Origin of the sequence: Pseudomonas sp. PHC1 (assembly GCF_046487845.1) — a bacterium.
In the GTDB taxonomy this organism is placed as follows: Bacteria; Pseudomonadota; Gammaproteobacteria; order Pseudomonadales; family Pseudomonadaceae; genus Aquipseudomonas; species Aquipseudomonas sputi.
This window is the reverse complement of the sequence record NZ_JBJXHJ010000001.1, coordinates 288,358-403,700: the sequence shown is the minus strand read 5'-3', so window position 1 is coordinate 403,700 and position 115,343 is coordinate 288,358. Positions and strand designations below refer to the sequence as shown.

Sequence of the window (115,343 nt, the reverse complement as noted above, 5' to 3'; positions counted from 1 at the left end):
CGTCGCAACCAGGAATTGGGCGGTGCCGTGCTCGGCACCAACAACTGCCACTTCGCCGAACTGAACCGCAACCGCAACATCTGGTGGTTCGACTTGCCGGTGTCGCGCCTGGCGATCGGTCAGTACGAGTGGATCCACCTGTTGATGCACACTCCGGCCACCGACGAACTGTTGCATCTGAAAGTGCCGACCGTGTTCCTGCGCGAAAAGCTCGAAGGCCTGGTGATCCGCAACGAAGGCAAACGCAAGGCGGCCCTGAGCCTGGAACTCAGCGCCGACAAGGACTCGTACCTGCAGGACATGCGCCCGGCGGGCACCAACGTGAACTTCGCGCCGTTCCGCCAATAAGACACTCAAACTGATCGTTCCCACGCTCTGCGTAGGAACGATCAACAATAGCGCCAAGCCAATAACAAAAAGCCCCGCATCTGCGGGGCTTTTCGTTTTACGCGGCGTTCTTCGCCTTGATCTTCTTCAGCTCTTCGTCGCGCAGTTCGCGACGCAGGATCTTGCCGACGTTGGTGGTCGGCAGCGCATCGCGGAACTCCACCGAACGCGGCACCTTGTAGCCGGTGACGTTGGCGCGCATGTGCTCCATGACCTGTTCCTTGGTCAGGGTGACACCCGGTTTGGCGACGATGAAGATCTTGATCGCCTCGCCGGATTTCTCATCCGGAACGCCGATGGCCGCGCACTGCAACACGCCTGGCAGAGCCGCCAGTACGTCTTCCAGTTCGTTCGGATACACGTTGAAACCGGACACCAGAATCATGTCTTTCTTGCGATCGACAATGCGCATGTAGCCGTCCGGCTGGATCAGTGCGATGTCACCGGTCTTCAGCCAGCCTTCGCTGTCGAGCATTTCATCGGTGGCTTCCTGACGCTGCCAGTAGCCCTTCATCACTTGCGGACCCTTGACGCACAGCTCACCGATTTCACCCAGCGGCTGCTCGACACCGGCGTCGTCGATGACTTTGCACAGGGTCGACGGCACCGGAATGCCGATGGTGCCGATCTGGATGTTCTGGATCGGGTTGACCGTGGCCACCGGGCTGGTTTCGGTCATGCCGTAACCTTCACAGATCGGGCAACCGGTGACCGCTTTCCAGCGCTCGGCTGCAGCCAGTTGCAGGGCCATGCCGCCGGACAGGGTGACTTTCAGCGCCGAGAAATCCAGCTTGCGGAAACCTTCGTTGTTGCACAGGGCCACGAACAGCGTGTTGAGGCCGACGAAACCGCTGAACTTCCACTTCGACAGCTCCTTGACCATCGCCGGCAGGTCACGCGGGTTGCTGATCAGGATGTTGTGGTTGCCGATCAGCATCATCGCCATGCAATGAAAGGTGAACGCGTAGATGTGATACAGCGGCAGCGGTGTGATCAGGATCTCGCAACCTTCGTTGAGGTTGGAGCCCATCAGCGCCTTGCACTGCAGCATGTTGGCGACGAGGTTGCGATGGGTGAGCATCGCGCCCTTGGCCACGCCAGTGGTGCCGCCGGTGTATTGCAGCACCGCGACATCGCCGCTGTCCGGGTTGGCTTCGGCCACCGGCTGGCCCTGACCCTTGCTCAGCACGTCGTTGAACTTGACGGCTTTTGGCAGGTGATAGGCCGGCACCATTTTCTTCACGTACTTGATGACGCTGTTGATCAGCAGACGCTTGATCGGCGGCAGCAGGTCGGCGACTTCGGTGACGATGACGTGTTTGACGCCGGTTTTCGGCACCACGGCTTCGGCCAGGTGCGCCATGTTGGCCAGGCACACCAGCGCCTTGGCACCGGAGTCGTTGAATTGGTGTTCCATTTCCCGCGCGGTGTACAGCGGGTTGGTGTTGACCACGATCAGCCCGGCACGGATGGCACCGAAGACGGCGACCGGGTACTGCAACACGTTGGGCAGTTGCACGGCGATTCGATCACCAGGCTGCAAATCGGTATGCTGTTGCAGATAGGCGGCAAACGCACCGGACAATTCGTACAGTTCACCGTAGGTGAGGGTCTTGCCCAGGTTGCTGAACGCCGGTTTGTCGGCGAAGCGTTGGCAGGATTGCTTCAACACTGCCTGAATATTCGGGTACTCGTCTGGATTGATGTCGGCAGCAATTCCAGCGGGGTACTTATCCTTCCAAAAGTCTTCGTTCATGGAAGCCCACTCCTCAGCAACGCGAATTCAGCACCGCATTTGATGCGATTATTATTGGTGTTTGTTTATTGGTGAGTCTGGCTTTTTACAAGGCCGAGAAGTCCCAAAGCGCGCCGAGAGTAGCAGCTTTGCCAAGGGTCGACCAGAGCCAAAAACGGCCCATGCAGTCATTTTAATGACTCAAGAACCGCTGGCAGTCATTTTAGAGCAAAAATCCTATAACTCCTTGAAAGTCCCGGTTTTCGGGGTCTTGAAACCAAAAATCGCGAGCGGGCGCACTCCCGCAGGTTCACTGATGATCCCGTAGGAGCGAGCCCGCTCGCGATAGAGTGAAACGCAGTTTTTTATGCGATATCGCGTAATTCTCTGCGCAGAATTTTCCCGACAGGCGTCATCGGCAATGACTCACGCAACACGATGTGTTTCGGCACCTTGTACGCGGTGAAATTCTCTTTGCAGTAAGCCTTCAGCTCTTCCAGGCTCACGCCGGTTTCCCGCGCCACCACAAACAGCTTCACCGCCTCCCCGGAACGCTCGTCCGGCACACCGATCACTGCGCAGTTGGCAACTTTCGGGTGAGCCATCACCACGTCTTCGATTTCGTTCGGGTACACATTGAAACCGGAGACGATGATCATGTCTTTCTTGCGGTCGACGATACGCACGAAGCCGTCCGGGTCGATCACCGCGATGTCCCCGGACTTGAACCAGCCCTCGGCATCCAGCACTTCGGCGGTGGCCTCGGGCTTGTTCCAGTAGCCCTTCATGATTTGCGGCCCCTTGATGCACAACTCGCCACGCTCGCCCAGGGGCTGCTCGACGCCGTCGTCGTTGATGACTTTCAACAAGGTACCCGGCACCGGCAGGCCGACCGTGCCGATTCGCGACAGCTCGCCGTACGGGTTGGTGCAGGCCACCGGCGAGGTTTCGGTCAGGCCGTAGCCCTCGGTGATCCGGCAACCGGTGAGCTGCTCCCAGCGCTCGGCCGTGGCCTTGACCAGCGCGGTGCCGCCGGAGTTGGTGAGTTTGAGCGTGGAAAAGTCCAGGGTCTTGAAGTCCGGGTGATCCATCAGCGCGACGAACAGGGTGTTGAGCCCCAGCAACGCCGAAAACTTCCAGTTCTTCAGTTCCTTGATGAAGCCGCCGATGTCACGCGGATTGGTGATCAGTACGTTGTGGTTGCCGGACACCATCATGCACATGCAATTCGCGGTGAAGGCATAGATGTGGTACAGCGGCAGCGGCGCAATCATCACTTCCTGACCTTCGCGCAGCAGTGGCTGGCCGTCGCTGCCGAACTGACCGAGACAGGCGCGCACCTGCTGCATGTTCGCCACCAGATTGCCGTGGGTGAGCATTGCGCCCTTGGCCAGGCCAGTGGTGCCGCCGGTGTATTGCAGAACGGCGATGTCATCCAGGCCGACCTTCAACGGCTTGATGCCCAGGCCCCGGCCCATGCGCAGCGCGCTCTTGAAGGAAATCGCCTGGGGCAGCGAATACGCCGGCACCATTTTCTTCACTTTGCTGACCACGGTGTTGACCAGCCAACCTTTGGCGGTGGGCATCAGGTCGCCCATCTTCGCTTCGATCAGGTACTGGATGTCGGTGTCCGCCAGCACTTCCTGGACCTTCTGGCCAAACATGTTGAGGTATACCAGCGCCCGGGCGCCGGAGTCCTTGAACTGGTGACGCATTTCCCGCGCGGTGTACAGCGGGTTGGTGTTGACCACGATCAGCCCGGCGCGCAACGCGCCGAACACGGCAATCGGATAATGCAGGACGTTGGGCATCTGCACCGCGATGCGATCCCCCGGCACCAGGTCGGTGTGGGCTTGCAGATAACCGGCGAATGCGGCGCTCTGGCGCTCCAGCTCGGCATAGGTCAGGGTCACGCCCATGTTGCTGAACGCCGGGCGATCAGCGAATTTCTTGCAGGAACGCTCGAACACCTCGATCACCGACTTGAACTCACCCGCGTCGATGTCCAGGGGTACGCCCGCCGGGCGTTTGTCATTCCAGAAATCAGGTTGCATTGTTCTTGTCCTCTTTACCTGAGCCGATCCGGGGCCGCTTCGCTGTCATTTCTTTCTGTCCCTGAAAAAGCCGAAAGCAAAAAGCGGGGCTTCACGGACACTAGCAGCTATGGTCAATCAGGCAAATATGGGCAAGGTCCTCATTGATCGTGTGAATCTTCCTGCCGTGGCGTGAGCTGATCGGACGCGCTATACAATGCAACCTCTGCAAGACGCTTGAGCAAAAACAGGCCGCAAAAGGAATCGCCATGATCCACGACACCTTCTGGCTGGACGCGAGTGACCGCAGCCGCCTCTTCGTCAACCAGTGGCTGCCGACCGCGCCGCTGAAGGCGGTGATTTTGCTGGCCCACGGCATGGCGGAACACAGTGCCCGCTACGCACGGCTGGCAGAGGCGTTCTGCGCCGCAGGTTACGGCGTGTACGCGCCCGATCAGCGCGGCCATGGCAAAACCGCCGATCATGGGACGCTCGGGCATTTCGCCGATGACGATGGCTGGTGCAAGGTGGTCGGTGATCTGGCCAGTCTCAACCAGCACATCGGCCAACGGCATTCGGGGGTACCGATCGTGCTGCTCGGGCACAGCATGGGCAGCTACATTGCCCAGGCGTATCTGCTGCATCACAGCGCCAGCCTGCACGGCGCGATTCTCAGCGGCTCGAATTTCCAGCCGATAGCGCTGTATCGAGCGGCGCGGCAGATCGCTCGTTTTGAAAAACTGCGCCAGGGCGCCAAGGGCCGCAGCGCGCTGATCGAATGGTTGTCGTTCGGCTCGTTCAACACTAAATTCAAACCGGCGCGCACCGCGTTTGACTGGCTGAGTCGCGACCCGGCCGAGGTCGACAAGTACGCCAGCGATCCGCTGTGCGGCTTTCGCTGCACCAATCAGTTGTGGATCGACCTGCTGGGCGGGTTGCAGCAAATCAGCAAAGCGTCCAATCTCGCCCAGATCGATCCGGGCCTGCCGCTGCTGGTGATCGGCGGCGAATGTGATCCGGTGAGCGAAGGCAAGCGTCTGACTGATCTGGCCAACGCCTTGCGCGCGGCTGGCAGCCAGAACCTGCAACTCAAGATCTACCCGCAGGCGCGGCACGAATTGTTCAACGAGAGCAACCGCGACGAAGTGACCGCCGACGTGCTGGCCTGGATCGACCAGGCCCTGAGCCATCGACGGCCGCACCGCAGCGAATAATTTTTTGTGGATTCATTTCATCCGTCTCAGGAATTCAGCCCCATGACCCAGGTTACCAACATCCCTTACGAAGCCCTCGAAGTGGGCCAGACCGCGAGCTACAGCAAGACTGTCGAGGAACGCGACATTCAGCTGTTCGCCGCGATGTCCGGTGACCACAACCCGGTGCACCTGGACGCCGAGTTCGCCGCCGCCAGCATGTTCAAGGAACGTATTGCCCACGGCATGTTCAGCGGTGCGCTGATCAGTGCGGCAGTGGCTTGCGAACTGCCTGGGCCGGGCACCATTTATATCGGCCAGCAGATGAGCTTCCAGAAGCCGGTGAAGATCGGCGACACACTGACAGTACGTCTGGAAATTCTGGAGAAACTGCCGAAATTCCGCGTGCGCATTGCCACGCGCGTATTCAACCAGCGCGATGAGCTGGTGGTGGACGGCGAGGCCGAGATCCTGGCGCCGCGTAAACAGCAAACCGTTACCCTGCCGACCTTGCCGGCCATCAGCATCGGCTGATCGTACTCGGTTAATCCGGACACAAAAAAACGCCAGACCAGCTGGCGTTTTTTCTTGGCCTCGAACGCTTACGAGCGTGCGCGAACCTGGTTACGCAGCGCCTTCACCTGATCGTGATTGCGTTGCACGCCGTGGTACTGGCGTTCTACCAGGTCACGGATGCCGACCAGGTTGTGCTTGTTGATCTTCTCGATCGCTTCACGGTAAGCCTTCAACGCGTGGTCTTCACCGCGCTCGGCTTCGTTGAGCACAGCCTCTTCGTCCTTGCCGGTGAACATCGCTTTGACGTCGACCCAGCGACGGTGCAGATCACCGCTGACACTGGTCGAGGTTTCCGGATCGCCACCCATCGAACGCACGGCGGCTTGCAACTCGGCCGCAGCGGTTGCGCAATCGGCGGAGCGTTTCACGAACAGGGTTTTGAGCTCTGGGTGCTTGATGTCTTCAGCGCAGGTCTTGAAGCCTTCCTGACCATCCTTGCTGGTTTCGATCAGGTCGTTGAGGACGGAGATGGCTTCTTTATTCATGTCAGTCATTTTTCAATTCCTTGCGTGGGTGAAAGATGCAAGGAGTGTTGCAGTGGTCGTGCCAGCTTCACGAAAAGAATTTAATCTTTAATTTTCAATAACTTATAAATACTCCAAAAATCTGTATGCCTGTTATTTGCATGATCTGTCATTTGGCCTGCATGCAGAATGCCTGTATTTTCCAACGTGTTTTCAAAGCCAGACGATTCCAACGATGAACCCTGAAAAGCTCGAACTGCTGATCACCCGCGAAATGCCCTTCGGCAAATACAAGGGCCGGATCATTGCCGACCTGCCGGGCCCGTACCTGAACTGGTTTGCCCGGGAAGGATTCCCCCATGGAGAACTGGGCGGGCTGTTGGCGTTGATGCAGGAAATCGATCACAACGGCCTGTCGGAACTGCTCGAACCGCTACGCGCCAAACACGGCAAACCTGCCCCGCGCCATTGAGGCGCCCCCCTGATCCGAGTCGACCATGCCCGATAACACCCGCCGCGCCCGAGACGAAGCCTTCTGGCAAACCTTCGCCGACCGTTACGACCGCCACCCCGGCCCCGTGAACCTGGAGAACGGCTATTTCGGAAGGATGTCGCGCACCGTGATCGAGGAGTACCAGCGCAACATCGAGCTGATCAACAACAGCAACTCGATCTACGTGCGCCAGCGTTTCGAACAGCACGACAACCTCGACATCCGCGCGCAACTGGCCGAGCTGATCGGCGTCCGCGCACAAAGCGTGGCGTTCACCCACAACGCCACTGCCGGCCTGCAATCGCTGATCCGCAACTACAATCGCCTGCAGCCTGGCGACCAGGTGCTGATCTGCGATCTGGAGTACGACACGGTCAAGGGCGCCATGCGCTGGCTGGCACGCCATCGCGGGGTCGAGGTGATCGAGATCGAGCACACTCACCCGGCCAGTTTCGACAGCCTGCTGGCGACTTACCGTGAGGCCTTCATCCGCTATCCGAAGCTCAAGCTGATGGCCCTGACCCACGTCACCCACCGCACCGGGCTGGTAATGCCGGTACAGGCCATTGCCTCGCTGGCCAAGGAGCACGGCGTCGACATCATCCTCGATGGCGCCCATGCACTGGGGCAGATCGAGTTCGATCTCGAAGCGCTGGGCATCGCTTTCGCCGGGTACAACCTGCACAAGTGGATCGGCTCACCGCTGACCCTCGGCTTTATCTACATTGCCCCGCAGCGCGTGCTCGACATCGACCCGGACATGGGCGAAATGCATTTTCCGGTGGGCGATATCCGCTCTCGCACGCCCTACAGCACCCCGAACATTCCGGCTTTGATGACCTTGCCACTGGTGTTCGAAGAACACCGCGCACTGGGTGGCGCGGCCGCCAAAGGTGCGCGGATGAATTACCTGCGCAACCTGTGGGTGAGCGCCGTGCGTAACCTGCCGGGTATTGAGGTCACGACCCCGGACGATCCGCGTCTGTATTGCGGCATCACCTCCATGCGCTTTACCCGGCATGCCGACCAGCAGGCAATGGCCGAACGCCTGCTCAACGACTACAACCTGTTCACCGTGGTGCGCAACGGCGCGGCCTGCGGACCATGCATCCGCATCACGCCGTCGCTGACCACCACGGCGGCGGAGATTCAGCTGTTGGTTCAGGCGCTGAACGAACTGCGTTAAACCGTGTACTTGTCAAAATCCTCGGGTTTGATCTGCGACGACACCGCAAAGGTGTCGATGCCGATCGTGAGGTGGCCGAAGTAACCGTCTTCGTGAGAGTCGCGGCCGATCGGCCACACCGTCAGGGTCGACTCTTCACCGCCCATAGTGGCGTAGTAGGCATCGTCGGCGTTACACACCGGCACCGAAGCACGCCCGCGATAGGCCTTGGCGTTGAGCACGCCGCGAGTGACTACCTCCGGAAAATACAATTGCCCGACCCAGGCCACATTCCGCTCTTCCAGGTATTCGTTACCGGCGACGATGCGCACCGCCACGTGAATGTGCAGGGCTCGCCCGGCATAAAAACCCGGATAGATCGTCGTGAAGCGCACCCTGCCCTTATGGTCGCTGAACTGACCGCCGCGCAGGTAGGTGTCATCGTCGGTTCGCGGGATCGAGCCGATGTCCTCGACGTCGACTTCCAGATCCGGGTTCACCCGGCTCCAGCCGGAGTAGGCACCCCGGGCGTTGCAGTGCCAGATATCCACCAGTGCACCGCTGACCGGCTCGGCGGTCATGGCATCGACGATGGTCAGGCGCAGCAACAGCGGCAGGCCCTCGGCGCCTTCGCTGATGTTGCGGCGCAGCAGTTTGGGATTGCGAAAATAGGGCCCTGCGACTTGCTCGGGGGCCAGTTGATAAACCGATGGAGCTGAAGACTGGTTATCCATGACGCGTTCTCTCTTCCATAAGATGAACGCAGGTTAGCGCCACACGCAAAGCCGGGTGCGGTAACTATGTATCTTGAGATAACGGAGATTTTTTTCGGGCAAAAAAAAACGGCGCACCGACCAAGCGCACCGTTAAAGCCGTAGAACACACAACGAAGTGTAGGGTTGCAACTAAATGAAAAGCATCAGTCCAGCAGCGCCAAGGCCTCGGCAGTGCATTCCTGAATTCGGGCCCAGTCGCCGTTCTTGATCCACTCCGGATCGAGCATCCAGCTACCGCCCACGCACATGACGTTTTTCAGCGCCATGTAGCTCTTGATATTGGCCGGGCCGACGCCGCCGGTCGGGCAGAATTTCACTTCGCCGAACGGGCCGCCGAGGGCCTTGATCGCCGCTACGCCGCCGCTGACTTCAGCCGGGAACAGCTTGAAGCGGCGATAACCCAGACCATAGCCTTCCATGATGCCGGAGGCATTGCTGATGCCCGGCAGCAGCGGGATCGGGCTTTCGACACTGGCTTCCAGCAGGTCACGGGTGATGCCCGGGGTGACGATGAATTGCGAACCGGCAGCTTCGGCCGCGGCCAGCATATTGCGGTCGAGCACGGTGCCGGCACCGGTCACCAGCTCCGGGCGCTGTTCGCGCAGGATCTGGATCGCCTTGAGGCCGAACTGCGAACGCAGGGTCACTTCCAGCGCGGTCAGGCCGCCGGCAGCCAGGGCGTCGGCCAGCGGCAGCACGTCCTGTTCGCGGGCGATGGTGATCACCGGCAGGATCCGCGCCTTGGCGCAGAGGTTGTCGATCAGGGCAACTTTGTCCGCCATGGAAACGGTCGGGGATGGAATTGTCATAGCGGCTGTTCCTTGGCTCATGGGCACCAGTAGATCTCTAACGTAGGTTGCAGAAACGCGCGAACCGGCATGGCGGCGACGTCGTTGGATGCCAGTGCGGCATTCAGGGTGGTCAGTTTCGACTGACCGGAAATCGACAGAATCTTGTGCCGTGCCGAAGCCAGCAGCGCCCGGCTCATGGTCAGGCGCTGACGCGGCACGCTCGGTGCGAGCATCGGCCAGCAGCGACGGGTGCCGTCGGCTTGCAGGGCTTCGGCTAGGTTCGGGCTGTCCGGGAACAGCGACGCGGTGTGACCGTCATCGCCCATGCCCAGCACCAGCACGTCGATGGGCGGCAACTCGGCGAGCAAACGATCCGCCTGCTCCGCAGCCTGCTCGACGTTGGCCGCCGCGCTGTAAAGGCTGAGGAACTGCGCCTTGGCCGCCGGGCCCTTGAGCAGGTATTGCTTGAGCAGACCGGCGTTGCTGTCGGCGTGTTCGACCGGTACCCAGCGCTCGTCGGCCAGGGTCACGACAACCTTCGACCAGTCCAGCTCCTGCTTGGCCAGGTGCTGGAAAAACGCCACTGGGCTACGACCGCCGGACACCACCAGCACGGCGTTGCCGCGCGCCGCCAGCGCTTCGCTCAACTGCTTGGCGACATTCAGCGCCAAACCTTCGGCGAGCAACACCGGGCTCTTGAATTCACGGGCATTCACGCCCTCGGGCAGTTTCACATCAGATATCGCCATACCACGACCTCCCGTCCCGCGTGATCAGTGCAATCGAGCTCATCGGCCCCCACGACCCGGCCGCATACGGCTTGGGCGCGTCACCGGATTTTTTCCACCCGGCGATCAGTTGGTCACACCATTTCCACGCGGCTTCGATTTCATCTTTACGGACAAACAGGTTCTGATTGCCGTTCATCACTTCCAGCAACAACCGCTCGTAGGCATCGGGGATCCGAGCGCTGCGCCAGGTGTCGGAAAAATTCAGTTGCAGCGGGCCGCTGCGCAGTTGCATGCCCTTGTCCAGGCCTTGCTCTTTGGTCATCACGCGCAAGGAAATGCCTTCGTCCGGCTGCAGGCGGATGATCAGTTTGTTGCTGATCTGCAGGCGCTGCTCGGGGGCGAAGATGTAGTGCGACGGTTCCTTGAAATGGATGACGATCTGCGACAGTTTCTGCGGCATGCGCTTACCGGTGCGCAGGTAGAACGGCACGCCGGCCCAGCGCCAGTTGCGGATGTCGGCACGCAGGGCGACGAAGGTTTCGGTGTCGCTCTGGGCGTTGGAGTTCGGCTCTTCGAGGTAGCCCGGTACGGACTTGCCTTCGCTGTGGCCGGCGATGTACTGGCCGCGCACCACTTGAGTGGTCAGGCCTTCCGGACTGATTGGCGCCAGGGCCTTGAGCACCTTGACCTTCTCGTCGCGGATGCTGTCGGCGGACAGGTCGGCCGGCGGGTCCATGGCAATCAGGCAGAGCAATTGCAGGAGGTGGTTCTGGATCATGTCCCGCAGTTGGCCGGCCTTGTCGAAGTAACCCCAGCGACCTTCGATACCGACCTTCTCGGCCACGGTGATTTCCACGTGGGAGATGTAGTTCTGGTTCCACTGGGTTTCGAACAGGCTGTTGGCGAAACGCAGGGCGATCAGGTTCTGGACGGTTTCTTTGCCCAGGTAGTGGTCGATGCGGTAAGTGCGGTTCTCCGGGAAGAACTGCGCCACGGCGTCGTTGACCTTGCGCGAGGATTCGAGATCCGAGCCGATCGGTTTTTCCAGCACCACGCGGGTGTTTTCCGCCAGACCGACGTTCGCCAGGTTCTCGCAGATCGCGCCGTACACCGCCGCTGGAGTGGCGAAGTAGGCAATCATGCGTTGCGTGCTGCCGGCCAGTTCGGCCAGCGCCACATAATCTTCAGCCTTGAGGAAGTCGACGTGCAGGTAGGTCAGGCGCGCCAGAAAGCGCTCGGCCACGGCCTCGTCCAGCTCTTTGCCCACATACCGACGCAGCTCGGCAGCGATGAACGCCAAGTGCTGCTGCTCGGTGCCCGCCTCACGGGCCAGTGCGATAATGCGCGTGTCCTCGTGCAGCAGGCCGGCGCCATCCAGGTGATAAAGGGCAGGAAACAGCTTGCGCAGGGCCAGATCGCCCAAGGCGCCGAACAAGGCGAAGGTGCACGGTTCAACCGTAATCGAAGGCATGATGTTTGTTCTTTTATCAAGTTAAGCTACAAATACCTTTTTTCAAGGCATCACTCAAGGGAGAATGTAGTAATAACCACAACATTTTCGCAAAATACAGATTCCGAGTGGTGGTCGGTCGGAGCCATCAGTAGGATAGGCCACCGTCACGGGCCGCATCAAAGGCCCAATTTGCATAGCCGGGCGCTTATCGGCGCTGGTGAATCTAGGAATTCTTATGGACCGCGTGCGAAATTTACTGGAACAGATCCAGAGTCGCCTTGAAGAGCTGAACAAGGCCGAACGCAAAGTCGCCGAAGTGATCCTGCTCAACCCACAGCAGGCCACCCGCTTCAGCATCGCCGCCCTCGCCCAGGCGGCGTCGGTCAGTGAACCGACGGTCAACCGTTTCTGCCGCTCGTTCGGCGTCAGCGGCTACCCCGAACTCAAGCTGCAACTGGCGCAGAGCCTGGCCAGCGGTGCGGCGTATGTCAGCCGCGCAGTAGAAGCCGACGACAATCCCGAGGCCTACACGCAGAAGATTTTCGGCAGTGCGATTGCCTCGCTGGACAGCGCTTGCCAGGCGCTGGACCCGAACCTGATCAGCCGCGCCGTCGACCTGTTGATCCAGGCCCGGCAGATTCACTTCTTCGGCCTTGGAGCCTCGGCTCCGGTGGCGCTGGATGCGCAACACAAGTTCTTCCGCTTCAATCTGGCGGTGACTGCCCACGCCGATGTGCTGATGCAGCGGATGATTGCCTCGGTGGCGCACACCGGTGAGCTGTTCGTGATCATTTCTTACACCGGACGCACCCGCGAACTGGTGGAGGTGGCGCGCATTGCCCGGGAGAACGGCGCCTCCGTGCTGGGTCTGACGGCGGAGAATTCACCGCTGGCCAAGGCCAGTACGCTGAGCCTGAATATTCCGCTGCCGGAAGACACCGACATCTATATGCCGATGACTTCGCGGATCATTCAGTTGACCGTGCTGGACGTGCTGGCGACCGGCATGACCCTGCGTCGCGGGGTGGATTTCCAGCCGCATCTGCGCAAGATCAAAGAGAGCCTGAATGCGAGCCGGTATCCGGTGGGGGACGAGTTCAACTGAAGATCCGAAGCCCCTCACCCTGGCCCGTCGATCGTTCCCACGCTCCGCGTGGGAACGATCATTACGCAGCAGCCCACGCCTGCAAACTCAAATGCGCCTTCTCCCCCGGCGCCAGATGCAGGCTGTCAGTACCACCCGCCGCAGCTTCGACACAGACAAACTCCGAGATCTCATCCCAGGTCACGCCCAACAATGGCCGCGCCCCCGGATGCCACACCACCGTGTCCGCGCTGTCGCCGGTATCGATGCACAATTCGCGCTGCCAGGCGTGATCCTTGAGCTGCAATTCGCCGTCATGCTGGAACACTCGCTGACAGCCACCATCGACCCGCAGCTCGCCTTCCTGCTGGCAGACCTCACGGTTCAACTGGTCGTAACCTTGCGCCCCTTCGAGCCCAGACAGCGCTATCTCACTCACGTCACCAATACGCCAGTAAGCATGCAAAGCCTGGCTCAACTGGCACGGCATGTCGTCCTGATGCTCGGTGCTCAGGCGTAATTCCATGCGTTCGCCCAGGTGCGCGTGCAGGTCCACCTGCCAGTCGCACAGCTGCAGTTGCCAATGCAGGCGCACGCCGTCCTCGGCGCTGCTGCTGTCGAGCAGTTTCCAGTCCAGCAGGCGCGCCCAGCCATGGGACGGCCACGCGTTTTCGCTCGGGTGACGGCCATACCACGGCCAGCACACCGGCACGCCGCCACGGATCGCGCCGACATGCGGCCACTTCGCCGCGCACCACAACCACGGCTTCTGCCCGCGCGGTTGAAAATGCAGCAATTGCGCGCCCTGGCGACTGAACACCGCCTGACACAGCGGATGATCGATCACCAGCACATCGCGCATCTGATAGCGCTCCCAGGCGAACACCGGACGTTCGCGCAAGGATTTGAAGAAGCGTTGCAGCGGATGCTCATGCATGGGCCACGGTTCCAGATTCAACTTTCATGGGCTGCGACACCCCCTGTCCAAAAAAAAGCGGACAGCCTTGGCTGTCCGCAAATATGCGCACATAGAGAGGAGCTTATCGCAGACGCGTCAGAACGTAGACTGAATTTTCAGGCCAGCGACCAAAGCGTTATCCACTTCATCCACACCGCCCGGATGAGTGATGTATTGCAGGTTCGGGCGTACGGTCAGCCAGTTGGTCACGTGGAAGCCGTAGTTGATCTCGTAGTTGTATTCGGTTTCACGAATCGGCGAGAACACCGGATTGTCGTAGTCCGAAACGCCATTGGAGACGTTGAGCAACTGGGCATTTTTCTTCACGTCATCGTTGACGTGGATACGTGCCGCACCAATACCGAAGTCATCCTTCGGACGCGCATCGAACAGCCCCTTGTACACAAACATCACCGACTGATAGTTGTCGATGAAGTTGGTGTCCTTGTCGTGGAACGTGGCGTTGGCGGCGATGCTCAGACCACGGCTCTTGTCACCGTTGTGGCTGGTGAGTTGCTGCTGTGCAACGAACCAGTAGCCGTGCTTGCTGCTGTGGGTGCGGTAGGCATCACCGGTGGTCGCCGCGTCGAAACCGTTGACGTCTTCGCGAACGTCGTCGGCATCGGCCGTGCTCTTGTAGTAACCGACACGGTATTCGCCCGGCAGGCTGTTCGGGTTAGGCAACCAGACCAGCTCCACTGGCAATACGGTGCCTTTGGTGCCGCTGCCGCTCAGCTTGAAGCCGTTGCCGTGTTCCAGTTGCGACGGGTTCTGGTTGTACGCACCGATCTGCGCGTAGAGCTCGTCGTTGATGTTGTATTTGACGCGAATGGCCGCCTGGCTGACCGGCCAGTTGTACCAGATGTTGGTCGCCCAGTTACCCACTTGCGAACCGCAGAACGCCAGGTTCTGGAACTCGCACGGGAAGGTGTTGAAGTCTTCGCCTTCGCCGAAGTAACCGGCCTTGACGTCGAGTTTGTTGTCGAAGAACTGGTGTTTGATCCACAACTGGGTCAGACGCACCATGTGCCCACGACCGTAGACTTCCTGCGAGGAGCTGAGTGTGCCGGCACGCGGATCGCCAACGCGGTCGTTGGAAATGTTGTAGCCGTTACGGTTGGTGAACTGGATCTTGGCCTGGGTGTTGTCCCAGCCCCACAGTTTCTGTAGATCCAGCGCTACGCCCAGACCGAACTGATCGGCGTAACGCGCAGTCTTGTCGTCGTTGAAACCGCCGTGAAGGTTGCCGCCCACTTCACCGACGTAGTCCATCTTGATGTCGATACCCTGCTCGATCAGCTTGGTCCGCTCGCCACCCCAGTCCCCGGTCATCCACTCCGAATCGGAGCTGAACGCGTCAGCCGCGTGGACGCTGCCGGCCAGCATCATTGCCGCAATCGCCGACAACTGGCCGATTCGCTGAGCGTTGTTGTTCTTCTTCATCCCTACATCCTCGTTTTATTGTTATTAACTGTTCTTCTTATCTAACGCGGTTTACATCTAATGCGGCGCGCGACAGGCCACGCACCGCGTGCTCCCTGCGGGAACGGGCCTGCCCGCTCCCGCCTGTGTAGATCAGCGACCTTTGAACTGGGCCACGTTTGCGCTGTGCGACTCGGTTTTCGGCAGGCCCGCAACCCCCAGGCGCTCGCCGGACTTGGCGTCGAACAGCAGCACTTTCGACGGATCGAACTGCAGGGTCAGGGTTTCACCCACCTGCGGTGCCATGTCCGGCGCCAGGCGGCAGCAGACCTTGGTGTCGTTGAGGTTGACGAACACCAGGGTGTCCGGACCGGTCGGCTCGGTGACCTGCACTTCAGCCTTGATGCTCGGCAGGCCATTGCTCTCGCCGTTCGCCAGCGCAATCTGCTCCGGGCGCAGGCCGAGGATCACTTCGCGGTCTTCGAGACCGGCGTCCTGCATCGCCATCGGCAATTCGCAACGGGCCTGGCCGCTGTCGAGCAGCGCCACCAGACGGCCGTCCTTGCGTTGCAGGCGCAGGGGGATGAAGTTCATCGGCGGCGAACCGATGAAGCTCGCCACGAACAGGTTGGCCGGGTCGTTGTAGATCTCTTTCGGCGTACCGAACTGCTGGATGATCCCGTCCTTCATCACTGCCACCTTGTCGCCCAGAGTCATGGCTTCGATCTGGTCGTGGGTCACGTAGACCGTGGTGGTTTTCAGGCGCTGGTGCATCAGTTTCATTTCAGTGCGCATCTCGACGCGCAGCTTGGCATCGAGGTTGGACAGCGGTTCGTCGAACAGGTAGATCTTCGGTCGGCGCGCCAGGGCCCGGCCCATCGCCACGCGCTGTTGCTGACCACCGGAGAGCTGACCCGGCTTGCGATTGAGCAGGTGCTCGATCTGCAACAGCTTGGCCACGCGGGCGACTTCTTCATCGATCGCCGACTGGCTCATCTTGCGGATCTTCAAGCCGAACTCGATGTTCTCGCGCACGCTCATGGTCGGGTACAGCGCGTAGGACTGGAACACCATGGCGATGTCGCGATCCTTGGGACTCATGCCGCTGACGTCCTGATCGCCGATCATGATCGCGCCGCCGGTGATGGTTTCCAGGCCGGCGATGCAGTTCATCAGGGTCGACTTGCCGCAGCCCGAAGGCCCGACGAGGATCAGGAACTCACCGTCCTTGATCGACAGTTCGATGTTCTTCAGGGTGTCCGGCAGGCCGGCACCGTAGGTCTTGTTTACATTGCGAAGTTCGAGCGTAGCCATGATTACCCCTTGACTGCGCCGGCCGTCAGCCCGCGCACGAAATACTTGCCTGCGACCACATAGACCAGCAGGGTCGGCAGCCCGGCGATCATCGCCGCCGCCATATCCACGTTGTATTCCTTGGCCCCGGTGCTGGTGTTGACCAGGTTGTTCAGCGCCACCGTGATCGGTTGCGAATCACCGCTGGAGAACACCACGCCGAACAGGAAGTCGTTCCAGATCTGGGTGAACTGCCAGATCAGGCAGACCATGATGATCGGGGTGGACATCGGCAGGATGATCTGGCGGAAGATCGTGAAGAAACCCGCGCCATCCAGACGCGCCGCCTTGATCAGCGCATCTGGAATGCTCACGTAGTAATTACGGAAAAACAGCGTGGTAAACGCCAGACCGTAGACCACGTGAATGAACACAAGGCCCGCAGTGGTGCTCGCCAGGCCCATCTTGCCGAGGGTGAACGACGCCGGCAGCAGCACGGTCTGGAACGGCAGGAAGCAGCCGAACAACAGCAGGCCGAAGAACAGCTGCGAACCACGGAAGCGCCAGAACGACAGCACGTAGCCGTTCAACGCACCGATGGCGGTGGAGATGATCACGGCCGGAACGGTGATCTTGATCGAGTTCCAGAAGTAGCCGTCAACGGTGGCCCAGGCTTTCACCCAGCCGATGCCGCTGACCACGGTCGGCCAGCTCAGCAGGTTGCCGGTGGAAATGTCTTCCGGAGTCTTGAAGCTGGTCAGCAGCATGACCACCAGCGGTACCAGATACAGCAGGACCGCGACAATCAGCACCGCGTAGATCGCGATGCGACTCAGGCTGATGGCAGGTTTCGAAGCGAGATTAGTCATGACGCTTGGTCCTCAGCTCGGAGTACAGGTAAGGCACGATGATCGCGAGGATCGCACCGAGCATCAGGATTGCACTGGCCGAGCCCATGCCCATCTGTCCACGGCTGAAGGTGAACGAGTACATGAACATCGCCGGCAAATCGGAGGAGTAACCCGGGCCGCCGGCCGTCATGGCCGCCACCAGGTCGAAGCTCTTGATCGCGATGTGCGCCAGGATCATCACCGCACTGAAGAACACCGGACGCAGGCTTGGCAGCACCACTTTCCAGTAGATGCGCGGCATGCTTGCGCCGTCGATCTGGGCGGCACGGATGATCGATTGATCGACGCCACGCAGACCGGCGAGGAACATTGCCATGATGAAGCCCGAAGCTTGCCAGACCGCCGCGATCACCAGGCAATACACCACGCGATCAGGGTCGATCAGCCAGTCGAGACGGAAGCCTTCCCAGCCCCAGTCCCGCAGCAATTTGTCCAGGCCCATGCCCGGGTTGAGCAGCCATTTCCACGCGGTACCGGTGACGATCATCGAGAGCGCCATCGGGTACAGGTAAATGGTGCGGATAAAGCCTTCGCGACGGATTTTCTGGTCGAGGAAAATCGCCAGTGTCACGCCGATTACGAGGGTGATGCCGATGAACATGCCGCCGAACACGGCCAGGTTTTTGCTCGCCACCCACCAGCGGTCGTTGTCGAACAACCGCGCGTATTGCGCCAGGCCTGCCCACTTGTAGTTCGGCAGGAAGGTCGACGTGGTGAACGACAGGACAAACGTCCAGAGGATATAGCCATAGAAGCCCACCAGAACGATGAACATGCTCGGCGCCAGCACCAGTTTCGGTAGCCAGCGCTGCAATGCGTCGAACGGCGAGGCCTTGCTGAACACAGCAACAGAACTCATGGGAAGATCCAGTAAAGAAGATGAAGGACCGCTGCAAGCTGCGGGCTTCAGGCCGATGCGCGACCCGAAGCTTGCAGCTGCTCTACGCTGGTGTTACTTGGCAGCCTTGATGGCCGTGCCGAGTTTCTTGGCAGCGTCGGCCGGGTCGGCTTTCGGGTCGTTGATGTAGTTGGTCACGACATCAAAGAACGCACCCTGCACGGCCAGCGTGGTGGCCATGTTGTGCGCCATGCTCGGTTGCAGGCCGCCGTTCTTGGCGTCTGCCAGGAAGTCCTTGGCAGCGGTCTGGGCGCACGAGTCGAAACCGTACTTGCCCATGTCGGCGAGCATGTCGTTACGCACCGGGATCGAGCCCTTGTTGATGCTGAAGACTTTCTGGAAGTTTTCACCCAGCACGACTTTGGCGATGTCCTGCTGACCGGCCGCGGTGCCCGCGTCCTTCTGCTTGAACACGGCCAGGGAGTCGATGTTGTAGGTGAACGCCTTGTCGGTGCCCGGGAACGCTACGCACTCGTAGTCCTTGCCGGCGACTTTCTTGGCGGCGGTCCATTCGGACTTGGCCCAGTCACCCATGATCTGCATGCCGGCCTTGCCGTTGATGACCTTGGCCGCTTCCAGGTTCCAGTCCTGGCCTTTGCCGTCGACGTCCATGTAGGTCGCGACTTTCTTCAGCTCGGTCAGGGCCTTGACCATTTCCGGGCCGGTCAGGGCGGCGTTGTCCAGATCGACCAGAGCTTTCTTGTAACCGTCAACGCCCATCACCGACAGCACGACCGCTTCGAACACGGTGCTGTCCTGCCAAGGCTGACCGCCGTGGGCCAGCGGGATGAAGCCAGCAGCCTTGAGCTTGTCGCCGGCGGCGTAGAATTCTTCAAGGGTGGTCGGGGCTTTTTCAATACCGGCTTTCTTGAAGACTTCCGGGTTGATCCACAGCCAGTTAACGCGGTGAATGTTCACCGGCACGGCCACGTAATCACCTTCGAACTTCACGGTATCGGAGACTTTCTTGTCGAGCAGGCTGTCCCACTTTTCCGACTTGGCGACGTCTTTGAGCACGTCAGTGTCGAGCAGGCCGGTCGACGCCCATTCCTGGATGTCCGGGCCCTTGATCTGGGCAACGCCCGGTGGGTTGCCGGCTACCGCACGGCTTTTCAGCACGGTCATGGCCGTCGCACCGCCACCGCCGGCGACAGCGCCGTCTTTCCAGGTGAAACCGTCTTTTTCGACTTGTGCTTTGAGCACATCGACGGCGGCTTTTTCGCCACCGGACGTCCACCAATGCACGACTTCCACCGAACCTTTGGATTCGGCAGCGGAAACACTCAGGGGCAGCACAGCGAGCGGGAACAGGGAGGCGACAGAAATGACAGTAGCGAGGCGAGAAATCGCATTCATCTGAGATGTACCTTTCTTGTTGTTATGCATGCAAGTCTGGTGCTTGCGCTGCATACGAGTTTAAACAGAGCGTTTCCCCCGCAGGTAACGAAGGGACGCGCAAATGTCACCACATGGTTACACAGGAACGCTTCGGGACAGGTGTGCCAGAGCAGTGGCCATGCTCGGTGCCAGCGGCAGACGTGGAATCAGAACGGCCTGCCAGGCGTGGTACAGATCCGGCTTGCCCGCCCAGATATCGGCACTTGGACGGTTCTGCGGGTCGAGTTCGTGATGCCAGCTGCCGTCGCAGCGGTCGATGAAATGGCTTTCGCAAAATTCCCAGAACAGGCGATACCATGTTTCGTACTGCGCATCGCCGGTGCGTTTGAGCAAGGCGCTGGCAGCAGCGCTGGCTTCGGCGTGGGTCCAGTGCAGGCGATGGCGCACCACCGCTTTGTTGTTCCAGTCGAGGGTGTAGACGATGCCCGGCGCACCGTCGACATCCCAGCCATGGCGGCAGTTTTGTTCGAACAGCTTTTGCGCGTCGGTGGCCAGCCAGCCGGGGGTGAGCATGCCGGCCTGGACCCGCGCCGCTTCGAGGTGCAGCAACAGCCGCGCCCACTCGAAACCGTGGCCCGGCGTGGTGCCGTAGGGACGGAAACCGTCGGCGGGATTGTCCTGGTTGTAGTCGCGCAGCGGCTGCCAGTCGCGGTCAAAATGCTCGATCACCAGGTAATCGTTGGCAGCGGCGTGACCGTGAATCACCCGCTCGACGATGCGTTGCGCACGCACCAGCCAGCGCGGGTCTTCGGTAACATCGGCCAGCGCAAGGAAGGCTTCGGTGGCGTGCATGTTGCTGTTGGCGCCGCGATAGGCTTCTTCTTCGCGCCAGTCGCGATTGAAGAATTCGCGCATGGCACCTTCTTCCTCGCTCCAGAAATACGTGTCGATGATGTCGATCGCGTCATCCAGCAACGCCTGGGCGCCCGGACGTTGCGCGACCACCGCGGAACTGGCCGCCAGCGCGACGAAAGCATGCAGGTAAGCGTTCTTGCCGGTGTTGCCGTCACGGTGTTCGGCGACGGCGAACCAGCCGCCGTGCAGCGCATCGCGCAACGGACCGCGCAACGCGGCAATGCCGTGATCGACCAGCTCGGCGAATCCCGGCAGACCCTGGATGTGGGCCATGGCGAAACTGTGGGTCATGCGCGCGGTGTTCATGGTTTCGGCTTGCGCGCCGGCTTGTAGCTGACCGCGCTCATCGAGATTACCGAAGCCTTCGGCCAGCCGTGAGGCCTTGGCGAACGCCAGCAGGCGCAGACCTTCGTCGGCGAGCCATTGCTGGTGGGCAGGGGCATTCAGCCAACTGCTGAAGCCCGGATTGAAGTGATCCATGGGTGGCCTTTTTTGTTGTTATGACTGCGGGCAGTCTAAACAACGGGCCGGGAGGGTCTTGTAACGAAGGGGACGGGGTTTGTCACAGACCGGTGACATTCAATCCGCCGATCGCGGTAACTGAAGGGTCACCCGCAACCCGCCTTCACGCAGGTTCTGCAACGTCACTTCACCGCCATGGCTATGGGCAATGTTGCGAGCAATGCCCAAACCGAGACCATAACCCTGCTGCTGCCCCGCCAGCCGGAAGTGCGGCTCGAACACCTGCTCCAACCGCTGCTCCGGTACGCCCGGCCCTTCGTCATCGACATGCAGCACAAACGCACTCTCGTCGTCATCGATGTGCAGGTGGGCGTTCTGGCCGTATTTCAACGCATTGTCGATCAGATTGCCGATGCAGCGCTTGAGCGCCAATGGCTTGCCCGGATACGCCGCCAGCGCCCGCCCCTGCTGGGTCACGCGACCATTGCCGTTGGGCGCCAGATATGGTTCAACCAGGCAGTCGAGCACATGGTTCAGATCCACCGGCTCGATGTTCTCGTGAATGTCGGTGTCCTTCACGCATTGCAGCGCGCCTTTGACCAGCAGCTCCAGCTCGTCCAGATCGCGGCCGAACTTGGTTTGCAGCTGTTCGTCTTCCAGCAATTCGACCCGCAGGCGCAGCCGGGTGATCGGCGTGCGCAGGTCATGGGAAATCGCGCTGAACAACTGACTGCGCTCGGTCAGGTAACGGCTGATGCGCTCGCGCATGGTGTTGAAGGCGCGGCCCACTTCGACCACTTCACTGCCGCCGCCCTCGGCCACCGGCTCGACGTCGGCGCCCAGCGACAAATCCCGCGCGGCCCGCGCCAGACGCTTGAGCGGCCGGCTCTGCCAGTGCACCAGCAGACCGATGAACAACAACAGAAAACCGCTGGTGAAGACGATGAACCACACCTGCTGGGTCGGCAGGCCTTGTTCTTCGAGACTGGTGTAGGGCTCGGGCAGCAGCGAGGCGATGTACAGCCATTCTCCCGGCGCCAATTGAATCTGGGTCACCAGCACCGGTGGATTCACCGGCTCCAGGGTCAAGGCGTAATGCGCCCACGAACGCGGCAACTCATCGAGTTTCAACCCGGCGTTGAAGATGCGCAGGTCATCGGGGCTGACGAAGGTCACCAGAATGTCGGTGTCCTGGCCCAGCGACTGACGCAGCACTTCATCCACCGCTTGCAGTACTGCCGCCTTGCGCGGTGTCACCGGCAGCACTTCCATGCCCAGCGGTTTGTCGTTCAGCGTCACCACAAAACGCGTGCCACCCATACTGCGCAATTGGTCGAGCACCAGCGGCCGATAGGCCACCGGCAGCGAGCGGAAGTAACTGACGCTGGCAGTCATCGAATGGGCAAGGCTGCGAGCGCTGGTAACCAGACCTTCAAGCTGGGTCGCGCGCAATTGGGACACCCAGATCACGCTGGACAGGGTCTGGGCGAACAACACCGCGAGCAGTGTCAGCAGCAGCATTCGCCCGAGCAGCGAACGCGGCATCGGCACTTTGCGCGCAGTGGTGCGCAGGAACTCAATGACCATTGCCGGCAACCACATTGGCTGCCAGTTGGTAGCCGCTGCCACGCACGGTGCGGATCAGGCGTGGCGGTTTTTCGGTGTCGCGCAGACGCTGGCGCAAGCGGCTGACGGCCATGTCGACGATACGGTCGAGGGGCATCAGGTCGCGGCCACGGGTGGCGTTGCCAATGGTGTCGCGGTCGAGGATTTCCTGTGGGTGATCGAGGAACAGTTTGAGCAGGGCGAAATCAGCGCCGGACAGAATCACTTCCTCGCCGTCGGCGTGAAACAGCCGATGGCTGACCATGTCCAGCCGCCATTCATCGAACGCCAGCACTTCACTGCCGCTGCGTTCCTGGCCGAATTGGGCACGACGAAGCAGGGCCTTGATCCGGGCTTGCAGTTCACGGGGGCTGAAGGGTTTGCCGAGGTAATCGTCGGCGCCGAGCTCCAGGCCGATGACCCGGTCGGCTTCGTCGGAACTGGCGGTGAGCATGATGATCGGCACCTGGGCCTGACGCGGATGCTGGCGCACCCAGCGACACAGACTGAAGCCGTCTTCATCCGGCAGCATCACATCGAGGATCACCAGATCGCTCGGCGCTTCGTTCAGCGCCTGACGGAAACCGGCACCATCCGCCGTGGCCCGTACCTGAAAACCCGCGCGGGTCAGGTAGGTTTCCAGCAACTCGCGTATCTCCTGGTCATCATCGACCAACAAAATCGACTTGTTGACTGAGCTCACTTCGAAGGCATCCTTGTTGTTGGAATTGGGCGGATTATGCCTGATGTGTAGACCGATCGTTCCCACGCTCTGCGTGGGAATGTATCAAGGGACGCTCCGCGTCCAGTGACGCGGAGCGTCACGGGCTGCATTCCCACGCAGACGGTTCGACGTGGGAACGATCTTCAGCCTTCCTGTTCGAGCGCCACGCCTGCACCGACGAGACCCGAGTACGGCGCCGTCACCAGCCACACCGGAATCCCCTTGAAGTAATCGCTCATGCAGCCCTTGTCGGCAAAGCTGCGGGCGAAACCGCTTTCGAGGAAGAAATCGGCAAAACGCGGAATCACGCCGCCGACGATGTACACCCCGCCACGGCCGCCAGTGGTCAGCACGTTGTTGCCGGCCACCCGACCGAGCCAGCAGCAGAACTGCTCCAGCACTTCCAGGGCGATCGGGTCGCCTGCAAGCCCTGCGGCCGTGATCGCTTCCGGTGTGTCGAGTTTGGGTTCGTGACCATCCACCGCGCAGATCGCCCGATAGACTCGAGGCAAACCGCCGCCGCTCAATGCGGTTTCCGCGCTGACGTGGCCGATTTCATTGTAGATGTGCTGCCAGAGCTGGGTTTCACGCGGACTGCTTAACGGCAGATCGACGTGACCGCCCTCTCCCGGCAACGCGGCAAACCGCCCCTCACCCAGATCAAGCAACGTGCCGACGCCCAGCCCCGTGCCCGGGCCGATCACCACCGCCGGGCGCAATGGCTCCGGCGTACCTTCGCAAACCACGCGGAATTCGCCGGGCTGCAAACGGGTCATGCCCAGCGCCATCGCCGAAAAGTCGTTGACCAGCAACAGCTGATCGACCTGCAAGGTCTGGCAGAACGCCTTGCGGCTCAGGCGCCAGTGGTTGTTGGTGAACTTGAATTCATCGCCGCTCACCGGCCCCGCCACCGACAGGCACACCGAGCCGATGGCGCCCGGCGCCAGACCGAGCCCGCTCAGGTAGAGGCTGATCGCCTCTTCCGGGCTGGCATGGTCGGCCGTGGCCAGCACCTGAACCGATTCGAGCTGCTGATCTTTCCACAACGCGAACCGCGCGTTGGTGCCTCCGATGTCACCGACCAAAGCCAGTTTCAATTAAGCGTCTCCAGGGCAGAAGTGAAGGCGCTGGCGCCCTGCTCCGCCGAGCTGAAGGCCAAACGCATGAAGCCAAACAGTTCGCGGCCGCTGCCGATGTTGTTGCCCAACAGGCCTTTGGCGGGTTCGCGCGCTGCGAATTCGGCGGCGTCCACCTTGATTTCCAAAGTGCCTTTGACGCCATCGACGCGGATGATATCGCCCTCTTGCACGCGCGCCAAAGCGCCGCCTACATAAGCCTCGGGGCTGACGTGAATGGCCGCCGGGATTTTCCCCGACGCACCGGACATGCGCCCGTCCGTCACCAGTGCGACCTTGAAGCCGCGATCCTGCAGCACGCCGAGGAACGGCGTCATCTTGTGCAGCTCCGGCATGCCGTTGGAACGCGGGCCCTGGAAGCGCATCACCGCGACAAAATCCTTCTCCAGCAGACCGGCCTTGAAAGCGTCGGCCAGATCCTGCTGATCCTGGAACACCATGGCCGGCGCTTCGACGATCTGGTTTTCCAGCGCCACGGCGGACACCTTCATCACACCGCGACCGAGGTTGCCTTCCATCACCCGCAAACCGCCCTCTGCCGAGAACGCACGGGCCACCGGGCGCAGGATGTTTTCGTCGAGACTTTCAGTCGGGCCTTCGCGCCACACCAGCTTGCCGTTATCGAGGAACGGCTCCTTGGTGTACTGGCTCAGGCCATGGCCGAGCACGGTGTTGACGTCTTCGTGCAACAGGCCTGCTTCGAGCAGTTCGCGGATCAGAAACGACATGCCGCCCGCCGCCTGGAAGTGGTTGATGTCAGCCTTGCCGTTCGGGTAGACGTGGCTCAGGGTCGGCACGACTTCGGAGAGGTCGGCCATGTCCTGCCAGGTCAGTTGAATGCCCGCCGCCATGGCGATGGCCGGCATGTGCAGGGTGTGGTTGGTCGAGCCACCGGTGGCGTGCAGCGCGACGATCGAGTTGACCAGCGCCTTCTCGTCGACGATTTCGCCGATCGGCAGGAAGTTGCCGTTCTGTTTGGTCAGGCGCGTGACCTGGTGCGCGGCTTCGCGAGTCAAGGCCTCACGCAGCGGCGTGTTCGGGTTGACGAACGAGGCGCCCGGCAGGTGCAGGCCCATGACTTCCATCAGCAACTGGTTGGTGTTGGCGGTGCCGTAGAAAGTGCAGGTGCCGGGGCTGTGGTAGGACTTCATTTCCGATTCCAGCAGCTCTTCGCGGGTCGCCTTGCCTTCGGCGTACTTCTGCCGCACGTCGGCTTTTTCCTTGTTGGAAATCCCCGAGACCATCGGCCCGCCCGGTACGAAAATCGTCGGCAGGTGGCCGAAACGCAGGGAACCCATCATCAGGCCCGGCACGATCTTATCGCAGATGCCGAGCATCAGCGCGCCGTCGAACATGTTGTGCGACAGCGCCACCGCCGTCGACATCGCGATCACTTCGCGGCTCGGCAGGCTCAGTTCCATGCCCGGCTCGCCCTGGGTCACCCCATCGCACATGGCAGGCGTACCGCCGGCGAACTGACCGACCGAGCCGATTTCGCGCAGGGCGTTCTTGATTTGTTCCGGGAAGACTTCGTACGGCTGGTGCGCCGAGAGCATGTCGTTATATGACGAAACAATTGCAATGTTCGCCGAGTTCATCATCCGCAGGCTGTGCTTGTCTTCGCTGCCACACCCGGCCACGCCGTGGGCGAAGTTGGCGCACTGCAACTTGCCGCGCATCGGCCCGTCGGTGGCGGCACCGCGAATCAGTGCAAGGTAAGCCTGACGCGTGGCGCGGCTGCGGGCGATAAGCCGTTCGGTGACCTCAAGAACGCGGGGATGCATGTGTAGAACTCCAGGCTAACGGATGTGGCGACCTGATTGTCTATGCTGATCAAAGAGCCCGCACGCGTGGGATGACGGGCGGTTTTCTTGATCATTCGGACCAGTTGATTCAGGTCACTCGTTGTAGATAAAACAAAATATTGCCACTAAAAAGGCTTGTTTTCTATTTTTATGCGAATAATCTTGTAATTCCAACAACAAAACGACGGCGGCGCTGTTCAATGACTCTTCGAATCGCAATCAATGGTTTTGGCCGCATCGGCCGTAATGTCCTGCGCGCACTGTATACCCAAGGCTATCGTCAGGATCTGCAGATCGTCGCCATCAACGATCTGGGCGACAGCGCGATCAATGCGCATCTGCTCAAGTACGACACCGTTCATGGCACTTTCGACGCCGAAGTTGCCCATGACAACGAGAGCCTGACCGTCAACGGCGACCGGATTTCGGTCAGCGCCATCCGCAACCCGGCCGACCTGCCCTGGGCTGCGGAAAAGATTGATGTGGTGTTCGAATGCACCGGTCTGTTCACCGACCGCGCCAAAGCCGCCGCGCATATTACCGCCGGCGCACGCAAAGTGATTATCTCGGCCCCGGCCAAAGGCGCCGATGCCACCGTCGTTTATGGTGTGAACCACGACATCCTGCGCCAGTCGCACCAGATCATCTCCAACGCCTCGTGCACCACCAACTGCCTGGCCCCGGTGGCTCAGGTGCTGCACCGCGAACTGGGCATCGAAAGCGGTCTGATGACCACCATCCACGCCTACACCAACGACCAGAACCTGACCGACGTCTATCACACCGACCCGTACCGCGCCCGCTCCGCCACCCAGAACATGATCCCGAGCAAGACCGGCGCCGCCGAAGCCGTGGGCCTGGTGTTGCCGGAGCTGGCCGGCAAGCTGACCGGCATGGCTGTGCGCGTACCGGTGATCAATGTGTCGCTGGTTGACCTGACCGTGCAGTTGAAGCGCGAAGCGTCTGCCGATGAAGTCAATGCACTGATGAAAGCTGCGAGCCAGCATTCGAAGATTCTCGGCTACAACACCCTGCCGCTGGTTTCGAGCGACTTCAACCACAACCCGCTGTCGTCGATCTTCGACGCCAACCACACCAAATCCAGCGGCAAACTGCTGAAAGTGCTGGCCTGGTACGACAACGAGTGGGGCTTCTCCAACCGCATGCTCGATAACTGCCTGGCGCTGTGTAACGCCGAATAAACGCCTAACCCCTGTGGAAGCGAGCTTGCTCCCACAAGGTCGGTTGCCTGTCAAAGTAATCAAAATCAAGGCTTGACCACTCGAGCGGATGATAAGCATTATCATCCGCTCGAAATGGATCAGGTCTCTCCGTGAGTCAATCACACTTCAATCACGTGTTCCTCGCCCAGCGCACGTCACTGCTGCGAACCCTGGAACGGATGGTCAACAACCACAGCACCGCCGAAGACCTGTTGCAGGAAACCTACCTGCGCGTCACCCGGGCGCTGAGCGAACGGGCCATCGATCACCTTGAACCCTTTGTCTTCCAGACCGCGCGCAATCTGGCGCTGGACCATTTGCGTGCGCGCAAGATCCATTCGCGGACCATGGTCGACGATGTGCCGCAAGACGTGGTGCACAGCGTCGCCGCCCCCGCCAGCAGCGCCGAAGACGCCGCCCACGCCGAGCAATTGCTGGAGCGCCTGAACGTGAGCCTCGCTGAACTCAGCCCCCGCCAGCAGCAGATTTTCATCCTCAGTCGCCTGCACGGGCACAGCTATCAGCACATCGCCGAAGCATTGAGCGTCTCCCCCAGCACGGTGCAGAAAGAACTCAAACTGATCATGACCATCTGCCTCAGTGTCGCCGAACGTTTGAATGGCAACTGATGCTGTAGGGCCTTTCTGTAAACCTCAGGAGCGACTGCACTGATCATCGGGCTTTGTTACCCTTGCCCGACTTTTACGCTTCACTAAAAAAACAGCCGTGCACAGACACTGCCGAGGAAACACCGTGACGGACACCCACCGCTCCCCTTCGCCTTCATCGGCGCAGGACGCCGCCAGCGCAATGGACCAGGCTCTGGACTGGCTCATCGTGCTCGGCAGTCCGGACGAGGAGCAGACCCGGCAATTCCATGCCTGGCTGGCGGCCGATCCGTTGAATGCCGAGGCGTTCGCCAAGGCCCAGGCGATCTGGGATGGCCCGCAGATCGCCGAATGCGCGCAGAACCTCGCGGCCAAACCGAAGAAAGTCACCGTCCTCACGCATCTGCGCCCGCACTGGAAACCGCTGGCCACCGCCGCCGTGCTGCTGCTCGGGATGTTCAGTTTCAGCAACCTGCCGATGCGTTTGCAGGCCGATCACCTGACCGTGGTCGGCGAGCGTCAGCGCCTGCAGCTCGAGGACGGCTCGAAAGTCTTGCTCAACACCAATTCCGCCTTCTCCAGCACGATCAACGATCAGCAACGGGTCGCGCGGCTGTATCAGGGCGAAGCGTTTTTCGAGATCCCGGCCAGCCGCAGCCAGCCACTGGAAATCGACGCCGGCCCAGTGAAAGCCAGCGTGCGCGACACCGCGTTTGCCGTGCGCTATCTCGACGGCGTGGCGCAGGTGCGGGTGCAGCGCGGCGATGTCGACTTGCGGGCGACCCGTGATGATGCGCGGGTGCGGCTGTCCGCCGGGGAAAGCATCCGCATCGGCCCGAACGGTTTCGACCACCCGGCCAAGGTCGACGCCGCCACCGATCTGGCCTGGGTGCAAGGTCGGCTGATCTTCGAGAACTGCCCGCTGAATCAGGTGCTGGCCGAACTGCGCCGCTACTATCCGGGCTTTATCATCAACACCAACGAACAGTTGGCTGACGTTGCCGTCACCGGCAACTACCGTCTCGACCAGCCGCTGGACGTGGTGCGTTCGCTTGCTCACATCACCTCGGCCAGGCTTCGGGAATTCCCGGCGTTGGTGATATTGAACTAAATGAGAATTATTTTTACTCGATAGCCAATGCTCGTTCGTCTCGTTATAGCCAATGCAATTGATTCGCATCTCGCGAGATCAATCAGCACCTATAAAGATTCGTGCGACACGGAGCGCTATCGATGTCCTCTCGCCTTACCCGCCAGACTTCTTCCCCTTCCCGCGTGCTGTCGCTGCTGACCGCTGCCATCCTGATGGCCGGCACCGCGCCGCTGATGGCCGCCACCGAACAGCCGACGCGCAACATGGGCGACTACGCGTTCGCCATTGCCCAGCAACCGCTGGTGTCGGCGCTCAACGCGTTCACCGCTGTCACGGGCTGGCAGGTCGGCTTGCCGGCGGAGTTGGGTCAGGACGTGTCGTCACCGGGTGTGCGCGGTTCGCTGCCACCGGAAAAAGCCCTGGAGCGCCTGTTGGTGGGGACCAACCTGAGCTTCCGCAAACTGAGCAACAACAACGTCGTGCTGGAAAAACGCGCCAGCAGCGGCGCACTCAACCTCGATCAGGTGACCATCAGCGCCACCCGTCAGGAACAGTCGGTGAACAGCGTGCCCAGCACGGTCACCGTGCACACCCGCGAAGAGCTCGACCGCAACAACGTCAACACCATCAAGGATCTGGTGCGCTACGAGCCGGGCGTGTCCGTCGGCGGCGCCGGCCAGCGCGGCGGGATCAGCGGCTACAACATCCGCGGCATCGACGGCGACCGGATTCTGACCCAGGTCGACGGGGTCGAAGTCCCGGACGGTTTCTTCAACGGCCCGTACGCCAAGACCCAACGCAACTACGTCGACCCGGAAATCATCAAGCGCGTCGAAATCCTCCGTGGCCCGGCCTCGGTGCTGTACGGCAGCAATGCCATCGGCGGCGCCGTCAGCTACTACACCCTCGACCCGGACGACATCATCAAGCCTGGCAAAGACGTCGGTGCCCGCCTGAAGACCGGCTACAGCTCCGCCGACGAAAGCTGGCTGAAATCCGCCACCGTCGCCGGCCGCACCGACCAGTTCGACGGTTTGCTGCACTACAGCCAGCGTGACGGCCATGAAACCGATTCCTACGGCAGCAACAACGGCACCGGCCTTGAGCGCACCGCCGCCAACCCGGAAGACGTCAAAGCCACCAACGTGCTGGCCAAGATCGGCTGGAACTACAACGAAGGTTCGCGCCTGGGCCTGACCTATGAAAAGTACAAGGATGATCGCGACACCGATCAGAAAAGCGCTTACGGCGGCCCGTACTTCAACGGTGCCCCGACAATCCCGCACAGCGTGCTGCCCGGCGGCATGTACCAGTGGCGCACCGGCAACGACACCATCACCCGCGAGCGCTTCGGCCTGGAGCACAGCTTCGAGCTCAACAGCCTGCTGGCGGACAACGTGAAATGGAGCCTCAACCACCAGACTGCCAAGACCGATCAGAGCACCGACGAGTTCTACTACCCGATCACCCGTAAAGTGCTGCGCACCCGCGACACGATCTACGAAGAAAAACAGTGGGTCTTCGACGCGCAACTGGACAAGGCCTTCAGCCTCGGCGCCACCGATCACGTGCTGACTTACGGCACCACCCTCAAGCAGCAGAAAGTCACCGGCTCGCGCAGCGGCGACGGCAAGTGCCTGGCGGTCGGTCGCGGCTGCACCGCCATCGGCGCCACCAGCGCAGCTGACGTGCTGAAAAAATCCAGTGACTTCCCGGACCCGACCCTCAACACCTACAGCCTGTTCGCCCAGGATCAGATCAGTTGGAACGACTGGACCTTCCTGCCTGGCCTGCGCTACGACTACACCCGGCTCAAGCCGCACATCACCCAGGAATTTCTCAACACCGTGGCCGCCGACGGCAATGGCACGGTCAGCGACGAGAACAAGACCTGGCATAAAGTCTCGCCGAAATTCGGCCTGACCTATGCCCTGACCGAAAACTACACCTGGTACGGTCAGTACGCCGAAGGCTTCCGCACCCCGACCGCGAAAGCGCTGTATGGCCGCTTCGAGAACAGCACCACCGGCTACAACGTGGCGCCGAACCCGGACCTGGAACCGGAAAAAAGCAAAAGCTATGAAACCGGCCTGCGCGGCAACTTCGAGCAAGGCTCGTTCGACGTGGCGGTGTTCTATAACAAGTACCGCGACTTCATCAACGAAGACGCCGTCACCCCGGGCTACGACGAGCTGACCTTCCAGTCGAGCAACATCAAGCACGCGACCATCAAGGGCGCCGAAGTCAAAGGTCGCCTGAACCTCGATTCGTTCGGCGCGCCGCAAGGCCTGTACACACAAGGCTCGATTGCCTACGCCTACGGTCGCAACAACGACAACGGCGAGCCGCTCAACAGCGTCAATCCGCTGACCGGCGTGTTCGGCCTGGGTTACGACCAGGACAACTATGGCGGCCTGCTGAGCTGGACCGTGGTCAAGAAAAAGGACCGCGTCGACGACAGCAACTTCAAGTCGCCGGACGGTGTGAGCAGTCAGTTCAAGACCCCGGGCTTCGGCATTCTTGATCTGACCGGCTATTACAAAGTCACCGATGACGTCACCGTCAGCGGCGGTCTCTACAACCTGACCGACAAGAAGTACTGGCTGTGGGATGACGTGCGCGGTTACGACAGCGTCGGCGAAGCCTCGGTGACGCAACCGGCCAACCTTGATCGCCTGACCCAGCCGGGCCGCAACTTCGCGATCAACCTGGTCTGGGATATCTGATCCGGATGACCTCACGGCGCCTGTACATGGCCGCGCCGTGAGGTTTTTTTACTGTCCGGCGTTTGCCCGTTCGTCTCGTTATCAAGCGCCTCTTCTTTTCAAGGACATCTCATGAGCACCCCGGAAAAAGCCCTGCGTTCGCAACGCCTGAACCAGATCACCCACGAGCCGCACAGCAAGCTCGATGCGCTGGTCAAGGCCCACGCACCGTTCGAGACCCGCGCCAATTTCGCCCGCTTCGTGGTCGCGCAGTACCTGTTCCAGTCAGAGCTGGTGTCGCTGTACAACGATGCCGAACTGACCGCCATCGTTCCTGACCTGCCGGCCCGCTGCCGCGCCGAAGCCGCCAAGGCCGACCTCGCCGACCTCGACACCGAAGTCCCTGCACCGGTGGCCGGCGCGGTGAAGAACCCGAGCAAGGCCCGCGCCCTGGGCTGGATCTTCGTGTCGGAGGGCTCCAAGCTCGGCGCCGCGTTTCTGATCAAACGCGCCGTCGCGCTGGACCTGAGCGAAACCTTCGGCGCCAGACACTTGGGCGAGCCTGAGGGCGGTCGCGCTGAAGGCTGGAAGCGCTTCGTGCGCACCCTCGATTCGCTGCAATTCAGTGCCGAAGAGGAAGCCGAAGTGGAGCAAGGCGCGATCGATGCGTTCAATCGCTTCACCGTGCTGCTGGAACAGGCTTACGCCACAGAAACCGAACCGGCCTGATCCTGGCCACACCGCAAAACCCTGTGCGAGCTGGCTTGCCAGCTCCCACAAGGAATTGCGTAAGTCTGTAAGATTCTCCCCCCTGTCACCCAAGCCTCTCGCCTAGCCCATGCCCCAACCCGCCGCCTCCCGACTCGCCCGCCTGCTGTTCGGCCTGCTTGCCTATGTCAGCCTCGGCATCGGCCTGATCGCCATCGTCGTGCCCGGCCTGCCGACCACCGAGTTCATCCTGCTCGCGGCCTGGGCCGCGACCCGCAGTTCGCCGCGCCTGAGTGCCTGGCTGGACAACCATCGACTGTTCGGGCCGATCCTGAGCAACTGGCGCCACGGCAAGATCATCGCCCGCAAGGCCAAGGTCAGCGCCACGGTCAGCATGGTGCTGTGCGCCACGTTGATGCTGGTGATGCTCGATCACGGCTGGCCGATCTATCTGGCGATCGCAGGCATGACCCTGGGCAACCTGTGGATCTGGTCGCGACCGGAAGCATTGCCGAAGATTTCCTGATTTTTCCGTTGTTTTCAGGGCATTTAACCGCGCAAACGTTTAGCCATGACCGTTCGTCGGCATGCACCTCATGCACCCTCGCCTCGCGCCGATGAACATTGAATGGCGCTGAATGGATTTGGCGAACCGGGCACCTCCCAGCCCGTAGCCAACAGCTCATCCATTCGCGAGAACGTCCCATGTTCGACTCTCTGTCCATCCGCCTGAAAATCGTCCTGCTCTCCGGCCTGTGCCTGCTCGGTGTGGTCGCACTGATCGTTGGCATCAACATTTACCAGACCAACCAGAACGACGAACTGGTCAGTGCTTCCAGCAGCAAGATGCTCACCGCCAGCGTGCAGAACCTGTTGCAGGCCAAGGCTGCCGAGCAAGCGGTGCGGGTGCAGAAAACCTTCGGCGAAAGCCTGTTGGTGATCACCGCGCTGGCCGACCAGATCCAGGACATGCGAGCGATGGGCGCCAAGCGTTCGCTGGACGCCGGCGCCCTGCGTGAAGAGCTGAACCAGAGCCTGAAAACCGCCTTCGAACGCAACAGCAAGGTGCTTGGCATCTGGCTGGCATTCGAACCCAACGGGCTGGACGGCAAGGACAGCGAATTCGCCAACGATGCCGCGCGCCAGTCCAACGAGGCGGGACGTTTCGCCAGTTACTGGAGCCGTGCTGCGGGTTCGTCGCTGAACACGATCATGGTCGAAGACGACATGAACAAGACCACCCTCAGCGTCAGCGGCACGCCTTACAACAGCTGGTACACCTGCCCTCGCGACAACAAGCGCACCTGCCTGCTCGACCCGTATGCCGACACCGTGGGCGGCAAGGAAATGCTCATGACGACCATTTCCGTGCCGCTGCTGGTGGATGGCAAGGCCATCGGCGTGGTCGGTGTCGACATCGCCCTCGACGCCCTGCAAGCGGCAGCCGTGGACTCCCAGCGTGACCTGTTCAACAGCGCCGGACACATGCTGATCGTGTCCGGCAGCGGCGTGCTCGGTGCCTACAGCGCGGATGCCGGCAAGGTCGGCAAGAGCATCGGCGACACCCTCGGCGCCGAGGGCAAGGACATCCTGCAACTGCTCAGCGCCGGCAGCCCGAAAATTCTTGAGCAGGGCGACGTGATCCGCGCCGTGTATCCGGTCAACCCGATTGCCGATTCCAAGGCCTGGGGCGTGGTCATCGACCTGCCGAAACAAGTGCTGCTGGCCGACTCGGTCAAGCTGCAGGCGGTGCTCGATGACGCGCAGCAAACCGGCACGATTACCGCGTTGGCGGTGGCCGTGATCGCCGGTCTGATCGGTCTGCTGCTGATCTGGCTGACCGCCTCCGGCGTGACCCGTCCGATCAACAGTGTCGCCGAGATGCTGAAGAACATCGCCAGCGGCGAAGGCGACCTGACCCAGCGCCTGAACTACACCAAAAAGGATGAGCTGGGCGAACTGGTGAACTGGTTCAACCGCTTCCTCGACAAGCTGCAACCGACCATCGCCCAGATCAAACAGAGCATCACCGAGGCCCGCGGCACCGCCGATCAATCGTCGGAAATCGCCCGCCAGACCAGTGAAGGCATGCAGGTGCAGTTCCGCGAGATCGATCAGGTGGCCACCGCCTCCAACGAAATGAGCGCCACCGCCCACGATGTGGCCAACAGTGCCTCGAACGCTGCCAACGCCGCAAAAGGCGCCGACCAGTCGGCCAAGGACGGCATGTCGATCATCGAGCGCAGCACCCGCGACATCAATCAATTGGCCGATGAAGTCAGCAAAGCGGTGACCGAAGTCGAAGAGCTGGCGGTCAACAGCGAGCAGATCGGTTCGGTGCTGGAAGTGATCCGCAGCATCGCCGAGCAGACCAACCTGCTGGCGCTGAATGCCGCGATCGAAGCGGCCCGCGCCGGTGAAAGCGGTCGTGGTTTTGCGGTGGTGGCCGACGAAGTCCGTAACCTGGCCAAGCGCACCCAGGATTCGGTGGAAGAAATCCGCGTGGTCATCGAACGCATCCAGACCGGCACCCGTGGCGTGGTCGCCACCATGCACTCAAGCCAGACCCAGGCCCACAACAACGCCGGGCAGATCCGCCAGGCCGTGGATGCCCTGGGCAAGATCAGCGATGCGGTCACCGTGATCAGCGACATGAACCTGCAAATCGCCAGCGCCGCCGAACAGCAGAGCGCCGTGGCCGAAGAGGTCAACCGCAACGTCTCGGCCATCCGCACCGTCACCGAGACCCTGACCGAACAGGCTACAGAATCGGCGGCGATCAGCAGCCAGCTCAACGCCCTGGCCAGTCAGCAGATGAAATTGATGGATCAGTTCCGCGTCTGATCTCCCCTCGACCGCTGATCGTTCCCACGCTCGGCGTGGGAATGCAGCCCAGGACGCTCCGCGTCCCGCTCCTGAACTGGAGCGCAGAGCATGGGAACGATCTCGTCATCTGTTCTATGATCAGGCCCTCTTCCGGAGGGCCTTCGATGACTGATCTGCTCACGTCCATTCAAGCCGCACTCGGCTTGTCCCGCATGCCGATTCCGTTCACTGGCGAGGGTGCCCTGCCCTCGGCGTTTGCCGTCACCGACCTGGCCTGCGCAAGCATTGCCGCTGCCGGGCAAGCCGTCGCCGAACTCCTTCAGCAGCAAACCGGCCACTTGCCCGGTATTGAAGTCGACCGCCGCCTCGCCTCGTTCTGGTTCGCCACGTCGCTACGGCCGATCGGCTGGGAAGTCCCGCCGCTATGGGATCCGGTAGCCGGTGACTACGCGACCAGGGACGGCTGGATTCGTCTGCACACCAACGCCCCGCATCACCGCGCTGCCGCTCAAAGCGTGCTCGGCGCCTGTACCGACCGCGCAGCCATGGCGGCGAAAGTCGCGCAATGGGCCAGTGCCGATCTGGAGCAAGCGGTGGTCGAGGCCAAGGGTTGCGCTGCCCAAATGCGCAGCTGGGCGCAGTGGCAGAAACATCCGCAAGGGTTGGCGGTGAATGCCGAACCCTTGGTGCATTTCAGTAACGGGAAAGAACAAGCCCCTCGCCCCTGGCAAGGCTCGGTGGCGCGACCGTTGGCCGGGCTCAAGGTGCTCGATCTGACCCGCGTACTGGCCGGCCCGACCGCCAGCCGCTTACTCGCGGGACTGGGCGCCAATGTGCTGCGCATCGACCCACCGACCTGGAACGAACCCGGCGTGGTGCCGGAAGTGACCCTCGGCAAACGTTGTGCACGGCTGGATCTGCATGCTCCGGCAGATCGCGCAGTGTTCGAAAGCCTGCTCAAGGATGCGGACATTCTGTTGCACGGCTATCGCGCCGACGCCCTTGAACATCTCGGCTTCGGTATCGAACGTCGCCGGCAATGGGCGCCGGGGCTGATCGACGTCTGCCTCAACGCTTACGGCTGGAGCGGCCCGTGGCAGAACCGCCGAGGCTTCGACAGCCTGGTGCAGATGAGCAGCGGAATCGCCGAGGCCGGACAGCGCTGGAAGCAGGCGGACAAACCGACACCGCTGCCGGTGCAGGCACTGGATCATGCGACGGGGTATCTGATGGCGGCGAGCGTGATTCGGTTGCTGGCTGAACGGTTACGCCGCGGTCGAGGTGGGTCGGCACGGTTGTCGCTGGCGCGGACGGCGAAGTTGTTGATCGAGCATGAGCAAGGGACGGATGAAGCGTTGCGTCCGGAGGATGCAAAGGATCAGAGCTTGCAGGTGGAGCAGACGCCGTGGGGGGCGGCGCATCGATTGCTTGCACCGCTTCGTATTGCTGGAACGCCATTGCAGTGGGCATTGCCAGCAACAGAATTGGGCTCACATCGGGCGCAATGGTGAGTTCTCCAGCGCTTTGGCGTGCTTGCTCGCGAATAGGCCAGAACGAACAAAACCAGAATCAGGATTCATCCGAGCGACTCAAGGACATCCACCACACCCGCGCCGTAAGAAACCCGAGCATCGCCGGCCAGTCGTAAGCCCCCCTGATAGTCGAGCCGCAATCTCACAGAGACAACACGCCGCTGTACAACCCGTAGGCCGCGAGCCCGGCCCCGGCGATCACACAGGTGAAAATCCCCTTCTCGAGCGTGGTGAACAGCGGCTCGCCCTGCTCATGCTTGGCCTTGGCGAACAGGATCACCCCCGGCGCATACAGCAGCGCCGAGAGCAGCAGGTATTTCATCCCGCCGGCATACAACAGCCACACCGCGTAACACAGCGCGATGCCGCCGATCAGCAGATCCTTGGTGCGTTCGGCGGAGGCATGTTCATAGGTTTCACCCCGGCCGCTGAGCAACACGGCGTAGGCCGCCGACCACAGGTACGGCACCAGAATCATCGACGAGGCGAGGTAAATCAGGCTGGTGTAAGTACCGGCGGAAAACAGCGTGATCAACAGAAAAATCTGGATCATCACGTTGGTCAGCCACAACGCATTGACCGGCACATGGTTGGCGTTTTCCTTTTTCAGAAACGCCGGCATCGTATTGTCCCTGGCGGTGGCGAACAGGATCTCCGCGCACAGCAGCGCCCACGACAGCAACGCACCGAGCAACGAAATGGCCAGGCCCACGCTGATCAGCAGCGCGCCCCATGGCCCGACAATGTGTTCCAGCACGGCGGCCAACGACGGGTTCTGCAAGGTCGCCAGTTCCGGCTGACTCATGATCCCCAGCGACAGCACATTGACCAGCACCAGCAGCGCCAGCACACCGATGAAACCGATCACCGTGGCCCGGCCCACATCGGTGCGCTTCTCCGCCCGGGCCGAGTAGACACTGGCGCCTTCGATACCGATGAACACGAACACCGTGACCAGCATCATGTTGCGCACCTGATCCATCACGCCGCCGAAGTTCGGGTTGCTGCGGCCCCAGATGTCGCGGGTAAAAATCTCGGCCTTGAACGCCACGGCGGCAATGACCACGAACATGATCAATGGAATGATCTTGGCCACGGTGGTCAACTGATTGATCAGCGCCGCCTCCTTGATCCCGCGCATCACCAGAAAATGCACGGCCCACAGCAACACCGAAGCGCAGCCGATGGCAATCGGCGTGTTGCCCTGACCGAACACCGGAAAGAAGTAGCCGAGGGTGCTGAACAGCAACACGAAATACCCGACGTTGCCCAGCCAGGCGCTGATCCAGTAACCCCAGGCGGAAGAAAACCCCATGTAGTCGCCGAACCCGGCCTTGGCGTAGGCATACACGCCGGAGTCCAGTTCCGGTTTGCGATTGGCCAGGGTCTGGAACACGAAGGCCAGGGTGAGCATGCCGATCGCCGTGATCCCCCAACCGATCAGGATGGCCCCGGCATCGGCGCGGGCCGCCATGTTCTGTGGCAAAGAGAAAATCCCTCCGCCGATCATCGATCCGACCACCAGGGCGATCAGTGCGCCAAGGCGCAGCTTTTGCGTCGGTTGCGACATTCCAGCGTCTCCTGGTTCCAGAGCGGCGATGGCCGCAAAACCGTTATGCAACCGGTTTTTAACTAAATGGATAAAGCGTAATGACGTTCATTGAATAATGCCAATCAACACCCCGTTTTATATATAGCCATCGGCACTAACGCATAGCGCGTTCGGATAATTTTGTGCGCAAATCCTGATAAATCAATTCTGTACTGAAAACAGCGGTGAAAAATTTGCCAAACCCTGAAAAAGAACTAGCGTCATAACTCGAAAGTAATAGGAGCAATTCCTATTCATATCGAAAAAAGCCTCTAGTACGGGCTTTACAGACAATAGCTTTATGCCTTTATCCGGTTCATAAGTCATTCATTAACAATGGAATGTGACCATGCACTGATCTAAGTCAGCTGTTTGAATAGCCAACAGAACTACGCTGTGAACTCTTCTCTCCTGCAATGGAGTCATGCAATGTCTGAAGCTCCCGGAAAACTGCGACTAGGTGCACTGGTTGCATTGGTAGTCGGCTCAATGATCGGTGGCGGGATATTCTCTTTGCCACAAAACATGGCCGCCAGTGCCGACGTCGGCGCGGTACTGATCGGCTGGGCCATCACCGCTGTCGGCATGCTCACCCTCGCTTTCGTCTTTCAAACCCTGGCCAATCGCAAGCCTGACCTGGACGGCGGTGTCTACGCCTACGCCAAGGCCGGTTTCGGCGACTACATGGGTTTCTCCTCGGCCTGGGGCTACTGGATCAGTGCCTGGCTGGGCAACGTCGGTTACTTCGTTCTGCTGTTCAGCACCCTCGGTTACTTTTTCCCGATTTTTGGGGAAGGCAACACCGTTGCTGCCGTGATCGGTGCCTCTGTCCTGTTGTGGGCCGTGCACTTTCTGGTACTGCGCGGGATCAAGGAAGCGGCGTTCATCAACCTCGTGACCACCGTCGCCAAGGTCGTGCCGCTGCTGCTGTTCGTCCTGATAGCGATCTTCGCCTTCAAACTGGACATTTTCACCGCCGACATCTGGGGCGTGAAAAACCCGGATCTGGGCAGCGTGATGAACCAGGTGCGCAACATGATGCTGGTCACCGTGTGGGTGTTCATCGGCATCGAAGGCGCGAGCATCTTCTCGGCCCGGGCGGAAAAACGTTCGGACGTCGGCAAGGCGACCGTGATCGGTTTCATCACCGTGCTGCTGTTCCTGGTGCTGGTGAACGTGTTGTCGCTGGGCATCATGACCCAGCCGGAACTGGCCAAGCTGCAGAACCCGTCGATGGCCGCTGTGCTGGAGCATGTGGTCGGTCACTGGGGCGCGGTGCTGATCAGCGTCGGTCTGATCATCTCGCTGCTGGGGGCGTTGCTGTCGTGGGTGCTGCTGTGTGCGGAGATCATGTTCGCCGCCGCCAAGGACCACACCATGCCGGAGTTCCTGCGCAAGGAAAACGCCAACCACGTGCCGGTCAACGCCCTGTGGCTGACCAACGCGATGGTGCAGCTGTTCCTGATCATCACCCTGTTCTCGGCCAGCACTTACCTGTCGCTGATCTACCTCGCCACGTCGATGATTCTGGTGCCGTACCTGTGGTCGGCGGCCTACGCCCTGCTGCTGGCGGTGCGCGGCGAAAGCTACGAAGGCTTCGCGGCCGAACGGCGCAAGGACCTGATGATCGGTGGTATCGCGCTGATTTATGCGGTGTGGCTGCTCTACGCCGGTGGCGTGAAGTACCTGCTGCTCTCGGCCCTGCTCTATGCCCCCGGCGCGATCCTGTTCGCCAAGGCCAAGCTCGAACTCAAACAACCGGTTTTCACCAACGTCGAGAAGCTGATTTTCGCCGCAGTGGTCGTGGGCGCCCTGGTGGCTGCCTACGGACTGTACGACGGCTTCCTGACTCTGTAATTGCCCAACGTTTTCTCTCTGGAGGATCACTGAAATGACCACGGAAAAAGTCAAATACGGCGTCCACTCCGAAGCCGGCAAATTGCGCAAAGTCATGGTTTGCTCCCCAGGCCTGGCCCATCAGCGGCTGACCCCGAACAACTGCGATGAACTGCTGTTCGACGATGTGCTGTGGGTCGCTCAGGCCAAACGCGACCACTTCGACTTCGTGACCAAGATGCGTGAGCGCGGGATCGACGTGCTGGAAATGCACAACCTGCTGACCGACATCGTCGCCCTCCCTGAAGCGCTGGACTGGATACTCGAGCGCAAGGTCACCGTCGATTCGGTGGGCCTGGGCCTGATCAACGAAGTCAAATCCTGGCTGAAAAGCCTGGAGCCGCGACACATCGCCGAATTCCTGATTGGCGGCGTCTCTGCCGATGACCTGCCGGACAGCTTCGGTGGCAAGACCATCCAGATGTTCCGCGACTTCCTCGGCCACTCCAGTTTCATTCTGCCGCCGCTGCCGAACACCCAGTTCACCCGCGACACCACCTGCTGGATCTACGGTGGCGTGACGCTGAACCCGATGTACTGGCCGGCGCGCCGTCAGGAAACCCTGCTGACCACCGCCATCTACAAATTCCATCCGCAGTTCACCAACGCCGATTTCGAGATCTGGTACGGCGATCCGGACAAGGATCACGGCAGCTCGACCCTCGAAGGCGGCGACGTGATGCCGATCGGCAACGGCGTGGTGCTGATCGGTATGGGCGAGCGTTCGTCGCGTCAGGCCATCGGCCAACTGGCGCTGAACCTGTTCAAGAACAAGGCCGTGGAAAAAGTCATCGTCGCCGGCCTGCCGAAGTCTCGCGCGGCGATGCACCTCGATACCGTGTTCAGCTTCTGCGACCGCGACCTCGTCACGATCTTCCCGGAAGTGGTGAATCAGATCGTCGCCTTCACCCTGCGCCCTGACGAAAGCAAACAGGGCGGCATCGACATCCGTCGCGAAGAAGGCACGTTCCTCGACGTCGTGGCCAAAGCCCTCAACCTGCCGAAACTGCGCGTCGTCGAAACCGGCGGCAACAGCTTCGCCGCCGAACGCGAGCAATGGGATGACGGTAACAACGTGGTGGCCGTGGAGCCGGGCGTGGTCATCGGCTACGACCGCAACACTTACACCAACACCCTGTTGCGCAAGGCCGGGGTCGAGGTCATCACCATCAGCGCCGGCGAACTCGGTCGCGGCCGTGGCGGCGGCCACTGCATGACCTGCCCGATCATCCGCGACCCAATCGACTACTAAACGACCCTCTCCCCGGCCGCACCTATCCCGTAGCGGCCGGGCCGATTACCGAATCCAAGGAGAATCATCATGGCGTTCAACATTCACAACCGTAACCTGCTCAGCCTGGAACACCACACCCCACGTGAGCTGCGTTACCTGCTCGACCTGTCCCGCGACCTCAAGCGCGCCAAATACACCGGCACCGAGCAGCAACACCTCAAGGGCAACAACATCGCCCTGATCTTCGAAAAAACCTCGACCCGCACCCGCTGCGCGTTTGAAGTCGCCGCGTATGACCAGGGCGCCAACGTCACCTACATCGACCCGAACTCTTCGCAGATCGGTCACAAGGAAAGCATGAAGGACACCGCCCGCGTGCTGGGTCGCATGTACGACGCCATCGAGTACCGTGGCTTCAAACAGGAAATCGTCGAAGAGCTGGCCAAGTTCGCCGGCGTGCCAGTGTTCAACGGTCTGACCGATGAATATCACCCGACGCAAATGATCGCCGACGTGCTGACCATGCGTGAGCACGCCGACAAGCCGATCCATGAAATCAGCTACGCCTACCTGGGCGACGCGCGCAACAACATGGGTAACTCGCTGCTGCTGATCGGCGCAAAACTGGGCATGGACGTGCGCATCTGCGCGCCGAAAGCCCTGTGGCCGCACGATGATCTGGTCGATCGCTGCAAGCAATACGCAGAAGAAAGCGGCGCCCGCATCACCCTGACCGAAGACCCGAAAGCCGCCGTCAAAGGCGTGGACTTCATCCACACCGACGTCTGGGTATCGATGGGCGAGCCGGTGGAAGCCTGGGCCGAGCGTATCCAGCAACTGCTGCCCTATCAGGTCAACGCCGAGCTGATGAAAGCCACCGGCAACCCGCGCACCAAGTTCATGCACTGTCTGCCGGCGTTCCACAACAGCGATACCAAGGTCGGCAAACAGATTGCCGAACAGTATCCACACCTGAAAAACGGCATCGAAGTCACCGACGACGTGTTCGAGTCGCCGGCCTGCATCGCCTTCGAGCAAGCGGAAAACCGCATGCACACCATCAAGGCGATTCTGGTGTCGACTTTGGCTGATCTGTAACCCGACTTTGGCACTGATCGTTCCATCGCTCCGCGTGGGAATGCCGCCGCGTCCGCTGTGACGCAGAGCGTCACGGGATGCATTCCCACGCGGGAGCGTGGGAACGATCAGCGATCAACACGAAAAGGACATGCACCATGCGTATCGTCGTAGCTCTGGGCGGTAACGCCCTGCTCCGCCGTGGCGAGCCGATGACCGCTGACAACCAGCGCGCCAACATCCGCATCGCCACCGAGCAAATCGCCAAGATCCATCCCGGCAACCAACTGGTCATCGCCCACGGCAATGGCCCGCAAGTCGGCCTGCTGTCGTTGCAGGCAGCGGCCTACACCTCCGTCACCCCTTACCCGCTGGATGTGCTCGGTGCCGAAACCGAAGGCATGATCGGCTACATCATCGAACAGGAACTGGGCAACCTGCTGGACTTCGAAGTCCCGTTCGCCACCCTGCTCACCCAGGTCGAAGTCGATGCCAACGACCCGGCTTTCAAGAACCCGACCAAACCGATCGGCCCGGTATACGAGAAAGCCGAGGCAGAAAAACTCGCCGCCGAAAAAGGCTGGGCCATCGCTCCGGACGGCGACAAGTTCCGCCGCGTGGTGGCCAGCCCACGGCCGAAACGCATCTTCGAAATCCGCCCGATCAAGTGGCTGCTGGACAAGGGCAGCATCGTGATCTGCGCCGGTGGCGGCGGGATTCCGACCATGTATGACGAGAACCGCAACCTCAAGGGCATCGAAGCGGTGATCGACAAGGATCTGTGCTCGGCGCTGCTGGCCGAACAGCTGGAAAGTGATTTGCTGGTGATCGCCACCGACGTCAACGCCGCTTACATCGACTTCAAAAAGCCGACTCAGAAAGCCATCGCCCAGGCCCACCCGGACGAACTCGAACGCCTGGGCTTCGCCGCCGGCTCCATGGGGCCGAAGGTGCAGGCAGCCTGTGAATTTGCGCGCCATACTGGCAAGGTCGCGGTGATCGGCTCGCTCTCGGACATCGAAGCCATCGTCCAGGGCACCGCCGGTACGCGGGTCAGCACGGCAGCGCCGGGCATCACCTACCGATAAAAAGAAACTCCGGGGGCAGGCCTCAGGTCTGCCCTTCTCCCATGCCTTGAAAGGAGAAACCCATGGCCCAGTTCGAACCCGGTCATTTGCATATCGAGCGGCACGCGTTGACTGACGATGACGTCAATTACAACGTGCACCTCGACTATGAAGTGTTCACCGATCCGCAGAAAGGCAAAGGGATACAGTTCACCCTGCACGGCAGCATGCAGGGCAAAGAGGTCAACGAACCGTTCTTTCTGCCCAAGGAGGAAGCCTATAACTTCGCTCGCAACGTCACGCAGATTGCCGAAAAGTACGGCATCCCCAAGAGCCACAGCCAGATCGGCTCGGTGCACAAGCATTACGACCTGATGTTTGAAGACATCCGCAAGCAGCTGAATATGCAATCCGGGGATCCGGTCAATCCCGAGCATTTCGAGTAACCCCTTTCTACTGATCGCTCCCACGTCGAGGCGTCGAACCGTCCGCGTGGGAACGATCAGCGCAGGACGCGGATTTCACCATTTCCCCGCCCCAAGGCATACTTGCCCCTCTCCGCACTCCAGAACCCAGAACCGCCCCATGCGTATCCACGTCAGCTTCATCGACCGCGTCGGCATCACCCAGGAAGTCCTGGCTATCCTCGGCGGGCGCAATCTCAATCTGGATGCGGTGGAGATGATCCCGCCCAACGTCTACATCGACGCCCCGACCCTCAGCCCGCAAGTGCTCGAGGAACTGAAAGATGCGCTGTTTCGCGTGCGTGGCGTAGAAGCAGTGACCGTGGTCGACATTCTCCCCGGCCAGCGCCGGCACTTGCAGCTCGACGCGTTGCTCGCGGCGATGACCGACCCGGTGCTGGCGCTGGACAGCGCCGGCAAGGTGCTGCTGGCCAACCCGGCGCTGATCGCCTTGTACGGGCGCGAGCCGGCCGGTGAAAGCGTCTCGGGACTGTTCAACGATCCGGGTCTGTTGGAGACGTTGCTGGAACAAGGCTTCCGTCTGCCGCTGCGGGAAATCACCGTCAACGGTCAGACCCTGTTGCTCGACGCCACGCCGATCACCGACGCCGGCGCCCTGCTCACGCTGTACCAGCCCAACCGCATCGGCGAACAACTCTCGGCGCTGCACCACGATCACGCTGAAGGCTTCGATGCGCTGCTCGGTGAATCGCCGCCAATCCGCACCCTCAAGGCCCGCGCCCAACGCGTCGCAGCCCTTGATGCACCGCTGCTGATCCAGGGCGAAACCGGCACCGGCAAGGAACTGGTGGCCCGCGCCTGTCACGCCATCAGCGCCCGGCACAACGCGCCCTTCCTCGCACTGAACTGCGCGGCCCTGCCGGAGAACCTCGCCGAAAGCGAACTGTTCGGCTACGCCCCCGGCGCCTTCACCGGCGCGCAACGCGGCGGCAAACCGGGGCTGATGGAGCTGGCCAACCAGGGCACGGTGTTCCTCGACGAAATCGGCGAGATGTCGCCGTACTTGCAGGCCAAGCTGCTGCGCTTTCTCAACGACGGCAGCTTCCGTCGGGTTGGCGGCGACCGTGAGGTGAAGGTCAACGTGCGGATTCTCAGCGCCACCCACCGCGACCTGGAAAAAATGGTCAGTGAAGGCCTGTTCCGCGAAGACCTGTTCTACCGCCTCAACGTGCTCAACGTCGAAGTGCCGCCGCTGCGCGAACGCGGTCAGGACATCCTGTTGCTGGCGCGCTATTTCATGCAGCAGGCCTGCGCGCAGATCCAGCGCCCGGTCTGTCGCCTCGCTCCGGGCACTTACCCGGCGCTGCTCGGCAACCGTTGGCCGGGTAACGTGCGGCAATTGCAGAACGTGATCTTCCGCGCCGCCGCGATCTGCGAAAGCAGCCTGGTGGACATCGGCGACCTCGACATCGCCGGCACCTCGGTGGCGCGCCAGACCGACACCGACGTCGACAGCCTGGAGGAAGCCGTGGATGCCTTCGAAAAATCGCTGCTGGAAAAGCTCTACGTCAGCTACCCCTCGACTCGCCAACTGGCCAGCCGCCTGCAGACCTCGCACACCGCAATCGCGCATCGACTGCGCAAGTACGGCATTCCCAACAAGCCCTGAGGCAAGCCCGCTCCCATAGGGTATGTGGCGGATTCGAAATCCGTTCAAAAGCGACCTCCATCTGTACTGAAAGCGCTACAGCGGAACGATATCGATACAGCCTCCTCGAATCACCGTTGTGCAAGGCTTTGATCCGGTTCAGCTTTTTTCTTCGCCCCAAGCTGTAGCGATTTCGCTACACACCCTGCTTTCAAAGCCCAGCAAATAAATATCAAGCCATTGATTTATAACGATATTTCTACATTGGCCGCGTTCTTGCTAAGTAACCGTTCATAAAATCAGGGCTTTACCGCCCAAGCATTCCACTGCGTCCACCAGACGAGTCTGGCCCCTAGGAGATTCCATGAGCGAGTTGCGTTTTACTGAAGATCACGAATGGCTGCGCGCCGAAGCCGATGGCTCTGTCACCGTTGGCATCACCGCTTTCGCGCAGAACGCCCTGGGCGACGTGGTGTTCGTGCAACTGCCTGAATTGCAGGCTTACGAGAAAGGCGCCGAAGCCGCCACCGTGGAATCGGTAAAAGCCGCCAGCGGCGTTTACATGCCACTGGACGGTGAAGTCCTGGCCACCAACCCGGCCCTGGAAGACAGCCCCGAGCTGGTCAACGAAGATCCGCTGGGCGAAGGCTGGTTCTTCCGCTTCAAACCGGCCGACGCCTCGGCCGTCGCCAAGTTGCTGGATCAGGACGCCTACGACCGCCTGATCAAAGCCCAAGCCGAAGCCTGAGGAACCTGACATGACCCAAGTAAATCTCGGCACCGCCAACGAATTCATCGCCCGTCACATCGGCCCGCGCGCCAGTGACGAGCAAGCCATGCTCAACAGCCTCGGCTTCGACTCGCTCGAAGCCCTGAGCGCCAGCGTCATCCCGGAAAGCATCAAGGGCACCAGCGTGCTCGGCCTCGACGACGGCCTGAGCGAAGCCGATGCCCTGACGATGATCAAAGGCATCGCCGGCAAGAACCAGCTGTTCAAGACCTACATCGGTCAGGGCTACTACAACTGCCACACGCCATCGCCGATTCTGCGCAACCTGCTGGAAAACCCGGCCTGGTACACCGCCTACACCCCGTACCAGCCGGAAATTTCCCAGGGCCGTCTCGAAGCGCTGCTGAACTTCCAGACCCTGATCAGCGACCTCACCGGCCTGCCGATCGCCAACGCCTCCCTGCTCGACGAAGCCACCGCGGCTGCCGAAGCCATGACCTTCTGCAAACGCCTGAGCAAGAACAAGGGCAGCCACCAGTTCTTCGCCTCGATCCACAGCCACCCGCAAACCCTCGATGTGTTGCGCACCCGTGCCGAGCCGCTGGGCATCGACGTGGTCGTGGGCGACGAGCGTGAACTGACCGACGTGACGCCGTTCTTCGGCGCACTGCTGCAATACCCGGCGAGCAACGGTGATGTGTTCGACTACCGCGCACTGACCGAACGCTTCCACGCTGCCAACGCCTTGGTAGCCGTGGCCGCTGACCTGCTGGCCCTGACCCTGCTGACCCCGCCGGGCGAATTCGGCGCCGACGTGGCCATCGGCAGCGCCCAACGCTTCGGCGTGCCGCTGGGCTTCGGTGGCCCGCACGCGGCTTACTTCTCCACCAAAGATGCGTTCAAGCGCGACATGCCGGGCCGTCTGGTCGGTGTTTCGGTTGACCGCTTCGGCAAGCCGGCGCTGCGTCTGGCGATGCAGACCCGCGAGCAACACATCCGCCGCGAGAAAGCCACGTCGAACATCTGCACCGCGCAAGTGCTGCTGGCCAACATCGCCAGCATGTACGCCGTGTACCACGGCCCGAAAGGCCTGACCCGAATTGCCAACCGCGTGCATCACCTGACCGCGATCCTGGCCAAGGGCCTGAGCGCACTGGGCGTGACCGTCGAGCAAGCCAGCTTCTTCGACACCCTGACCCTGGCCACCGGCGCGCAAACCGCCGCGTTGCACGACAAGGCTCGCGCCCAACAGATCAACCTGCGTGTGATCGATGCCCAGCGCCTGGGCCTGTCGGTCGACGAAACCACCACCCAGGCCGACATCGAAACCCTGTGGGGCCTGTTCGCCGACGGCAAGACCCTGCCGGAGTTCGCTGCTCTGGCCGCTGCCGCGCAAAGCACGATTCCAGCCGCACTGGTTCGTCAGTCACCGATCCTCAGCCACCCGGTGTTCAACCGTTATCACTCGGAAACCGAGCTGATGCGCTACCTGCGCAAACTGGCGGACAAGGACCTGGCACTGGATCGCACGATGATCCCGCTGGGCTCGTGCACCATGAAACTCAACGCCGCCAGCGAAATGATCCCGGTGACCTGGGCCGAATTCGGCGCCCTGCACCCGTTCGCTCCGGCCGAGCAAAGCGCCGGTTACCAGCAACTGACCGATGAACTGGAAGCGATGCTCTGCGCCGCCACCGGTTACGACTCGATCTCCCTGCAACCGAACGCCGGTTCCCAAGGTGAGTACGCAGGTCTGCTGGCGATCCGCGCCTATCACCAGAGCCGTGGCGAAGACCGTCGCGACATCTGCCTGATCCCGTCGTCCGCCCACGGCACCAACCCGGCGACCGCCAACATGGCCGGCATGCGCGTGGTCGTGACCGCCTGCGACGCTCGCGGTAACGTGGACATCGAAGACCTGCGCGCCAAGGCCATCGAGCACCGCGAACACCTCGCCGCGCTGATGATCACCTACCCGTCGACCCACGGCGTGTTCGAAGAAGGCATCCGCGAAATCTGCGGCATCATTCATGACAACGGCGGCCAGGTGTACATCGACGGCGCCAACATGAACGCGATGGTCGGCCTCTGCGCACCCGGCAAGTTCGGCGGCGACGTGTCGCACCTGAACCTGCACAAGACTTTCTGCATTCCGCACGGCGGTGGCGGCCCGGGCGTCGGCCCGATCGGCGTGAAATCGCACCTGACTCCGTTCCTGCCGGGCCACGGCCACATGGACCGCAAGGAGGGCGCGGTCTGCGCAGCACCGTTCGGCAGCGCGAGCATTCTGCCGATCACCTGGATGTACATTCGCATGATGGGTGGCGCCGGTCTGAAGCGCGCTTCGCAACTGGCGATCCTCAATGCCAACTACATTTCCCGTCGCCTGGAAGAGCACTACCCAGTGCTGTACACCGGCAGCAACGGTCTGGTAGCGCACGAGTGCATCCTGGATCTGCGCCCGTTGAAAGACAGCAGCGGCATCAGCGTCGATGACGTCGCCAAGCGCCTGATCGACTTCGGCTTCCACGCCCCGACCATGTCGTTCCCGGTGGCCGGCACGCTGATGATCGAGCCGACCGAAAGTGAATCCAAGGAAGAGCTGGACCGCTTCTGCGACGCCATGATCCGCATCCGCGAAGAAATCCGCGCGGTGGAAAACGGCACCCTGGACAAGGACGACAACCCGCTGAAGAACGCTCCGCACACCGCAGCGGAGCTGGTCGGCGAGTGGACTCACCCGTACAGCCGCGAGCAAGCGGTGTACCCGGTGGCGTCGTTGATTGAAGGCAAGTACTGGCCGCCGGTCGGTCGCGTCGACAACGTGTTCGGCGACCGCAATCTGGTCTGCGCCTGCCCGTCGATCGAAAGCTACGCTTAAACGAATGAGCGGCAGGCTTACCTGCCCCGATTTCAGCAACACCAAAAATCCCTTGTGAGAGCTGACTTGCCAGCTCTCACAAGGGAATGCATCAAGCCTGATATTCCGCCAATTCCTATAACAAGAAACCGGAGAACAACCATGTCGTTAAGCGTGTTCGACCTGTTCAAGATTGGCATCGGCCCCTCCAGTTCCCACACCGTCGGCCCGATGCGCGCAGCTGCGCGCTTCGTCGAAGGCCTGCGTCGGGAAAACCTGTTGTCGGCCACCACCAGCGTCAGGGTCGAGTTGTATGGATCCCTCGGCGCCACCGGCAAGGGCCACGGCAGCGACAAGGCCGTGCTGCTGGGCCTGGAAGGTGAACACCCGGACACCGTGGATACCGAAACCGTCGCCGCCCGTCTCTCGCAGATTCGTGGCAACGGGCGTTTGAATCTGCTCGGCGAACACAGCATTGCGTTCAACGAGAAAGAACACCTGGCAATGATCCGCAAGCCGTTGGCCTATCACCCCAACGGCATGATTTTCCGTGCCTTCGATGCAGCAGGATTGCAGATCCGCAGCCGCGAGTACTACTCGGTCGGCGGTGGGTTTGTGGTCGACGAAGATGCGGCCGGCGCCGACCGCATCGTCGAAGACGCCACACCGCTGACCTTCCCGTTCAAGAGTGCCAAGGACTTGCTCGGTCACTGCGCCACCTATGGCCTGTCGATCAGTCAGGTGATGCTGACCAACGAAAGTGCCTGGCGCCCGGAAGCGGAAACGCGCGCCGGCCTGCTGAGAATCTGGCAAGTGATGCAGGACTGCGCGGCCGCCGGCTGTCGCAACGAAGGGATCCTGCCGGGCGGCCTGAAGGTCAAGCGACGGGCGGCGGCGTTGCACCGGCAACTGTGCAAGAACCCGGAATCGTCGCTGCGCGATCCGCTGTCGGTGCTGGACTGGGTCAACCTCTACGCTCTGGCCGTCAACGAAGAAAACGCCAACGGCGGGCGCGTGGTCACGGCACCGACCAATGGCGCGGCAGGGATCATTCCGGCCGTGCTGCATTACTACATGCGCTTTATTCCCGGCGCGAATGATGACGGCGTGGTGCGCTTCCTGCTGACCGCGGCGGCCATCGGCATTCTGTACAAGGAAAACGCCTCGATTTCCGGGGCTGAAGTCGGCTGTCAGGGCGAAGTCGGCGTGGCCTGTTCGATGGCGGCCGGCGCGTTGTGCGAGGTCCTGGGTGGCAGCGTTCAGCAAGTGGAAAACGCTGCTGAAATCGGCATGGAACACAACCTCGGCCTGACCTGCGACCCGATCGGCGGGCTGGTGCAGGTGCCGTGCATCGAGCGCAACGCCATGGGCTCGGTCAAGGCAATCAATGCTGTGCGCATGGCCATGCGCGGAGACGGGCAGCACTTCGTCTCCCTCGACAAGGTGATCCGCACCATGCGCCAGACCGGCGCCGACATGAAAAGCAAATACAAGGAGACCGCCCGTGGCGGTCTGGCAGTCAACATTATCGAGTGTTAATTAGCCCCCTCTCCCTGCGGGAGAGGGTTGGTGTGAATCAAGGAGTCACGCATGTCCACCGAACAACTGTCGAAAACCCCGCTGCACGCTTTGCACATCGAACTCGGGGCCCGCATGGTGCCGTTCGCCGGCTACGACATGCCGGTGCAATACCCGCTGGGCGTGATGAAGGAACACCAGCACACCCGTGAGCAGGCCGGGCTGTTCGATGTCTCGCACATGGGCCAGATCCGCCTGACCGGCGCCGATGCCGCCAAGGCCCTGGAAACCCTGGTGCCGGTGGACATCATCGACCTGCCGGTGGGCATGCAGCGCTACGCGATGTTCACCAACGAAACCGGCGGCATCCTCGATGACCTGATGGTCGCCAACCTCGGCAATGACGAGCTGTTCCTGGTAGTCAACGCGGCGTGCAAGGACCAGGACCTGGCCCATCTGCAAAAACACATCGGCGACCAGTGCAAGATCGAGCAATTGTTCGAAGAGCGTGCCCTGCTCGCCCTGCAAGGCCCGGCCGCCGTGACCGTACTGGCACGCCTGGCGCCGGAAGTGGCGAAAATGACCTTCATGCAGTTCACCCGCGTGAAGCTGCTGGGCATTGACTGCTATGTCAGCCGTTCGGGCTATACCGGTGAAGACGGTTTCGAAATCTCCGTTCCGGCAGCCGATGCGGAAAAACTCGCCCGCACCCTGCTGGCCGAACCGGAAGTCGCCGCCATCGGCCTCGGCGCCCGTGACTCGCTGCGCCTGGAAGCCGGTCTGTGCCTGTACGGCCACGACATGAACACCGAGACCACCCCGATCGAGGCCAGCCTGCTGTGGGCCATCTCCAAGCCTCGGCGTGCCGATGGTGCGCGCGCCGGTGGGTTCCCGGGTGCTGAACAAGTCTTCGCTCAACAGCAGAACGGCGTTTCGCGCAAACGCGTCGGCCTGCTGCCGCAAGAGCGTACGCCGGTCCGAGAAGGTGCAGAGATCGTCAACGAAGCGGGCGAGATCATCGGCAGCGTGTGCAGCGGCGGTTTCGGTCCGACCCTGGGCGGCCCGCTGGCCATGGGTTATCTGGACAGCGCCTACGTCGCACTCGACACGCCAGTTTGGGCGATTGTTCGTGGGAAAAAGGTGCCATTGCTTGTAAGCAAAATGCCATTTGTTCCACAACGCTACTATCGCGGCTAATTGACTGTTTCCATAAGTAACGCGATTGCGTTATGCGTGCACTAATCTGTAACGCAATCGCCATAAAACAGTGCACTCCGCTTACATACGATTCGAATATGAACTTGGCTTATAACGTTCGAAAACAATTGAACAAGCTAATCGTATAAGCCGGACTAGTGAATCGACTAAGTGCCAGCAAGCGCAGGAAAACCGGGGCCTTCACGGGGCTTGTTTTTTCTCCCGTAGTTGGCGTAGAGTTTGTCCACTGTGTTTGCATGGGTCAGCTTGGAATCGTGACCTGGGCAGTAGCCTACAAGTTAGCTACATCCCGTTCGACGTCTTCTTACTCTCCTGCAACCAGCCCCAGTACTCTTTCATGAGAAGGAGACTGTCATCAATTTTTGCGTCAAAGGAAATAAGAAATGTCCACACGTCAGAGCGGTACCGTCAAGTGGTTTAACGACGAGAAAGGTTTTGGTTTTATCACTCCAGAAAGCGGTCCGGATCTGTTCGTGCATTTCCGCGCCATTCAGGGCAACGGCTTCAAGAGCCTGAAAGAAGGCCAGAAAGTGACCTTCATTGCTGTGCAGGGCCAGAAAGGCATGCAAGCTGACGAAGTCATCGCAGAAGCCTGATTTCTGTAACAAAAAAGCCCCTGATATTGATATCAGGGGCTTTTTTGTGGGCGCAAATCCGTAAAATGGCGCTTCACTTTCCGTCCAGAGGCTGCCATGTCGAAACACCTGCTCACGCCCCAGGGCAATTTCCCCGCCGTCGGCCTCGGCCGTCGTCTGGCAGCAATGTTCTATGACTTTCTGCTGTGCACCGCCCTGCTGATCGTGACCGGCGGCCTCTACAAGATGATCCAGGCCTCGATCATCGGCGAAGAACGCCTGCGGGTTCTCACCGATGCCGGGCAGCTGGATGGCGATCCACTGTACTCCACGGTGCTGCTGCTGGTGCTGTTCGGCTTCTTCGCCAAGTTCTGGACCCACGCCGGGCAGACCCTGGGCATGCAGGTCTGGGGCATTCGCGTGCAGAACGCCGATGGCACCGCCATCAGCCTGTGGCAGGCGCTGTTGCGGTTCATGGTGTCAATTGCGTCGTGGCTGTGCCTGGGCCTTGGGTTCTTCTGGTCGCTGTTCGACAAACAGAAACGCGCCTGGCATGACATCTACTCCGACACGCAACTCGTGCGAATTCCAAAAAAAGCCAGATAATCTTCCAGATGCAAAAACGCCCCGATCCAATCGGGGCGTTTTTGTTTGCGTCTCAAGGTCAGGCGTTGCCGGCCAGTTTCATCCGCGCGGCCTGAGTGAAATCGAGCATGCGTTTGAGCGGACGAATCGCCTGGGGAATCAGGGCCGGGTCGACGAAGATCTCGTTCGAGCCCTCCTTCAGGCACTTGAGCGTGCGCTCAAGGGTGTTCATGGCCATCCACGGGCAATGTGCGCAACTGCGGCACGCTGCGCCGTTACCGGCGGTTGGCGCTTCGATGAAGACCTTGTCCGGGCACAGCTGCTGCATCTTGTAGAAGATGCCACGGTCGGTAGCGACGATCAGGGTCTTGTTCGGCAGCGATTGAGCGGCGGCAATCAGCTGACTGGTAGAACCCACGGCATCCGCCAGTTCGATCACTGACGTCGGCGATTCCGGGTGCACCAGAATGGCGGCGTCCGGGTACAGCGCTTTCATGTCTTCCAGTTGCTTGGACTTGAACTCTTCGTGGACGATGCATGCACCATCCCAGAGCAGCATATCGGCGCCAGTCTGACGCTGGATGTAGGTGCCAAGGTGCTTGTCCGGACCCCAGATAATGGTTTCGCCGTTGTCCATCAGGCTTTCGACGATTTCCAGTGCGCAACTGGAGGTCACTACCCAGTCGGCTCGTGCTTTGACGGCGGCCGAGGTGTTGGCATACACCACCACGGTGCGTTCCGGATGCTGATCGCAGAACGCCGAGAACTCGTCCACCGGGCAACCCAGATCCAGCGAACAGGTCGCCTCCAGAGTCGGCATCAGCACGCGTTTTTCAGGGTTGAGAATCTTCGCGGTCTCGCCCATGAATTTCACGCCGGCAACCACCACGGTCTTGGCCGGATGGGCATTGCCGAAGCGGGCCATTTCCAGGGAGTCGGAAACACAACCGCCGGTTTCTTCGGCGAGTGCCTGGATGATCGGATCGCAATAGAAGTGGGCAACCAGCACCGCGTCCTGAGCCTTGAGCTCGGCGGCGATGGCGGAACGGTAATAAGCCTCTTCCTCGGCAGTCAGCGGCTTGGGCTGCTTGGCGTCGAGGTGGGCTTGTACCAGAAGGCGTTCGGAAATCTGCGTCATGTTCGCAAGACCTGCAGGCGCATTCGCGCGAAAGTCGAGTATACACCCGGCTCCGGACCACTTGAGGGTACCGCCGGGAGAGTGAGTATTATCAGGCACGGACAGCATTGAAGCTGCGCAAGGCTACAGAATATCCCGTTGATACAAAAGATGATTCTGACCTGCGTCACGGCGAGAAGAAACGAAGGGAGGAATGCCCGAATCGCAGGCAAAAAAAAATCCGGAAATCCTCACTTTCGTGGGCCTTCCAGACTTTTAAAACAGCAAAAATGGTGGGTCGTGTGGGATTCGAACCTACGACCAATTGGTTAAAAGCCAACTGCTCTACCAACTGAGCTAACGACCCGCTGTGTGGTGGCGCGTATAATACTGATTTTTAAGGACTATTCAACACCTAATTTAAAAAAAATCAAAAATAAGGTGTCGGGTCGCTGATTCCGGCCGCCGCGAAGCCTTCGGCACGCAGTCGGCAGCTGTCACATTTGCCGCAGGCACGGCCGTCATCGTCGGCCTGATAGCAGGAAACGGTCAACCCGTAATCAACGCCAAGCTTCACGCCCGCCTGGACGATCTGCGCCTTGCTCAGGTTCTGCAGCGGTGCCTGGATGCGGAAACCATTGCCTTCTACGCCGGCCTTGGTCGCCAGATTGGCCATGCGCTCGAACGACTCGATGAACTCGGGACGGCAATCCGGATAACCGGAATAGTCCACCGCGTTGACGCCGATAAAGATGTCACGAGCGCCGAGCACCTCAGCCCAGCCCAGAGCCAGCGACAGGAAAACCGTGTTGCGCGCCGGCACGTAAGTCACCGGAATACCTTCGCCCAACTCTTCCGGGATATCGATGCTGGTGTCGGTCAGGGCCGAACCGCCCATACCGTTCAGGTTCAGGCCGATCACCTTGTGCTCGACCACACCCAGATCGCGGGCAACGCGAGCAGCGGCATGCAGTTCGGCATGGGAACGCTGACCGTAATCGAAACTCATGGTATAGCAGGCGTAGCCTTCAGCACGGGCCATGGCCACGACAGTGGCCGAGTCCAGACCACCCGACAGCAGGATGACCGCACGTTTTTGGCTAGTGTTCAGTTGTTCAGTCATCTCAGCGCCCCGGCTCGTCATTCCATAGATATTTATGCAGCTGCAGTTGCAGGCGCACTGGCAGGTTATCCGCCACCACCCAGTCCGCCAGGTCCCGAGCATTCAGGTCGTGGTGACTTGGGGAAAACAGCACTTCACCTGCACGTCGCTCAAGACCGTACTGGATCAGCTTCGATACCGCCCAGTCATAGTCCTCCCGCGAGCAGATGACAAACTTCACCTGATCGTTGGGTGTCAGCAGTTCGATGTTCTCGTAACGGTTGCGATGGGCCTCTTTCGAGTCAGGCGTCTTCAGATCGACTACCCGACTGACCCGCGGATCGACCGCCGAGATGTCGAGGGCGCCGCTGGTTTCCAGCGAGACTTCGTAGCCGGCATCGCACAACTGCTTGAGCAAAGGGAGGGCATTGGGTTGTGCCAGCGGCTCACCGCCAGTGACACAGACGTAGCGCGGGCGAAAGCCGGCCACTTGCTCCAGGATGTCGTCGAGGGTGCGGATCGTGCCGCCGCTGAACGCGTAGGCACTGTCGCAGTATTGGCAACGCAATGGGCAACCGGTCAGGCGCACAAAAACCGTGGGCAGCCCGGCAGTCCGCGTTTCCCCCTGCAACGAGTAGAAAACTTCGGTGATTCTCAATGTATCTTGCATAGTCGCCACGGGCGTAACAGCTAAACAGGCTGTCCGCCTCCGTCAGGCACTTCAGGCAACCCCGCCAACGCGTAGATCACCAGAAGCGTGTTTCATAAAAGGGCGTGAATTCTAACGAAAAAACCCGCGACAAGCGCGGGTTTCTTCCAAACGGGTTAAACGTATTACATGCGTTGCAGATCGCGCTGGGCCAACTGAGCGGCGGATGTACCCGGATACTGGGCCACCACCTGCTGCAGAATGCCTTTGACCTTGTCGGTATGACCGAGGCGGCGCTCTACGTCAGCCAGCTTGTACAGCGAATCCGGCACTTTGGCATGCTTGGGATACAGCTGCGAAACCTTGGCGAAAGCCTGACCTGCACCTTGCAGATCGCCTTTGGCCAGGTTCACTTCACCCAGCCAGTACTGGGCGTTGCCCGCATATTGGCTGTTCGGGTATTTACGCAGGAAAGCGGCAAACGCCTGACTGGCCTTGTCGAAATCCTTGGCCTTGATCAGGTCGAAAGCGGCGTCGTAATACAGCTTTTCCTTGGCCGGATCAGCGGGTTCGCCGCCTGCGGCAGGTGCCTGGGCGGCCGCAGCGGCCCCGGCAGCAGCACTTGCATCGCCACCGGCAGAAGAATTCTCGGGAGTCGCGGCAGGTGCTACGCCGGATCCTATGCGCCGATCAAGATCCTGGTATCGCTCCAGGGATTCCTGCTTCATGCGCGAAACCTGGTTCTGCAGTTCTTCGATCACGCCTTGCTGGCGCGATATCTGATCCTGCATTTGTTGCAGTTGGTTGAACAGCATGCCTTGTGCCGAGGCAGGGGCCGAAGCCGCTCCCCCGGCATAGGCGCCGTTCGTACCGTAACCTGCAGGCGGATAACTGCTCCCGCTATTGTTATAACCGGAGTTGTCATCGACCACAGGAACCGCAGCCCACGCCGCAAGCGGCGCGAGGCTGAGAGCCAGAACAGTTACAGCACGACGGCACGTTCGCATATCGAATTACTTACGCAGTTCGACGCGACGGTTTTGAGCCCAGGACTGCTCGTCGTTGCCGGTAGCAACTGGACGCTCTTCGCCGTAGGAAACCAGTTCCAGCTGAGCTGGGGAAACACCTTGCAGTACCAGGTAGCGCTGAACGGCTTTCGCACGACGCTCGCCCAGTGCCATGTTGTACTCACGAGTACCACGTTCGTCAGTGTTGCCTTCCAGAACAACGCGAGCGCCGTTTGCTTTCAGGTCTTTGGCGTGAACGTCCAGAGCGCGCATGGCTTCTGGCTTCAGGTCCGAGCTGTCGTATTCGAAGTAGAAGGTGGTGATTGCGCGCAGAGCAGCTTCTTCGCTCAGGGAACCGTCAACTGCACCAGTGTTTGCGCCGTAACCAGCGTTTGGATCAACAGCGCCTTCACCGGCGTTGTCGCCGCCTTTGGACGAGCAACCTACAGCTACAGCCATGGCCAGAGCCAGCGCAGCAAATTTACCAAACTTCAGCATTTCCATCGTGAAACTCCTAATGAACCCCAGTGTGTTAAGTAAAACGTAAAGCGCCGCGTCAGTTCAGGTAAGGGGACCAGGACGGTTCTCTGACTTCGCCTTGAGCGGTAGGAAGCGGGAGCCTCACGCGTCCATTAATGGACACGAGCATCAAGACTCCCCGGCCCTGCTGGCGGGTGGCGTAGATTACCATGGTGCCGTTGGGCGCAACAGTAGGCGACTCGTCCAGAGTGCTATCAGTGAGGATTTTTACACTCCCGCGCTGCAAATCCTGGGCCGCCACTTTGAAATTGGTGAAACCGTCCTGACGATGGATCATCACCAGGGTCTTTTCATCCGCCGAAAGCTTGGGGTTGGCGTTGTAGTTACCCACGAACGTCACACGCTCGGCACCGCCACCACTAGCGCTGGTCTTGTAGATCTGCGGTTTGCCGCCACGGTCGGAGGTGAAGTAGATGGTCGAACCATCCTTGCCCCAGTACGGTTCGGTGTTGATGCCAGGACCTGCGGTTACGCGGGTGATCTGACGCGAACCGAGGTTCATCACGTAGATGTCCGGGTTACCGTCTTTCGACAGCACGAACGCCAGGCGATTGCCATCCGGCGACCAGGCTGGCGCGCCGTTCAAGCCTTCGAAGTTGGTGATCTGCTCGCGGCGACCGGTGTCGATGTTCTGCATGAAGATGCGCGGGCGCTTCTGTTCGAACGACACGTAAGCGATACGCTTGCCATCCGGTGCAAAACGCGGCGACAGGATCGGCTCGCGCGATTGCAGCAGGGTCACGGCGCGGGCGCCGTCATAGTCAGAGCGCTGCAGGGTGTAACGGGTGTTCTTCTCGGAGAAACGCTCGGCCGTGACGTACAGCAGGCGAGTCGAGAATGCACCTTTAATGCCGGTCAGTTTTTCGAACGACTGATCGGAGATAAAGTGCGCCATGTCGCGCAGCTGTTCAGTGGTACCGGACACACTGCCGTCAGCCACTTTCTGCTCGGTGGCGACGTTGAACAGAGCCCACTGCACCTGCAGACGGCCACCGGCCGGCACGATGCTGCCGACCATCATGTATTGCGCACCCACCGCCTTCCAGTCACGGAAGATGATTTCGCTCGGCTGGCTTGGCTGGCTGATCATGTTTTGCTTTGGAATCGGCGAGTAATAGCCCGAGTTGCGCAAATCGTTACCAATGATTTCAGCCATGTCATCCGGCAGGACGGCACCGCCCTGGAAACCGAACGGTACGACGGCGATCGGCGTTGCCCGATCGCTGCCGCTGGTGACCAGAATGTTCTTTTCATCCGCCATCGCGATCCCTGCCATGCAGCAGATCACGACCAGCATTCCTCGAAGAAGGTTTCTCACAAGGCTAGATCCTCAGGTGTGAATGTCATCTTGAATGAACGATACGGAGCGAAATCGCTCGGCTTCATTCCCTGCATTTCCGTCAAACGTCCAATATTCTTGACCGCTGCCACTGCCGACGCATCGAACGGACCGTCGCCACTGGACTTGGCCACGCTGACCGAGGTCACCGTACCGTCCGGCAACATGCCGATCTGCAGCACAACCGTCATGCCTTTGCGTGCCGAAGGTGGACGAGCCCAGCCTTCCGCTGCCCGCGCACGAATCAGGTCATCGAAACTGCCCGCGACTTCATCGCCCTGCTCATCGGCCAAGTCCTGCTGACGCTGCGGCGTGTCGGAAAGCAAATCTGCCAGGGCCTGAGCCTTTTTGTCTTCGGCGGATTTACGTGCCGCTTCCTGCGCTTTCTTCTTCGCAGCATCGGCAGCAGCTTTCTTCTTCGCGTCTTCGGCGACTTTCTTCTTCGCCTCTTCAGCTTCAGCTTTCTTCTTGGCGTCTTCGGCGGCTTTCTTTTTCGCGTCTTCGACGATCTTCTTCTTGGCTTCTTCAGCGGCCGCTTTCTTGGCCTCTTCTTCAGCAGCCTTCTTGGCTTCTTCTTCGGCTTTCTTCTTGGCTATATCAGCCAATTGTTTCTCTTCTGCCTTCTTGGCTTCGGCGGCTTTCTTGGCGTCGGCGGCTTTCTTGGCTTCATCAGCCTTCTTCGCCTCGTCCGCTTTCTTCGCCTCATCGGCCTTCTTGGCTTCCTCGGCCTTTTGAGCCGCTTCTTCTTTCTTTTGTTCCGCAGCCTTCACCGCTTCCTGCTCGACCTTTTTCTGCTCCATCTGCTCGACTTCGGTCTGGCGCGCGGCGGATTTCTTCGCCTCACCCGCAATCTTCTGATTGGTCTGGGTGGTTGCCTGACTTTTCGATTTCAGCTGGTACAGGGTCGCCTGGACAATCGGCTTGGCCGGCGGCAGCTCCGGGGTCAGGGCGAAACTGACGAACAGCATGCCGAACACCAGCACGTGCAAGCCAATCGCCCAGACACTGGGCCAGAAGTAGCTTTCCGAGGCGGACGGCTCTCGCTGTTGCTGCATCAGGGCGCCTCGGTGATCAAGCCAACGTTACCGACCCCGGCTTTCTGCAACCCGCCCATGGCGCCCATGACGGAGCCATAATCGACGGACTTGTCGCCACGGATGAAGACCTGGGTACGCTTGCCGCCTTCAGTGCCGGCGCGAATGATCTTGGTCACCGCATCGGTCATCTGTGGCAGGGTCATGGCGCGGTCCTGCTGCTTCTCGGTGTCGACTTCGCTGCCGAGGTTCCAGTAGTAGGTCTTGTCCGACTTGATCGAAATGGTCAGCACCTGGGTGTTGTTGTCCTGCGGCAAGGCTTCGCTGGAAACCTTGGGCAGATCCACTTTCACGCCCTGATTGAGCATCGGCGCAGTCACCATGAAGATGACCAGCAGCACCAGCATCACGTCGATGTAAGGCACTACGTTCATCTCGGCGACCGGCTTGCGCTTGTGTCGGGCTCGAGTGATTAAAGCCATCGGTAAATACCTGCTTATTCTTCGCTGGTGTGCACTTTGCGGTGCAGGATCGCCTGGAACTCATCGGCGAAGGTGTAGTAGCGGCTCAGCAAGGTTTCGCTGCGGGCAGAGAAACGGTTGTAAGCGATAACGGCCGGAATCGCAGCGAACAGACCGATCGCGGTGGCGATCAGGGCTTCGGCGATGCCGGGTGCGACGGTGGCCAGAGTGGCCTGTTGGGCGCTGGCCAGACCACGGAAGGAGTTCATGATCCCCCATACGGTACCGAACAGACCGATGTACGGGCTGACCGAACCTACGGTGGCGAGGAACGGCAGGCTCTGCTCAAGCTTTTCTTCTTCGCGGGAGATGGCCACGCGCATGGCACGGGCCACACCTTCCATCACCGCTTCAGGATCGACACCTGGCTGCTGACGCAGACGGGAGAACTCCTTGAAGCCGGCACGGAAGATCTGCTCGACACCCGAATCCGGATCCGGGTTGCTGCCGGCCTGACGGTAGAGTTTGGACAGGTCGATACCCGACCAGAAGCGCTCTTCGAAACTCTCCAGAGCGCGTCGACCGGCGCGCAGCAGGTTGCTGCGCTGAAAGATCATGATCCATGAGGTCACCGATGCGGCCACCAGGGTCAACATTACCAACTGCACCACGATGCTGGCATTGCTGACCAGGCTCCACATGGAGGAATGGTCGACGACGTTAGCTTCCACGCTTTATCTCCTGCTTTGAGTGTGTACCCGTGCCGACCGCGTCGGCAAAGGCCGCACGCAGGTCTTCGGGAAGGGCCCGGGGTTTCAAACTGTTAGTGCGCACACAGGCCACCAGAAACTGCCCTTCGCAGAGCAGCACATTATCCGTTGCCCGCCTGACCTGCTGTCGAAAGCGCAGGCTGGCACGGTTCAATTCGATTACATCAGCGCTTACCAGAAGTTCGTCGTCCAGTCGCGCCGGCGCGTGATAACGCGCTTCGCTGGAATGCACGACGAACAACAGGTCCTCCCCGGCCAGCGCCGACTGGGCAAAGCCCAGCTCCCGGAGCCGCTCGGTTCGAGCCCGTTCCATAAACTTGAGGTAATTAACGTAATACACGATGCCGCCCGCATCGGTGTCCTCGTAATAAACGCGACAACGATGTGCGAACGGCTCAAGCCCGTTTTGCGCGCGCATACTCTAGTGCTTACTCCTCGGGTTGCCAATCCAGCCAGGCAACTGTTTTTCATTGTTAAAAGGCTTTACCGCAAAAGTACCGTCCTGTGACAGTACAAACGCTGAATAAATCGACAATAAATGTGTATCAATCGTCCACGGCATCGAGAAACTCGTCTGCCACGGGCATCTCGCCCATTCGTGTCGGAATGTTTAAACCAAAATGCAGGTACGCGTGGCGGGTGACCACCCTGCCCCGTGGTGTCCGCATGATGTAGCCCTGCTGAATCAGGTAAGGCTCGAGCACGTCTTCAATGGTGTGACGCTCTTCGCTGATCGCCGCCGCCAGACTGTCGATACCCACCGGGCCGCCGTCGAATTTCTCGATCATGGTCAACAGCAGACGCCGGTCCTGATGATCGAAACCGTGCTCGTCAACATCCAGCAGGTTCAGCGCCAGATCTGCGACGGGTTTGGTGATGTGGCCCTTGGCCCGGACTTCGGCGAAATCCCGCACCCGACGCAACAGACGGTTGGCGATTCGCGGCGTACCACGGGCGCGGCGGGCAATCTCGAAAGACCCTTCCGGATCCAGCGGCAGGCCAAGAATGTTCGCCGAACGGCTGACAATCGTTGCCAGGTCAGCGGTGCTGTAAAACTCGAGACGCTGGACGATACCGAAACGGTCGCGCAACGGGTTGGTCAGCATACCGGCACGCGTGGTCGCGCCGACCAGCGTGAACGGCGGCAGATCGAGCTTGATCGAACGCGCCGCCGGTCCTTCACCGATCATGATGTCGAGCTGGAAATCCTCCATGGCCGGGTACAGCACTTCTTCGACGATCGGCGACAGACGATGGATTTCATCGATGAACAGCACGTCGTGCGGCTCAAGATTGGTCAACAGTGCCGCCAGATCCCCCGGCCGTTCCAGCACCGGGCCGGAAGTGCTCTTGATCGACACGCCCATTTCCTGGGCGATGATGTTGGCCAGCGTGGTTTTACCCAGCCCCGGCGGACCGAAGATCAGGGTGTGGTCGAGGGATTCGCCACGGCCACGGGCGGCCTGGATAAACAGTTCCATCTGCTCGCGAACGGTCGGCTGGCCGATGTATTCGGCCAGGCTGACGGGACGTATCGCCCGATCCTGGACTTCTTCGCGCTCACGCGGACTGTGCGTGGCGGCGATCAGACGATCAGCTTCAATCACTTAAATCATTCCCTTCAGGGCACGTCGAATCATGTCTTCGCTGCTCAGGCCTTTCTCTTTGATCGCGGAAATCGCCTTGCTCGCTTCCTGTGGCTTGTAGCCCAGGGAAATCAGTGCGCTGACCGCATCGTTCTCGGCGGTGTTGACCGGCGCCGGGCCGTCGGGCTGGTTCGGCACCAGGGCGAACATGGCCGGCGAGGTTTCCCAGGCCTTGAAGCGGTCCTTCAACTCGACCAGCAGACGCTCGGCGGTTTTCTTGCCCACGCCCGGCACCTTGGTCAGCGCCGAGGTGTCCTGGGATTGCACGCAGCGGATCAGCTCATCGACTTCCAGACTCGACATCAAGGCCAGGGCCAGTTTCGGCCCCACACCATTGAGACGGATCAACTCACGAAAAAAGTCTCGCTCACGCTTGCCGGCAAAACCATAGAGTAACTGCGCGTCTTCGCGTACGACCAAATGGGTGTGCAAGGTCAGCGGTTCACCGACCGACGGCAGACGATAAAGGGTGGTCATGGGCACTTCCAGCTCATACCCGAGGCCGTTTACATCCAGAATCAGGTGCGGCGGCTGTTTCTCAGCCAGAGTGCCGCGCAAGCGTCCAATCACGTTTCAGATCCTTGAGCGTTGGCCAGCCGTGGGCTGGCGACCGACAGAGCATGGATTCACGGCCGACAACCCAGGCACGAAATCCACATTCCGTAAAAATGACTGCTGATGCTATCAGAGACGCAGGCGCCCGCCACGACTGCGTGCGGTTCCCAGGCCATGCGGTAACAGACTGGAGCGCGTGTGGGCGTGACAAATGGCGATGGCCAGGGCATCCGATGCGTCGATTTGCGGTTTGCTGGTCAGCTTGAGCATGTGCATGACCATCATCTGCACCTGCTCTTTATTGGCGGCACCGGTGCCGACCACGGCCTGTTTGACCTGAGTGGCGGTGTACTCGGCAATCTCCAGGCACTCTTCAGCCCCCGCCACAATCGCAGCCCCGCGGGCCTGCCCCAGTTTCAGCGCAGAATCGGCGTTTTTCGCCATGAACACCTTTTCGATGCCCATGGTCACCGGGCCGTAGGTCTGGATGATTTCGCGCACGCCGCGATAGACGATCTGCAACCGCTCATGCAGCTCGCCGGCACCGGTGCGGATACAACCCGAGGCGACGTAGATGCAGCCGCCGCGTCCGGTATCGCGAACAATGCCGTAACCGGTAATGCGCGATCCAGGGTCGATACCAAGAATTAAAGTCATAAGCCTGCTGGTTCGAAAAAACACAAAAACAAATGTGGGAGCTGGCTTGCCAGCGATGACGGAGTGTCAGGCACTATCATTAGCTGATGTGCCGACGCCATCGCTGGCAAGCCAGCTCCCACATTGAAGCCTAGTCGCTCTTAACCGAGCTGAGCGGCCACGTCTTCCGGAATGTCTGCGTTGGAGTAGACGTTCTGCACGTCGTCCAGGTCTTCCAGCATGTCGATCAGCTTGAGCACCTTCTCGGCGCCCTCCAGGTCCAGTTCGGCACTGGTGGTCGGCTGCATGACGATTTCCGCGTCATCTCCCTTGAAGCCTGCGGCTTCCAGGGCATTGCGCACTGCGTAAAAACCGGTGAACGAGGTGAACACATCGATCGAGCCGTCTTCGTGGCTGACCACGTCGTCGGCATCGGCTTCCAGCGCCGCTTCTGTCAGTGCGTCCTCGTCGACGCCCGGGGCAAAGCTGATCTGCCCCTTGCGTTCGAACAGATACGCCACCGAACCGTCGGTACCGAGGTTGCCGCCACACTTGCTGAACGCGTGGCGCACGGCGGCTGCGGTACGGTTGCGGTTGTCGGTCATGCATTCGACCATCACCGCCACGCCGCCCGGACCGTAACCTTCGTAAGTCAGCTCTTCAACGTTGTCGGCTTCGGTCGCGCCGGCGCCACGGGCCACGGCACGGTCGATGATGTCGCGACTCATGTTGGCGCCCAGCGCCTTGTCCAGTGCCAGACGCAGACGCGGGTTGGAGCCCGGATCACCGCCGCCCTGACGGGCCGCCACGGTCAGCTCGCGGATCCACTTGGTGAAAATCTTGCCTCTCTTGGCATCCTGGCGTTCTTTGCGGTGCTTGATGTTCGCCCACTTGGAATGACCTGCCATAACTCGCTCCGAATTCTCTTGAACAATGCCCGCCATGCAGGTGCATCGGCCAGCAAAAAATCTTGTTTTCAATCACTGCAGAAAGAAAAAAGGCGCATCCGAAGATGCGCCTTCAGGCCCGTCTTACTCAGCCTTTGGCGTTTCGCGCAAACGAATGTGCAATTCGCGCAAGGCCTTGGCATCCACGACACCCGGCGCCTGCGTCATCACGTCGGCAGCACTCTGGGTTTTCGGGAAGGCGATCACTTCACGGATCGACTGGGCGCCGGTCATCAGCATCACCAGACGGTCCAGACCGAAGGCCAGACCACCGTGCGGCGGCGCGCCGTATTTCAGGGCGTCGAGCAGGAAGCCGAACTTCTCTTCCTGTTCCGCTTCGTTGATGCCCAGCAGACGGAATACCGCCTGTTGCATCTCTTTGCGGTGGATACGGATCGAACCGCCACCCAGCTCGGTGCCGTTGAGCACCATGTCGTAGGCACGGGACAGAGCGCCAGCCGGGTTGGCTTCCAGCTCTTCCGGCGAGCACTTCGGCGCAGTGAACGGGTGATGCAGCGCCGAGAAGCTGCCGTCGTCGTTCTCTTCGAACATCGGGAAGTCGACGACCCACATCGGCGCCCATTCGCAGGTCAGCAGCTTCAGGTCGTGACCGAGCTTGATACGCAGTGCGCCCAAGGCTTCGCTGACGATCTTGGCCTTGTCGGCGCCGAAGAACACGATGTCGCCATCGACTGCGCCAACGCGATCGAGGATCACGTTGAGGTTGGCTTCCGGAATGTTTTTCACGATCGGCGATTGCAGACCGTCAACACCGGCCGCACGCTCGTTGACCTTGATGTACGCCAGGCCCTTGGCACCGTAGATGCCGACGAACTTGGTGTAGTCGTCGATCTGCTTGCGCGGCATGCTCGCCCCGCCCGGAACGCGCAGCGCAGCGATGCGGCATTTCGGGTCGTTGGCAGGGCCGCTGAACACTTTGAAATCAACTTCTTTCAATTGATCGGCGACATCGACCAGTTCCAGCGGGTTACGCAGGTCTGGCTTGTCGGAACCATAACGGCGCATGGCTTCTTCGAACGTCATGTGCGGGAACTCGCCGAATTCCAGACCCAGCACTTCCTTGAACAGGTTGCGGATCATGCCTTCGGTCAGGCCCATGATGTCTTTTTCGTCGAGGAAGCTGGTCTCGATGTCGATCTGAGTGAACTCAGGCTGACGGTCGGCACGCAGGTCTTCGTCGCGGAAGCACTTGGCGATCTGGTAGTAACGGTCGAAGCCGGCGACCATCAGCAGTTGCTTGAACAGCTGTGGCGACTGCGGCAGGGCGAAGAACGAACCGGCGTGGGTACGGCTCGGCACGAGGTAGTCGCGCGCGCCTTCCGGCGTGGCACGGGTCAGGATCGGCGTTTCGACGTCGAGGAAGCCGTTCTCGTCCAGGTAGCGACGGATGCTGGTGGTCATGCGCGAACGCAGACGCAGCTTCTCGGCCATTTCCGGACGACGCAGGTCGAGGAAGCGATAACGCAGACGGGTTTCTTCGCCGACGTCGGAGAACTCGTTCAGCGGAAACGGCGGGGTTTCCGACTCGTTCAGCACTTCCAGCTCGTAGCCCAGCACTTCGATCATGCCCGACGCCATGTTGGCGTTGGTGGCACCGGCCGGACGCAGACGCACCTTGCCGGTGATCTTCACGACGTATTCGCTGCGCACGCGATCGGCAGCGGCGAAACTCTCGGCGCGATCCGGATCGAACACTACCTGGGCAAGACCGTCACGATCACGGATATCGAGGAAAATCACCCCGCCGTGGTCGCGACGACGGTGAACCCATCCGCAAAGGGTAATTTCCTGGCCTTCCAGGCTTTCGTTGAGTTGGCCGCAATAATGGCTGCGCATCATGGTAGTGGTTCGCTTCTCGTAATTCGAAATTCGGTGGAGATCCCGCTGCACTCAAGCAGTGCAACCCGTGGAAACTCACGCGTGTCGTTCGACCTGGGTTTGAACCCTAGTCAGATTTGTCGCCACCGGCCAGATTCTTCTTCGCGCCGGTCTTGAAATCGGTTTCGTACCAGCCGCTGCCGCTGAGGCGAAAGCCCGGCATCGACAGCTGCTTCTTGAGTTCCGGTGCCTGACAGGCAGGGCAATCGACCAGTGGAGCGTCGCTGATCTTTTGAATGGCTTCCAACTGATGACCACAGGAAGCACATTGGTAATCGTACATCGGCATGGAGTTGTCTCGGCAATCAGATTGCCAGCACGCGCAGGGCCGTGCGGCGAAAGGGCGGGATTATATCCATTAAATGCGGCCTGTGCAGCCGGAAGACTGCACAGGCCGTTTCGTCAGTGACATCCCGCGTCGCGCATCCCCGGAGAATCCCGCAGGCCATGCACCACACACACAACCCGCACCAGACCGCTGAAGTTTTTCACCCCGCCATGACGCAGGTGCACTTCACGATCGACACGGGACAACAGCGTGCCGACCGAACAACAATTGTCCTCGGCCATCCGGCCCAGAATGTTCCAGTAAACCTGCTCCAGCCGCATGCAGGTCGCGAATCCGTTCAAACGCACCGAACGGGACAACGGCCGGATCAATGCCATATCGAACCCGCCCAGCAAGGGCTCCGTGACTTTCTCTCTTTGCGAGCCGCCTGCGATTTCTCTTGGCCTGCCTCCATCTTCCATATCGTTGACACTCCTTTGTCATTTTTGCGCCTGTTATCAAGGCAACATCCTGTGACCTCATTAAAAGCGCAGGCGCAAAGGCAGTTCCAGATGACTTTTTGACCATCCACGTAGGATAAGCCAACGCAACACGGAGGATCATGGAGTGATGGATCGTTTTCCCTGTTTCCTACAGGAGAGAACGACATTTCCAGAAAAAGAACAGCGCACGAACGAAGGGGGTCGTGCGCGTCCCGACATCAGGCCTCGAGCAGCGCGCGCAACATCCACGCGGTTTTCTCGTGAACCTGCATACGCTGGGTCAGCAAGTCAGCGGTCGGCTCGTCGCTGACTTTATCCAGAAGAGGGAAAATCCCCCGCGCCGTGCGCGTGACTGCCTCCTGACCCTCGACCAATTGTTTGATCATGTCCTCGGCACTCGGCACGCCCTCTTCCTCTTTAATAGAAGACAGACGCGCGTAGGTTGCGTATGCGCCCGGCGCCGGAAACCCCAGCGCCCGGATGCGTTCGGCGATCGAGTCCACCGCCAGGGCCAGTTCGTTGTATTGCTCCTCGAACATCAGATGCAGGGTCCGGAACATCGGCCCGGTGACGTTCCAGTGGAAGTTGTGGGTCTTCAGATACAGCACGTAGGTGTCCGACAGCAGACGCGAGAGCCCTTCAACGATGGATTTGCGGTCTTCTTCACTGATACCGATATCGATTGCCATGCTTACCCCCTAACGGCGATTGAAATTCATCCAGCAGGTGCCGGTTCACTGTAGCAAGGCCACCCCCGCCCCGCAGCCCCCGCATGACCCCGATAGACGCGACAAATCGTCCGACGCCTGCCGCTGGCCGGCGTAATTTGAGTACCCGCAGGCTTTGCTGTTAAATAGGCAGTGTGTCGCTACGCCCCGTTTTCCGGGCCTGCGCATAGGCTGATGCCGGGTACGTGTCCAACGCCTCTTTTTGTTCCGAAGCGAACCGTGCGCCTTCAGCTCTTCCTTGTGAGCCGTCATAACGTGAGTCAATAAAAATGTTGAAAATCGTCCACCTGCTAATGGGCGCAGCAGCCTTGCTGCTGTCCTTCATACCTAGCCTGAAGTCCGAAGCGGTACCTTACCTGCAACAACCCGATGCACTTTACCTGGCCTTTTTCGGCCTGCTGAACCTGATCCTTGCGCCAGTCATCCCTTACTGGAACAAAGGTCCGCGCCAGCATCTGCAAAACCTGGTCAGCGCCCTGCTGGTCCTGACCGTTGTCCTGCAAACCCTGACCCTGATCGCGCCGATGCCTGTCATCGCCGGCCAGCCAGCCGTGCTGTTCAGCCTGGTGATCGCACTGGTCGCCGTGGTGCTGCACCTGGCCGTCAGCTTCTACAAATCCTCACCGGCCGCCGCCGCGCAAAGCTACGACATGAGCAACCGCGATACCGGCACCGTCAAGTGGTTCAACACTTCCAAGGGCTTCGGTTTTATCTCCCGGGATTCCGGCGATGATATTTTCGTGCACTTTCGCGCCATCCGTGGCGAAGGTCACCGCGTTCTGGTCGAAGGCCAGCGCGTGGAGTTCTCGGTGATGAACCGTGACAAGGGCCTGCAGGCCGAAGACGTGATCGCCGCCCTGCCGCGTCGCTGATTCACGCCTCCTGGCACTAAAAAACCGCGAACAGCCTGGCTGTTCGCGGTTTTTTTTTATTCACGGGAACATGCCCACCCACCTCTCAATAGTGTGGCGGCGGCGCATCCTCTTCAAAGGATCCGATCTGGCCCACCATCTCTTCCTGGCGCTTGAGCACAGCCGCCATCTGCAACTGCAGACGCTCGACCACTCGCTGCTGCTCCACCAGCACATCGTTCAATGCCTGAATGGTGTCGTCCTGAAACGCCAGGCGGCTTTCCAGCTCGGTAACACGTTGTTCGAGGCTCATGACTCAGCTCTCCAGAAAGGTGAAATCTTCGTCCAGTACCAGACGCAGGCGCTCGCGGATCGCGACCACTTGCTCGGCACTGTAAGGCTTGGCGGGGTGCCTGCCCCATACCGGTGCCGGCCAGGCGGCATCGTCCCGCTTACGCACAATCACATGCATATGCAGCTGACTGACTACATTCCCCAAGGTCGCGACATTCATCTTGTCGGCGTCGAAGGAATCCTTGAGCACCTCGGCCAGGGCCGTGGTTTCCTGCCACAACCGCTGCTGGTCGGCGACATCCAACTGAAATAACTCGCTGATATCGTCCCGACGTGGCACCAGGATGAACCACGGGTAGTTGGCGTCGTTGGACAACAGCAGTCGGCACAGCGGGAAATCGCCGATGGTCAGCGTGTCCTGTTGAAGTAGTGGGTCTAAAGCAAACACTGCGCGCACTCCCGGCGAAATGACCTGTTTTCAGCTTAGCGCCCCGCAGTGAAAGCAGCGCGCCAGGCGACTGGACGGCAGCATACCTGCGATTGCGGCGTCCTTCACGGCGAATGCGCCACGGCAAGGATCTGCGACGCCCTGCAATAGGACATTTACGGCACGAGCGCACCAGTACGGAACCCGAACCGTCTTCGAACGGGGTGAAACGAACGGTTCAGGACGCAGGGTTCACGCAGCATCGACGGCTCGACTAGATGGATTCGGTAAAGCCATTGAAATTTTTTGCACCAAAACCGCACAGCACGTCTACGCTCAGTGGGTCGGGCATCCGCCGAATACTCACCAACGGGGTGAACCGGTAACGTTTTTGGTTGTCGCGCTGCGACTTTCAGGGAGCAACACCATGCGAAGGATGGCGTCAAGCCTGTTCGAAACGCCCTCGAGCCCCCCGGTTTTATGAGGTTTTTACAGCATCAGACGAGCACCTTGAAAAAAACCGGAACAATTCAGCGGTTTGTGCACGCTTGTTGCATTCATACCCATATGGACTATAAGCGCACCACAAGAAGTGGATGCCTTGAGCCCCATAAAAACAGTGGCAGGGCTGCCCGATGGAGATTCAAGCGTTTTGCCAAGGGACTCTTTTTTACCGATGCTCAAGCGCTGTAAAACAGCGCTGAAGTTGTCAGTCCCATTGCATTTGGACTGTAAATTTGCGACATCTACCAAGCCGATTGCGACACGCTCGTAAAGAAGCCGAAAGGTTGGATGCGCAAGTATCGCCAACATGGTCGGCGTGATATAAGTTTGCGCCGACACAAAAAGAAAGAGCCGCCCAGATAATAAAACAGGTGGGACGGCAGTACTCTTCTAAAACCAAAGGAGCAAATCACGATGCGCGTGATGAAGTGGAGCATGATCGCACTGGCAGTTGCAGCAGCAGCCAGTACTCAGATGGCTACGGCCGAACCGTTCGTAAGTGACCAGGCTGAAGCCAAAGGCTTTGTTGAAGACGCGAAAGCTGATTTGCTGATTCGCAACTATTACTTCAACCGTGACAACAAAGACGGTGCCCGTGACGTAAAAGACTGGACCCAAGGTATCTGGGGCAACTTCAGGTCCGGTTACACCCAAGGTACTGTTGGCGTCGGCGTTGATGCATTCGGTTACCTGGCCATCAAACTGGACGGTGGTGCTGGCACCAGCGGCTCCGGCAACATGAGCCGCAGCAACGAATTCAATGCAAACGGCTCCCGCGACCCTGACGACAGCCAAGGCAAAGCCGGCGCTGCCATCAAGTTCCGCGTATCGAAAACCGAGCTGAAAGTCGGTGACATGCAGCCTAGCACCGCTCCGGTGTTCGCTGTCGGCGGCTCCCGTATCCTTCCGCAAACGGCCAGCGGTTTCCAACTGCAGAGCAGTGAGATCAAAGACCTTGACCTCGAAGCCGGTCACTTCTACTCGGCAACCAGCCAGGACCGCAACTCCCGTGAAGGCGGTCTGTACGCGAACTACGCTGGCGTTGAAGCCAACACCATCGACTACTTCGGTGGCAAGTACGGCATCACCGACAACCTGAGCGCATCGCTCTACGGTGCCAAACTGGAAGACATCTGGAACCAGTACTACGCCAACGTGAACCTCACCACTCCATTTGGTGGTGACACTTCGCTGAACACCGACTTCAACATCTATCGCACCACCGACACCGGTAGCGCGAAAGCCGGTGACATCAGCAACACCGCGTTCTCCCTGGCCACCGCTCTCTCGTTCCTGAAAGCGCACACCATCACTCTGGCCTTCCAGAAGGTCAACGGTGACACCCCGTTCGACTACATCGGCGTGGGCAAGAACAACCGTGGCGGCGACTCGATCTTCCTCGCCAACTCCATCCAGTACTCTGACTTCAACGCCCCTGGCGAGAAGTCGGCCCAGATCCGTTACGATCTGAAAATGGCCGAGTACGGCGTACCAGGTCTGAGCTTCATGACCCGTTACGTGAAAGGTTGGGACATCGACGGCACCCACACTCCAGCAGGCAGCGCCTACGCTGGTCTGTATGGCGAAGATGGCAAACACAACGAAACCAACTTGGAAGCCAAATACGTAGTTCAGTCTGGCCCGGCCAAAGACCTGTCCTTCCGTATTCGTCAGGCCTGGCACTTTGCTAACGCTGACCAAGGCGAAGGCGACATCAAAGAGTTCCGTCTGATCGTCGACTACCCACTGTCGATCTTGTAATCGCCAACATTTAGTTTGCGGTAACAACAAAAAGGCCCATCTTCGGATGGGCCTTTTTTGTTGCTTTGCTTTTGCGTTAATTGCCTGACCGATAAGTCAGGCAATTAATTATCAACCTATCATTACACCACCGACTCCTGAACCACACGAATCACTCGCTGCGGAAACGGAATATCAATGCCGGCAGTCTTTAAACGATCACGCGACTGCTCGTTAAACATGAACATCACATCCCAGTAATCCGCCGTTTTCACCCAGACCCGCAGGGAAACAGTGATCGAACTGTCACCCAGCGTCGAAATAACAGCTTGAGGCGCCGGATCCTGCAGAACGCGCTCATCCTTGGCCAGATCCAGCAGCACCTGACGGGCCTTTTGCAGATCGGCTGCGTAATCCACACCTACGTCGAACACAACCTTGCGGGTCGGCTGACGGTTGGTGTTGGTGATGATGCCGTTCGACAGGTTGCCGTTCGGTACGATGATGGTCTTGTTGTCGCCGGTGCGCAGCACAGTGTGGAAGATCTGGATGCTGTCGACGGTACCCGCCACACCCTGGGCTTCGATCCAGTCACCGATGCGGAACGGACGGAACAGCAGAATCAACACGCCGCCGGCGAAGTTCGCCAGGCTGCCCTGCAATGCCAGACCGATGGCCAGGCCGGCCGCACCGATCGCCGCGACGAACGAGGTGGTTTCGACGCCGATCATCGACGCCACGCTGACGATCAGCAGCACTTTGAGAATGATATTGGCCAGGCTGCTGATGAAACCTTGCAGCGCCAGGTCGGCATTGCGCAGGGCCAGCAGGCCGCCGAGCTTTTGCGTGACCTTGTTGATCAGCCACCAGCCGATGGCCAGGGTAATAACCGCCAGCAGCACACGACTGCCGTATTCCATGATCATCGGAATCCACGCCTGGGACGCCTTGACCAGGTTGTCCACCTCAGCATTCAAATCCATCTTTTATCTCCTGATTGCCGGCTTCCCGGGCTGTAAAAAACCAGCGGCAGAAAGACCGAGCCGAACAGGGCTCAATCGTTTCTGCCGTTGCTTGGGCCTCGGACGCTGTAAACGCCGAGAGGTTCCCGACCGAAAAAGCTTAGTCGCGGAAGTTGTTGAACTGCAGTGGCATGCCGAATTCCTTGGCACGCAGGGCCGCGATGGCTTCCTGCAGGTCGTCGCGCTTCTTGCCGGTCACACGCACCTGCTCGCCCTGAATGGCAGCCTGCACCTTGAGCTTGGCTTCCTTGATGTGGCCGACGATTTTCTTCGCCAGCTCCTTATCAATGCCTTCCTTGAGGACAGCGTCCTGCTTCATCAGCTTGCCCGAGGCGAAGGAGTCTTTGACTTCGAGGCACTGCACGTCGATCTTGCGCTTGACCAGGGCCAGCTTGAGGATCTCGATCATCGCTTCCAGCTGGAAATCAGCTTCAGCGGTCAGGTGGACGGTCAGGTCCTTTTCCTTGTATTCGAAGCTGCCCTTGCCTTTCAGGTCATAACGACGATCGAGTTCCTTCACGGCGTTCTCGACCGCGTTGGTGAGTTCGTGTTTGTCCAGTTCGGATACCACGTCGAACGACGGCATGTAATCTCTCCAATAAAAAGGCGCGCTCGTACGGGACGCGGCGCGCTTGGCTTGCGGTTAAAATCGGGCTCATTATAACGGGTCTTTTCCTACCGACACGGCGAGCCTTGCATGCCTGTACCTTACCGAGTGAAAAACTGATGTCCACCCCCTGGCATGTCCTCGGCGCCGGAAGTCTCGGCACGCTCTGGGCCACGCGCCTGGCCCGGGCCGGTTTGCCGGTCCGGCTGATTCTGCGCGACATCGACCGCCTGCACGACTATGCAACGGCCGGCGGCCTGACCCTCGTCGAACAAGGCGTGGCCAGCCGTTACGCCATCCCCGGGGAAACCCCGGACAGTTCCGGGCCGATCCGCCGCCTGCTGGTGGCCTGCAAGGCCTACGACGCCGAAGCTGCGGTGGCCGGGCTTGCCCATCGCCTGGCACCGGACGCCGAATTGATTCTTTTGCAGAACGGCCTCGGCAGCCAGGAAGCGGTCGCCGCGCAAGTCCCACAGGCCCGCTGCATCAGCGCCTCCAGCACCGAAGGCGCGTTCCGCGATGGCGACTGGCGCGTCGTGTTCGCCGGCCATGGTTACACCTGGCTGGGGGATGCCGGTCATCCGGTGGCGCCGGTCTGGCTCGACGATCTCGAGGCGGCCAAAATCCCACACGAATGGAGCGCCGACATCCTCACTCGCCTGTGGCGCAAACTCGCGCTCAACTGTGCGATCAATCCGCTGACGGTGCTGCACGACTGCCGCAACGGTGGCTTGCAGCAACATCACTGCGAAGTCGCCACCCTTTGCAGCGAATTGACCGAACTGCTCGAACGCTGCGGGCAACCGGCAGCAGCGGATAACCTGCAACAGGAAGTCGAACGGGTGATCCAGGCCACGGCAGCGAATTTCTCGTCCATGTATCAGGACGTGGCCAGTCAACGCCGCACCGAGATCAGCTATTTGCTCGGCCATGCCTGCAAGGTTGCGCAGCGTCATCAGTTGAACCTGCCGCATCTCAAGCAATTGCAGCAGCGCCTGACCGCTCATCTGCACAGTCTCGGATTGCCCGTCGACTGAGCAGCGGCTACGCTGGCCACTTGTTCCTTTGCTGCGATAAACCTGATGCCATTGCGCCAGCGTCTTGAAAACCTGCCGGTCGGCCAGAAACTGCTGGCCGCCCTGCTGGTGCTGTTGACCACTGTGTTGCTGGTCGCCAACCTGACTTTTATCAGCGCTGCCTACTACATATCCCAGGAAAGCATGGCGCCCCAGGCATTGCAGACCATCGGCCGGCTGGTGTCCAACCCGAGCCTGGTGGCCGACGCCTTGCAGTCGCCACAAAGCGCCGAGCGCCTGCTCAAGGAACTCGACAGCTATTCCCCGCTGCGCGCCGCCGCTTTATATGACGGCAAAGGCGAACGTCTGGCGCAATTGCAGCACGGCGACAAACTCAACTTGCCGGAACGCTACCGGCACATCGAAGCCTGGCAACTGACCGAGTTTCGCAGCAACCAGTTGATCACCCTGCCCCGCCCCGGTACTGCCCCGGGACACCTGCTGTTGGTGGCCAGCAGCGAACTGCCGATGGCGTTCTACACCGGTACACTCACGGCCAGTCTGGGGATTCTGATTTTCAGTGTGCTGCTGTGGCTGGTCATCGCCCGGCAGATCAAACGCCTGATTACCCGGCCGATCCATCAACTGGAAGAACTTTCCCGCCAGGTGACTCGAGAAGAGAACTACGCGCTGCGCGCCTCCCGGGGTAACCACGACGAAATCGGCAGTCTCGCCGAGGCGTTCAACACCATGCTGTCGCGCATCGAGGCCCGAGAGCAGCAGCTCAAACGCGCCCGCGACGATTCCCAGGCGGCCTACGATCAGGCCCAGGGTCTGGCCGAAGAAACCCGCCACACCAACCGCAAGCTGGAGCTGGAAGTCCAGGTGCGCAGCAAGATCGAGAAAAAACTCACCGGGTTCCAGAACTACCTCAACAGCATCATCGACTCCATGCCTTCGGCGCTGATCGCCCTCGACGAACAGCTCTACGTCACACAATGGAACCAGGAGGCCAGCGCGCTATCCGGTACACGACTGGACGAAGCGCTGAACCAGCCGATTTTCCTCGCTTTCGAGCCGCTCAAGCCGTTCCTGCCGCAACTCAAGCAGACCGTCGAACAACACACGGTGGCGAAAATCGAACGGGTGACGTGGTTCAAGGACGACGAGCCCAAGCACTACGCCCTGACCTTCTATCCGTTGATGGGCGGCGCCGGGCGCGGCGTGGTGATCCGGATCGACGACATCACCCAGCGCCTGTCGCTGGAAGAAATGATGGTGCAGTCGGAAAAAATGCTGTCGGTCGGTGGACTCGCCGCCGGCATGGCCCACGAGATCAACAACCCGCTGGGGGCAATCCTGCACAACGTGCAGAACATTCGCCGACGTCTGTCGCCAGACCTGCCGAAGAACCTTGAGCAGGCCGAGCAACTGGGCATCGAACTCGACACCGTGAACCGCTACCTGCAAAGCCGGGAAGTTCCGCAACTGCTCGACGGCATCCAGCAGGCCGGTGCCCGCGCGGCAAAAATCGTCACGCACATGCTCAGCTTCAGTCGTCGCAGCAACCGCCAGATGGCGCCGTGCGACCTGCCGGCGCTGATCGATCAAGCCGTGGAGATCGCCGGCAACGACTTCGACCTGGCCATCGGTTTCGACTTCAAGGGTCAGGCAATCATCCGCCAGTTCGACCCGGCACTGGGCCCGGTGCCCGGCACTGCCAACGAGCTGGAACAGGTGCTGCTGAACCTGCTGAAAAACGCTGCGCAGGCGATCCACCAGCGCGAAGACGACAGCGAGCCAGGGCGAATCACCCTGCGCACCCGGCTCAATCCGCCCTGGGCCGAGATTCAGGTCGAGGACAACGGCATCGGCATGAGCGAGAACGTGCGCAAGCGTACCTTCGAGCCGTTCTTCACCACCAAGGAAATCGGCCAGGGCACGGGCCTCGGGCTGTCGGTGTCGTACTTCATCATTACCAACAACCACAAAGGGCAGATGGAAGTGCAGTCGGCGCCGGGGCAAGGCACCTGTTTCACCCTGCGCCTGCCGCTGGCGCAACCGGCGCCCATCGCCGCCGAAACCAATCAACTACCGAGGTAAACCATGGGCTTTCGCTTGTCGAAGATCTACACCCGCACCGGCGACAAGGGCGAAACCGGACTCGGCGACGGCCGCCGGGTGCCCAAGGATCACCCGCGCATCGAAGCCATTGGCGAGGTCGATACGCTCAACAGTCAGGTCGGCGTGCTGCTGGCCGGGTTGATCGCCGAGCGCGAAACCTGCCCCGGACTGAACGAACTGATCGACGTGTTGGCGCCCTGCCAGCACCGGTTATTCGACCTTGGCGGTGAACTGGCGATGCCGGAGTATCAGGCATTGAACACAGCAGAAATCGAACGGCTGGAAGCCGCCATCGATGTCTGGAACGAGGAATTGGGGCCGCTGGAGAATTTCATTTTGCCGGGCGGTACGATGCTGATTGCCCAGGCCCATGTCTGCCGCAGCCTGGCGCGCAGTGCCGAACGGCGTTGTCAGCATTTGAATGCGATCGAACCGTTGGGCGGGGTTGGCCTGGCGTATATCAATCGCTTGTCGGATCTGTTGTTTGTCGCGGCCAGATTGATTGCGCGGCGCCAGGGTGTTGCAGAAATCCTGTGGCAACCGGCGGCGAAACCTTCAGATCAGTAACGACTGTCAGGACGTCTTCGTCGGAACGCCGCCCGGAGCAAGCCCGCTCCCACAGTTGATTGCATTCCAACGGGAAGAACTCGATCAACTGTGGGAGCGGGCTTGCTGACGAAGGGGCCATCAGCGTCACTGAAGCGTCAGGCCTCAGGCCTCAGGCCAGAACGCCCGAATCCCCGCCACACCCTGAGCCCCGGCGCTCCACGCTTGTTCGCGTTCCGCCGGGCCGACTCCACCCAGCAGAAACACCGGTTTGCTGAAGCCTTCGATCAACGTCGACGCCTGTTCCCAGCCCAGCGGCTGTGCATCGGGGTGAGTCAGGGTCGGCTGTACCGGCGACAGGGTGACGAAATCCACGCCCATCTGCTCGGCCAGCGCCAGTTCTTCAGCGTTATGGCAGGAAGCCGCCAGCCAGCGCTCCGCCGGTAGCGGGCGCCCCGCGGCGGCGTATTTGCGCAACTGTGCCGAGGTGATGTGCCAGCCGGCCGCCGGAAAATCGCCCAGCCACTCGAACGGGCCCTTGATCATCAACTGCGCCTTGCCGGCGCACAGGCCGACTGCGTCTACCGCAAGGTCGCGATACTTCGGGTCATAACCATTGGGCGCACGCAGCTGGATCAGCTTGATGCCACCGGCAATTGCCTTCTGGATGCCGCGCAGCAACGCCGGGGTTTCCAGGTCTTCCGGGGTGATCAGGTATTCGGCGGGCAAGCGCGCCGCCGCCACGATAGGCTGGTTGGCCGCCGGGAATTGATAGTCGCCCAACTCGCGCGCCGTCACCCACGCCAAGGGCTGGCCTTCGGCGCCATGGGGCTCACCAGTGAAGCTTGAAACCTCCCAGACATCCAGCAACACCTGCTTGTCCGGGTAATCATGGCGCACCTTGATCAGCGGCCGCGCGGCACCGACGACAATGCCCAACTCTTCGTGCAGCTCGCGGGCCAGCGCGGTTTGCACCGACTCATCGGCCTCGACCTTGCCACCGGGAAATTCCCACAGACCACCCTGATGCTGGGTATCGGCACGCCGGGCGATCAGAATCTTGCCACTGCCGTCACGAATGACGGCGGCGGCGACGTGTACACGTTTCACGACTGCAATTCCTCCAGTCCAGCCTTTTGCCAGGCCTTGAAGGCTGGCCATTGGTAGACGGTTTCAACATAGGCTTGATCTTCGGCCGGCAGCTTCACCTGATAGGTGCGCAGGCGCACGGCAATCGGCGCGAAGAACGCATCGGCCAGCGACACCCGACCGAACAGGTAAGGCCCTGGCTCGGTCGCGGCAGCGCGGCATTCGGCCCACAGCGCGAGCATGCGTTCGATGTCGACCTTCACCTCCGGCGGCACCGGATTGAGCGGCGCATCGTGGCTCAGGTTGAACGGCATGTGATTGCGCATGGCGAAGAAGCCGCTGTGCATCTGCGCGCAGGCGGATCGCGCCTGGGCACGGGCGAAGATATCGGTCGGCCAGAGCTGCTCGGAAGGAAACTGTTCGGCCAGGTATTCGGCAATTGCCAAAGAGTCGGCAATGGTGCCGCGGGTGGTTTTCAGCAACGGCACCTTGGCGGTCGGTGAATGCGCCAGCAGCCGCTCGCGGGTGTCGGGCTTGCCGAGTCTGACCAGTTCTTCGGTGTAAGGCGCACCGGTCAGTTCAAGCGCCAGTGCCGCACGCAGGGACCAGGAGGAAAGCAGTTTGTCGCCAATGATCAGGTGAAGGCTCATGTTCGGGTCCTTTCATGGGACAGCAGAAAAGGAGGTCCGCAGACCTCCCTCTTCGGCAGGGATCAGGTGCGATATTCAGCGTTGATCTTCACGTACTCGTGGGACAGGTCGGTGGTCCAGATGGTTTCGCTGCAATCGCCGCGACCCAGTTCGATACGGATGGTGATCTCTTCCTGCTGCATCACTGCCGAGCCCTGGGCTTCGGTGTAGGTCGCGGCGCGGGCGCCACGGCTGGCAATGCACACGTCGCCAAGGAATACGTCGATCTTGCTTACGTCAAGGTCCGGCACGCCGGCACGGCCGACGGCGGCGAGGATGCGGCCCCAGTTGGGGTCGGAGGCGAACAGTGCAGTCTTGATCAGCGGCGAGTGAGCCACGGTGTAGCCGACGTCCAGGCATTCCTGGTGATTGCCGCCGCCGTTGACTTCAACGGTCACGAACTTGGTCGCGCCTTCGCCGTCACGCACGATGGCCTGGGCCACGTCCATGCACACCTCGAACACGGCCTGTTTCAGTTTGGCGAACAGCTCGCCTTCGGCACGGGTGATTTCCGGCAGCGCCGCCTTGCCAGTGGCGATCAGCATGCAGCAGTCGTTGGTCGAGGTGTCGCCGTCGATGGTGATGCGGTTGAACGACTTGTTGGCGCCGTCCAGCATCAGGTTGTGCAGCACGTCACGGGAGACTTTGGCGTCGGTGGCGATGTAGCCAAGCATGGTCGCCATGTTCGGGCGGATCATCCCCGCGCCCTTGCTGATGCCGGTGACGGTGATGGTCACGCCGTCATGCTGGAACTGGCGGCTGGCGCCCTTTGGCAAGGTGTCGGTGGTCATGATGCCGGAGGCGGCGGCTTCCCAGTTGTTTTCCGACAGATCGTCCAGCGCGGCCTGCAGGGCGCCTTCAATCTTCTCGACCGGCAGCGGTTCGCCGATCACACCGGTGGAATACGGCAGGATCTGGCTGGCATCCACGCCGGTCAGCTCGGCCAGTTTGGCGGTGGTGCGCTCGGCGGCGGCCAGGCCTGGCTCGCCGGTACCGGCGTTGGCATTACCGGTATTGGTCAGCAGATAGCGCACCGGGTTCTGCACGCGCTTCTTTGCCAGGATCACCGGCGCTGCGCAGAAAGCGTTCAACGTGAACACGCCCGCCACCGTGGAACCTTCGGCGCAACGCATCACGACGACATCCTTGCGCCCCGGGCGCTTGATGCCGGCCGAAGCGATACCGAGTTCAAAACCGGCAACCGGGTGCAACGTTGGCAAAGGACCAAGACCAACAGCCATGAATGCGCTCCTTACTCAATGATGTCAGCACCGCCAAGCGTAGTGACGGTGGTGTAAATGGCAAAACGCCGCGACGGCTGGTGCCGGTCGCGGCGCGGGTATTTCAGCGATTGAAACGGGGGTTACTGGATCTGCCCGTGGCAATGCTTGAATTTCTTGCCCGAACCGCAGTAGCACAGTTCGTTGCGGCCCAGCTTCTGCTCGTTGCGCACCGGGGCGGCAGCGAGGGCGACATCGACCTCCTCACCCACCAGTGCTTCCGGTTGTTCCAGACCTGGCGCTTCAGCGTGTTCGAACTGCATGCGGGCGGCCAGTGCTTCGGCTTCCTGACGCAGGCGCTGCTCTTCTTCGACCGGATCTTCGCGGCGAACCTGAACGTGCGACAGCACACGGATCGAGTCGCGCTTGATCGAATCCAGCAGTTCGGAGAACAGCTTGAAGGACTCGCGCTTGTATTCCTGCTTCGGGTTCTTCTGCGCATAACCACGCAGGTGGATACCGTGACGCAGGTGATCCATGGTCGACAGGTGGTCTTTCCACAGGTCGTCCAGAACGCGCAGCACGATCTGCTTCTCGAACGAACGCAGGGCTTCGGCGCCGGCCTGGTCTTCTTTTTCGTTGTACGCGGCGATCAGCTCGTTCATCAGCTTCTCGCGCAGGGTTTCTTCGTACAGGTGATCGTCTTCATCGAGCCATTGCTGGATCGGCAGCTTCACGCCGAAATCGCTGGCAATCGACGCTTCCAGACCGGCCACGTCCCACTGCTCTGGGAGCGATTGCGGCGGAATGTGCGCGCTGACAGTGGCGTTCAGGACATCCTGACGGAAGTCAGCGATGGTTTCGCCGATGTTGTCCGCAGCCAGCAACGTGTTACGCATGTGATAGATCACTTTACGCTGTTCGTTGTTGACGTCGTCGAACTCGAGCAGTTGCTTGCGAATGTCGAAGTTGCGGCCTTCTACCTTGCGCTGTGCCTTCTCGATGGCGTTGGTCACCATGCGGTGCTCGATGGCTTCGCCAGGCTGCATGCCCAGGGCCTTCATGAAGTTCTTCACCCGGTCGGAAGCGAAGATGCGCATCAGGCTGTCTTCCAGCGACAGGTAGAAGCGGCTGGAACCGGCGTCCCCCTGACGGCCGGCTCGGCCACGCAGTTGGTTGTCGATACGACGGGATTCGTGACGCTCGGACGCGATCACCTGCAAACCGCCGGACTCCAGCACTTGCTGGTGACGCTTCTGCCAGTCGGCCTTGATCTGGGCGATCTGCTCAGGGGTCGGGTTTTCCAGCGACGCGACTTCAACTTCCCAGTTGCCGCCCAACAGAATGTCGGTACCACGACCGGCCATGTTGGTGGCGATGGTCAGGGCGCCCGGACGACCGGCCTGCGCAATGATTTCAGCTTCTTTTTCGTGGAACTTGGCGTTCAGAACCTTGTGTTCGATGCCTTCCTTCACGAGCAATGCGGACATGTGCTCGGAGGTTTCGATGGTCGCAGTACCCACCAGCACCGGACGGCCGGCGGCCATGCTTTCCTTGATGTCATTGACGATTGCCGCGTATTTCTCTTCGGCGGTCAGGAACACCAGGTCGTTGTAGTCCTTACGGGCCAACGGCTTGTTCGGCGGAATGACCATAACGTCCAGACCATAGATCTGGTTGAATTCGAATGCTTCGGTATCCGCGGTACCGGTCATGCCGGACAGTTTGGTGTACAGGCGGAAGTAATTCTGGAACGTGGTCGAGGCCAGGGTCTGGCTCTCGGCCTGGATATTCAGGCCTTCCTTCGCTTCGATGGCCTGGTGCAGGCCTTCGGACAGACGACGGCCCGGCATGGTACGACCGGTGTGTTCGTCCACCAGCACGACCTGGCCGTCCTGCACGATGTATTCAACGTTGCGGTTGAACAGCTTGTGCGCACGCAGACCGGCATAGACGTGGGTCAGCAGACCCAGGTTGTGCGCCGAGTAGAGGCTCTCGCCTTCAGCCAGCAGGCCGACGCGGGTGAGCATGTCTTCGATGAACTGGTGACCGGCTTCGTTGAGTTCGACCTGACGGGTCTTCTCGTCAATGGTGTAGTGACCAGCCTTGGTGACTTCGCCTTCGACTTCTTCAACGTGCAGTTCCAGCTGCGGGATCAGTTTATTGATCTCTATGTACAGCTTGGAGCTGTCCTCGGCCTGACCGGAGATGATCAGCGGGGTACGCGCTTCGTCGATAAGGATGGAGTCGACTTCGTCGATCACGGCAAAGTTGAGTTCGCGCTGGAATTTTTCTTCCATGCTGAACGCCATGTTGTCGCGCAGGTAGTCGAACCCGAATTCGTTGTTGGTGCCGTAGGTGATGTCGGCGGCGTAGGCAGCGCGTTTCTCCTCCGGCGGCTGGAACGGCGTCACGATGCCGACGCTCAGACCGAGGAATTCATACAGCGGACGCATCCAGTTGGCGTCCCGGCGAGCCAGGTAATCGTTCACGGTCACAACGTGCACGCCCTTGCCGGACAGCGCGTTGAGGTAAACGCCCAAGGTACCCACCAAAGTCTTGCCTTCACCGGTGCGCATTTCGGCAATCTTGCCTTCATGCAGGGTCATGCCGCCGATCAGCTGGACGTCGAAGTGGCGCATGCCCATGACCCGCTTGCCGGCTTCGCGGGCAACTGCAAAGGCTTCCGGTAACAGCTTGTCGAGGGTCTCCCCCTTGGCAATGCGGTCTTTGAACTCTGCGGTCTTGGCGCGCAGTTGGTCGTCCGAGAGGGCGACCATCTTCTCTTCGAAGGCATTGACGAGCTGCACCGTCTTGAGCATGCGTTTGATTTCACGCTCGTTCTTGCTTCCAAAAAGTTTCTTTAACAAAGGCGCAAACATATCGGCAGGATCTTCCACACTAAAGGGATGGAGGGCGGCCCCGTGAGTCGCCCGTGCAGCCCTCATGGCCGCATGCGAACGAGCATTCTACCCGGAAACGGTGGTGAGGAAAGTGGGGATATTCCACGATGCTGGCACTGCGCTTTGACGGGGCTCACTTAAAATAGGGGCGTTTTGCTCAACTTCAAGCCATGCAGGGAAGAAGTTAGTCGTTGATTTAATGGGCAAAGCAGGGATAAAAGCAATGGGCGAGTGAAACCGGTGCCATCTGCTACCATGGCGCCTCTGCAACTTCAGGTCCTAGATCATGGCATTTCGCCCTCTCACAGCCAGAGCGCCCGCCGTTCTGCTACGCGAAGCCAGGCCGTTGAAAGCCATCCTCGGTCATGCCCAACGCCTGGCCCATCTGCAACGTCTGCTCGAAAGCCAGCTGCAACCTGCCGCCCGCGAGCATTGCCACGTGGCCAAGTGGCGCGAAGGCGAGCTGCTGCTGATCGTCACCGACGGCCATTGGGCCACGCGCCTGCGTTATCAGCAGAAACGTCTGCAACGACAACTGCAGATGTTCGACGAATTCGCCAATCTGACGCGGATCAAGTTTGCCGTGCGGCCACCGACCGTCCAGCGCGAAGCGAGCGGCCCTACGATCGATCTGTCGACGGATGCGGCGGCGACCATCCAGGCCACCGCCGAAGGCATCAGCGATCCGAATCTGCGGGCGGCGCTGGAACGACTGGCCGCCCACGCCAAACCCAAAACCTGAGCCTTGTTGATCAGCGGCGTTTGCTGCCGCCGAGCAATGATCCCATCAGACCGCGCACCAACTGCTTACCCAGCGAATTCGCGGCCTGGCGCATCGCCGACTTGAGCGCCTGCCCCGCCGCCGTGCCGAGGAATTCTCCGGCCCTGTCCGCCAGGCTCGGCTCTTCAGCCGCCGGTTTACCCGGCGCCGCTTCAGCCTCCGGCGCCAGCCCCTTGCGGCCCATCAGGATTTCATAGGCCGACTCGCGGTCGATCGGCTTGTCATACCGCCCCTTGAACGGCGAACCGGCAATCAGCACCGTGCGCTCGGTCTCGGTCAACGGCCCGATCCGCGATTGCGGCGGTGCCACCAGCACCCGCTGAACCCTTTCCGGCGTGCCCTTTTCTTGCAAGGTGCCGACCAGGGCTTCGCCAATCCCCAGCTCGGTGAGCACCGACAACGTATCGAACGCCGGATTCGGCCGGAAACCATCTGCCACCGCTCGCAGGGACTTCTGCTCCTTGGCGGTGAACGCGCGCAGACCGTGCTGGATCCGCAACCCCAGTTGCGCCAGCACATCGTCCGGCAGGTCGCCCGGCGACTGGGTGACGAAATACACGCCCACCCCTTTGGAACGGATCAGCCGCACCACTTGCTCCAGCCGTTCCTGCAACGCCTTGGGCGTGTCGCCGAACAACAAATGCGCCTCATCGAAAAACAACGCCAGCAACGGTTTGTCGGCATCACCGCGTTCCGGCAGTTGTTCGAACAGCTCGGCCAGCAGCCACAGCAGGAAGGTCGCGTAAACCTTCGGCGCCTCGTGCACCAGACGGCTGGCGTCGAGCAGATGGATGCGACCGCGGCCGTCGGCGGCCGGTTGCAGAATGTCTTCCAGTTGCACGGCCGGTTCGCCGAACAACGCTTCGGCGCCCTGCTGTTCCAGAGTGGCCAGCCGCCGCAACAGCGCCTGACTGGAACCGGTGGTGAACAGCGCGGCGTCTTCGCCCAACAGTTGCGGATTGTCCTTGAGGTGATTGAGCAGTGCTTTCAGGTCTTTGAGATCCAGCAGCAAGAGGCCTTCACGATCCGCCACTTTGAACGCCGCGTACAGCGCCGACTGCTGGCTGTCGGTCAGCTCCAGCAGAGCGCCAATCAATAGCGGCCCCATTTCGCTCAAGGTGGTGCGCAGCGGATGACCGGACTGACCGTGAATGTCCCACAAGGTCACGGGGTAGGCCTGAGGCGTGTGCTTGAGCCACGGCATGCCGGCGATGCGCTCGGCAACCTTGCCCTGGGGATTGCCGGCGGCACCGAGGCCGCACAGGTCGCCCTTGACGTCGGCGGTGAACACCGCGACCCCGGCGTCGCTGAATGCCTCGGCCAGACGCTGCAAGGTGACGGTCTTGCCGGTACCGGTGGCGCCGGCTACCAGACCATGACGATTGGCCAGGCGCAGGGCCTGGGCGATCGGTTGCCCGGTGAGGTCGGCGCCGATTATGAGTTGCAAGGAGTCAGGCATTTGGTCACCCAATGGTTAATCTTTGTCGAGCATGGCCGATAGCTAAAGGTGACAGATGCGACTGACAACCGCATCGGAGATTTCCCTAAGGAGAAGCGGAAATACCTGCTTGTACTCATCAAGCCCACCTAGCGAGCATCTATAAAAGCACGCCCTGAATAATAAGACCTTAGCGGAACCCCAAGCCATGAACAAAAATCTGCGTTTCAGCCACAAAATTTTGCTTGCCGCCGCCCTCATCGTCATTGCCGCCTTCGCCTCGTTCACGCTGTATAACGACTGGTTGCAACGCAATGCGATTCGCGAAGACCTGGACAATTACCTCAACGAGATGGGCGAGGTCACCGCCGACAACATCCAGACCTGGCTCAGCGGGCGCATCCTGCTGATCGAGAACGCGGCCCAGAACATCGCCATCGATCCCGAGCCTGCCGCTGTTGCCAGCCTGCTGGAACAGAAAGCCCTGACGTCGACCTTCATGGCGTCCTACCTCGGCGATGCCACAGGGCACTTCACCATCCGCCCGGATGCGAAGATGCCGGACGGTTTCGATCCACGGGTTCGCCCCTGGTATAAAGGTGCCGAAAGCAGCACCACGTCGACCCTGACCGAACCGTACATCGACGCCGCCACCGGCCAGACCATCATTTCCATCGCCACCGCCGCGAAAAAGGCCGGCCAGAGTGTGGGCGTGGTGGGCGGCGACCTGAGCCTCCAGACCCTGATCGACACCCTCAGCGCCCGGGATATCTCCGGCATGGGCTACGCGTTTCTGGTCAGCGCCGACGGCAAGATCCTGGTGCACCCGGACAAGGCCCTGGTGATGAAATCACTGAAGGAAGCCTATCCGCAGGACACCCCGCGCATCAGCAGTGACTTCAGTGAAGTCACCGTCGACGGCAATACCCGCATCGTCACCTTCAGCCCGATCAAGGGCCTGCCGTCGGTGAACTGGTACATCGGCCTGTCGGTGGACAAAGACAAAGCCTTCTCGATGCTCAGCGAATTCCGCACTTCGGCGGTGATCGCGACGGTGATTGCGGTGGCGATCATCATCGCCCTGCTCGGCATGCTGATCCGCATCCTGATCCAGCCGCTGCACGTCATGACCCGCGCCATGGAAGACATCGCCGACGGCGAAGGCGACCTGACCAAGCGCCTGACCATCCAGAACCAGGACGAATTCGGCGTGCTCGGCACCGCGTTCAACCGCTTCGTCGAACGTATCCACGGCTCGATCCGCGAAGTGTCGTCGGCCACCGGGCAAGTCAATGAAGTCGCCCTGCGGGTAGTCGCGGCCTCGAACTCGTCGATGTACAACTCCGACCAGCAGGCCTCGCGCACCAACAGCGTAGCGGCGGCCATCAACCAGCTCGGTGCTGCCGCTCAGGAAATCGCCCGCAACGCCGCCCAAGCCTCGACCCAGGCCAGTGACGCCCGTGGTCTGGCCGAAGACGGTCAGCAAGTGGTGGATCGCAGCATCAAGGCCATGAACCAGCTGTCGAGCATGCTCAGCGCATCGAGCAGCAACATCGAATCGCTGAACAGCAAGACCGTGAACATCGGCCAGATCCTGGAAGTGATTACCAGCATTTCCCAGCAGACCAACCTGCTGGCACTCAACGCGGCCATCGAAGCGGCCCGTGCCGGTGAAGCCGGGCGTGGTTTTGCAGTGGTGGCAGACGAAGTACGCAACCTCGCCCACCGCACCCAGGAATCGGCGCAACAGGTGCAGACCATGATCGAGGAGCTGCAAGTCGGCGCCCGCGAGTCCGTCAGCACCATGAGCGAAAGTCAGCGCCACAGCCAGGACAGCGTGGACATCGCCAACCTCGCCGGCGAACGCCTGAACAGCGTGACCCAGCGCATTGGTGAAATTGACGGAATGAACCAGTCGGTAGCCACTGCGACCGAGGAACAGACCGCCGTGGTCGAGTCGATCAACGTGGACATCACCGAGATCAATACGCTGAACCAGGAAGGTGTCGAGAACCTTCAGGCGACGTTACGTGCCTGTTCGGATCTGGAGCAGCAGGCTTCGCGGTTGAAGCAACTGGTTGGCAGCTTCCGCATTTAAAGCCGTTCTGCCGGTCGTCTTCGTCGGTTCGCTGCCATCCGACGAAGACGCCCGACACCCCTTGCAAATCCGGCCTTGCACCTTGCGCGAAACCCCGACCGAACATCTATTCTTGATAAAGGTCAACCAAGGGAGATCAACGCGGAGGGACGTTCACCGTGCATATCGCCGACATCACCATGTTCTACGCCCCGGCCAGCGGCGGCGTGCGCACCTATCTGGATGCCAAGCACCGTCGGCTGGGGGTCAAGCCGGGCATCCGCCACAGCCTGCTGATCCCCGGGGCGGATTTTGGTGAGTCTGACGGCGTTTATACGGTTCCCGCCCCTGCCCTGCCCTTCGGCAAGGGCTATCGTTTTCCCCTGCGCCTGGCCCCTTGGCGAAACGTCCTGCAGGATCTGCAACCCGATCTGATCGAAGTCGGCGACCCGTACCTCACCGCCTGGGCCGCGCTCGATGCACGGCGACAACTGGATGTGCCGGTGATCGGTTTCTACCATTCGGACCTGCCGCTGCTGGTGGGCAACCGCATGGGCCATTGGGTCACGCCGAATGTCGATGCGTATGTGCGCAAGTTGTACGGCAATTTCGACCGGGTGCTGGCACCCAGCCGGGTCATGGCCGACAAGCTCAGCAGGCTTGGGGTACGCAACGTATATGTGCAGCCACTGGGCGTTGACCTTCAGACCTTCCACCCGGATGCCCGCGACGCTGGATTACGCGCCGAGCTGGGGATCGCCGAGGACACGCGCCTGTTGATCTTCGCCGGTCGCGGTTCCAAAGAGAAAAACCTGCCGGTGCTGCTCGACTGCATGAAACGCCTGGGCCCGCGTTATCACTTGTTGCTGGTCGGCTCGTCGATGCCGACGTCCGTCCCGGACAATGTCAGCGTGATCGACCGGTTCTGCCCGGCCACCGAGGTCGCACGGCTGATGGCCAGTGCCGACGCGCTGATCCATGCCGGCGATCAGGAAACCTTCGGTCTGGTGATCCTGGAGGCCATGGCCTGCGGCATTCCGGTGGTGGCGGTGGCAGCGGGGGCGTTCGAGGAAATCGTCAGCGAATCCTGCGGGCTGCTTTGCGCGCCGAACAATGCGCAAGCCATGGCCAATGCCGTGCGTGAACTGTTCAGTCGCGGGACTGACGTACTCGGTCGACAGGCACGCGAACATGTCGAACGGCATTACGCCTGGGACACGGTGGTCGACAGCCTGCTGGGGCATTATCACGCGGTACTCGGCGATTCGGTTCCTCGGGTGGCCAATGGCTGAATCTCACGAGCGCCCGGCGGTAATGCTGGTGCTGCATGACGTGGCACCCTCCACGTGGGCCGATTATCGAGAGTTTGTCGAAGCCGTTGACCGGTTGGGCAACGTCCCGATGACGTGGCTGGTGGTTCCGGACTTCCATCGCCACGATGCCCTCGAGGCCCATCCGGCATTTTGCCGAATGCTCGACGAGCGGGTTGCCCGAGGGGATGAACTGGCGCTGCACGGCCATTTTCATGAAGACACCGAACCCGCCCCGCGCACCGCACGCGACTGGTTCATGCGCCGGGTCTACACCCATGAAGGCGAGTTTTATCAACTGTCCCGTGAAGCCGCCCTCGCCCGCCTGCGCCCCGGCATCGATCTGTTTCGGCGCCACGGCTGGCCGCTGCACGGTTTCGTCGCCCCAGCCTGGCTGATGAGCGCGGGCACGCGCCAGGCATTGCGCGAATTGCCGCTGCGCTACACCAGCGATCCGCAGCATCTTTATCACTTGCCGGATTTCGCGGCGGTCGAGGCCCCGGGTCTGGTCTGGAGTGCACGCAGCGCCTGGCGCCGCGGTCTGTCGAAGGTCGTCAGCGAACAGCGAGAGCAGCGCTGGCGTCAGGCGCCGGTGATTCGGCTGGGCTTGCACCCGGTGGACATGCGTCACCGCTTTTCCCGGGATTACTGGTGGCGCACCCTGGAACGACTGCTGGCGGACGGACGCGTGCCCATGACCAAAATCGACTGGCTGATGCGCCAGCGCGCCCAAGCCGAGTGTGCCGCTTGAGTCGCGGCATTCTGTTGCTGATCGGCCTGCTGGTGGCCGTGGCGATTCCTGTCCTGCTCGGCGGCGGCGAGACCTGGGAACGCCTGCAGGCTTTCCCGCTGAATTGGCTGTTGATCATGTTCGCCATGGTGCTGCTGTGCTGGGGCATCAACACCCTGCGCCTGCGGCTGTTGCTCGGCGATCAGCGTGACCGGGTCACGCCCGTCAAAAGCCTCGGGGTGGTGATGGCGGCCGAATTCGCCTGGTGCGCCACGCCCGGCGGCAGCGGAGGGCCGTTGGCGATCATGGCGCTACTGGCGCGCAGCGGCGTCCGCCCGGCCCGGGGCAGCGCCGTGTTTGCGATGGATCAGTTGAGTGATCTGCTGTTCTTTCTCTGCGCCCTCAGCGCAATCCTGATCTACGCGCTGTTCCAGCATCTGAGTGATCGTATGGAATGGCTGCTGATTGTCAGCGCCGTGTCATTGTCCGGAGGCTTGCTCACCTGCATATTGGTCGCGCGCTATCACCGCCGTTTGATCCGCTTGAGCGGACGTCTGTTGGCCGGGATGAACATCGAACCGCGGACTCGACGGCGCTGGGCGCGGCAGTTGCTGCATTTTCTGGCCGGTTTCACCGATGCGCTGAAATTGCCTTGGCAGACATTGATCAAGGTGTTCGTCCTGACCTGCGTGCATTGGTCGCTGCGTTACAGCGTGCTGTATCTGGCGTTGCGCGGTCTGGGGGCGGATGTGCAGTGGGCCTGGACGTTTCTGATCCAGATGCTTTCGCTGGGGGCGGGGCAATTCAGCCTGTTGCCGGGCGGTGCCGGTGCAGCGGAACTGACCTCGGCGGCGCTGCTGGCGCCGATGGTCGGCAAGTCCACCGCGGCGGCGGCGATCCTGATCTGGCGGGTGGTGACGTATTACTTCTATCTGCTGGTGGGTGGCCCGGTGTTTCTATTGATGCTGGGCCGGCCGTTGCTGAAAAAGCTGCTGAGCGTCAGACAGGCTTCTTGACTTCATCCTCTTCGTCCTTGAGTTGCTCCCACAGCTCGGCAGCACCGGGAAACTCCGTGCCGTCCTCCGGGCTCAGGTCATCCGGGTCATAGCGGCTCAGACAACCCTCGCCCAGGGTGGCGGGCGCCTTGGAAGTGGCTTTGTCCAGTGGATCGCTCATCGGTCATTCCTCACGGTCCATGGATCGCTCCCACGCTCTGCGCGGGAGCGATTCTGAATCAGAACACCACGGTCTTGTTACCGTGCACCAGCACGCGGTCTTCCAGGTGATAACGCAGGCCACGGGCCAGCACCATCTTCTCGACGTCACGACCAAAACGCACCATGTCTTCGATGCTGTCGCTGTGGCTGACACGCACCACGTCCTGCTCGATGATCGGGCCGGCATCCAGCTCTTCGGTCACGTAGTGGCAGGTCGCACCGATCAGCTTCACGCCGCGCATCGAAGCCTGGTGGTACGGCTTGGCACCGACAAACGACGGCAGGAAGCTGTGGTGAATGTTGATGACCTTGTGCGCGTATTCGCGGCACATGTCCGGCGGCAGAATCTGCATGTAGCGCGCCAGCACCACCACTTCGGCGTCGTGCTGCTTGACCAGGCGCGACACTTCGTCGAAGGCCGGTTGCTTGTCCTGCGGATTGACCGGTACGTGGTAATAAGGAATGCCGTGCCACTCGACCATGCTGCGCAGGTCGTCGTGGTTGGAAATCACACAGGAGATCTCGCAGTCGAGCTCGTCGCTGTGCCAGCGGTGCAGCAGGTCGGCCAGGCAATGGGATTCGCGACTGGCCATCAGCACCACGCGCTTTTTCTGCTCGGTATCGGTGATGCGCCAGTCCATCGAGAATTCTTCGGCAATCGGTGCAAATTTCTCGCGCAACACCTCGATACCGAAAGGCAGGGAATCGGCACGGATTTCGTGACGCATGAAGAACCAGCCGACCTGATTATCCGAGTGGTGGCTCGCTTCGGTGATCCAGCCATTGTGGGCCGCCAGAAAGTTACTGACTTTGGCAACGATGCCAACGCGGTCCGGGCAAGAAATCACCAACCGAAAAGTGCGCATGAGGGGGAAACTCCAGAACTTCGCAAAGGCGGCCATTCTAGCGACTGCGCGGAAAAACTGCAGTATTGATGACCCTCGGAGCCTCACGGCTGCCCATCACAGCTTTTTTGACGCACGTAAACGCCAGAATGATGGCGTCGCAATAGCCATGCTTGAACAGAGCGGTGTGAATATCTGTGAAGACTCCATCACATTATTTAACTGAATATTCAATTCAGGGGTTTTCGACGTAACTAATCCAAATAAAAACCCCGGTTAAATGTTTACTTGATGAAACAGCCTGACTATTATTGCCGCACTGTCCCTGCCATCGCGCACTTCCACATAAGGTAGTAATCATGTCCTTGATCAACGAATATCGTGCCACCGAAGAAGCTATCAAAGAGCTGCAAGCCCGTTTGAAGAACCTGTCGCAAGACGACAAACTGCAAGCCGAGCTGGAATTCGAAGGCAAACTGCGCACACTGATGGGCGAATATTCCAAGTCCCTGCGCGACATCATCGCGCTGCTGGATCCAGAGTCGAAAACCAAAGCACCACGTGGCGGCGCAGCCAAAACTACCGGCACCAAGCGTGCTCGCAAAGTTAAACAATACAAAAACCCGCACAACGGCGAAGTCATCGAAACCAAAGGTGGCAACCACAAAACTCTGAAAGAGTGGAAAGCCAAGTGGGGCGGTGACGTGGTTGAAGGCTGGGCGACCCTGCTGGGCTAAGCCGCAACCCCTGTCGCAGAGCGCTTCTGTGACACAAAAAACGCCAGCGAATGCTGGCGTTTTTTTATGCCCGGCATTCAAGCGCCGGACATGTTCGATTTCAAAGATCCAACCGTTTGCGTAATGCCTGGACATAGTTCTGCCATTCACCCAGCACCTCGGCCTGCATCGGCGCAGCACTAAGCAGCCATTGCTCCATCGCCTCGGCAAAAGATTTCAAGGTATTAGGCGCGCCCCACTCCGGCTCGGACAAGCGCTGCCGGCAAAAGATTTTCCAGCGTTCTTGCTCTTCGAAATTCAACGTATCGGGAAAGTTACGTGCTCGATATCGAAACAACAATTCAGGCAAACGTTCGTCATCGAACGGCCATTGCTCTCGCGCCAATTGGGCAGGATCGGTCGTCCTCACTTGCTCACATAAACGACGATCGCGATCACCGATAAATCCGTCATACAACTGTTGTTCCGGATCTCCACTCGAGGTGAAATCTTCGCTGGCATAAATCGCCGAGACTTTATCTTTCCAAACTTGTTGTGCGTCACTTAGTCGCAATGCACGCGCCTGATACAACGCCATGTCCAGCCCCAGGCGCTGCTGATCCTCAGCACGCAGCACCGACAATGGCGCCACCACCGGGCACTTGTTGATGTGAATAAGCTTGAGCGGCACCGGCAACTCGCCTTCGGCCAGCTCGTCACGCCGGGTATACAGGCGCTGGCGCAATGTTTCGGCATCCAGGTCGAGCAGCCCCTGCGGATCCAGGTGCAGATCACAGACGATCAACGCGTTCTTGTTGCGCGGATGCCAGGCCAGCGGCAGCACCACACCGACATAACTGCGCGCGGCCGAGAAACGGCCGGAAATGTGCACCATCGGCTGCAACAGACGAATCTGGTCCATGACCTTCTGTTTGCTGCGCAACTGAAACAGCCAGTCATACAGCTTCGGTTGCTTCTCGCGGATCAACCGGGCCAGGGCAATGGTGGCGCGCACGTCCGACAAGGCCTCGTGTGCGTTGCCGTGATCGATGCCATTGGCGGCGGTCAGGCGTTCGAGCTTGAGCGTCACCCGGCCTTCATCATCGGTCGGCCAGACCAGACCATCGGGGCGCAATGCGTAGGCGGCGCGCACCACATCGATCAGATCCCAGCGACTGTTGCCGCCCTGCCACTCACGGGCATAGGGATCGAAAAAGTTGCGGTACAGGCTGTAGCGGGTCATCTCGTCGTCGAAGCGCAAGGTGTTGTACCCGGCGCCGCAGGTGCCGGGAGCCGCGAGCTGGGCGTGGACCCGGGTCATGAAGTCGGCTTCGCTCAAGCCTTGTTCGGCGAGACGACTAGGCGTGATCCCGGTGATCGCGCACGCCGCCGGGTGCGGCAGGATGTCTTCGCTGGGCTGGCAGTAGAGATTGACCGGCGCGTCGATTTCGTTGAGTTCATGGTCGGTGCGGATCCCGGCCACCTGCAACGGGCGGTCGCATCGCGGATTGATGCCGGTGGTTTCGTAGTCGTACCAGAAGATGGAAGTCACGGGCGGTTCCTGAACTGAAGATCGGCAAAGTCTAGGCGTTCGACCGCCGTCACGGCCAGCACCGCATCATTCAGTCACCTTTGGTTGAAAGATGTGTATGACATAGTGATGTCGTTTCCCCCCGAGAGACTGCTAGCATCGGACGCACTTGCATCCCGATCCGGCAACATCAGGTAGCCCATGCTCGAGACCACAGCACCGCCAAGGAAAGCACCGCTGGCCCCGCCACTGGACACGCGGCACCCGGTCGAAACGCCGGAAGGCATCGACCTGCCGCTGCGTCCCGCCGGCCTGATGGTGCGTGCCGTGGCGTTCACCATCGATCTGGGAGTGCGCGGGCTGATCCTGGGCCTGTTGCTCACGTTGCTGGCACTGCTCGGCAAACTCGGCATCGGCCTGGGCTCACTGCTGCTGTTTGTGGTGAGCTGGTGGTACATGGTGTTGTTCGAAGTGCTGCATCAGGGCCGTTCACCGGGCAAGCAATGGATGGGCCTGCGGGTAGTGCACGACGATGGCACGCCGGTCGGCTGGTCAGCCTCCCTGCTGCGCAACCTGCTGCGTTTTGTCGACCTGATGCCGTTCGGCTATTTCCTCGGTGCGATCAGTTGCCTGCAACACCCGACCTTCAAACGCCTTGGCGACATCGCTGCCGGCACGCTGGTGATCTACAGCGAACGCCCGCTCATGCGTCCGCAATTGCCCGATGCCGAACCCCGTCGTTCGCCGATCCCGCTGACCCTGACTGAACAACGTGCCCTGCTCGCTTTCGCCGAACGCCAGGGCGAACTGTCGACCGCGCGGGTCAATGAACTCGCGGCGTTGCTTGCTCAACCACTGCACATCAGCGCGCCGAAAGCCGTCGGTGAACTCAATGGCATCGCGCGCGGCCTGTTGGGGCCGACATGAAGCAAAGCCTTTTCGAATCCCGCCACAAGGCTGAATGGGAGCGTTTCACCCTCGCCCTCGAACGCCTGGAGCGCGGCAAGGACAGCACACAGATGGCAGAATTTCCCAAGGCCTATCGCCGCCTCTGCCAGCATCTGGCCCTGGCGCAGGAACGCGGTTACAGCAGTTTTCTGGTCGACTCCTTGCAACAGCAAGTGCTGCGCGGTCATCAACAGCTTTACCGTCATCGCAGCCAGCTCGGCGCTGACGTCCTCGGTTTCATCCTGGCCGGTTTTCCACAATTGGTGCGCGCCGAATGGCGTTTCGTGCTGACGGCCGCACTGCTGTTCTTCGGCAGCCTGATCGGTTTCGGGATGCTGGTGTATCTGAGTCCCGAATTGATCTACAACCTCATCCCCGCCGAGCAGGTGCGCGAGATGCAGAACACGTACGACCCGGTCGCCGGCCATCTCGGGCGTTCGGCCGAACGCGCGGCCAGCGAGGACTGGGTGATGTTCGGTTACTACATCATGCACAACATCGGCATTGCCTTTCAGACCTTCGCCAGCGGTTTGCTGCTGGGGGTGGGCAGTGGTTTTTTCCTGCTCTACAACGGGCTGATCATCGGCGCGGTGGCCGGGCATCTCAGCGAGATCGGCTTCGGCCAGACCTTCTGGTCGTTCGTGATCGGGCACGGTGCATTTGAACTCAGCGCGATCGTTCTGGCCGGTGCGGCGGGGCTGAAACTGGGCTGGGCGTTGATTGCACCCGGACATCTGACGCGAATCGAGGCCCTGCAAATGGCGGCCCGCCGGAGCATCCTGCTGATCTGTGGCGTGATGCTGTTTCTGTTGATTGCCGCATTTATCGAGGCCTACTGGTCGGCGCGCACCGGGGTTTCGCCGCCGACCAAATACCTGGTCGGCGCCGGGCTCTGGCTCGGCGTGGCGCTGTATCTGCTGTTCGCCGGAAGGACCCGCCATGCGCCTGAGTGACGCCAGCGTGGCGATCCGCCCGCGCACCACCTGGGAAGCCATGGACCTGGGCGTGCTCATGAGCCAGCAGCACCGGCACCTGCTGATGACCAGTTGGGCCCTCGTCACCCTGCCGCTGTTCGCGGCGCTCAGCCTGTTGTTGTGGGATGCGCCGTCGCTCGCCGTGTTCATCTTCTGGTGGCTGAAACCGGCCTACGAACGCTTGCCGCTGTACATCCTGTCCAAGGCGTTGTTCGGCGAAACACCCACCTTGAAACAGGCGTTGCGCCAATGGCCGCGCCTGCTCAAGCCACAGTTGCTGGCCAGCCTGACCTGGCGCCGGCTCAGCCTGAGTCGCAGCTTCCTGCTGCCCGTGCAGCAACTTGAAGGCCTCGACGGTACGGCGCGCCAGCAGCGTTTGCAGGTGCTGCTGCAACGCAATGCCGGCGCGGCCCAGTGGCTGACGGTCATCGGCGTTCATCTGGAAACGGCGCTGTGGATCGGCCTGATGGTGTTGTTCTATCTGCTTGTGCCGCAACAGGTCGAAACCGATTGGGACTGGCAAAGCCTGATTTTCGCGGCCGACTACGAATGGCGCTGGCTGGAGCATCTGACCAATGCGCTCTATGCACTGATCCTGGTGGTCTGGGAACCGGTGTATGTCGCCTGCGGATTCAGCCTGTATCTGAACCGCCGCACCGTCCTCGAAGCCTGGGACATCGAACTGGTGTTCCGCCGCTTGCGCCAGCGTTTGAACAGCAGCGCGATCGGCTTGCTGCTGGTGGTGTGTCTGCTGTTGCCGGGCGTGCCATCAGCCTGGGCCACCGAGCCGGCCACTACTCCGGATGCGCCCCGCCTCTTGAACCAGCCACTGACCAGCGAGGCATCACGCGACAGCATCAAGGCCTTGCTCGAACAACCGCCGTTCAAGAACAAGGAAACCGTCACCCGTTATCGCTTCGGCGAAGATCCCGCGGCTGCCGAAAAACCCAGGGAAGGCGAAGCTCCGCAATGGTTGAAAAGCCTGCTCGAATGGCTGGACGGCCGACACCTCGACGGCCTGGCCAAGGCGATCGAAGTCGTGCTGTGGGCCGCAGTGATCGCCGGACTCGGCTGGCTGGTCTGGCGTTATCGGGATTTTCTGCAAACGTTCGTCGGCCGCCGTCCGCGCTTGCCCGAAGCGAACAAAAGCCCCTTGCCGCAACAGGCCTTCGGCCTGGACCTGCAAAAGGAAAGCCTGCCCGATGACATCGCCGGCCACGCGGAACAGCTCTGGCAGACCGAACCGCGCGCAGCGTTGGGTCTGCTGTACCGGGCACTGCTCAGCCATCTGCTGCACGACTTCAACCTGACCCTCAAACCCGCCGACACCGAAAACGAAGTGCTGGCCCGGGTCGAACAGTTGCAGCGTCCGGAACTGCTCGCTTACAGCCGCCATCTCACGGGCCACTGGCAGAACATGGCGTATGGGCACCGAGTGCCGGCGGCGCATCTGCAACAGCAATTGTGTGATGGCTGGCGCGCCCTGTTCGGCCACGGAGCCGCCCGTTGAACCGGCGCGGGCTCTGGCTTCTGGGCGGCGCGCTGATCGTCGCCCTGCTCGCTGCGCTGGGCTTTTATCTGTACCTCAAGGCCACGCCTTACCAGGCCGAAGTCGATCACGGCCCTTCCCCCGCAGCACAAGCCAACCCTTATCTGGCGGCGGAGATGTTTCTGCGCGAGCGCGGGATCGACGTCAGTCATGCCGAAAGCCTTGCCGTGTTGCCTGAAATCGATCCGCGCCAGCAGACGCTGCTGATGTTCAACGACCGCTCGAAAATGACCCCGCGTCAGGTCGATCAGGTTCTGAACTGGGCTCGCGCGGGCGGACGGCTGGTGTTCGTCGCCGAGTCGATCTGGGATGAAAAGACCGGCCAGAGTAACGACCTGCTGCTCGATCGTGTGCAACTGCATCAGTCCTTCAGCAAGGATCTCAAGGATCCGCCACTGGATGCCGCCGCAGATCCCTACCCCAATCTGACCAAGCTCTATCTGGAAGACGAAGATGCCCCCGCCTACGCCGGGTTCGATACCGCGTTCCACCTCGACGACCCGAAAAACCTCGCCCAGGCCTGGGCCAACAGCGCCAAAGCCACGCACATGATGCAACTGCCCTATGGCAATGGTTCGATCACCGTGGTCACCGATGCGGACCTGTGGAAAACCCCGGCCATCGCGCAACACGACAATGCCTGGCTGCTCTGGTATCTGAGCGCCGACACGGCCGTGACCTTGCTGTACAACACCGGACACGACGGTCTGCCGACCTTGCTCTGGCGCTATTTTCCGCAAGCCATCGTCGCGCTGCTGGTGCTGATCGGTCTGTGGTTGTGGCATGTCGGCATGCGTCACGGCCCGGTGCAGAAGCCCGTTCCTATCGGTCGTCGTCAACTGATGGAGCACCTGCGCGCCAGCGCCGAATTCATTTCCCGTCACAACGGCCAGCACTCACTGCTGCAAGCGTTGCAGCAGGACGTCCTGCGCCGCGCCCGTCACCGTCATCCCGGTTTCGACCAACTGAATGTCGCCGAACAATGGCTGGTGCTGTCGCGCCTGACCCGCCAACCGACCCGTGCCATCAGCCAGGCCCTGAGCCCGGTACCGAAGCGGCGGATGTCCAGCGCCGAATTCTGCCGTCAGGTCGCCCACCTGCAAGCCTTGAGGAACACGCTATGACTGAACACATCGAACCCGGCTCGCTCAGCCACGCGGCCCAGCAACGCCAGCGCGCCAGCCAGTTGGCGCAAGCGGTGCGCGGCGAATTGCAGAAGGCGCTGATCGGCCAGAACCCGGTGATCGACGACGTGTTGACCGCGCTCATCGCCGGCGGTCATGTGCTGCTCGAAGGCGTTCCCGGGCTTGGCAAGACGCTGCTGGTTCGCGCCCTGGCCAAATGCTTCGGCGGCGAGTTCGCACGCATCCAGTTCACTCCGGACCTGATGCCCAGCGACATCACCGGCCACGCGGTCTACGACCTGCAGACCGAGCAGTTCAAATTGCGCAAAGGCCCATTGTTCACCCACCTGCTGCTGGCCGACGAAATCAACCGCGCCCCGGCCAAGACCCAAGCCGCGCTGCTCGAAGCGATGCAGGAACGTCAGGTCACCCTCGAAGGGCGAGCCTTGCCGATTGCTCAACCGTTCATGGTGCTCGCCACGCAAAACCCGATCGAACAGGAAGGCACTTATCCGCTGCCGGAAGCCGAACTCGACCGGTTCATGCTCAAGGTGCGCATGGATTACCCCGACGCCGACCAGGAGCTGGACATGGTGCGGCAGGTCAGCCGCTCGACCCGTGCCGACATGCTCGATGTGCAACCGCTGCGCACCGTACTGCAGGCCAAGGACGTGCAAGCCCTGCAACGCATCGCCAGCGATCTGCCGCTGGACGACCAGGTGCTCGATTACGCCGTGCGTCTGGCCCGCAGCACCCGCACCTGGCCGGGCCTGACCCTTGGCGCCGGGCCACGTGCCTCCATCGCACTGGTGCGCTGCGCCCGCGCCCGGGCCCTGTTGCGCGGTGGTGAATTCGTGATTCCGGACGACATCAAGGGCTGCGCACTGGCGGTGTTGCGCCATCGCGTACGCCTTGCGCCAGAGCTGGACATCGAAGGGCTGCAAGTCGATCAGGTGCTCCAGCAGCTACTGGACCAAGTACCGGCGCCGCGCCTGTGAAACCCTCGCGCCTGCTGCTGATCTGGTTGGCGGTCCTGCTGGCCATCGGCATTGTGCTGGGTGCATTGCAGGCGCTGGACGTCGAGGTGCCTTCGAGCCTGCTGTCGATCAACTGGGGATTGCTGCTGGCGATGTTCGTGTTGAGTCTGCTGGACGCGCTGCGTCTGAAGCGCCTGCCATCGCCGCGCGTACGTCGGCAAATGCCCGGCAGCCTGGCCCTCGGTCGCTGGAGCGAAACCCGGCTGGAAGTCGAACACGATTTCGCCCGGCCACTGGCCATTCAGCTCTTCGACCACATACCCGACGGCCTCAGCTACGAGAACCTGCCGCTTTCCACCGAGCTGCAACCCGGCCAGCGCAGCCTGATCGGCTATCGCCTGCGCCCGCTCAAGCGTGGCCATTTCACATTCCACGTCTGCGAACTCAATTTGCCCAGCCCATTCGGTTTGTGGTCCGGCAAACGGCTGCTGAACATCACCGACCACACCCGCGTCTACCCCGACTTCGCCCGCCTCTACGGCGGACAGTTGCTGGCCGTGGACAACTGGCTCAGCCAGCTCGGCGTGCGACAGCGCCAACGCCGTGGCCAGGGAATGGAATTTCATCAACTACGGGAGTTTCGCGAAGGCGACAGCCTGCGCCAGATCGACTGGAAAGCCACCGCCCGCCATCGCACGCCGATTGCCCGGGAATACGAAGATGAACGTGATCAGCAGATTGTTTTCATGCTCGATTGCGGGCGGCAGATGCGCAGTCAGGATGGGGAGCTTTCGCACTTTGATCATGCGTTGAATGCGTGTTTGCTGTTGAGTTATGTGGCGTTGAGGCAGGGGGATGCGGTGGGGTTGATGACCTTTGCCAGCGATCAGCCGCGCTACGTGGCGCCGATCAAAGGGACGGGGCAGCTCAAGGTGTTGCTCAACAGTGTTTACGATCTGGACAGCACGCACCGGCCTGCGGATTATCCGGCGGCGGTGAATCAGTTGCTGGCAAGGCAGAAGCGTCGGGCGCTGGTGGTGCTGGTGACCAATGTGCGGGATGAGGTTGATGAAGAACTGCTGAGCGCCGTGACTCAACTGGGCAAGCAGCACCGCGTACTTATCGCGAGCCTGTACGAAGAAAGGCTCGAAGACGTGCGACTTACACCGGTTCAATCGCTGACGGATGCACTGGCCTATTGCGCCATGGTGGATTACTTGAACGGCACGGCAAGACTCCATGAGCAATTGAGGACTCACGGAGTGCCGATCATTAATGCACAGCCCTCGGCGCTGGGCGCCGAATTGGTGACGCGATACCTGGCCTGGAAAAAAAGCGAGGCCTTGTGACTGCCAGATCAGCGATCCACAACAGGCACAGTCAAAGACTTGCTGACTGAACCACCACCGGCATTTGTCAGGGTGACCTGAAGAGAAACCTGCTCAGAGGTTGAAGTCGGCGACCAGGAATGCGAGTACTTGCCCTTGCTGTCAGTGCGTGCTTCCTGACTTGCCTGCCCATTTTTGGAAACGAAGATTTTCCTGTTCGCCATGGGTTGTCGGGACTCCGTTGCCACGATCAGCGCGGTTATTGTGGTGAATGTGTAGATGAGTACCGGACTGAACGAAGCCTTAATAGACTCGATATCCGCATGGTCAGGAGAATCAAGCGGATCAAGAACCTCATAACCCAGAGTCTTAGAGCCGGCGGAACCTTCCCGGACATAGGCCGCCAACTGATGAATACCCGTTTGCGCAGGCGTCAGCTCTATCAATGCCAGTCCATTTTCATTGGTCACGGACTCGCACGACTGAAGCGTCGGATAACGCCAAACCACCGTGACGCTTGGAGCAACGCCCCCGTGTCGCTCGTAAAGCACATGGGCTTGTGCCTTCATGGTCTCACCCAGCCAAAATCTGGTGTCGTCACTGGTCAGCTCTACGACGACCAATTCATCCTGCGGGGCTGACAACATCAACGACTTCACATTGCTACCGGCCAGACCACTTCGAACCGATGCGATCAATCGGGTTTCACCTGGCACCATCCAAAACCCAATCGTTGCCTTGCCTTGCGCATCGGTGAAGGTCGAAGGCAATGTTTGACTGCCCTGCCGCCAGGCCACCTCGATCCCTGACAGCGCCTTCCCACTGTGGGCCGAAACCACGAATGCATGTGCCGATACTTTTTGCCCGGGATAACCACTTGGCGAATCAACGACCAACTCCTCGATCCGGCAAGGTTCATTCATGAAATAGCGGAAGTTGACTGAAGCCGAATCAGTGCTGCCCGCAAGCGTAGCGGTGACGATACCTGGCCCCGCAACTCGAGGAACAAAGCTGATCCGCGCGACACCCCGATAGTTGGTGGAAGTCTCCCTTGTTTCTTGCTCCAGCAGTTTCCAGTGGATCGGCAAGCCTCTCATGGCCTTGCCGGTCGACACATGAGTTACGGTGACTTCAGCGCTCACTGTTGCTCCCCAATCAACCACCTCAAGAACACTACTGGTCGAGGTAATCCGGGCGACAAGGGCTCGACTTCCCAAAGACAGGTGCTGCACAGGAGATCGATCCAACAAATGAGAGGCAGCCACCTGGAGAGATATACCTGCATCCTTCACATCTGCATCCTTGAACTGAACATTCAGCCCCTGCTCATCCAACGCGTGGAATTCACCCAACGCCAAGTTGAACTCAAGCCCTCCTTCACTCGGACCTGGACTGACCAGACCAAGCGCCAAACGCTGATCGAGCAAGGGGCTGCCACTCCTGGCAAAAATGCGAAAATCGAACCCCTCTCCGCGCCTCGGAAAAAATGGCTTCTGTGCCCACTCATACTGCTCTGATTCATTGAGGGCTACACGCAGATCCAGCCACGGATCCTCTGCCAGGGCCTTGAGCTGCGTCCCGGCTTCGGCCGTTGATCCGTCGTAAAGATTCGAAGCAACCGCAGTAATGGGGCTTATACCTGCCTGACTCGGCAGGGCGTTGTGCTGCGCCCAGCCATCGGCTTCTGTCTGTATGGAAACAGGCTCGGCACTTCCGACTCGCACCGTGAGCTCTGCATTCTCTACGGGTTGATCCGTGAACGCCGAACCCAACCGAAACTCGACCCGAGCACGTTCGCCTTTGCTGATGACGGGATCGATGGCCGGACCACGCAAGGCCAGAATCTTGAGTTTGTTATGACCCAGCTTCAAATGAGTCTGCGTCGTCAGCGGCTCTCCATCGATCACAATGGTCGCGGTCTGAGTCATCTCGACACCGACAGTGCTGTCGGTAAAGTCCAGTTGCCTGCGCGCGCCACCTGCGGTCATGACGACATCTTCAGTCAGGGGCGGGTTGACCACCATCCCCGGCGCCAAGGGCGTGATGGCCAGTTTCACTGGCAGTCCATGCAATGCGCTGATCCCGTATGGCATGAGCTTGGACTGGTGAGTTCCCCAAATGCAGGGATACAAGGTGTCTTTACCCGGCTCAGCCGAAACATGATCGAGCATCGCTCGGATCTCTGTGGCGAGATCACTGTCCACCAGCCGAAAGGGAAACTCGCGCGTTTCCGTCAAATGGGAACTGCTGAACATCAAGGTTGCAAACCCACTGCGATCGGCGACTGAATTGATGTCCCACTCAAGACCGGAAGGGTCCATCACCCGGGCAACACCGGCTGCCGGACTCAACTGGAGTCCCGCTAAAGAGGGTGTATTCACGTTCCAGCCCAGAGCAATCGATTTGCCGATAAAGCTGCTCCCCGCAACGGGATCAATACGCAGTTTGTGCGCACTGCCACGCCGGCAAACCACGCCTTGAATCAGCCGGTCGACCGGTTTTCCGTCCAGAGAGAAGTTGACTTGCCCTTTCCATGCGCTGGTGGGCAATGTCTTGACGGCGAATGAATGCTCCTCCACTGGAGCATCCTCGTGGCGCTGTACTTGCGCGACGATAACGTAATCACCGGCACCGGTCGGCGTGTGATCGACACTCCCCCAACCATCCACACCCGTGAAGGACTTGACCGTACCGGTGGGTGTAACAAACCCTACCTCCACATTGCTGACCGGTTGTCCGTCGCTTCTTTGCACGTTCACCATGCACGTAACGACATCACCTTCGTCCACTACCGGCGACTTGCTCGGCCCCCAGGTGTCGCCGATCTCGACTCTGTTATACGCCAGCGACAGGGCATTGCCTGTCGATAAATGCTGCAACAAGGAACAACCGAGGACCCAGCCGAACAGGCCGTCGCGCTTGTCTTCGAAGTTCGTACTCCAGAGGACCGTACCGCCAACAACAGGTGCTGGAGTCCCGAAATCCGGTTGGGCGGTTGCGCCTACGTCCGCTTGAGAATCACCTTCTCCCCAGATCAGGAAAAACTCGGCGGCGCTCAGAGGATGCCCCGCAGGAATGTCCAGATTGACAGGGAATGACTCACCGCGCTCTGGATAGCGGGTTTTCGCCCCCCAGACGGCCGGTGCCCCGCCATCGAACCGAGCCTGCAAGGTTTTGAAAGGATCAGCAGCAAACGCCTGAACCTCGAAGGTACACGTCGCTTCGCCATTGCCGGACAAAGGACTGGCAACCGAGGCGGTAACCCTGCTCAGCCCCTCCTCGGTGGGAGTGTACTGGTACGTCGCACGACCTTGCGCATCGGTGGGTGCCTGGTGCAGAACCTTTGCTGCTTCCCCCTCTATCCGCCAGACCACCTCCCTCGCTACCGGTGCGTGGGTATAGAAGGATCTGACCTGAACCTGCAGCTCCACCGATTGTTTGTACTCGATGACCGGGGACGTCTCGGCCTGTTTGAGCGCGAGCAGCTCCAAGCGATGATGCCCCCAGGAAACCAACAGCGGATACGCTGGCGCCGAGTACTTGCTGTAAATCTTCGCCTCCAGGTCACGAGGCCCTTCGCCTGGCACGTCTGGAGAATCCACTGACCATTCCAGATTAATGAGTTGAGGTTTTCCCAACTCGGGCTCAGTGGTAATGGCCTCCTGCGGGTTATCTTCAAACCACAGGCTGGCCTCAAGATTATTCCAGACACTCTCAGGATCAACCGCAAAAGAAACTGTGTGATGTTGATCTCCGGTAGCGCCCAGGCAGATCGGCAGGACGCTGCCCGCGTCGAAACGATTGCCATCAATGAGAACGGCCAACAGCCCCAGCGCCGGAAGATTCAGATTTATCTCTATCCCGGTCAGACGAATTTCCGCAGAGCCAGGGTCGCCCGCATCCCTTGCCGGGCTCCTCAAATTGATCTCCAGCTCCTCACCCGCTTGTAAACCCAGACTGTCCGGCAAATCCTTGCGCATCTCGGTCAGATCAACCGCCAAAAGATCGGCGCCCCGCCCCCCAGCCTTCGCGGGCAATTCGATTTCAAACTTTTCGTCACTCCCCCTTTTATTGACCACCACTAGCCCGGACGATGACGAATAGGTGTTCTCGTACAGAAAACGCAGGCTATAACGGGTCTGCGCCTGTTGTCCGATCGGCACGATCATACTTTGCCGAACCTGCGCGCGGTGGGTCAGTGTCATGAGCGATAGGGTTTTGCCTTCCCATTCGTCATCCCGGATAACGACACCCCCCGGATTGTTCACATCCTCCCAGTGGGCATAGCCCTCGGTAAATTCGCCGTTCTTCACGAAGTTGTGATTCGTGTCGATGCCTCTCTCGCTCATGATTGCGTCCTCTTGGTCTCGACCTTGCGCTCAGCCTCGTTTACCAGATCCTGTACTTTTCTGGAAAAAGCCAGATCCCCGACCTTGGCGGTGTAGAACACCTTGATCACGATATCGGTCAGCGATGACAGCATCGGCCCTTGCTTCAAGTGCCAGGGAAATACGATTTGCCAGCGTGAGACGGCACCGGTGTTTTCGAACGGCAGCGTCATGCCTTCGTCAGCCCTGAGAGAAACCAGACCGGTGTCATCCAGCCCGGAGGACAGGGAAACCTGCTGCCCACTGCTCAGATTGATCAGCACATCGACAGGTGCAACGCCCTCACCGGAGTGCAGATACTCCAGCGATTCGGTCGACGGTTTTGTGGCGATATAGCTGCCGACCTGTATCAGGTTCGCCACCACATTTTCGAAGGGGCCGGTGAGTATGGGCAGACTGACTTCAACGCGTGAAATCTGGCGGCAGTAATGATCGTGGTAATCGCGGTCGAACAGCAGCTGAATCAGCTCGAAATCCAGTAAGCCCGTTGCCAGCAATTGCTCACGCGCGTCAGCCCAGTTGTCATAACCCTTTATCCGGGTCGCCGGATCATCGAACAGCCGTTGCAGCGAAACGGTCTTGACGATCTCCTGGCGTCGCTCCCGACGTTGCAAATATTCCGACCGCATTCGCAACAGACTGGCCAGTAATGTCGCGCCGGCCGTCAAGCCGCGCCGCTGGTCGCGCCAGACATCGGTGTCCAGTTGATAGTTCTCGAACTCACAGGTTTCCGCTCGCAAGGCTGCCTGAGCGCTCAGGCACAGTGCAACAGCGGCGTCATACGCCTGAAAGTGCAACGTCTGCAGTTGCCCCATCAGCCACTGGTAAAGCTCCAGATTGGTCGCCCGGGTCTGCAGGAACTCGAACAGTTTGAGCGCCTGGCTATTCACGGCCAAGGTGTGTTCCAGATTGATCCTTGCTGCTTTGATGGCCCGTTCCTGGCCCGCAATCTGGGCACTGATCGCATTTTTTTCAGCAGTGGCCTGATTACGCAGCAGCCGCCATTCCTCTCGGCGACGACGGTAGCTTTCGGAGGTGGCGGTCTTGTCGGCACTGGCGCGCAACGCGTCTGCATAGATCTGAAAACCAAACCCCACAGCGCTTAACAGGTGACCTGGCTGAGCACCGCCACTGGCCGTTCCGAAAATGTTGGGAAACGCATGGAGGACCGCCGCCCCTGCTTGATATCCGGTGGCTAAAGAATTGACGGCTGAAGCAGATTCAACATTCACCAAGACGCTGTACTCACCTGGAGAAATATGTTTTTCGTACAGGTCGGTGTAATGCAGCTCACGCTCTTCGGCCATGGTTCTGCTGTGCTGCAGCGCCGTAAGGCTCTCGACCTCACGTGCGATGGATTCTTCCTGTGCCCGACGAGCGAATTCGCCCAGCTCGGTCAAATGGCGTTGCTGCAACATCTCCTGCTGGACACGATCCTGATTTTCAAGCAGACGCTGTACTTCGTTCCCCAACTCCTGCAAGTGCTGCACCATCTGCAACGCTGCATCGAACAGTACGTTCCAGCGATAGGCCGCCACTCGCAACTGCCCGCCCATCGGTCGCACCGGTCCCGCGTTACCGGCTGCCAGGCGGCTCAACAACTCATCTGGATCCATGGCGGTAAAAAGAGGGATAGATGCAAGCTTGCCGTCGATTGTCCGACCATGACGAATGTTGTCGATACGCTCATCAGGCAGCTCGAAGAACCTCAGCAAACGCGGACTGACCGGTATCTTGAAAGAAGACGTGCCGTAGACACCCAACTGCTGAGTACGCGCAGCCCTGAGCGGCAAACCCTCTTCCGGCAGTTGCAGCGTCTTTTCAAAATCCGCGAGGGCCGATCGGGTCTGTATCTCTCCCACGAGCTCGCCAAGCTCCTTTGCCTTCCAGCTATTGATGCTGCGCGTATCCGGTCTGGCGCCCATCAGCGATCTGGCCCGGACATATTGCAGTTTGGCAGCCGTCAGGCTGTCTCGTGTCATCTGGCGATAGAGCCAGTCGCCCCAGGCGATGAGGTTGTTCACGTAGTCGAGGAAAATCACTATCTGGTAATGCCGTGGCGATGAATAGGCAATGGCATCCGGATCCCCCGGTGCGAAGACTTCATAGGCGATGTCGGGCTTTTTCACATTCAGAGGCCGGCAATGCCAGTATTGCGGTCTTTCCGGGGTATCGTCCTGGGCCGGTTTCTTGGGCGCCTGCGGCTCGAATATAAAATGCAGCCAGCGTTGGGCCGCCTCAAAACGGTTCTCGTCGCGCAGCCGGGCGGCAATCAGGTGCGGCAGGTGAAAAAACAGCTCCCAAAAAAACAGACCGTTGGCGCCATCGAACGGACCGTTCGGCTCGACCTGGTTCTCGGGCAAAGGCGGCTCCTTCGGAAACTGCGTCGCCCAGTCAAGCAACGCGCTGATCGACACACTGGAACGCAGCACCAGGTCGTGACCGATCAACGTATTGAGCCGGACGTATTTCAACTTCAAAACGGTTGCCGGTTGGTTGAAGGCCAGAAACTGGGCGCCGCGCGCATCGGTATCATGGATATACGGCAATGGTCCATGATCCCCGAGCACCGCGGGAACCGTCAGGACGAGGGTTCGTTCACCGTAGCTGGCGCCATTGCCGGTTCCCGTCAACTTCACGGTGATCGTGCTGCCATTGAATGCCGGTCGCCGTACTTCTTGCCATTTCGTAGCCCATCCTCCAGCGGTTGAGTAATGGGCCTGGTCCGGCGCAGGATCCCCACCCGCGGTAGATTGAATGGCCAATGTGAACTCTACGTCTGTGCCACTGCCAAGCGAGACATGAGCGCAATACCCCTGAACCCAGAGCGAGTATTGAGTGTCGCCACGCACGATATAAGCCTTGATCCCCAGGTACTCGGCCAGCGCGCCGGTCCTGGTGATCTGGCTGTCAACGGCCGGAAACCACTTCGGCTGCATTTTTTGCTGAAGCGTACGACGATCGACCAACAAGTGATTGGCCAGGTAATCCATGACCGCCGTTTCATCCTTCACTTTGCGAAACAGCGAGTCCCGGGTTTCATAAATCGCGACAGACCGCGCTGACGACGCCGGTGCCATGGGCTCGGCATTGGTCACATGCACCGCCAGCCGCCCCTTGGGATACAGGGTATCGATCTCGTCGCGCAAAATGACCGCAATCAACCGGCACCCCTTCGATACGTCCTTGTCCGTCTGCAGCAGATGCAAGCGAATGGGTGGCGACCAGCTGTCGTCCAGCGCGATGAACGCCACCATGACCTCCAGCTCGTGAGGGCGATGCACCCCACCTGCTTTATCGAAAAGACCCGGACGCCATTGGACCCAGACCATGCACGGCCGGCCTTCCCAAAAGACCATCCGACAGTCCAGCACGGTGTCATCTGTGGGGATGTCGGCAGACTTCCACTCTTGCCATGCCGTCGGGTTGACCGAGGGCGAGTCGACCGCGAGTTCGATCTTCGCTTGTCGCCAGAACCAGCCATAAGGTGCAACGCGTTGCTTGCCCACCAGGTAATAACGGGTGTTCAGCGGATTGGTGCCATCCAGATAACCGGTCAAGACGTTCAGATTGCAGGTTTCTTCAAAGCTGCGCAGGTAACGTTGTGCCCCCTTGAGCACAGAATCGTCAGTGATCGAGGTCTGATTCACATAACTCTCAAGGTCCCTGAACAACCCGGTTTTACGGATACGCACATAAGGCGTGATGTAATCTTCAGGTGTGCACAACAGCAACATCATTGCAGACCACGGCCCGTAACTGCCGGCCAACTCCCACTCCTCCAGAAGGTCGGGATCGAACTCCCGCCCGTCGTACCCCGGTTCGAGCTTCTGGAACACCGCATGAATGTAGGCCTGCAAACAGCTCACGGCCTCCGCTACCCACGAGGTTTCAATCTCATCGCTGTCCAGCGGGTCGGAACGCAACCATTCCCAGAGGTCATCCGCCGATTGGGTAGTCATCGGAAAGAGATAGCCGGCCTTGTCATGCTTTGCGTGAAGGCAGAAATCGATCAACGCGTTACGGCGCTGGGCTGACAGCTCACCTGAAAGTTTGTTGAGCATCACCGTCTCCTGTCACTGTTTGCGTTGCTTGCGGGGCGCTGGTACTTGCCGGCGATGAAGAAGGCTTTCGACAAACCGCACATCCCGGAATGTAACGGACGTCGAGTTTTGGGCCGTCGCTTTAACCTTGACGCTGCCCGGCTCGCCACTGGTGAATGTCATCTCGGTACGCCCCTGTTGATCAGTGACAGTTTTGATCCCAAGCTGAACCAGCGGATCGAACGTCCAGTCCACCAACTCGCCTGCGACAGGATTGCCGTAGTCGTCCACGACGATGGCGCGGTAGGTCACCGGAGTTCCGATCAGCACGATGCTGTCGGGCAAGGGGAAAGGGTTTTGGGTTTTCAAATGGAGCGTGGCCAAATCCGGCCCGATCTCGATCCTCGGTGCGGCCGTTTCCTCCCCCAGATCCAGCCAGAAAACGGGAGTGACGCTGCCCATCCGGCTTCCCGGGAAAAACTTCACCGTCGCCGTACCGGTGCTGTCGGTGGTGATCATTGGAGTTTCAAACCGGCCCTGTGTAGTGGCGAAATGAACATTGACGTTTATTCGCGGCTGGCCTTCGCGGTTCTCTACGATTACGGTAAATTCGGCAAATTCGCCGGGTTTGTTGGCGATCAAACTGACGGGATCGGGTACCGTCGTCCAGCGCACGATCACGTCCTCCCCCACGGCCATGACGTCGTCGGCATAAGTCGGTTCGGGCGTGGTCGTCAGGCTGGCGCTGACAAGATCAGCGACCCGCTCATAGGCGGCATATTCGCTCTCCGGTGGCAGCTTCCCGAGTTCGAGGAGTGTCCTGGCGCTTTGACCAGTCTTTTTGGCAAGCAAGCGAATGCGGATCAGCACATCGAGCTGTTGCAGGGTCATGATCAACCCTATCGACGGGTTCACATGAGCGGCGCAAATGAGCACTTCATCCATGCTCCAGTTGAACAGCCCGGCGAGCCACTTCGCTGCACGTTCCTGAACCAGCTCAAGACCTTGATTGCTCAGGTTGGCCGGCAACTCGTTAATACGGCGCAGATAGTCAACCAGCCTCGTTTCCGGCTGATCACTCATGCCCAGTGCTCGTTTGTAGGCTGTCAGGTAGTACAACATTGACAGGTCGAATACGTCGACCGAATGCAGACCGAACGCTTGGTGATACCCGGTCGCGATGAAATAGGTGAGGAATTCACGACTGAGTTCCAGCTTCGCGACCACGGCGCTGCGTCTTGAGAACTCGGCCAACACCTGCAGAACAGGATCGCTCGGCAGCTCTTCACGCCGCAGTACAGTAGCGCTGTCCCTGGAAGCTTCCGGCAATGCGAGTACTGTTGCCAATACGAAATGCACATTTGTGCCGGACCAGCCAAGCACCTGCAAAACCAGATCCGGCTTCAGACCGCTATACGCAGCCAGCCCTTCCTGCACCATACTGTTCTGACTGGCGCGGCAACGCAGCACGACCGCCAGAATCAGCTCCACCAGGCCTGCATCGAGGCTTCCCGTCTCCGACACCACGGCCTGCTCCGTCATTACCCGGGCGTGGGCTTCGTAGGCCTGATCCGCTGATTCAACAAAATCACGAATCAGTCCCTGTTCGTCAACCAACGCCGCCAGCGCCCGCAACCACTGGCGATTGTTCGACAAGGGCTCGACGCCGGCTATTTTGAAAGCTTCTTCCGTCACCAGGGTCACCGGGGCCTGCCGACGCCATTGATCGAACAGCATGAGTTGTCTTTCATCGGGCCGGCTCGCTGGCCACGTTGTTGCTTGTTGCACAACCCAGTGCACTGGTAACTGCGCGGTCCTGGCCCATTGAACGCAATCCATCAAGGCATGCATCACACTCAGTACGTCCGGCGTGTCGGCTGAGTGCTGGTTGTTGATCTGCGGCACGCCGGCCAGCGTGTTCACCCACACCTGACCTCCCTTGAGGTTCAACAACAGGACCGCCTCGATCGGAGTGATCCCCAATAACCGGGGCAGTCTGACCATGCGATAAAAACTGGACACGATCGGCAAACTGCATGTGAGCTGAGTCAGACCGTGAGCGGCGGCAATCAGGTGGGCGAGGTAAAAATAGGTTTCCAGATCAATGCCCAGACCTGCGCACAACTGCTTGACGGTCAGCAGGTCGTCAGCGGTCACGGGAATCACCGGGAAGGATCGGTCATCAAGCACCAATGCACGCGAACTGGCGGCACCACTGTTGAAAATTCGATCGTATTGGGAACGCTCCGTGCCGCGCCCGAAAACGGAAAGCGGCCCGATAAAGGCGGCGAAGTCTTCTGCGGTGCATTCAGGGAGCTCCCGCATTTCCTGAAACAGACCGACAGCTCGCAGAGTATTGGGCGTGATCCAATAGCGAGAGGGCGTCGGCGGGGGCACTTCAGCGAGCATTGCCGCCACGATCAGTCGATCGGTCTCGTGACTGGCCAACCGCAACCAGTCCGTCAGTCGCACTATACGATTGGCACGCTCAACCCGATCGGGTTCCATACCCTCGAAACGGTTAAGCAGATCCACGCCGGTATTGACGATGGTGATGGGCGGGGACTTTGCCTCATTAACAAACACAGACCCATGGTCTTTGCCTGTTACAGGGGCCGCGACGAAACCCGGCGCATTTTCGGACAGGAAGGGAGCAAAACCTTCAATCGAAAGCAATTTCTCAAGCGCCAACGTCTCCAGTTTCGTTCTTTCATTGAAAACGGCGACGAGCCTCAGATTACCCACCGAAATATCCTTGAGACCAAGGTATTTCTGGTAGAACTCCTCCGCCCCGTCTGGAAAATAACTCGCCTCTGTCAAGATTGTCCGCTGTGATGGACTCAACCGTGTCGCTTGAACGAGAGCATCATCCGACTTGTCGCTCCACGGTGCCGAGCGAAGAAAATACGGATACTGCAAATCGCACAGACGCACCACGCTGCCCACCGATTCGCCATACCCCTTCAGCACATGATCGAGCGTGACCCAGGGAAAGTGAAAGGGCAGCCCGCGAGGAAATGCCTTCTGGCTCAATGCTTCGTCGAGGTTCTGAATGGCCCCCTGCGTAGAGATGATGAAGCGCTCCATGATGTGACTGATCACTTCCACCGACGACACTGAACCATGGACGGCCTTGACATCGATCAACAGTTTTTCGAGATCCGTACGCCGGTCAACCAGCGGAAGAGCATCGCCATTGGTCACGCCCAGACGATGCAATGCCCAATGCAAAAGGGCTGTCAGATACGCGGCAGGCGAATGAATGGCTTCGATCGCACCCGGCGGGCACAAGGCGTCGAAATTCGGGTTGAACAACAAGGCATAAGTCGGACCGATATTGAGCCCCTTACGTGCAACAGCCCTGACATCTCTGGTGGTCAGCTGGTACTCGATGAAATGCCGCAATACCACCGTCGACAGCACATTGAGGCGCTGCTGGAACTCGCTGGCCTGTTGCCGGTTCAACCCAAAGTCGTGCATCAACCCGTCGACGCCCTTCTGCGCCAGTACGGCGACCGATCCCCCCGCCTTGAAAAACCGTGTCATTGCCGTCGTGGACGAGCGCTTGGGTTTACCGGCCGCTTGAACGAACATCTTCTGAGCGATCTGGGCGGGAGAACGGGTCATGTTGAGGCTCCTGGTTCCGACACGGTTTCCAGTAAAGGAATGGCGAGTTTCGCGTCGCCCCTACGATGAATTTGGCGTCATCGAACGGGCGCCGTCTACTGTCAGAACTGACAGTAGAGGCAACCATTGGTCGGGTTAAGTCTGGCGCGGTGATTCCTCAGTCGACACGACTTCAAATCGTTTGCTGTCCGCTGGCATGGAACGTTTCCCTTCCACGACCTGCACGGCGCGAGCCCATTGCGGACCCGGTGGCAGATGTCGCTCGGATACTCCGGCCCAACGTCCGTCGCTGGTCACCAGACCTTCAGCATGATTCTCGTCGGCGTTGTACCAGGCACCCACATCGACCTGCGAACCCGCCGAAGCACCGCCTGCGAATCCGGGTGTTGGTTTCACCCAATTGCCCTGCGACGGTTCGTCAAACGTGGGTGGGGCCGCAAGCCGCTGCACCACACGGGGCAAAGACCAAGCGGAGCGGTACTCGCCCTTACGCTGCTCGGCGAGGAGTGAAAGGTCGGTGTCGGCCTCAGGAAGCTCGACCGGACAGGACCACGTCCCGTTCTCCTCAACCTCGGCCTGCCCCAGCTCCGTTCCATCAGACAAGGCAACCACGACGGTATCTTCCGGGTAGCCGAACCCACAGATCACCGCAAACTGTCCGACAGCCTCACCAACGCCTGGCGTTTCAATGAAAGGCTTGTCGGGAACGACCGTTACAGATACATCCTCAGTAGGCGGCGACATCTGATCCTTGAAGTACTGCGTGGCATTCAGTACGCATGCCCCCAATGGCCGTGTGAAATGCTGACTGAAATATCCATTGCCAAAATCTGGAAAAACACGATAAGACTCGCCATCGACTCGCAGCTCGACCTCAGTCCGGTCGAACCCTTTCCCCGCTCTGGCGTAGCCTTCTACCGTGAATGTCCGGGGGACCGATGTTCCTGTTTCTGGAAAGTCGATCGTTGGCGCAAGCAACACCACTATAAATTCGACCGGGGCACTGTGTTGCGACTGCAGATCACCCAGAACCTGCACGGCGAAAACCGTGTGGGTCTGATACTCGAGTTCCGTGAGCTGCACCGACCAGTCATCGCCTGTCGCGATCGCTTCTCCCAACAGCACTCGGCTCGCGAAGTCGTACACGCTGATCGTGCAACCCTCGATCCCGCCGGTGCCGTGCAATATCGGCAAATGATCCGTCTGCCCATTGGCTGGCGGCGTGATAACGGGTGTGCTCAGTACGATGTCGAAGGACATGGACACCTGATTGGACGTTTGCCCACCGAAAGTCTGCGTGACCGTGACCGTGTGCCTGCCGGGGCTAAACGCCGTGGGGCGCTGGAAGTCCCATTGCCCGTTCTTGTCCGTATCCGCAACCGTATAAGGAGTCGGCTCGTTGCTGAACGTGATCGTCAACTGCGCTCCCGGCCAGCATTGGCCAACAACCGTTGCAAACAAACCGTTCGGAGTTACTTTTTCGATAACGGCAACTGGGGCGGGGATAATCACTGAAAGAGGGGGTTGAACCCATTCCGATTGCAGCGTTTTGAACCTCTGAATGGCCGTAACCCGATACGAACCGGGAGCCCAGCGTGCGGTTGCCGTGCTGGACCAGGTCGAATCTGCGCGAACGTCGACGATTGGCACGATCGCAGAACTGGCATCTTGCAACCGGACTTCGACACTGGAGGCCGGTTGACCGGACCAGTTCCTGCCCGTACCGGAGAACGTGGGAATACCGTCCGGGCTGACGCGGGAACTCAGTGTCGGGAGAGGAACAGGCACCTCGACGGAGGTGCTTTCCGGCGTCCAACCCGAATAAATAGGAGACCCTGTAACGTCGGGCACACTTTGTCGGCCGCCGATCAGCGAAGTACCCGGCAACCAATCGGGAAAGAACACCGACCAGGGAGACTCGTTCACGATAAAAGAGTGGAAAGGCGTGAAGTTGCCCTGAACATGAAGATCGAACATCGCGCCGATATGTCCGACACCTCCGAGGGTCACCTTGCCTTGGTCATCGACTTGTACCGTCAG

Annotated in this window: 97 protein-coding genes, 1 tRNA gene and 2 pseudogenes (2 of these 100 only partly in view); 45 read left to right on the top strand and 55 right to left on the bottom strand. The window is 60.3% G+C overall.

The features are described 5' to 3' along the window. Positions 1 to 348: the 3' portion of a hypothetical protein gene (locus ACKJSM_RS01775; RefSeq protein ID WP_007951149.1), read on the top strand. The gene continues 30 nt to the left of window position 1, outside the view; the window shows 348 of its 378 coding nt (coding positions 31-378); its start codon lies off the left edge, out of view; the stop codon is at positions 346 to 348. Between the two features lie 97 nt (positions 349 to 445). Here the strand turns inward: ACKJSM_RS01775 and fadD1 are convergent, their stop codons facing one another. After that, positions 446 to 2,143, bottom strand: a complete 1,698-nt coding sequence (fadD1, locus tag ACKJSM_RS01770) for a long-chain-fatty-acid--CoA ligase FadD1 (protein WP_410236494.1) — start codon at positions 2,141 to 2,143, stop codon at positions 446 to 448. Positions 2,144 to 2,487: 344 nt separating this feature from the next. Further along, a complete protein-coding gene (gene fadD2, locus ACKJSM_RS01765) occupies positions 2,488 to 4,176 on the bottom strand; it encodes a long-chain-fatty-acid--CoA ligase FadD2 (RefSeq protein WP_236177819.1) in 1,689 nt (562 codons plus the stop codon). A gap of 248 nt (positions 4,177 to 4,424) precedes the next feature. Between fadD2 and ACKJSM_RS01760 the strand changes: the two genes are divergently transcribed. Then, on the top strand, positions 4,425 to 5,369 hold the full coding sequence (locus ACKJSM_RS01760; protein ID WP_236177818.1) for an alpha/beta hydrolase: 945 nt from the start codon (positions 4,425 to 4,427) through the stop codon (positions 5,367 to 5,369). A gap of 42 nt (positions 5,370 to 5,411) precedes the next feature. Further along, entirely contained in the window at positions 5,412 to 5,882 is a 471-nt protein-coding gene (locus ACKJSM_RS01755) for a MaoC family dehydratase (protein ID WP_003227420.1), read from the top strand. A 68-nt stretch (positions 5,883 to 5,950) separates the two neighbouring features. Here ACKJSM_RS01755 and ACKJSM_RS01750 read toward each other — a convergent pair whose 3' ends face one another. Next, positions 5,951 to 6,418 carry a PA2169 family four-helix-bundle protein gene (locus tag ACKJSM_RS01750; RefSeq protein WP_410236493.1) on the bottom strand — a complete coding sequence of 156 codons (468 nt, stop codon included), beginning with the start codon at positions 6,416 to 6,418 and terminating at the stop codon, positions 5,951 to 5,953. Positions 6,419 to 6,623: 205 nt separating this feature from the next. Here ACKJSM_RS01750 and ACKJSM_RS01745 point away from each other — a divergent pair, with 205 nt between their 5' ends. Together ACKJSM_RS01745 and ACKJSM_RS01740 are read left to right on the top strand one after the other, a co-directional pair. Continuing rightward, on the top strand, positions 6,624 to 6,860 hold the full coding sequence (locus ACKJSM_RS01745) for a DUF3820 family protein (protein ID WP_003213031.1): 237 nt from the start codon (positions 6,624 to 6,626) through the stop codon (positions 6,858 to 6,860). Between the two features lie 25 nt (positions 6,861 to 6,885). After that, entirely contained in the window at positions 6,886 to 8,067 is a 1,182-nt protein-coding gene (locus tag ACKJSM_RS01740; RefSeq protein ID WP_410236492.1) for an aminotransferase class V-fold PLP-dependent enzyme, read from the top strand. Here the strand turns inward: ACKJSM_RS01740 and ACKJSM_RS01735 are convergent. From ACKJSM_RS01735 to zwf, 4 genes are all read right to left on the bottom strand, one after another. After that, on the bottom strand, positions 8,064 to 8,780 hold the full coding sequence (locus tag ACKJSM_RS01735; RefSeq protein WP_410236491.1) for an intradiol ring-cleavage dioxygenase: 717 nt from the start codon (positions 8,778 to 8,780) through the stop codon (positions 8,064 to 8,066). The two genes, ACKJSM_RS01740 and ACKJSM_RS01735, sit on opposite strands and share 4 nt — an antisense overlap. A 185-nt stretch (positions 8,781 to 8,965) precedes the next feature. Then, the gene (locus ACKJSM_RS01730) at positions 8,966 to 9,631 is read right to left on the bottom strand and encodes a bifunctional 4-hydroxy-2-oxoglutarate aldolase/2-dehydro-3-deoxy-phosphogluconate aldolase (RefSeq protein ID WP_236177815.1); all 666 of its coding nucleotides are present in this window, start codon (positions 9,629 to 9,631) and stop codon (positions 8,966 to 8,968) included. Positions 9,632 to 9,648: 17 nt separating this feature from the next. Next, a complete protein-coding gene (gene pgl, locus ACKJSM_RS01725) occupies positions 9,649 to 10,362 on the bottom strand; it encodes a 6-phosphogluconolactonase (protein WP_085606568.1) in 714 nt (237 codons plus the stop codon). After that, a complete protein-coding gene (zwf, locus tag ACKJSM_RS01720) occupies positions 10,349 to 11,815 on the bottom strand; it encodes a glucose-6-phosphate dehydrogenase (RefSeq protein ID WP_011335604.1) in 1,467 nt (488 codons plus the stop codon). The genes pgl and zwf overlap by 14 nt, the downstream gene beginning before the upstream one ends. A gap of 226 nt (positions 11,816 to 12,041) precedes the next feature. On the opposite strand from zwf, the gene ACKJSM_RS01715 reads away from it, so the two are divergent. After that, a complete protein-coding gene (locus tag ACKJSM_RS01715; RefSeq protein WP_169842436.1) occupies positions 12,042 to 12,902 on the top strand; it encodes a MurR/RpiR family transcriptional regulator in 861 nt (286 codons plus the stop codon). Positions 12,903 to 12,963: 61 nt separating this feature from the next. Here ACKJSM_RS01715 and ACKJSM_RS01710 read toward each other — a convergent pair whose 3' ends face one another. From ACKJSM_RS01710 to edd, 11 genes are all read right to left on the bottom strand, one after another. Next, entirely contained in the window at positions 12,964 to 13,818 is an 855-nt protein-coding gene (locus tag ACKJSM_RS01710) for a D-hexose-6-phosphate mutarotase (RefSeq protein WP_085610785.1), read from the bottom strand. A 117-nt stretch (positions 13,819 to 13,935) separates the two neighbouring features. Next, a complete protein-coding gene (locus ACKJSM_RS01705; protein ID WP_236177814.1) occupies positions 13,936 to 15,282 on the bottom strand; it encodes a carbohydrate porin in 1,347 nt (448 codons plus the stop codon). Between the two features lie 132 nt (positions 15,283 to 15,414). Then, complete coding sequence (locus tag ACKJSM_RS01700; protein ID WP_410236490.1) at positions 15,415 to 16,575, bottom strand: ABC transporter ATP-binding protein; 1,161 nt, start codon at positions 16,573 to 16,575, stop codon at positions 15,415 to 15,417. A gap of 2 nt (positions 16,576 to 16,577) precedes the next feature. After that, the gene (locus tag ACKJSM_RS01695) at positions 16,578 to 17,423 is read right to left on the bottom strand and encodes a carbohydrate ABC transporter permease (protein WP_236177812.1); all 846 of its coding nucleotides are present in this window, start codon (positions 17,421 to 17,423) and stop codon (positions 16,578 to 16,580) included. Continuing rightward, positions 17,416 to 18,324 (bottom strand): carbohydrate ABC transporter permease, encoded by a 909-nt coding sequence (locus tag ACKJSM_RS01690; protein ID WP_085697145.1) that lies wholly within the window; start codon positions 18,322 to 18,324, stop codon positions 17,416 to 17,418. The genes ACKJSM_RS01695 and ACKJSM_RS01690 overlap by 8 nt, the downstream gene beginning before the upstream one ends. Before the next feature lie 93 nt (positions 18,325 to 18,417). Then, positions 18,418 to 19,719, bottom strand: coding sequence for an ABC transporter substrate-binding protein (locus ACKJSM_RS01685; RefSeq protein WP_236177811.1), 1,302 nt, complete (start codon positions 19,717 to 19,719; stop codon positions 18,418 to 18,420). Positions 19,720 to 19,836: 117 nt separating this feature from the next. After that, on the bottom strand, positions 19,837 to 21,096 hold the full coding sequence (locus ACKJSM_RS01680; RefSeq protein WP_410236489.1) for an AGE family epimerase/isomerase: 1,260 nt from the start codon (positions 21,094 to 21,096) through the stop codon (positions 19,837 to 19,839). A gap of 99 nt (positions 21,097 to 21,195) precedes the next feature. Continuing rightward, positions 21,196 to 22,623, bottom strand: coding sequence for an ATP-binding protein (locus tag ACKJSM_RS01675; RefSeq protein WP_162803532.1), 1,428 nt, complete (start codon positions 22,621 to 22,623; stop codon positions 21,196 to 21,198). A gap of 31 nt (positions 22,624 to 22,654) precedes the next feature. Then, the gene (locus ACKJSM_RS01670; protein WP_410236488.1) at positions 22,655 to 23,386 is read right to left on the bottom strand and encodes a response regulator; all 732 of its coding nucleotides are present in this window, start codon (positions 23,384 to 23,386) and stop codon (positions 22,655 to 22,657) included. 164 nt (positions 23,387 to 23,550) lie between these two features. Then, a complete protein-coding gene (locus ACKJSM_RS01665) occupies positions 23,551 to 24,504 on the bottom strand; it encodes a glucokinase (protein ID WP_236177809.1) in 954 nt (317 codons plus the stop codon). After that, positions 24,501 to 26,327: a phosphogluconate dehydratase gene (edd, locus tag ACKJSM_RS01660; protein WP_236177808.1), complete on the bottom strand. Its 1,827-nt coding sequence runs from the start codon at positions 26,325 to 26,327 to the stop codon at positions 24,501 to 24,503. Before edd ends, ACKJSM_RS01665 begins: the two co-directional genes overlap by 4 nt. A gap of 221 nt (positions 26,328 to 26,548) precedes the next feature. Between edd and gap the strand changes: the two genes are divergently transcribed. From gap to ACKJSM_RS01615, 9 genes and pseudogenes are all read left to right on the top strand, one after another. Then, positions 26,549 to 27,550 carry a type I glyceraldehyde-3-phosphate dehydrogenase gene (gap, locus tag ACKJSM_RS01655; protein WP_007951174.1) on the top strand — a complete coding sequence of 334 codons (1,002 nt, stop codon included), beginning with the start codon at positions 26,549 to 26,551 and terminating at the stop codon, positions 27,548 to 27,550. A 131-nt stretch (positions 27,551 to 27,681) separates the two neighbouring features. Then, positions 27,682 to 28,200: an RNA polymerase sigma factor gene (locus tag ACKJSM_RS01650; protein ID WP_410236487.1), complete on the top strand. Its 519-nt coding sequence runs from the start codon at positions 27,682 to 27,684 to the stop codon at positions 28,198 to 28,200. 124 nt (positions 28,201 to 28,324) lie between these two features. Continuing rightward, on the top strand, positions 28,325 to 29,290 hold the full coding sequence (locus ACKJSM_RS01645) for a FecR family protein (protein ID WP_410236486.1): 966 nt from the start codon (positions 28,325 to 28,327) through the stop codon (positions 29,288 to 29,290). 122 nt (positions 29,291 to 29,412) lie between these two features. Beyond that, positions 29,413 to 31,998: a TonB-dependent receptor gene (locus ACKJSM_RS01640; RefSeq protein WP_410236485.1), complete on the top strand. Its 2,586-nt coding sequence runs from the start codon at positions 29,413 to 29,415 to the stop codon at positions 31,996 to 31,998. Between the two features lie 111 nt (positions 31,999 to 32,109). Further along, positions 32,110 to 32,706 (top strand): biliverdin-producing heme oxygenase, encoded by a 597-nt coding sequence (locus ACKJSM_RS01635; protein ID WP_236177804.1) that lies wholly within the window; start codon positions 32,110 to 32,112, stop codon positions 32,704 to 32,706. 109 nt (positions 32,707 to 32,815) lie between these two features. After that, positions 32,816 to 33,211, top strand: a complete 396-nt coding sequence (locus tag ACKJSM_RS01630) for a YbaN family protein (protein ID WP_410236484.1) — start codon at positions 32,816 to 32,818, stop codon at positions 33,209 to 33,211. Between the two features lie 179 nt (positions 33,212 to 33,390). Continuing rightward, a pseudogene (locus ACKJSM_RS01625) lies at positions 33,391 to 34,623 on the top strand (cache domain-containing protein); the annotation flags it as partial. 150 nt (positions 34,624 to 34,773) lie between these two features. After that, positions 34,774 to 35,529: a methyl-accepting chemotaxis protein gene (locus ACKJSM_RS01620; RefSeq protein ID WP_371320921.1), complete on the top strand. Its 756-nt coding sequence runs from the start codon at positions 34,774 to 34,776 to the stop codon at positions 35,527 to 35,529. A 146-nt stretch (positions 35,530 to 35,675) separates the two neighbouring features. Next, positions 35,676 to 37,022, top strand: a complete 1,347-nt coding sequence (locus ACKJSM_RS01615) for a CoA transferase (protein ID WP_410236483.1) — start codon at positions 35,676 to 35,678, stop codon at positions 37,020 to 37,022. Positions 37,023 to 37,185: 163 nt separating this feature from the next. Here ACKJSM_RS01615 and arcD (ACKJSM_RS01610) read toward each other — a convergent pair whose 3' ends face one another. Beyond that, positions 37,186 to 38,613, bottom strand: a complete 1,428-nt coding sequence (arcD, locus tag ACKJSM_RS01610; RefSeq protein ID WP_410236482.1) for an arginine-ornithine antiporter — start codon at positions 38,611 to 38,613, stop codon at positions 37,186 to 37,188. Positions 38,614 to 39,063: 450 nt separating this feature from the next. Between arcD (ACKJSM_RS01610) and arcD (ACKJSM_RS01605) the strand changes: the two genes are divergently transcribed. The 12 genes from arcD (ACKJSM_RS01605) (at position 39,064) to ACKJSM_RS01550 (ending at position 53,488) form a co-directional block, all read left to right on the top strand. Then, positions 39,064 to 40,491 carry an arginine-ornithine antiporter gene (gene arcD / locus ACKJSM_RS01605; protein ID WP_339489069.1) on the top strand — a complete coding sequence of 476 codons (1,428 nt, stop codon included), beginning with the start codon at positions 39,064 to 39,066 and terminating at the stop codon, positions 40,489 to 40,491. 34 nt (positions 40,492 to 40,525) lie between these two features. Next, positions 40,526 to 41,782: an arginine deiminase gene (gene arcA, locus ACKJSM_RS01600; RefSeq protein ID WP_410236481.1), complete on the top strand. Its 1,257-nt coding sequence runs from the start codon at positions 40,526 to 40,528 to the stop codon at positions 41,780 to 41,782. Positions 41,783 to 41,851: 69 nt separating this feature from the next. Further along, positions 41,852 to 42,862, top strand: coding sequence for an ornithine carbamoyltransferase (locus tag ACKJSM_RS01595; RefSeq protein ID WP_236177797.1), 1,011 nt, complete (start codon positions 41,852 to 41,854; stop codon positions 42,860 to 42,862). Positions 42,863 to 42,999: 137 nt separating this feature from the next. Continuing rightward, on the top strand, positions 43,000 to 43,929 hold the full coding sequence (gene arcC, locus ACKJSM_RS01590; RefSeq protein ID WP_236177796.1) for a carbamate kinase: 930 nt from the start codon (positions 43,000 to 43,002) through the stop codon (positions 43,927 to 43,929). A 62-nt stretch (positions 43,930 to 43,991) separates the two neighbouring features. Then, positions 43,992 to 44,354, top strand: a complete 363-nt coding sequence (locus ACKJSM_RS01585) for a DUF5064 family protein (RefSeq protein WP_039766036.1) — start codon at positions 43,992 to 43,994, stop codon at positions 44,352 to 44,354. Positions 44,355 to 44,493: 139 nt separating this feature from the next. Further along, positions 44,494 to 46,002 carry a sigma-54-dependent transcriptional regulator gene (locus ACKJSM_RS01580; protein ID WP_236177795.1) on the top strand — a complete coding sequence of 503 codons (1,509 nt, stop codon included), beginning with the start codon at positions 44,494 to 44,496 and terminating at the stop codon, positions 46,000 to 46,002. Between the two features lie 343 nt (positions 46,003 to 46,345). Beyond that, positions 46,346 to 46,729 carry a glycine cleavage system protein GcvH gene (gcvH, locus tag ACKJSM_RS01575; RefSeq protein WP_007951190.1) on the top strand — a complete coding sequence of 128 codons (384 nt, stop codon included), beginning with the start codon at positions 46,346 to 46,348 and terminating at the stop codon, positions 46,727 to 46,729. Between the two features lie 10 nt (positions 46,730 to 46,739). After that, complete coding sequence (gene gcvP / locus ACKJSM_RS01570; RefSeq protein WP_410236480.1) at positions 46,740 to 49,592, top strand: aminomethyl-transferring glycine dehydrogenase; 2,853 nt, start codon at positions 46,740 to 46,742, stop codon at positions 49,590 to 49,592. Positions 49,593 to 49,733: 141 nt separating this feature from the next. Beyond that, on the top strand, positions 49,734 to 51,110 hold the full coding sequence (locus ACKJSM_RS01565) for an L-serine ammonia-lyase (RefSeq protein WP_410236479.1): 1,377 nt from the start codon (positions 49,734 to 49,736) through the stop codon (positions 51,108 to 51,110). A 51-nt stretch (positions 51,111 to 51,161) separates the two neighbouring features. Then, positions 51,162 to 52,286, top strand: coding sequence for a glycine cleavage system aminomethyltransferase GcvT (gene gcvT / locus ACKJSM_RS01560; RefSeq protein ID WP_410236478.1), 1,125 nt, complete (start codon positions 51,162 to 51,164; stop codon positions 52,284 to 52,286). 404 nt (positions 52,287 to 52,690) lie between these two features. Further along, entirely contained in the window at positions 52,691 to 52,903 is a 213-nt protein-coding gene (locus tag ACKJSM_RS01555) for a cold-shock protein (protein WP_236177791.1), read from the top strand. A gap of 96 nt (positions 52,904 to 52,999) precedes the next feature. Beyond that, positions 53,000 to 53,488: an RDD family protein gene (locus ACKJSM_RS01550; protein WP_410236477.1), complete on the top strand. Its 489-nt coding sequence runs from the start codon at positions 53,000 to 53,002 to the stop codon at positions 53,486 to 53,488. Between the two features lie 58 nt (positions 53,489 to 53,546). Here ACKJSM_RS01550 and nadA read toward each other — a convergent pair whose 3' ends face one another. The 19 genes from nadA to ACKJSM_RS01455 form a co-directional block, all read right to left on the bottom strand. Then, the gene (gene nadA, locus ACKJSM_RS01545; RefSeq protein WP_039766022.1) at positions 53,547 to 54,605 is read right to left on the bottom strand and encodes a quinolinate synthase NadA; all 1,059 of its coding nucleotides are present in this window, start codon (positions 54,603 to 54,605) and stop codon (positions 53,547 to 53,549) included. 270 nt (positions 54,606 to 54,875) lie between these two features. After that, a tRNA-Lys gene (locus ACKJSM_RS01540) sits at positions 54,876 to 54,951 on the bottom strand. A gap of 63 nt (positions 54,952 to 55,014) precedes the next feature. Continuing rightward, positions 55,015 to 55,707: a 7-cyano-7-deazaguanine synthase QueC gene (gene queC / locus ACKJSM_RS01535; protein ID WP_007951197.1), complete on the bottom strand. Its 693-nt coding sequence runs from the start codon at positions 55,705 to 55,707 to the stop codon at positions 55,015 to 55,017. A 1-nt stretch (position 55,708) separates the two neighbouring features. Then, positions 55,709 to 56,356: a 7-carboxy-7-deazaguanine synthase QueE gene (gene queE, locus ACKJSM_RS01530; protein ID WP_236177789.1), complete on the bottom strand. Its 648-nt coding sequence runs from the start codon at positions 56,354 to 56,356 to the stop codon at positions 55,709 to 55,711. A gap of 164 nt (positions 56,357 to 56,520) precedes the next feature. Next, entirely contained in the window at positions 56,521 to 57,342 is an 822-nt protein-coding gene (gene ybgF / locus ACKJSM_RS01525) for a tol-pal system protein YbgF (protein ID WP_410236476.1), read from the bottom strand. Positions 57,343 to 57,348: 6 nt separating this feature from the next. After that, a complete protein-coding gene (gene pal, locus ACKJSM_RS01520) occupies positions 57,349 to 57,846 on the bottom strand; it encodes a peptidoglycan-associated lipoprotein Pal (protein WP_003178634.1) in 498 nt (165 codons plus the stop codon). A 52-nt stretch (positions 57,847 to 57,898) separates the two neighbouring features. Continuing rightward, the gene (tolB, locus tag ACKJSM_RS01515; RefSeq protein WP_410236550.1) at positions 57,899 to 59,179 is read right to left on the bottom strand and encodes a Tol-Pal system beta propeller repeat protein TolB; all 1,281 of its coding nucleotides are present in this window, start codon (positions 59,177 to 59,179) and stop codon (positions 57,899 to 57,901) included. Positions 59,180 to 59,196: 17 nt separating this feature from the next. Beyond that, a complete protein-coding gene (gene tolA / locus ACKJSM_RS01510) occupies positions 59,197 to 60,276 on the bottom strand; it encodes a cell envelope integrity protein TolA (RefSeq protein WP_410236475.1) in 1,080 nt (359 codons plus the stop codon). Further along, positions 60,276 to 60,728 (bottom strand): protein TolR, encoded by a 453-nt coding sequence (gene tolR / locus ACKJSM_RS01505; RefSeq protein ID WP_162130475.1) that lies wholly within the window; start codon positions 60,726 to 60,728, stop codon positions 60,276 to 60,278. The genes tolA and tolR overlap by 1 nt, the downstream gene beginning before the upstream one ends. Before the next feature lie 23 nt (positions 60,729 to 60,751). Continuing rightward, complete coding sequence (tolQ, locus tag ACKJSM_RS01500; RefSeq protein WP_007912733.1) at positions 60,752 to 61,447, bottom strand: protein TolQ; 696 nt, start codon at positions 61,445 to 61,447, stop codon at positions 60,752 to 60,754. Next, positions 61,437 to 61,904, bottom strand: coding sequence for a tol-pal system-associated acyl-CoA thioesterase (gene ybgC, locus ACKJSM_RS01495; protein ID WP_007951203.1), 468 nt, complete (start codon positions 61,902 to 61,904; stop codon positions 61,437 to 61,439). Before ybgC ends, tolQ begins: the two co-directional genes overlap by 11 nt. A gap of 127 nt (positions 61,905 to 62,031) precedes the next feature. Then, entirely contained in the window at positions 62,032 to 63,093 is a 1,062-nt protein-coding gene (gene ruvB / locus ACKJSM_RS01490) for a Holliday junction branch migration DNA helicase RuvB (RefSeq protein WP_410236474.1), read from the bottom strand. Beyond that, the gene (ruvA, locus tag ACKJSM_RS01485) at positions 63,094 to 63,702 is read right to left on the bottom strand and encodes a Holliday junction branch migration protein RuvA (RefSeq protein ID WP_007951205.1); all 609 of its coding nucleotides are present in this window, start codon (positions 63,700 to 63,702) and stop codon (positions 63,094 to 63,096) included. 114 nt (positions 63,703 to 63,816) lie between these two features. Then, positions 63,817 to 64,344: a crossover junction endodeoxyribonuclease RuvC gene (gene ruvC / locus ACKJSM_RS01480; RefSeq protein WP_007962095.1), complete on the bottom strand. Its 528-nt coding sequence runs from the start codon at positions 64,342 to 64,344 to the stop codon at positions 63,817 to 63,819. 140 nt (positions 64,345 to 64,484) lie between these two features. Beyond that, a complete protein-coding gene (locus ACKJSM_RS01475; protein WP_085745204.1) occupies positions 64,485 to 65,231 on the bottom strand; it encodes a YebC/PmpR family DNA-binding transcriptional regulator in 747 nt (248 codons plus the stop codon). A 123-nt stretch (positions 65,232 to 65,354) separates the two neighbouring features. Further along, entirely contained in the window at positions 65,355 to 67,130 is a 1,776-nt protein-coding gene (gene aspS / locus ACKJSM_RS01470) for an aspartate--tRNA ligase (protein ID WP_064599001.1), read from the bottom strand. A 106-nt stretch (positions 67,131 to 67,236) separates the two neighbouring features. Next, entirely contained in the window at positions 67,237 to 67,458 is a 222-nt protein-coding gene (locus tag ACKJSM_RS01465) for an FmdB family zinc ribbon protein (RefSeq protein WP_007951210.1), read from the bottom strand. 113 nt (positions 67,459 to 67,571) lie between these two features. Continuing rightward, entirely contained in the window at positions 67,572 to 67,919 is a 348-nt protein-coding gene (locus tag ACKJSM_RS01460) for a ribbon-helix-helix domain-containing protein (RefSeq protein WP_236177785.1), read from the bottom strand. A gap of 239 nt (positions 67,920 to 68,158) precedes the next feature. After that, on the bottom strand, positions 68,159 to 68,629 hold the full coding sequence (locus ACKJSM_RS01455; protein ID WP_007951212.1) for a Dps family protein: 471 nt from the start codon (positions 68,627 to 68,629) through the stop codon (positions 68,159 to 68,161). 308 nt (positions 68,630 to 68,937) lie between these two features. On the opposite strand from ACKJSM_RS01455, the gene ACKJSM_RS01450 reads away from it, so the two are divergent. Further along, positions 68,938 to 69,540, top strand: a complete 603-nt coding sequence (locus tag ACKJSM_RS01450; RefSeq protein ID WP_007951213.1) for a cold-shock protein — start codon at positions 68,938 to 68,940, stop codon at positions 69,538 to 69,540. Positions 69,541 to 69,625: 85 nt separating this feature from the next. On the opposite strand, the gene ACKJSM_RS01445 is transcribed toward ACKJSM_RS01450, so the two are convergent. From ACKJSM_RS01445 to ACKJSM_RS01435, 3 genes are all read right to left on the bottom strand, one after another. Continuing rightward, positions 69,626 to 69,832, bottom strand: a complete 207-nt coding sequence (locus ACKJSM_RS01445; protein ID WP_039766003.1) for a SlyX family protein — start codon at positions 69,830 to 69,832, stop codon at positions 69,626 to 69,628. 3 nt (positions 69,833 to 69,835) lie between these two features. Beyond that, positions 69,836 to 70,261: an HIT family protein gene (locus ACKJSM_RS01440; RefSeq protein ID WP_410236473.1), complete on the bottom strand. Its 426-nt coding sequence runs from the start codon at positions 70,259 to 70,261 to the stop codon at positions 69,836 to 69,838. 468 nt (positions 70,262 to 70,729) lie between these two features. Next, positions 70,730 to 71,083 carry a hypothetical protein gene (locus tag ACKJSM_RS01435; RefSeq protein ID WP_236182650.1) on the bottom strand — a complete coding sequence of 118 codons (354 nt, stop codon included), beginning with the start codon at positions 71,081 to 71,083 and terminating at the stop codon, positions 70,730 to 70,732. Between the two features lie 75 nt (positions 71,084 to 71,158). Between ACKJSM_RS01435 and ACKJSM_RS01430 the strand changes: the two genes are divergently transcribed. Beyond that, positions 71,159 to 72,505 (top strand): OprD family porin, encoded by a 1,347-nt coding sequence (locus tag ACKJSM_RS01430; RefSeq protein WP_410236472.1) that lies wholly within the window; start codon positions 71,159 to 71,161, stop codon positions 72,503 to 72,505. Between the two features lie 122 nt (positions 72,506 to 72,627). Here ACKJSM_RS01430 and ACKJSM_RS01425 read toward each other — a convergent pair whose 3' ends face one another. Together ACKJSM_RS01425 and ACKJSM_RS01420 are read right to left on the bottom strand one after the other, a co-directional pair. Then, complete coding sequence (locus tag ACKJSM_RS01425; protein WP_236182648.1) at positions 72,628 to 73,467, bottom strand: mechanosensitive ion channel family protein; 840 nt, start codon at positions 73,465 to 73,467, stop codon at positions 72,628 to 72,630. Between the two features lie 139 nt (positions 73,468 to 73,606). After that, the gene (locus tag ACKJSM_RS01420) at positions 73,607 to 74,092 is read right to left on the bottom strand and encodes a YajQ family cyclic di-GMP-binding protein (protein WP_011335651.1); all 486 of its coding nucleotides are present in this window, start codon (positions 74,090 to 74,092) and stop codon (positions 73,607 to 73,609) included. A gap of 140 nt (positions 74,093 to 74,232) precedes the next feature. Here ACKJSM_RS01420 and ACKJSM_RS01415 point away from each other — a divergent pair, with 140 nt between their 5' ends. The 3 genes from ACKJSM_RS01415 to ACKJSM_RS01405 are packed head-to-tail and all read left to right on the top strand — an operon-like array spanning position 74,233 to position 77,820. Next, positions 74,233 to 75,150 (top strand): putative 2-dehydropantoate 2-reductase, encoded by a 918-nt coding sequence (locus ACKJSM_RS01415; RefSeq protein WP_410236471.1) that lies wholly within the window; start codon positions 74,233 to 74,235, stop codon positions 75,148 to 75,150. Positions 75,151 to 75,195: 45 nt separating this feature from the next. Continuing rightward, positions 75,196 to 77,232, top strand: coding sequence for a HAMP domain-containing sensor histidine kinase (locus ACKJSM_RS01410; RefSeq protein WP_236182646.1), 2,037 nt, complete (start codon positions 75,196 to 75,198; stop codon positions 77,230 to 77,232). Between the two features lie 3 nt (positions 77,233 to 77,235). Beyond that, positions 77,236 to 77,820, top strand: coding sequence for a cob(I)yrinic acid a,c-diamide adenosyltransferase (locus ACKJSM_RS01405; protein ID WP_410236470.1), 585 nt, complete (start codon positions 77,236 to 77,238; stop codon positions 77,818 to 77,820). Positions 77,821 to 77,964: 144 nt separating this feature from the next. Here ACKJSM_RS01405 and ACKJSM_RS01400 read toward each other — a convergent pair whose 3' ends face one another. From ACKJSM_RS01400 to secA, 4 genes are all read right to left on the bottom strand, one after another. After that, a complete protein-coding gene (locus ACKJSM_RS01400) occupies positions 77,965 to 78,909 on the bottom strand; it encodes a Nudix family hydrolase (RefSeq protein ID WP_410236469.1) in 945 nt (314 codons plus the stop codon). After that, on the bottom strand, positions 78,906 to 79,538 hold the full coding sequence (locus ACKJSM_RS01395) for a glutathione S-transferase family protein (protein WP_236182643.1): 633 nt from the start codon (positions 79,536 to 79,538) through the stop codon (positions 78,906 to 78,908). Before ACKJSM_RS01395 ends, ACKJSM_RS01400 begins: the two co-directional genes overlap by 4 nt. A gap of 62 nt (positions 79,539 to 79,600) precedes the next feature. Continuing rightward, the gene (gene argJ, locus ACKJSM_RS01390) at positions 79,601 to 80,818 is read right to left on the bottom strand and encodes a bifunctional glutamate N-acetyltransferase/amino-acid acetyltransferase ArgJ (RefSeq protein ID WP_410236468.1); all 1,218 of its coding nucleotides are present in this window, start codon (positions 80,816 to 80,818) and stop codon (positions 79,601 to 79,603) included. 122 nt (positions 80,819 to 80,940) lie between these two features. After that, on the bottom strand, positions 80,941 to 83,679 hold the full coding sequence (gene secA / locus ACKJSM_RS01385; RefSeq protein ID WP_410236467.1) for a preprotein translocase subunit SecA: 2,739 nt from the start codon (positions 83,677 to 83,679) through the stop codon (positions 80,941 to 80,943). 307 nt (positions 83,680 to 83,986) lie between these two features. Here secA and ACKJSM_RS01380 point away from each other — a divergent pair, with 307 nt between their 5' ends. Continuing rightward, positions 83,987 to 84,442 carry a DUF721 domain-containing protein gene (locus ACKJSM_RS01380; protein ID WP_410236466.1) on the top strand — a complete coding sequence of 152 codons (456 nt, stop codon included), beginning with the start codon at positions 83,987 to 83,989 and terminating at the stop codon, positions 84,440 to 84,442. A 10-nt stretch (positions 84,443 to 84,452) separates the two neighbouring features. Here the strand turns inward: ACKJSM_RS01380 and ACKJSM_RS01375 are convergent, their stop codons facing one another. Further along, entirely contained in the window at positions 84,453 to 85,940 is a 1,488-nt protein-coding gene (locus tag ACKJSM_RS01375) for a helicase HerA-like domain-containing protein (protein WP_236182640.1), read from the bottom strand. A 187-nt stretch (positions 85,941 to 86,127) separates the two neighbouring features. Here ACKJSM_RS01375 and ACKJSM_RS01370 point away from each other — a divergent pair. From ACKJSM_RS01370 to ACKJSM_RS01350, 5 genes and pseudogenes are all read left to right on the top strand, one after another. Then, a pseudogene (locus ACKJSM_RS01370) lies at positions 86,128 to 87,159 on the top strand (cache domain-containing protein); the annotation flags it as partial. Between the two features lie 93 nt (positions 87,160 to 87,252). Then, positions 87,253 to 88,017: a methyl-accepting chemotaxis protein gene (locus ACKJSM_RS01365; protein WP_373874350.1), complete on the top strand. Its 765-nt coding sequence runs from the start codon at positions 87,253 to 87,255 to the stop codon at positions 88,015 to 88,017. A gap of 158 nt (positions 88,018 to 88,175) precedes the next feature. Beyond that, positions 88,176 to 89,288, top strand: coding sequence for a glycosyltransferase family 4 protein (locus ACKJSM_RS01360; RefSeq protein WP_410236465.1), 1,113 nt, complete (start codon positions 88,176 to 88,178; stop codon positions 89,286 to 89,288). Continuing rightward, entirely contained in the window at positions 89,281 to 90,057 is a 777-nt protein-coding gene (locus tag ACKJSM_RS01355) for a DUF2334 domain-containing protein (protein WP_410236464.1), read from the top strand. The genes ACKJSM_RS01360 and ACKJSM_RS01355 overlap by 8 nt, the downstream gene beginning before the upstream one ends. Then, positions 90,054 to 91,052, top strand: coding sequence for a YbhN family protein (locus ACKJSM_RS01350; protein ID WP_410236463.1), 999 nt, complete (start codon positions 90,054 to 90,056; stop codon positions 91,050 to 91,052). The genes ACKJSM_RS01355 and ACKJSM_RS01350 overlap by 4 nt, the downstream gene beginning before the upstream one ends. Here ACKJSM_RS01350 and ACKJSM_RS01345 read toward each other — a convergent pair. Both ACKJSM_RS01345 and purU read right to left on the bottom strand, forming a co-directional pair. Then, the gene (locus ACKJSM_RS01345) at positions 91,036 to 91,212 is read right to left on the bottom strand and encodes a hypothetical protein (protein WP_236182635.1); all 177 of its coding nucleotides are present in this window, start codon (positions 91,210 to 91,212) and stop codon (positions 91,036 to 91,038) included. The two genes, ACKJSM_RS01350 and ACKJSM_RS01345, sit on opposite strands and share 17 nt — an antisense overlap. 58 nt (positions 91,213 to 91,270) lie before the next feature. After that, positions 91,271 to 92,119 (bottom strand): formyltetrahydrofolate deformylase, encoded by an 849-nt coding sequence (purU, locus tag ACKJSM_RS01340; RefSeq protein WP_011335666.1) that lies wholly within the window; start codon positions 92,117 to 92,119, stop codon positions 91,271 to 91,273. A 338-nt stretch (positions 92,120 to 92,457) separates the two neighbouring features. On the opposite strand from purU, the gene mvaT reads away from it, so the two are divergent. Then, on the top strand, positions 92,458 to 92,835 hold the full coding sequence (mvaT, locus tag ACKJSM_RS01335; protein WP_007951234.1) for a histone-like nucleoid-structuring protein MvaT: 378 nt from the start codon (positions 92,458 to 92,460) through the stop codon (positions 92,833 to 92,835). A gap of 100 nt (positions 92,836 to 92,935) precedes the next feature. On the opposite strand, the gene sbcB is transcribed toward mvaT, so the two are convergent. Beyond that, positions 92,936 to 94,366, bottom strand: coding sequence for an exodeoxyribonuclease I (gene sbcB / locus ACKJSM_RS01330; protein ID WP_410236462.1), 1,431 nt, complete (start codon positions 94,364 to 94,366; stop codon positions 92,936 to 92,938). Positions 94,367 to 94,546: 180 nt separating this feature from the next. Here sbcB and ACKJSM_RS01325 point away from each other — a divergent pair, with 180 nt between their 5' ends. From ACKJSM_RS01325 to ACKJSM_RS01300, 6 genes are read left to right on the top strand one after another with little or no spacing between them, the layout of a single operon-like run. Then, positions 94,547 to 95,272: an RDD family protein gene (locus ACKJSM_RS01325; protein WP_236182633.1), complete on the top strand. Its 726-nt coding sequence runs from the start codon at positions 94,547 to 94,549 to the stop codon at positions 95,270 to 95,272. Next, entirely contained in the window at positions 95,269 to 96,246 is a 978-nt protein-coding gene (locus ACKJSM_RS01320) for a stage II sporulation protein M (protein ID WP_236182632.1), read from the top strand. Before ACKJSM_RS01325 ends, ACKJSM_RS01320 begins: the two co-directional genes overlap by 4 nt. After that, positions 96,233 to 97,777 (top strand): DUF4129 domain-containing protein, encoded by a 1,545-nt coding sequence (locus ACKJSM_RS01315; RefSeq protein ID WP_410236461.1) that lies wholly within the window; start codon positions 96,233 to 96,235, stop codon positions 97,775 to 97,777. Before ACKJSM_RS01320 ends, ACKJSM_RS01315 begins: the two co-directional genes overlap by 14 nt. Further along, a complete protein-coding gene (locus ACKJSM_RS01310; RefSeq protein ID WP_410236460.1) occupies positions 97,774 to 98,940 on the top strand; it encodes a DUF4350 domain-containing protein in 1,167 nt (388 codons plus the stop codon). The genes ACKJSM_RS01315 and ACKJSM_RS01310 overlap by 4 nt, the downstream gene beginning before the upstream one ends. Then, complete coding sequence (locus ACKJSM_RS01305; protein WP_236182629.1) at positions 98,937 to 99,938, top strand: AAA family ATPase; 1,002 nt, start codon at positions 98,937 to 98,939, stop codon at positions 99,936 to 99,938. The genes ACKJSM_RS01310 and ACKJSM_RS01305 overlap by 4 nt, the downstream gene beginning before the upstream one ends. Beyond that, positions 99,935 to 101,266: a DUF58 domain-containing protein gene (locus ACKJSM_RS01300; protein ID WP_410236459.1), complete on the top strand. Its 1,332-nt coding sequence runs from the start codon at positions 99,935 to 99,937 to the stop codon at positions 101,264 to 101,266. Before ACKJSM_RS01305 ends, ACKJSM_RS01300 begins: the two co-directional genes overlap by 4 nt. Positions 101,267 to 101,274: 8 nt before the next feature. Here the strand turns inward: ACKJSM_RS01300 and ACKJSM_RS01295 are convergent, their stop codons facing one another. From ACKJSM_RS01295 to ACKJSM_RS01280, 4 genes are all read right to left on the bottom strand, one after another. Beyond that, positions 101,275 to 105,594 carry a hypothetical protein gene (locus ACKJSM_RS01295; protein ID WP_410236458.1) on the bottom strand — a complete coding sequence of 1,440 codons (4,320 nt, stop codon included), beginning with the start codon at positions 105,592 to 105,594 and terminating at the stop codon, positions 101,275 to 101,277. Further along, positions 105,591 to 109,697, bottom strand: coding sequence for a neuraminidase-like domain-containing protein (locus ACKJSM_RS01290; protein WP_410236457.1), 4,107 nt, complete (start codon positions 109,695 to 109,697; stop codon positions 105,591 to 105,593). Before ACKJSM_RS01290 ends, ACKJSM_RS01295 begins: the two co-directional genes overlap by 4 nt. Positions 109,698 to 109,709: 12 nt before the next feature. Further along, complete coding sequence (locus tag ACKJSM_RS01285; RefSeq protein WP_410236456.1) at positions 109,710 to 113,303, bottom strand: Tc toxin subunit A; 3,594 nt, start codon at positions 113,301 to 113,303, stop codon at positions 109,710 to 109,712. Positions 113,304 to 113,438: 135 nt separating this feature from the next. Beyond that, a protein-coding gene (locus ACKJSM_RS01280) for a hypothetical protein (protein ID WP_410236455.1) crosses the window boundary here: on the bottom strand, positions 113,439 to 115,343 show its 3' portion. It continues 1,260 nt past the right edge of the window; only the last 1,905 of its 3,165 coding nucleotides appear in the window; its start codon lies off the right edge, out of view; the stop codon is at positions 113,439 to 113,441.

Excerpts from the sequence above, each read along its gene's own strand:
- ACKJSM_RS01475 (WP_085745204.1), bottom strand. The coding sequence starts at position 65,231 with ATGGCAGGTCATTCCAAGTGGGCGAACATCAAGCACCGCAAAGAACGC.
- aspS (WP_064599001.1), bottom strand. The coding sequence starts at position 67,130 with ATGATGCGCAGCCATTATTGCGGCCAACTCAACGAAAGCCTGGAAGGC.
- ACKJSM_RS01445 (WP_039766003.1), bottom strand. The coding sequence starts at position 69,832 with ATGAGCCTCGAACAACGTGTTACCGAGCTGGAAAGCCGCCTGGCGTTT.
- ACKJSM_RS01710 (WP_085610785.1), bottom strand. The coding sequence starts at position 13,818 with ATGCATGAGCATCCGCTGCAACGCTTCTTCAAATCCTTGCGCGAACGT.
- ACKJSM_RS01430 (WP_410236472.1), top strand. The coding sequence starts at position 71,159 with ATGCGCGTGATGAAGTGGAGCATGATCGCACTGGCAGTTGCAGCAGCA.
- ACKJSM_RS01320 (WP_236182632.1), top strand. The coding sequence starts at position 95,269 with ATGAAGCAAAGCCTTTTCGAATCCCGCCACAAGGCTGAATGGGAGCGT.
- nadA (WP_039766022.1), bottom strand. The coding sequence starts at position 54,605 with ATGACGCAGATTTCCGAACGCCTTCTGGTACAAGCCCACCTCGACGCC.
- ACKJSM_RS01290 (WP_410236457.1), bottom strand. The coding sequence starts at position 109,697 with ATGCTCAACAAACTTTCAGGTGAGCTGTCAGCCCAGCGCCGTAACGCG.
- secA (WP_410236467.1), bottom strand. The coding sequence starts at position 83,679 with ATGTTTGCGCCTTTGTTAAAGAAACTTTTTGGAAGCAAGAACGAGCGT.
- ACKJSM_RS01730 (WP_236177815.1), bottom strand. The coding sequence starts at position 9,631 with ATGACAATTCCATCCCCGACCGTTTCCATGGCGGACAAAGTTGCCCTG.
- ruvC (WP_007962095.1), bottom strand. The coding sequence starts at position 64,344 with ATGACTTTAATTCTTGGTATCGACCCTGGATCGCGCATTACCGGTTAC.
- ACKJSM_RS01760 (WP_236177818.1), top strand. The coding sequence starts at position 4,425 with ATGATCCACGACACCTTCTGGCTGGACGCGAGTGACCGCAGCCGCCTC.
- ACKJSM_RS01595 (WP_236177797.1), top strand. The coding sequence starts at position 41,852 with ATGGCGTTCAACATTCACAACCGTAACCTGCTCAGCCTGGAACACCAC.
- zwf (WP_011335604.1), bottom strand. The coding sequence starts at position 11,815 with ATGCCTTCGATTACGGTTGAACCGTGCACCTTCGCCTTGTTCGGCGCC.
- arcD (WP_339489069.1), top strand. The coding sequence starts at position 39,064 with ATGTCTGAAGCTCCCGGAAAACTGCGACTAGGTGCACTGGTTGCATTG.
- ACKJSM_RS01675 (WP_162803532.1), bottom strand. The coding sequence starts at position 22,623 with ATGCCGCGTTCGCTGCTCGGGCGAATGCTGCTGCTGACACTGCTCGCG.
- ACKJSM_RS01420 (WP_011335651.1), bottom strand. The coding sequence starts at position 74,092 with ATGCCGTCGTTCGACGTGGTATCCGAACTGGACAAACACGAACTCACC.
- ACKJSM_RS01580 (WP_236177795.1), top strand. The coding sequence starts at position 44,494 with ATGCGTATCCACGTCAGCTTCATCGACCGCGTCGGCATCACCCAGGAA.
- ACKJSM_RS01285 (WP_410236456.1), bottom strand. The coding sequence starts at position 113,303 with ATGACCCGTTCTCCCGCCCAGATCGCTCAGAAGATGTTCGTTCAAGCG.
- ACKJSM_RS01305 (WP_236182629.1), top strand. The coding sequence starts at position 98,937 with ATGACTGAACACATCGAACCCGGCTCGCTCAGCCACGCGGCCCAGCAA.
- ACKJSM_RS01745 (WP_003213031.1), top strand. The coding sequence starts at position 6,624 with ATGAACCCTGAAAAGCTCGAACTGCTGATCACCCGCGAAATGCCCTTC.
- ACKJSM_RS01585 (WP_039766036.1), top strand. The coding sequence starts at position 43,992 with ATGGCCCAGTTCGAACCCGGTCATTTGCATATCGAGCGGCACGCGTTG.
- ACKJSM_RS01465 (WP_007951210.1), bottom strand. The coding sequence starts at position 67,458 with ATGCCGATGTACGATTACCAATGTGCTTCCTGTGGTCATCAGTTGGAA.
- ACKJSM_RS01460 (WP_236177785.1), bottom strand. The coding sequence starts at position 67,919 with ATGGAAGATGGAGGCAGGCCAAGAGAAATCGCAGGCGGCTCGCAAAGA.
- ACKJSM_RS01425 (WP_236182648.1), bottom strand. The coding sequence starts at position 73,467 with ATGGATTTGAATGCTGAGGTGGACAACCTGGTCAAGGCGTCCCAGGCG.
- ACKJSM_RS01555 (WP_236177791.1), top strand. The coding sequence starts at position 52,691 with ATGTCCACACGTCAGAGCGGTACCGTCAAGTGGTTTAACGACGAGAAA.
- gcvP (WP_410236480.1), top strand. The coding sequence starts at position 46,740 with ATGACCCAAGTAAATCTCGGCACCGCCAACGAATTCATCGCCCGTCAC.
- pgl (WP_085606568.1), bottom strand. The coding sequence starts at position 10,362 with ATGGCGATATCTGATGTGAAACTGCCCGAGGGCGTGAATGCCCGTGAA.
- arcA (WP_410236481.1), top strand. The coding sequence starts at position 40,526 with ATGACCACGGAAAAAGTCAAATACGGCGTCCACTCCGAAGCCGGCAAA.
- ACKJSM_RS01325 (WP_236182633.1), top strand. The coding sequence starts at position 94,547 with ATGCTCGAGACCACAGCACCGCCAAGGAAAGCACCGCTGGCCCCGCCA.
- fadD1 (WP_410236494.1), bottom strand. The coding sequence starts at position 2,143 with ATGAACGAAGACTTTTGGAAGGATAAGTACCCCGCTGGAATTGCTGCC.
- queC (WP_007951197.1), bottom strand. The coding sequence starts at position 55,707 with ATGACTGAACAACTGAACACTAGCCAAAAACGTGCGGTCATCCTGCTG.
- gap (WP_007951174.1), top strand. The coding sequence starts at position 26,549 with ATGACTCTTCGAATCGCAATCAATGGTTTTGGCCGCATCGGCCGTAAT.
- pal (WP_003178634.1), bottom strand. The coding sequence starts at position 57,846 with ATGGAAATGCTGAAGTTTGGTAAATTTGCTGCGCTGGCTCTGGCCATG.
- ACKJSM_RS01635 (WP_236177804.1), top strand. The coding sequence starts at position 32,110 with ATGAGCACCCCGGAAAAAGCCCTGCGTTCGCAACGCCTGAACCAGATC.
- ACKJSM_RS01405 (WP_410236470.1), top strand. The coding sequence starts at position 77,236 with ATGGGCTTTCGCTTGTCGAAGATCTACACCCGCACCGGCGACAAGGGC.
- gcvT (WP_410236478.1), top strand. The coding sequence starts at position 51,162 with ATGTCCACCGAACAACTGTCGAAAACCCCGCTGCACGCTTTGCACATC.
- ACKJSM_RS01630 (WP_410236484.1), top strand. The coding sequence starts at position 32,816 with ATGCCCCAACCCGCCGCCTCCCGACTCGCCCGCCTGCTGTTCGGCCTG.
- ACKJSM_RS01565 (WP_410236479.1), top strand. The coding sequence starts at position 49,734 with ATGTCGTTAAGCGTGTTCGACCTGTTCAAGATTGGCATCGGCCCCTCC.
- mvaT (WP_007951234.1), top strand. The coding sequence starts at position 92,458 with ATGTCCTTGATCAACGAATATCGTGCCACCGAAGAAGCTATCAAAGAG.
- ACKJSM_RS01750 (WP_410236493.1), bottom strand. The coding sequence starts at position 6,418 with ATGACTGACATGAATAAAGAAGCCATCTCCGTCCTCAACGACCTGATC.
- arcD (WP_410236482.1), bottom strand. The coding sequence starts at position 38,613 with ATGTCGCAACCGACGCAAAAGCTGCGCCTTGGCGCACTGATCGCCCTG.
- ACKJSM_RS01455 (WP_007951212.1), bottom strand. The coding sequence starts at position 68,629 with ATGGCAATCGATATCGGTATCAGTGAAGAAGACCGCAAATCCATCGTT.
- ACKJSM_RS01380 (WP_410236466.1), top strand. The coding sequence starts at position 83,987 with ATGGCATTTCGCCCTCTCACAGCCAGAGCGCCCGCCGTTCTGCTACGC.
- ACKJSM_RS01735 (WP_410236491.1), bottom strand. The coding sequence starts at position 8,780 with ATGGATAACCAGTCTTCAGCTCCATCGGTTTATCAACTGGCCCCCGAG.
- tolB (WP_410236550.1), bottom strand. The coding sequence starts at position 59,179 with ATGCTGGTCGTGATCTGCTGCATGGCAGGGATCGCGATGGCGGATGAA.
- ACKJSM_RS01705 (WP_236177814.1), bottom strand. The coding sequence starts at position 15,282 with ATGAAGAAGAACAACAACGCTCAGCGAATCGGCCAGTTGTCGGCGATT.
- ACKJSM_RS01700 (WP_410236490.1), bottom strand. The coding sequence starts at position 16,575 with ATGGCTACGCTCGAACTTCGCAATGTAAACAAGACCTACGGTGCCGGC.
- ACKJSM_RS01690 (WP_085697145.1), bottom strand. The coding sequence starts at position 18,324 with ATGAGTTCTGTTGCTGTGTTCAGCAAGGCCTCGCCGTTCGACGCATTG.
- ACKJSM_RS01685 (WP_236177811.1), bottom strand. The coding sequence starts at position 19,719 with ATGAATGCGATTTCTCGCCTCGCTACTGTCATTTCTGTCGCCTCCCTG.
- arcC (WP_236177796.1), top strand. The coding sequence starts at position 43,000 with ATGCGTATCGTCGTAGCTCTGGGCGGTAACGCCCTGCTCCGCCGTGGC.
- ACKJSM_RS01355 (WP_410236464.1), top strand. The coding sequence starts at position 89,281 with ATGGCTGAATCTCACGAGCGCCCGGCGGTAATGCTGGTGCTGCATGAC.
- ACKJSM_RS01640 (WP_410236485.1), top strand. The coding sequence starts at position 29,413 with ATGTCCTCTCGCCTTACCCGCCAGACTTCTTCCCCTTCCCGCGTGCTG.
- ACKJSM_RS01615 (WP_410236483.1), top strand. The coding sequence starts at position 35,676 with ATGACTGATCTGCTCACGTCCATTCAAGCCGCACTCGGCTTGTCCCGC.
- fadD2 (WP_236177819.1), bottom strand. The coding sequence starts at position 4,176 with ATGCAACCTGATTTCTGGAATGACAAACGCCCGGCGGGCGTACCCCTG.
- ACKJSM_RS01345 (WP_236182635.1), bottom strand. The coding sequence starts at position 91,212 with ATGAGCGATCCACTGGACAAAGCCACTTCCAAGGCGCCCGCCACCCTG.
- ybgC (WP_007951203.1), bottom strand. The coding sequence starts at position 61,904 with ATGCGCGCGCAAAACGGGCTTGAGCCGTTCGCACATCGTTGTCGCGTT.
- ACKJSM_RS01395 (WP_236182643.1), bottom strand. The coding sequence starts at position 79,538 with ATGAGCCTTCACCTGATCATTGGCGACAAACTGCTTTCCTCCTGGTCC.
- gcvH (WP_007951190.1), top strand. The coding sequence starts at position 46,346 with ATGAGCGAGTTGCGTTTTACTGAAGATCACGAATGGCTGCGCGCCGAA.
- edd (WP_236177808.1), bottom strand. The coding sequence starts at position 26,327 with ATGCATCCCCGCGTTCTTGAGGTCACCGAACGGCTTATCGCCCGCAGC.
- ACKJSM_RS01550 (WP_410236477.1), top strand. The coding sequence starts at position 53,000 with ATGTCGAAACACCTGCTCACGCCCCAGGGCAATTTCCCCGCCGTCGGC.
- ACKJSM_RS01410 (WP_236182646.1), top strand. The coding sequence starts at position 75,196 with ATGCCATTGCGCCAGCGTCTTGAAAACCTGCCGGTCGGCCAGAAACTG.
- ACKJSM_RS01375 (WP_236182640.1), bottom strand. The coding sequence starts at position 85,940 with ATGCCTGACTCCTTGCAACTCATAATCGGCGCCGACCTCACCGGGCAA.
- purU (WP_011335666.1), bottom strand. The coding sequence starts at position 92,119 with ATGCGCACTTTTCGGTTGGTGATTTCTTGCCCGGACCGCGTTGGCATC.
- ACKJSM_RS01365 (WP_373874350.1), top strand. The coding sequence starts at position 87,253 with ATGTACAACTCCGACCAGCAGGCCTCGCGCACCAACAGCGTAGCGGCG.
- ACKJSM_RS01740 (WP_410236492.1), top strand. The coding sequence starts at position 6,886 with ATGCCCGATAACACCCGCCGCGCCCGAGACGAAGCCTTCTGGCAAACC.
- ACKJSM_RS01450 (WP_007951213.1), top strand. The coding sequence starts at position 68,938 with ATGTTGAAAATCGTCCACCTGCTAATGGGCGCAGCAGCCTTGCTGCTG.
- ACKJSM_RS01755 (WP_003227420.1), top strand. The coding sequence starts at position 5,412 with ATGACCCAGGTTACCAACATCCCTTACGAAGCCCTCGAAGTGGGCCAG.
- tolA (WP_410236475.1), bottom strand. The coding sequence starts at position 60,276 with ATGCAGCAACAGCGAGAGCCGTCCGCCTCGGAAAGCTACTTCTGGCCC.
- argJ (WP_410236468.1), bottom strand. The coding sequence starts at position 80,818 with ATGGCTGTTGGTCTTGGTCCTTTGCCAACGTTGCACCCGGTTGCCGGT.
- ACKJSM_RS01315 (WP_410236461.1), top strand. The coding sequence starts at position 96,233 with ATGCGCCTGAGTGACGCCAGCGTGGCGATCCGCCCGCGCACCACCTGG.
- ACKJSM_RS01415 (WP_410236471.1), top strand. The coding sequence starts at position 74,233 with ATGTCCACCCCCTGGCATGTCCTCGGCGCCGGAAGTCTCGGCACGCTC.
- ACKJSM_RS01295 (WP_410236458.1), bottom strand. The coding sequence starts at position 105,594 with ATGAGCGAGAGAGGCATCGACACGAATCACAACTTCGTGAAGAACGGC.
- ACKJSM_RS01695 (WP_236177812.1), bottom strand. The coding sequence starts at position 17,423 with ATGACTAATCTCGCTTCGAAACCTGCCATCAGCCTGAGTCGCATCGCG.
- ybgF (WP_410236476.1), bottom strand. The coding sequence starts at position 57,342 with ATGCGAACGTGCCGTCGTGCTGTAACTGTTCTGGCTCTCAGCCTCGCG.
- queE (WP_236177789.1), bottom strand. The coding sequence starts at position 56,356 with ATGCAAGATACATTGAGAATCACCGAAGTTTTCTACTCGTTGCAGGGG.
- ACKJSM_RS01620 (WP_371320921.1), top strand. The coding sequence starts at position 34,774 with ATGCAGGTGCAGTTCCGCGAGATCGATCAGGTGGCCACCGCCTCCAAC.
- ACKJSM_RS01680 (WP_410236489.1), bottom strand. The coding sequence starts at position 21,096 with ATGGATCACTTCAATCCGGGCTTCAGCAGTTGGCTGAATGCCCCTGCC.